113 protein-coding genes (2 of these 113 cut by a window edge) are annotated in these 115,343 nt (G+C 37.6%); 32 read left to right on the top strand and 81 right to left on the bottom strand.

What is annotated here, in order from left to right; all coding sequences use genetic code 11:
• Together GUB10_RS05345 and GUB10_RS05340 are read right to left on the bottom strand one after the other, a co-directional pair.
• Nucleotides 1–382 carry the 5' end (the start) of a Glu/Leu/Phe/Val dehydrogenase gene (locus GUB10_RS05345; RefSeq protein ID WP_193710403.1) on the bottom strand. 845 nt of this gene lie to the left of the window's left edge, so the window shows 382 of its 1,227 coding nt (coding positions 1–382); the start codon lies at nucleotides 380–382; its stop codon lies off the left edge, out of view.
• 65 nt (nucleotides 383–447) lie between these two features.
• Nucleotides 448–1,512 carry an anhydro-N-acetylmuramic acid kinase gene (locus GUB10_RS05340; protein WP_193710402.1) on the bottom strand — a complete coding sequence of 355 codons (1,065 nt, stop codon included), beginning with the start codon at nucleotides 1,510–1,512 and terminating at the stop codon, nucleotides 448–450.
• 93 nt (nucleotides 1,513–1,605) lie between these two features.
• Between GUB10_RS05340 and GUB10_RS05335 the strand changes: the two genes are divergently transcribed.
• From GUB10_RS05335 to GUB10_RS05325, 3 genes are all read left to right on the top strand, one after another.
• Nucleotides 1,606–2,748, top strand: a complete 1,143-nt coding sequence (locus GUB10_RS05335) for an acyl-CoA dehydrogenase (RefSeq protein WP_193710401.1) — start codon at nucleotides 1,606–1,608, stop codon at nucleotides 2,746–2,748.
• A 239-nt stretch (nucleotides 2,749–2,987) separates the two neighbouring features.
• On the top strand, nucleotides 2,988–7,511 hold the full coding sequence (gene gltB / locus GUB10_RS05330; protein ID WP_193710400.1) for a glutamate synthase large subunit: 4,524 nt from the start codon (nucleotides 2,988–2,990) through the stop codon (nucleotides 7,509–7,511).
• Nucleotides 7,512–7,513: 2 nt separating this feature from the next.
• Nucleotides 7,514–8,974, top strand: coding sequence for a glutamate synthase subunit beta (locus GUB10_RS05325; protein WP_193710399.1), 1,461 nt, complete (start codon nucleotides 7,514–7,516; stop codon nucleotides 8,972–8,974).
• Between the two features lie 157 nt (nucleotides 8,975–9,131).
• Here the strand turns inward: GUB10_RS05325 and GUB10_RS05320 are convergent, their stop codons facing one another.
• Nucleotides 9,132–10,904, bottom strand: a complete 1,773-nt coding sequence (locus GUB10_RS05320; RefSeq protein WP_193710398.1) for a T9SS type B sorting domain-containing protein — start codon at nucleotides 10,902–10,904, stop codon at nucleotides 9,132–9,134.
• A 182-nt stretch (nucleotides 10,905–11,086) separates the two neighbouring features.
• Between GUB10_RS05320 and folE the strand changes: the two genes are divergently transcribed.
• From folE to GUB10_RS05295, 5 genes are all read left to right on the top strand, one after another.
• On the top strand, nucleotides 11,087–11,764 hold the full coding sequence (gene folE, locus GUB10_RS05315) for a GTP cyclohydrolase I FolE (RefSeq protein WP_193710397.1): 678 nt from the start codon (nucleotides 11,087–11,089) through the stop codon (nucleotides 11,762–11,764).
• Between the two features lie 38 nt (nucleotides 11,765–11,802).
• Nucleotides 11,803–13,287 carry a cysteine--tRNA ligase gene (gene cysS, locus GUB10_RS05310; RefSeq protein ID WP_193710396.1) on the top strand — a complete coding sequence of 495 codons (1,485 nt, stop codon included), beginning with the start codon at nucleotides 11,803–11,805 and terminating at the stop codon, nucleotides 13,285–13,287.
• 107 nt (nucleotides 13,288–13,394) lie between these two features.
• On the top strand, nucleotides 13,395–13,640 hold the full coding sequence (yidD, locus tag GUB10_RS05305) for a membrane protein insertion efficiency factor YidD (RefSeq protein WP_193710395.1): 246 nt from the start codon (nucleotides 13,395–13,397) through the stop codon (nucleotides 13,638–13,640).
• Between the two features lie 48 nt (nucleotides 13,641–13,688).
• The gene (gene lgt / locus GUB10_RS05300) at nucleotides 13,689–14,510 is read left to right on the top strand and encodes a prolipoprotein diacylglyceryl transferase (RefSeq protein WP_193710394.1); all 822 of its coding nucleotides are present in this window, start codon (nucleotides 13,689–13,691) and stop codon (nucleotides 14,508–14,510) included.
• Nucleotides 14,507–15,001: a DUF192 domain-containing protein gene (locus GUB10_RS05295; protein WP_193710393.1), complete on the top strand. Its 495-nt coding sequence runs from the start codon at nucleotides 14,507–14,509 to the stop codon at nucleotides 14,999–15,001. The genes lgt and GUB10_RS05295 overlap by 4 nt, the downstream gene beginning before the upstream one ends.
• A gap of 244 nt (nucleotides 15,002–15,245) precedes the next feature.
• Here GUB10_RS05295 and GUB10_RS05290 read toward each other — a convergent pair whose 3' ends face one another.
• The 9 genes from GUB10_RS05290 to gyrB all read right to left on the bottom strand — a co-directional run bounded on the left by GUB10_RS05290 (nucleotide 15,246) and on the right by gyrB (nucleotide 26,792).
• Nucleotides 15,246–15,989 (bottom strand): nitrile hydratase, encoded by a 744-nt coding sequence (locus GUB10_RS05290; protein ID WP_193710392.1) that lies wholly within the window; start codon nucleotides 15,987–15,989, stop codon nucleotides 15,246–15,248.
• Nucleotides 15,990–16,062: 73 nt separating this feature from the next.
• A complete protein-coding gene (locus GUB10_RS05285) occupies nucleotides 16,063–16,653 on the bottom strand; it encodes a TetR/AcrR family transcriptional regulator (RefSeq protein ID WP_193710391.1) in 591 nt (196 codons plus the stop codon).
• Between the two features lie 233 nt (nucleotides 16,654–16,886).
• A complete protein-coding gene (locus tag GUB10_RS05280; RefSeq protein WP_193710390.1) occupies nucleotides 16,887–17,315 on the bottom strand; it encodes a DUF1801 domain-containing protein in 429 nt (142 codons plus the stop codon).
• A 555-nt stretch (nucleotides 17,316–17,870) separates the two neighbouring features.
• Complete coding sequence (locus GUB10_RS05275) at nucleotides 17,871–18,464, bottom strand: hypothetical protein (RefSeq protein WP_193710389.1); 594 nt, start codon at nucleotides 18,462–18,464, stop codon at nucleotides 17,871–17,873.
• 291 nt (nucleotides 18,465–18,755) lie between these two features.
• Nucleotides 18,756–19,286 (bottom strand): GNAT family N-acetyltransferase, encoded by a 531-nt coding sequence (locus GUB10_RS05270; protein ID WP_193710388.1) that lies wholly within the window; start codon nucleotides 19,284–19,286, stop codon nucleotides 18,756–18,758.
• A 210-nt stretch (nucleotides 19,287–19,496) separates the two neighbouring features.
• Entirely contained in the window at nucleotides 19,497–22,496 is a 3,000-nt protein-coding gene (gene secDF / locus GUB10_RS05265; protein ID WP_193710387.1) for a protein translocase subunit SecDF, read from the bottom strand.
• A 164-nt stretch (nucleotides 22,497–22,660) separates the two neighbouring features.
• Nucleotides 22,661–23,587 carry a malate dehydrogenase gene (mdh, locus tag GUB10_RS05260; protein WP_193710386.1) on the bottom strand — a complete coding sequence of 309 codons (927 nt, stop codon included), beginning with the start codon at nucleotides 23,585–23,587 and terminating at the stop codon, nucleotides 22,661–22,663.
• Between the two features lie 92 nt (nucleotides 23,588–23,679).
• Nucleotides 23,680–24,726: a DUF6588 family protein gene (locus GUB10_RS05255; RefSeq protein ID WP_193710385.1), complete on the bottom strand. Its 1,047-nt coding sequence runs from the start codon at nucleotides 24,724–24,726 to the stop codon at nucleotides 23,680–23,682.
• Nucleotides 24,727–24,851: 125 nt separating this feature from the next.
• The gene (gene gyrB / locus GUB10_RS05250; protein ID WP_193710384.1) at nucleotides 24,852–26,792 is read right to left on the bottom strand and encodes a DNA topoisomerase (ATP-hydrolyzing) subunit B; all 1,941 of its coding nucleotides are present in this window, start codon (nucleotides 26,790–26,792) and stop codon (nucleotides 24,852–24,854) included.
• Nucleotides 26,793–27,543: 751 nt separating this feature from the next.
• Here gyrB and GUB10_RS05245 point away from each other — a divergent pair.
• Nucleotides 27,544–28,116, top strand: a complete 573-nt coding sequence (locus tag GUB10_RS05245; RefSeq protein ID WP_193710383.1) for a DUF2911 domain-containing protein — start codon at nucleotides 27,544–27,546, stop codon at nucleotides 28,114–28,116.
• A 280-nt stretch (nucleotides 28,117–28,396) separates the two neighbouring features.
• Here the strand turns inward: GUB10_RS05245 and GUB10_RS05240 are convergent, their stop codons facing one another.
• The 5 genes from GUB10_RS05240 to GUB10_RS05220 all read right to left on the bottom strand — a co-directional run bounded on the left by GUB10_RS05240 (nucleotide 28,397) and on the right by GUB10_RS05220 (nucleotide 35,870).
• Entirely contained in the window at nucleotides 28,397–29,029 is a 633-nt protein-coding gene (locus tag GUB10_RS05240) for a 7-carboxy-7-deazaguanine synthase QueE (protein ID WP_193710382.1), read from the bottom strand.
• Nucleotides 29,030–29,087: 58 nt separating this feature from the next.
• Entirely contained in the window at nucleotides 29,088–30,545 is a 1,458-nt protein-coding gene (locus GUB10_RS05235; protein ID WP_193710381.1) for a M14 metallopeptidase family protein, read from the bottom strand.
• Nucleotides 30,542–31,213 carry a peptidoglycan recognition family protein gene (locus tag GUB10_RS05230; RefSeq protein ID WP_193710380.1) on the bottom strand — a complete coding sequence of 224 codons (672 nt, stop codon included), beginning with the start codon at nucleotides 31,211–31,213 and terminating at the stop codon, nucleotides 30,542–30,544. The genes GUB10_RS05235 and GUB10_RS05230 overlap by 4 nt, the downstream gene beginning before the upstream one ends.
• A 140-nt stretch (nucleotides 31,214–31,353) precedes the next feature.
• Complete coding sequence (locus tag GUB10_RS05225) at nucleotides 31,354–32,766, bottom strand: SusD/RagB family nutrient-binding outer membrane lipoprotein (RefSeq protein WP_193710379.1); 1,413 nt, start codon at nucleotides 32,764–32,766, stop codon at nucleotides 31,354–31,356.
• A 17-nt stretch (nucleotides 32,767–32,783) separates the two neighbouring features.
• Nucleotides 32,784–35,870 carry a SusC/RagA family TonB-linked outer membrane protein gene (locus GUB10_RS05220; protein ID WP_193710378.1) on the bottom strand — a complete coding sequence of 1,029 codons (3,087 nt, stop codon included), beginning with the start codon at nucleotides 35,868–35,870 and terminating at the stop codon, nucleotides 32,784–32,786.
• Nucleotides 35,871–36,033: 163 nt separating this feature from the next.
• Between GUB10_RS05220 and dacB the strand changes: the two genes are divergently transcribed.
• The 6 genes from dacB (at nucleotide 36,034) to GUB10_RS05190 (ending at nucleotide 41,545) form a co-directional block, all read left to right on the top strand.
• Nucleotides 36,034–37,371, top strand: coding sequence for a D-alanyl-D-alanine carboxypeptidase/D-alanyl-D-alanine-endopeptidase (dacB, locus tag GUB10_RS05215; protein WP_193710377.1), 1,338 nt, complete (start codon nucleotides 36,034–36,036; stop codon nucleotides 37,369–37,371).
• Nucleotides 37,372–37,395: 24 nt separating this feature from the next.
• Nucleotides 37,396–38,448 carry an LD-carboxypeptidase gene (locus tag GUB10_RS05210; protein WP_193710376.1) on the top strand — a complete coding sequence of 351 codons (1,053 nt, stop codon included), beginning with the start codon at nucleotides 37,396–37,398 and terminating at the stop codon, nucleotides 38,446–38,448.
• A gap of 76 nt (nucleotides 38,449–38,524) precedes the next feature.
• Nucleotides 38,525–40,054: a helicase HerA-like domain-containing protein gene (locus GUB10_RS05205; protein ID WP_370591072.1), complete on the top strand. Its 1,530-nt coding sequence runs from the start codon at nucleotides 38,525–38,527 to the stop codon at nucleotides 40,052–40,054.
• Nucleotides 40,055–40,078: 24 nt separating this feature from the next.
• Nucleotides 40,079–40,636, top strand: a complete 558-nt coding sequence (locus GUB10_RS05200; RefSeq protein WP_193710375.1) for a hypothetical protein — start codon at nucleotides 40,079–40,081, stop codon at nucleotides 40,634–40,636.
• A 10-nt stretch (nucleotides 40,637–40,646) separates the two neighbouring features.
• Nucleotides 40,647–41,252, top strand: coding sequence for an inorganic diphosphatase (locus tag GUB10_RS05195; RefSeq protein WP_193710374.1), 606 nt, complete (start codon nucleotides 40,647–40,649; stop codon nucleotides 41,250–41,252).
• Between the two features lie 89 nt (nucleotides 41,253–41,341).
• Nucleotides 41,342–41,545, top strand: a complete 204-nt coding sequence (locus tag GUB10_RS05190; RefSeq protein WP_193710373.1) for a hypothetical protein — start codon at nucleotides 41,342–41,344, stop codon at nucleotides 41,543–41,545.
• 114 nt (nucleotides 41,546–41,659) lie between these two features.
• On the opposite strand, the gene ftsZ is transcribed toward GUB10_RS05190, so the two are convergent.
• The 13 genes from ftsZ to mraZ form a co-directional block, all read right to left on the bottom strand.
• The gene (gene ftsZ / locus GUB10_RS05185) at nucleotides 41,660–43,699 is read right to left on the bottom strand and encodes a cell division protein FtsZ (RefSeq protein ID WP_193710372.1); all 2,040 of its coding nucleotides are present in this window, start codon (nucleotides 43,697–43,699) and stop codon (nucleotides 41,660–41,662) included.
• A gap of 121 nt (nucleotides 43,700–43,820) precedes the next feature.
• Nucleotides 43,821–45,188 (bottom strand): cell division protein FtsA, encoded by a 1,368-nt coding sequence (gene ftsA / locus GUB10_RS05180; protein ID WP_193710371.1) that lies wholly within the window; start codon nucleotides 45,186–45,188, stop codon nucleotides 43,821–43,823.
• Between the two features lie 3 nt (nucleotides 45,189–45,191).
• Nucleotides 45,192–45,908, bottom strand: coding sequence for a cell division protein FtsQ/DivIB (locus GUB10_RS05175; protein ID WP_193710370.1), 717 nt, complete (start codon nucleotides 45,906–45,908; stop codon nucleotides 45,192–45,194).
• On the bottom strand, nucleotides 45,898–47,253 hold the full coding sequence (gene murC / locus GUB10_RS05170; RefSeq protein WP_193710369.1) for a UDP-N-acetylmuramate--L-alanine ligase: 1,356 nt from the start codon (nucleotides 47,251–47,253) through the stop codon (nucleotides 45,898–45,900). The genes GUB10_RS05175 and murC overlap by 11 nt, the downstream gene beginning before the upstream one ends.
• Nucleotides 47,254–47,277: 24 nt before the next feature.
• Nucleotides 47,278–48,369, bottom strand: coding sequence for an undecaprenyldiphospho-muramoylpentapeptide beta-N-acetylglucosaminyltransferase (gene murG, locus GUB10_RS05165; RefSeq protein WP_193710368.1), 1,092 nt, complete (start codon nucleotides 48,367–48,369; stop codon nucleotides 47,278–47,280).
• 49 nt (nucleotides 48,370–48,418) lie between these two features.
• A complete protein-coding gene (locus GUB10_RS05160) occupies nucleotides 48,419–49,627 on the bottom strand; it encodes an FtsW/RodA/SpoVE family cell cycle protein (RefSeq protein WP_193710367.1) in 1,209 nt (402 codons plus the stop codon).
• 145 nt (nucleotides 49,628–49,772) lie between these two features.
• On the bottom strand, nucleotides 49,773–51,140 hold the full coding sequence (gene murD, locus GUB10_RS05155; RefSeq protein ID WP_370591071.1) for a UDP-N-acetylmuramoyl-L-alanine--D-glutamate ligase: 1,368 nt from the start codon (nucleotides 51,138–51,140) through the stop codon (nucleotides 49,773–49,775).
• A gap of 6 nt (nucleotides 51,141–51,146) precedes the next feature.
• On the bottom strand, nucleotides 51,147–52,385 hold the full coding sequence (mraY, locus tag GUB10_RS05150) for a phospho-N-acetylmuramoyl-pentapeptide-transferase (RefSeq protein WP_193710366.1): 1,239 nt from the start codon (nucleotides 52,383–52,385) through the stop codon (nucleotides 51,147–51,149).
• Nucleotides 52,386–52,420: 35 nt separating this feature from the next.
• Nucleotides 52,421–53,887 carry a UDP-N-acetylmuramoyl-L-alanyl-D-glutamate--2,6-diaminopimelate ligase gene (locus GUB10_RS05145; RefSeq protein WP_193710365.1) on the bottom strand — a complete coding sequence of 489 codons (1,467 nt, stop codon included), beginning with the start codon at nucleotides 53,885–53,887 and terminating at the stop codon, nucleotides 52,421–52,423.
• A complete protein-coding gene (locus GUB10_RS05140; protein ID WP_193710364.1) occupies nucleotides 53,884–55,875 on the bottom strand; it encodes a penicillin-binding protein in 1,992 nt (663 codons plus the stop codon). The genes GUB10_RS05145 and GUB10_RS05140 overlap by 4 nt, the downstream gene beginning before the upstream one ends.
• The gene (locus tag GUB10_RS05135) at nucleotides 55,876–56,193 is read right to left on the bottom strand and encodes an FtsL-like putative cell division protein (RefSeq protein WP_193710363.1); all 318 of its coding nucleotides are present in this window, start codon (nucleotides 56,191–56,193) and stop codon (nucleotides 55,876–55,878) included. It abuts the gene before it with no gap.
• A 52-nt stretch (nucleotides 56,194–56,245) separates the two neighbouring features.
• The gene (rsmH, locus tag GUB10_RS05130) at nucleotides 56,246–57,142 is read right to left on the bottom strand and encodes a 16S rRNA (cytosine(1402)-N(4))-methyltransferase RsmH (protein WP_193710362.1); all 897 of its coding nucleotides are present in this window, start codon (nucleotides 57,140–57,142) and stop codon (nucleotides 56,246–56,248) included.
• Nucleotides 57,129–57,596: a division/cell wall cluster transcriptional repressor MraZ gene (gene mraZ / locus GUB10_RS05125; RefSeq protein ID WP_193710361.1), complete on the bottom strand. Its 468-nt coding sequence runs from the start codon at nucleotides 57,594–57,596 to the stop codon at nucleotides 57,129–57,131. The genes rsmH and mraZ overlap by 14 nt, the downstream gene beginning before the upstream one ends.
• A gap of 280 nt (nucleotides 57,597–57,876) precedes the next feature.
• Here mraZ and GUB10_RS05120 point away from each other — a divergent pair, with 280 nt between their 5' ends.
• Nucleotides 57,877–58,641, top strand: a complete 765-nt coding sequence (locus GUB10_RS05120; RefSeq protein WP_193710360.1) for an alpha/beta fold hydrolase — start codon at nucleotides 57,877–57,879, stop codon at nucleotides 58,639–58,641.
• A gap of 82 nt (nucleotides 58,642–58,723) precedes the next feature.
• Nucleotides 58,724–59,332 carry a ribosome biogenesis GTP-binding protein YihA/YsxC gene (gene yihA, locus GUB10_RS05115; protein ID WP_193710359.1) on the top strand — a complete coding sequence of 203 codons (609 nt, stop codon included), beginning with the start codon at nucleotides 58,724–58,726 and terminating at the stop codon, nucleotides 59,330–59,332.
• Between the two features lie 4 nt (nucleotides 59,333–59,336).
• On the opposite strand, the gene GUB10_RS05110 is transcribed toward yihA, so the two are convergent.
• From GUB10_RS05110 to gldB, 3 genes are all read right to left on the bottom strand, one after another.
• On the bottom strand, nucleotides 59,337–59,702 hold the full coding sequence (locus tag GUB10_RS05110) for a GTPase (protein ID WP_193710358.1): 366 nt from the start codon (nucleotides 59,700–59,702) through the stop codon (nucleotides 59,337–59,339).
• A 74-nt stretch (nucleotides 59,703–59,776) separates the two neighbouring features.
• On the bottom strand, nucleotides 59,777–60,115 hold the full coding sequence (gene gldC, locus GUB10_RS05105) for a gliding motility protein GldC (RefSeq protein WP_193710357.1): 339 nt from the start codon (nucleotides 60,113–60,115) through the stop codon (nucleotides 59,777–59,779).
• Nucleotides 60,115–61,074, bottom strand: coding sequence for a gliding motility lipoprotein GldB (gldB, locus tag GUB10_RS05100; RefSeq protein WP_193710356.1), 960 nt, complete (start codon nucleotides 61,072–61,074; stop codon nucleotides 60,115–60,117). Before gldB ends, gldC begins: the two co-directional genes overlap by 1 nt.
• Before the next feature lie 105 nt (nucleotides 61,075–61,179).
• On the opposite strand from gldB, the gene nadE reads away from it, so the two are divergent.
• Together nadE and GUB10_RS05090 are read left to right on the top strand one after the other, a co-directional pair.
• Nucleotides 61,180–61,971, top strand: coding sequence for an NAD(+) synthase (gene nadE, locus GUB10_RS05095; protein ID WP_193710355.1), 792 nt, complete (start codon nucleotides 61,180–61,182; stop codon nucleotides 61,969–61,971).
• A 114-nt stretch (nucleotides 61,972–62,085) separates the two neighbouring features.
• The gene (locus tag GUB10_RS05090; RefSeq protein ID WP_193710354.1) at nucleotides 62,086–62,724 is read left to right on the top strand and encodes a response regulator transcription factor; all 639 of its coding nucleotides are present in this window, start codon (nucleotides 62,086–62,088) and stop codon (nucleotides 62,722–62,724) included.
• Here GUB10_RS05090 and dnaG read toward each other — a convergent pair.
• From dnaG to GUB10_RS05070, 4 genes are all read right to left on the bottom strand, one after another.
• Nucleotides 62,717–64,681 (bottom strand): DNA primase, encoded by a 1,965-nt coding sequence (dnaG, locus tag GUB10_RS05085; RefSeq protein ID WP_193710617.1) that lies wholly within the window; start codon nucleotides 64,679–64,681, stop codon nucleotides 62,717–62,719. The two genes, GUB10_RS05090 and dnaG, sit on opposite strands and share 8 nt — an antisense overlap.
• Before the next feature lie 212 nt (nucleotides 64,682–64,893).
• Entirely contained in the window at nucleotides 64,894–65,943 is a 1,050-nt protein-coding gene (locus GUB10_RS05080) for a hypothetical protein (RefSeq protein ID WP_193710353.1), read from the bottom strand.
• A 57-nt stretch (nucleotides 65,944–66,000) separates the two neighbouring features.
• Nucleotides 66,001–66,765, bottom strand: coding sequence for a hypothetical protein (locus GUB10_RS05075; RefSeq protein WP_193710352.1), 765 nt, complete (start codon nucleotides 66,763–66,765; stop codon nucleotides 66,001–66,003).
• A complete protein-coding gene (locus tag GUB10_RS05070; protein WP_193710351.1) occupies nucleotides 66,752–67,312 on the bottom strand; it encodes an RNA polymerase sigma factor in 561 nt (186 codons plus the stop codon). The genes GUB10_RS05075 and GUB10_RS05070 overlap by 14 nt, the downstream gene beginning before the upstream one ends.
• Nucleotides 67,313–68,116: 804 nt before the next feature.
• Between GUB10_RS05070 and rluF the strand changes: the two genes are divergently transcribed.
• The 4 genes from rluF to GUB10_RS05050 all read left to right on the top strand — a co-directional run bounded on the left by rluF (nucleotide 68,117) and on the right by GUB10_RS05050 (nucleotide 70,893).
• On the top strand, nucleotides 68,117–68,905 hold the full coding sequence (rluF, locus tag GUB10_RS05065; RefSeq protein ID WP_193710350.1) for a 23S rRNA pseudouridine(2604) synthase RluF: 789 nt from the start codon (nucleotides 68,117–68,119) through the stop codon (nucleotides 68,903–68,905).
• Between the two features lie 95 nt (nucleotides 68,906–69,000).
• Complete coding sequence (locus GUB10_RS05060; protein WP_193710349.1) at nucleotides 69,001–69,423, top strand: VOC family protein; 423 nt, start codon at nucleotides 69,001–69,003, stop codon at nucleotides 69,421–69,423.
• 18 nt (nucleotides 69,424–69,441) lie between these two features.
• Nucleotides 69,442–70,461 carry an AI-2E family transporter gene (locus tag GUB10_RS05055; protein ID WP_193710348.1) on the top strand — a complete coding sequence of 340 codons (1,020 nt, stop codon included), beginning with the start codon at nucleotides 69,442–69,444 and terminating at the stop codon, nucleotides 70,459–70,461.
• 30 nt (nucleotides 70,462–70,491) lie between these two features.
• Complete coding sequence (locus GUB10_RS05050; protein ID WP_317191837.1) at nucleotides 70,492–70,893, top strand: YkvA family protein; 402 nt, start codon at nucleotides 70,492–70,494, stop codon at nucleotides 70,891–70,893.
• 90 nt (nucleotides 70,894–70,983) lie between these two features.
• Here the strand turns inward: GUB10_RS05050 and GUB10_RS05045 are convergent, their stop codons facing one another.
• From GUB10_RS05045 to argS, 4 genes are all read right to left on the bottom strand, one after another.
• The gene (locus GUB10_RS05045; RefSeq protein WP_193710347.1) at nucleotides 70,984–71,892 is read right to left on the bottom strand and encodes a bifunctional 5,10-methylenetetrahydrofolate dehydrogenase/5,10-methenyltetrahydrofolate cyclohydrolase; all 909 of its coding nucleotides are present in this window, start codon (nucleotides 71,890–71,892) and stop codon (nucleotides 70,984–70,986) included.
• 34 nt (nucleotides 71,893–71,926) lie between these two features.
• Nucleotides 71,927–72,295: a four helix bundle protein gene (locus GUB10_RS05040; RefSeq protein WP_193710346.1), complete on the bottom strand. Its 369-nt coding sequence runs from the start codon at nucleotides 72,293–72,295 to the stop codon at nucleotides 71,927–71,929.
• Between the two features lie 33 nt (nucleotides 72,296–72,328).
• Complete coding sequence (ffh, locus tag GUB10_RS05035) at nucleotides 72,329–73,657, bottom strand: signal recognition particle protein (RefSeq protein WP_193710345.1); 1,329 nt, start codon at nucleotides 73,655–73,657, stop codon at nucleotides 72,329–72,331.
• A gap of 197 nt (nucleotides 73,658–73,854) precedes the next feature.
• Complete coding sequence (gene argS, locus GUB10_RS05030) at nucleotides 73,855–75,636, bottom strand: arginine--tRNA ligase (RefSeq protein ID WP_193710344.1); 1,782 nt, start codon at nucleotides 75,634–75,636, stop codon at nucleotides 73,855–73,857.
• Nucleotides 75,637–75,832: 196 nt separating this feature from the next.
• Between argS and GUB10_RS05025 the strand changes: the two genes are divergently transcribed.
• The gene (locus GUB10_RS05025; protein ID WP_193710343.1) at nucleotides 75,833–76,258 is read left to right on the top strand and encodes a hypothetical protein; all 426 of its coding nucleotides are present in this window, start codon (nucleotides 75,833–75,835) and stop codon (nucleotides 76,256–76,258) included.
• A gap of 107 nt (nucleotides 76,259–76,365) precedes the next feature.
• Complete coding sequence (locus tag GUB10_RS05020; protein WP_193710342.1) at nucleotides 76,366–76,998, top strand: MarC family NAAT transporter; 633 nt, start codon at nucleotides 76,366–76,368, stop codon at nucleotides 76,996–76,998.
• A gap of 2 nt (nucleotides 76,999–77,000) precedes the next feature.
• On the opposite strand, the gene GUB10_RS05015 is transcribed toward GUB10_RS05020, so the two are convergent.
• Nucleotides 77,001–77,204, bottom strand: a complete 204-nt coding sequence (locus GUB10_RS05015; protein ID WP_193710341.1) for a hypothetical protein — start codon at nucleotides 77,202–77,204, stop codon at nucleotides 77,001–77,003.
• Nucleotides 77,205–77,273: 69 nt separating this feature from the next.
• Between GUB10_RS05015 and GUB10_RS05010 the strand changes: the two genes are divergently transcribed.
• Both GUB10_RS05010 and GUB10_RS05005 read left to right on the top strand, forming a co-directional pair.
• Complete coding sequence (locus GUB10_RS05010) at nucleotides 77,274–78,719, top strand: SDR family oxidoreductase (RefSeq protein WP_193710340.1); 1,446 nt, start codon at nucleotides 77,274–77,276, stop codon at nucleotides 78,717–78,719.
• A 56-nt stretch (nucleotides 78,720–78,775) separates the two neighbouring features.
• Nucleotides 78,776–80,266 (top strand): BCCT family transporter, encoded by a 1,491-nt coding sequence (locus tag GUB10_RS05005; protein ID WP_227740304.1) that lies wholly within the window; start codon nucleotides 78,776–78,778, stop codon nucleotides 80,264–80,266.
• 304 nt (nucleotides 80,267–80,570) lie between these two features.
• Here the strand turns inward: GUB10_RS05005 and ctlX are convergent, their stop codons facing one another.
• The 39 genes from ctlX to rpsL form a co-directional block, all read right to left on the bottom strand.
• Nucleotides 80,571–81,494 carry a citrulline utilization hydrolase CtlX gene (gene ctlX, locus GUB10_RS05000; RefSeq protein ID WP_193710339.1) on the bottom strand — a complete coding sequence of 308 codons (924 nt, stop codon included), beginning with the start codon at nucleotides 81,492–81,494 and terminating at the stop codon, nucleotides 80,571–80,573.
• Nucleotides 81,495–81,498: 4 nt separating this feature from the next.
• Nucleotides 81,499–82,410, bottom strand: coding sequence for an arginine deiminase family protein (locus GUB10_RS04995; RefSeq protein WP_193710338.1), 912 nt, complete (start codon nucleotides 82,408–82,410; stop codon nucleotides 81,499–81,501).
• A gap of 82 nt (nucleotides 82,411–82,492) precedes the next feature.
• On the bottom strand, nucleotides 82,493–83,773 hold the full coding sequence (locus tag GUB10_RS04990; RefSeq protein ID WP_193710337.1) for a citrate synthase: 1,281 nt from the start codon (nucleotides 83,771–83,773) through the stop codon (nucleotides 82,493–82,495).
• A gap of 200 nt (nucleotides 83,774–83,973) precedes the next feature.
• Nucleotides 83,974–85,260: a phosphopyruvate hydratase gene (gene eno / locus GUB10_RS04985; RefSeq protein ID WP_193710336.1), complete on the bottom strand. Its 1,287-nt coding sequence runs from the start codon at nucleotides 85,258–85,260 to the stop codon at nucleotides 83,974–83,976.
• A 327-nt stretch (nucleotides 85,261–85,587) separates the two neighbouring features.
• Entirely contained in the window at nucleotides 85,588–85,797 is a 210-nt protein-coding gene (locus GUB10_RS04980; RefSeq protein ID WP_193710335.1) for a hypothetical protein, read from the bottom strand.
• A 31-nt stretch (nucleotides 85,798–85,828) separates the two neighbouring features.
• A complete protein-coding gene (locus GUB10_RS04975) occupies nucleotides 85,829–86,128 on the bottom strand; it encodes a hypothetical protein (protein ID WP_193710334.1) in 300 nt (99 codons plus the stop codon).
• A gap of 112 nt (nucleotides 86,129–86,240) precedes the next feature.
• Entirely contained in the window at nucleotides 86,241–87,353 is a 1,113-nt protein-coding gene (carA, locus tag GUB10_RS04970; protein WP_193710333.1) for a glutamine-hydrolyzing carbamoyl-phosphate synthase small subunit, read from the bottom strand.
• A 134-nt stretch (nucleotides 87,354–87,487) separates the two neighbouring features.
• Complete coding sequence (rplQ, locus tag GUB10_RS04965; RefSeq protein ID WP_193710332.1) at nucleotides 87,488–87,991, bottom strand: 50S ribosomal protein L17; 504 nt, start codon at nucleotides 87,989–87,991, stop codon at nucleotides 87,488–87,490.
• Nucleotides 87,992–88,060: 69 nt separating this feature from the next.
• On the bottom strand, nucleotides 88,061–89,053 hold the full coding sequence (locus tag GUB10_RS04960) for a DNA-directed RNA polymerase subunit alpha (protein ID WP_075324936.1): 993 nt from the start codon (nucleotides 89,051–89,053) through the stop codon (nucleotides 88,061–88,063).
• A 20-nt stretch (nucleotides 89,054–89,073) separates the two neighbouring features.
• The gene (rpsD, locus tag GUB10_RS04955; RefSeq protein WP_193710331.1) at nucleotides 89,074–89,679 is read right to left on the bottom strand and encodes a 30S ribosomal protein S4; all 606 of its coding nucleotides are present in this window, start codon (nucleotides 89,677–89,679) and stop codon (nucleotides 89,074–89,076) included.
• A gap of 88 nt (nucleotides 89,680–89,767) precedes the next feature.
• Nucleotides 89,768–90,154, bottom strand: coding sequence for a 30S ribosomal protein S11 (gene rpsK / locus GUB10_RS04950; protein ID WP_193710330.1), 387 nt, complete (start codon nucleotides 90,152–90,154; stop codon nucleotides 89,768–89,770).
• Nucleotides 90,155–90,162: 8 nt separating this feature from the next.
• Nucleotides 90,163–90,537, bottom strand: a complete 375-nt coding sequence (rpsM, locus tag GUB10_RS04945) for a 30S ribosomal protein S13 (protein WP_193710329.1) — start codon at nucleotides 90,535–90,537, stop codon at nucleotides 90,163–90,165.
• Nucleotides 90,538–90,539: 2 nt separating this feature from the next.
• Nucleotides 90,540–90,656 carry a type B 50S ribosomal protein L36 gene (gene ykgO, locus GUB10_RS04940; RefSeq protein ID WP_013305171.1) on the bottom strand — a complete coding sequence of 39 codons (117 nt, stop codon included), beginning with the start codon at nucleotides 90,654–90,656 and terminating at the stop codon, nucleotides 90,540–90,542.
• A gap of 119 nt (nucleotides 90,657–90,775) precedes the next feature.
• Complete coding sequence (gene infA / locus GUB10_RS04935) at nucleotides 90,776–90,991, bottom strand: translation initiation factor IF-1 (protein ID WP_013073244.1); 216 nt, start codon at nucleotides 90,989–90,991, stop codon at nucleotides 90,776–90,778.
• A gap of 2 nt (nucleotides 90,992–90,993) precedes the next feature.
• Nucleotides 90,994–92,331 carry a preprotein translocase subunit SecY gene (gene secY, locus GUB10_RS04930; protein WP_193710328.1) on the bottom strand — a complete coding sequence of 446 codons (1,338 nt, stop codon included), beginning with the start codon at nucleotides 92,329–92,331 and terminating at the stop codon, nucleotides 90,994–90,996.
• 11 nt (nucleotides 92,332–92,342) lie between these two features.
• Nucleotides 92,343–92,795: a 50S ribosomal protein L15 gene (rplO, locus tag GUB10_RS04925; protein WP_193710327.1), complete on the bottom strand. Its 453-nt coding sequence runs from the start codon at nucleotides 92,793–92,795 to the stop codon at nucleotides 92,343–92,345.
• 9 nt (nucleotides 92,796–92,804) lie between these two features.
• Complete coding sequence (gene rpmD / locus GUB10_RS04920; RefSeq protein ID WP_193710326.1) at nucleotides 92,805–92,987, bottom strand: 50S ribosomal protein L30; 183 nt, start codon at nucleotides 92,985–92,987, stop codon at nucleotides 92,805–92,807.
• Between the two features lie 13 nt (nucleotides 92,988–93,000).
• Entirely contained in the window at nucleotides 93,001–93,525 is a 525-nt protein-coding gene (gene rpsE, locus GUB10_RS04915) for a 30S ribosomal protein S5 (RefSeq protein ID WP_193710325.1), read from the bottom strand.
• A gap of 6 nt (nucleotides 93,526–93,531) precedes the next feature.
• Nucleotides 93,532–93,885, bottom strand: coding sequence for a 50S ribosomal protein L18 (gene rplR, locus GUB10_RS04910; RefSeq protein ID WP_193710324.1), 354 nt, complete (start codon nucleotides 93,883–93,885; stop codon nucleotides 93,532–93,534).
• A 12-nt stretch (nucleotides 93,886–93,897) separates the two neighbouring features.
• Nucleotides 93,898–94,440, bottom strand: coding sequence for a 50S ribosomal protein L6 (gene rplF / locus GUB10_RS04905; RefSeq protein WP_193710323.1), 543 nt, complete (start codon nucleotides 94,438–94,440; stop codon nucleotides 93,898–93,900).
• A gap of 19 nt (nucleotides 94,441–94,459) precedes the next feature.
• Nucleotides 94,460–94,858, bottom strand: a complete 399-nt coding sequence (gene rpsH, locus GUB10_RS04900; RefSeq protein WP_193710322.1) for a 30S ribosomal protein S8 — start codon at nucleotides 94,856–94,858, stop codon at nucleotides 94,460–94,462.
• A gap of 65 nt (nucleotides 94,859–94,923) precedes the next feature.
• A complete protein-coding gene (gene rpsN / locus GUB10_RS04895; protein ID WP_057482226.1) occupies nucleotides 94,924–95,193 on the bottom strand; it encodes a 30S ribosomal protein S14 in 270 nt (89 codons plus the stop codon).
• 2 nt (nucleotides 95,194–95,195) lie between these two features.
• On the bottom strand, nucleotides 95,196–95,747 hold the full coding sequence (gene rplE, locus GUB10_RS04890; RefSeq protein ID WP_193710321.1) for a 50S ribosomal protein L5: 552 nt from the start codon (nucleotides 95,745–95,747) through the stop codon (nucleotides 95,196–95,198).
• Nucleotides 95,748–95,749: 2 nt separating this feature from the next.
• Nucleotides 95,750–96,061 (bottom strand): 50S ribosomal protein L24, encoded by a 312-nt coding sequence (gene rplX / locus GUB10_RS04885; RefSeq protein ID WP_193710320.1) that lies wholly within the window; start codon nucleotides 96,059–96,061, stop codon nucleotides 95,750–95,752.
• A 12-nt stretch (nucleotides 96,062–96,073) separates the two neighbouring features.
• Complete coding sequence (rplN, locus tag GUB10_RS04880; protein ID WP_037319239.1) at nucleotides 96,074–96,442, bottom strand: 50S ribosomal protein L14; 369 nt, start codon at nucleotides 96,440–96,442, stop codon at nucleotides 96,074–96,076.
• Nucleotides 96,442–96,699, bottom strand: a complete 258-nt coding sequence (gene rpsQ, locus GUB10_RS04875; protein WP_193710319.1) for a 30S ribosomal protein S17 — start codon at nucleotides 96,697–96,699, stop codon at nucleotides 96,442–96,444. The genes rplN and rpsQ overlap by 1 nt, the downstream gene beginning before the upstream one ends.
• Before the next feature lie 18 nt (nucleotides 96,700–96,717).
• A complete protein-coding gene (gene rpmC / locus GUB10_RS04870; RefSeq protein WP_037319233.1) occupies nucleotides 96,718–96,909 on the bottom strand; it encodes a 50S ribosomal protein L29 in 192 nt (63 codons plus the stop codon).
• 12 nt (nucleotides 96,910–96,921) lie between these two features.
• A complete protein-coding gene (gene rplP, locus GUB10_RS04865; RefSeq protein WP_057482229.1) occupies nucleotides 96,922–97,341 on the bottom strand; it encodes a 50S ribosomal protein L16 in 420 nt (139 codons plus the stop codon).
• A 19-nt stretch (nucleotides 97,342–97,360) separates the two neighbouring features.
• Nucleotides 97,361–98,080 (bottom strand): 30S ribosomal protein S3, encoded by a 720-nt coding sequence (gene rpsC, locus GUB10_RS04860; protein WP_193710318.1) that lies wholly within the window; start codon nucleotides 98,078–98,080, stop codon nucleotides 97,361–97,363.
• 7 nt (nucleotides 98,081–98,087) lie between these two features.
• Complete coding sequence (gene rplV, locus GUB10_RS04855) at nucleotides 98,088–98,495, bottom strand: 50S ribosomal protein L22 (RefSeq protein ID WP_193710317.1); 408 nt, start codon at nucleotides 98,493–98,495, stop codon at nucleotides 98,088–98,090.
• A gap of 8 nt (nucleotides 98,496–98,503) precedes the next feature.
• Complete coding sequence (gene rpsS, locus GUB10_RS04850) at nucleotides 98,504–98,782, bottom strand: 30S ribosomal protein S19 (RefSeq protein WP_037319223.1); 279 nt, start codon at nucleotides 98,780–98,782, stop codon at nucleotides 98,504–98,506.
• Between the two features lie 7 nt (nucleotides 98,783–98,789).
• Nucleotides 98,790–99,617, bottom strand: coding sequence for a 50S ribosomal protein L2 (gene rplB, locus GUB10_RS04845; protein WP_193710316.1), 828 nt, complete (start codon nucleotides 99,615–99,617; stop codon nucleotides 98,790–98,792).
• Between the two features lie 9 nt (nucleotides 99,618–99,626).
• Entirely contained in the window at nucleotides 99,627–99,917 is a 291-nt protein-coding gene (gene rplW / locus GUB10_RS04840; protein WP_193710315.1) for a 50S ribosomal protein L23, read from the bottom strand.
• 5 nt (nucleotides 99,918–99,922) lie between these two features.
• Nucleotides 99,923–100,552: a 50S ribosomal protein L4 gene (gene rplD / locus GUB10_RS04835; RefSeq protein ID WP_193710314.1), complete on the bottom strand. Its 630-nt coding sequence runs from the start codon at nucleotides 100,550–100,552 to the stop codon at nucleotides 99,923–99,925.
• Nucleotides 100,552–101,163 carry a 50S ribosomal protein L3 gene (gene rplC / locus GUB10_RS04830; protein ID WP_193710313.1) on the bottom strand — a complete coding sequence of 204 codons (612 nt, stop codon included), beginning with the start codon at nucleotides 101,161–101,163 and terminating at the stop codon, nucleotides 100,552–100,554. Before rplC ends, rplD begins: the two co-directional genes overlap by 1 nt.
• 205 nt (nucleotides 101,164–101,368) lie before the next feature.
• Nucleotides 101,369–101,674 carry a 30S ribosomal protein S10 gene (rpsJ, locus tag GUB10_RS04825; protein WP_037319211.1) on the bottom strand — a complete coding sequence of 102 codons (306 nt, stop codon included), beginning with the start codon at nucleotides 101,672–101,674 and terminating at the stop codon, nucleotides 101,369–101,371.
• Nucleotides 101,675–101,684: 10 nt separating this feature from the next.
• Nucleotides 101,685–103,793 carry an elongation factor G gene (gene fusA, locus GUB10_RS04820; protein ID WP_193710312.1) on the bottom strand — a complete coding sequence of 703 codons (2,109 nt, stop codon included), beginning with the start codon at nucleotides 103,791–103,793 and terminating at the stop codon, nucleotides 101,685–101,687.
• A gap of 4 nt (nucleotides 103,794–103,797) precedes the next feature.
• Nucleotides 103,798–104,274, bottom strand: coding sequence for a 30S ribosomal protein S7 (gene rpsG, locus GUB10_RS04815; RefSeq protein WP_193710311.1), 477 nt, complete (start codon nucleotides 104,272–104,274; stop codon nucleotides 103,798–103,800).
• A 23-nt stretch (nucleotides 104,275–104,297) separates the two neighbouring features.
• A complete protein-coding gene (rpsL, locus tag GUB10_RS04810) occupies nucleotides 104,298–104,672 on the bottom strand; it encodes a 30S ribosomal protein S12 (protein WP_193710310.1) in 375 nt (124 codons plus the stop codon).
• Between the two features lie 240 nt (nucleotides 104,673–104,912).
• Here rpsL and GUB10_RS04805 point away from each other — a divergent pair, with 240 nt between their 5' ends.
• The 5 genes from GUB10_RS04805 to GUB10_RS04785 all read left to right on the top strand — a co-directional run.
• Entirely contained in the window at nucleotides 104,913–108,044 is a 3,132-nt protein-coding gene (locus GUB10_RS04805) for a TonB-dependent receptor (protein WP_193710309.1), read from the top strand.
• 18 nt (nucleotides 108,045–108,062) lie between these two features.
• Nucleotides 108,063–109,712 (top strand): RagB/SusD family nutrient uptake outer membrane protein, encoded by a 1,650-nt coding sequence (locus tag GUB10_RS04800; RefSeq protein ID WP_193710308.1) that lies wholly within the window; start codon nucleotides 108,063–108,065, stop codon nucleotides 109,710–109,712.
• Nucleotides 109,713–110,036: 324 nt separating this feature from the next.
• Nucleotides 110,037–113,309: a SusC/RagA family TonB-linked outer membrane protein gene (locus tag GUB10_RS04795; protein ID WP_193710307.1), complete on the top strand. Its 3,273-nt coding sequence runs from the start codon at nucleotides 110,037–110,039 to the stop codon at nucleotides 113,307–113,309.
• A 10-nt stretch (nucleotides 113,310–113,319) separates the two neighbouring features.
• Entirely contained in the window at nucleotides 113,320–114,741 is a 1,422-nt protein-coding gene (locus tag GUB10_RS04790; RefSeq protein WP_193710306.1) for a SusD/RagB family nutrient-binding outer membrane lipoprotein, read from the top strand.
• A gap of 38 nt (nucleotides 114,742–114,779) precedes the next feature.
• Nucleotides 114,780–115,343: the start of a hypothetical protein gene (locus GUB10_RS04785; RefSeq protein ID WP_193710305.1), read on the top strand. Its footprint extends 585 nt past the window's final position; 564 of the gene's 1,149 nt are visible here — the first part of the coding sequence; the start codon lies at nucleotides 114,780–114,782; its stop codon lies off the right edge, out of view.

Here is a 115,343-nt window from a genome sequence, read left to right as displayed (position 1 = left end):
CTTCGGTAATAGGAATTACTTCATTAATTTCATCTACATTTAAATCGCCTCCCGTACCGTAATAACTCTTCAACAAAGGGGAGACTGCTTTATACCAGCGTTCCAGAACACCTTTTTTACGCGGATCTTTAGGATCGAAATTTATACCAGATTTAGCCCCTCCTATTGGAGGACCTGAAACGGTAAATTTAACCTCCATTGTTTTGGCTAGCGAAAGCACTTCATTTTGGTCCAGCCCTAAACGCATTCTTGTTCCGCCACCTGCTGCACCACCACGTAAAGAATTAATTACCGCCCAACCTTCAGCTTCTGTCTCAGAATCTTTCCAATTAAATACTATTTCCGGCTCTTTATTTTCGTATAGCTTTAATAATTCCTTCATTTACGCTTTAATTTTTCACAAATATATAAACTAAGTGATATATTTTTAAGTTTTCATCAAAAAAATTAAATTTCATATATCACTCCGGAAGAATGATCTTTTTTAGCACCTGTAACCGATTTTAATACATTTACCTGGCCACGAAGTTTTAAAACCCCGAGCAGTCCAAAAATCAAAGCTTCTTTATAATCAATAATTTCTTGCGAAGGGATTGTAAAATGACAGTTAGACTCGTCTTTCAATAGACGTAAAAGAAAATTATTAAAGGTTCCTCCCCCGGTCATTAAAACCTTAGAATCAGGCTGATTATCTAAAGTCTTTGCAATTTGTTGGGCTATATGCAGGGTATAAGTGTGAAGAATATCAGGTACATTCTCATTATATTTCTCCAAAATTGGAAAAACGGTAGATTTAACCCATTCTATTCCCAAAGACTTGGGAGGCTTCTCTTCATAAAATGAGAGGGCATTTAGTTTCTGAAGCAAGTCTTTATTTAAATTACCGGAAGCGGCCAACTTCCCACCTTCATCAAACTCTTTACCTAATTTTTGGGAATAGAAATTCAACACAGTGTTTACGGCGCAAATATCGTAGGCTACTCGTTTGTCTCCTATTTCGGTAGAAATATTCGCAAATCCGCCTAAATTCACACAATACTTATAATCTGAAAAAAGCAATTGATCTCCAATAGGCACAAGGGGTGCTCCCTGCCCTCCAAGTTCTACATCCTGAACTCTAAAATCGCAAATTACAGTTTGTCCCGTGAGATAAGCGATTTCGGGTAAATTCCCTATTTGTAAGGTATAATTATTTTCTGGCTCATGTTTAATAGTATGGCCATGACTACAAATTATATCGACGTCTTTTATTTGATGCGCCTCAATAAAACGTGAAATAATTTCAGCTAAATAACTGGTATATTTTTTATTTAGCCTCTCTAAGCGCTCTTTTGAGAAATCGATAGCTTCTGCTAAGGTTTCCTGCCAATTTAACGGGTAAGGAATAGTTTCAGCTTCTAAAATCTTATAACTCCAGGAGTTTTTATAATCAAAATTAATATACACCAAATCGATGCCATCTAGGGATGTTCCTGACATAACACCAATAACCTTATAATTTGCTTTTTTCATATTCGTAAAATTTATTAAACTAAATTGAAAATTACACATCAAAACTTTATCTTTGATGACCAAAATTAGATTTTCCTAAATTAAAATAATAATATGGATTTCAAACTTACAGAAGAACATATAATGATTCGTGATGCGGCGCGTGATTTTGCCAGAAACGAATTATTGCCCGGTGTGATTGAAAGAGACGAGAAGCAGGAATTCCCTTCAGAGCAAATAAAAAAAATGGGAGAACTTGGTTTTCTTGGCATGATGGCTTCTCCTGAATTTGGCGGCGGTGGTATGGATACCATTTCCTATATTCTTGCTATGGAAGAAATTTCAAAGATAGACGCCTCTGCATCGGTAGTGATGTCGGTAAATAATTCTTTAGTTTGCTGGGGCATTGACACTTACGGAAGTCAGGAGCAAAAGAAAAAATATCTTTCCAAACTTACCACCGGAGAAAAACTTGGTGCATTTTGTCTTTCGGAACCCGAAGCCGGTAGTGATGCCACATCGCAACGAACTACGGCAATAGACAAAGGCGACCATTACCTATTAAACGGAACAAAAAACTGGATTACCAACGGAAATTCTGCCGACTACTATATTGTAATTGCACAAACCGATCGTGAGAAAAAACATAAAGGTATCAATGCATTTATTGTAGAAAAAGGAGTTGAAGGCTTTGAAATTGGCCCTAAGGAACAAAAAATGGGAATTCGCGGAAGCGATACACATTCATTAAACTTTAATGATGTGAAAGTCCCTAAAGAAAACAGAATTGGCGAAGATGGTTTCGGATTTAAATTCGCTATGAAAACACTCTCTGGCGGAAGAATTGGTATTGCAGCCCAGGCTTTAGGAATAGCTTCTGGTGCATACGAGCTAGCTTTAGACTATTCTAAACAACGCAAAGCCTTTGGCACTGAGATCTGCAATCACCAGGCCATTGCTTTTAAATTGGCCGACATGTACACTTCTATTGAAGCATCCAGACACCTGGTAATGAAGGCTGCCTGGGAAAAAGACCAAGGGGCAAACTACGATCTTTCTGGCGCTATGGCTAAAGTATACGCTTCAAAAACCGCCATGGATGTTACTACCGAAGCCGTACAGGTTCACGGTGGCAACGGTTATGTTAAAGAATACCACGTAGAGCGTTTAATGCGTGATGCGAAGATTACCCAAATTTATGAGGGAACCTCAGAAATTCAAAAAATTGTAATTTCCAGAGGCATTTTAAGAGACTAAATTTCTTATAAAAATCCACATTCAAAAGCCCGGTTTTTTAAATCGGGCTTTTTTTGTGCTTAAGTTTTAATACTGCCATTTATTATATTTTTAATATGAAAGGGATCTAATTGTAGATTTATCATTTATAACCAAATTATTTGATTTTACTGAATTTCTTCACACTTTAAGCCCAAAAAGCTTCATTTTTTTTACCTAATTAGGTAATTTTGAGACGATAATCTAAGGACGAAAAGAATATGAAATTAAAAAAACAGGGGCTCTATTCACCCGAATTTGAGCATGATAATTGTGGTGCAGGATTTATCTGTAATCTAAAAGGAAAAAGAACAAACGATATAATTCATAAAGCTTTAGACATTCTTATTCGGCTGGAACACAGAGGTGCAGTGAGTGCTGATGGGAAGACAGGTGATGGTGCCGGTATATTAATAGAAATACCCCACGATTATTTCAAAAAAACCTGTGAATTTAAACTTCCAGACTTTAAAGAATACGCGGTAGGAATGGTTTTTCTCCCGCAGTCCAAAAATCAGCGTAAAATTTGTCGCGAAATTTTTGAAGAGGAGATACTAAGCCAGGGACTTAATCTTATTGGTTGGCGTGAAGTACCTGTAAATAGATCCTGCCTGGGAAGTATTGCGTCCTTGTCTGAGCCTAATGTTCAGCAAATATTTATAGGAAAAGGAGAAGATGTTTCTGCCGAGAGTTTTAATGCTAAATTATTTGCCGCCAGAAAAATTGCAGAACACAGAATAGAAAATTCAGGACTCTCTGAATCAGAATATTTTTATCTGCCAAGTTTATCAACAAACACCATTATCTATAAAGGTTTGTTGATGCCGCAGGATATTAATGTTTATTACCGCGATTTAAACGAGCCCGAGGTAGTAACCAAGTTAGCCCTGGTACACCAACGCTTTTCCACCAACACTTTCCCAACCTGGGATCTGGCACAACCTTTCCGCTATATGTGCCATAATGGTGAAATAAATACGCTACGCGGAAACCTTAGTAGAATGAAAGCCCGCGAAGAGCTTTTTGAAAGTGAGAAGTTTGGTGAAGATCTAAAAGAAATTATACCTATTGTTTCTGAAGGAAAATCAGATTCTGCTTCTATGGACACTGTGCTGGAATTGTTATTGCAAACGGGACGTTCGCTTCCCGAAGCCATTATGATGATGGTTCCCGAAGCCTGGGAGAAAAATCCTTCTATGCAAGATGAGAAAAAAGCATTTTACGAATACAACTCCTGCATTATGGAACCCTGGGACGGGCCCGCTTCTATTCCTTTTACCGATGGAAATTATATAGGGGCACTTTTAGATAGAAATGGCCTTAGACCATCCCGCTACACCCTAACCAAAGATGGCTATGTAATTATGTCTTCAGAAACCGGGGTCCTGGAAATTCAACCGGAAAATGTAGAACGCCACGGAAGGTTAGAGCCCGGAAGAATGTTTTTGGTAGACATGAACGAGGGTAGAATTGTGGAAGATGAGGAAGTAAAACAGAAAATAATTTCAGAAAGGCCTTACCGCAAATGGCTTGATGAAAACCTTCTAAACCTTTCTGAAGTTCCCTACACCGGGAACAAAACCCCTGTTGAAAAAATTGATATCCATAGTCGTCAAAAACTATTCGGATATACCCAGGAAGATATCAAAACCATAATCACCCCTATGGCGACGCAGGGAAAAGAGGCCATTGGCTCTATGGGTGCAGATATTCCGCTAGCGGTACTTTCAGATAAATCGCAATTATTATTCAACTATTTCAAACAATTATTTGCCCAGGTAACCAATCCTCCGTTAGATGGTATTAGGGAAGAAATAGTTACCGACATTAGCCTTTCTATTGGAGAAGATCGCAATTTATTCGATATCATTCCCGAACAGTCCAAAAAACTAAGAATCCAAAATCCCGTTATTTCCAACGAAGATTTAGATAAAATAAAATACATAGAACATCCCGATTTTAAAACGGCTTCTATTTCAATTTTATATGAAGCTGAAAAAGGCCTTAACGGACTTGAAGCAAGGTTAGATGAAATTATTCTTGAAATAAACGATGCGGTAGACGATGGTTGCAATATTATTATCCTAACAGATCGAAATGCCGATCCAAAATTAGCCCCAATTCCATCGCTTTTAGCCTGCTCGTTTGTGCACCATCGCGTGAAGAAATACAATCGTAGATCTTCTTTCGGGATTGTAATAGAATCGGCCGAACCCAGGGAGCCGCATCATTTTGCATTGTTATTTGGTTATGGTGCCAGTGCGATTAACCCTTATATGGTTAACGAAATTATTTACAACCTGGTTGAAGAAAAAGAAATTGAAGTTAATGATCCCGAAGTTGCCGTACAGAATTTTAATGTAGCTATTGGGAAAGGGATTATAAAGATTATGAACAAGATTGGTATCTCTACCCTTCACTCCTACCGTGGGGCTCAAATCTTTGAAATCTTAGGGTTAAACCAAAAATTTGTAGACAAATACTTCACCAACACTCCTACCCGTATTGAAGGTATTGGCTTGTATGAAATAGAAAAGGAAGTTCAAAAACGAGTTGAAAACGCATTTAGCACTCCCAAAACAGACACTAATCTTGATTTAGAAATTGGAGGGGATTATCGTTGGAGAAGAACAGGTGAAAGGCACATGTTTAATCCGGCAAGTGTTGCTAAGCTGCAACAAGCCGTAAGACAAAACAGCACTAAGGCTTACCAGGAATATTCTAAGTTTATAAACGACCAAAGCGAGCGTTTAATGACGCTTCGCGGAATGTTTAAATTTCGCGATTTAAACCCTATTCCTATTGATGAAGTGGAACCCTGGACAGAAATAGTAAAACGCTTTAAAACGGGTGCTATGTCTTTTGGTTCTATAAGTAAGGAAGCCCACGAAAACCTTGCTATTGCCATGAACCGTATGCAGGGAAAAAGCAACTCGGGCGAGGGTGGTGAAGACCCACAACGTTTTCATAAAGATTTGGACGGAAACTGGAGAAACTCTGCCATTAAACAGGTAGCTTCAGGAAGATTTGGGGTTTCTATTAATTACTTAAGCAATGCACAGGAAATTCAAATTAAAATGGCCCAGGGTGCAAAACCCGGGGAAGGTGGACAACTGCCGGGACCAAAAGTAAATCCTGATATTGCCAAAACCAGAAATTCGACTCCTTATGTAGGATTAATTTCGCCACCACCACACCACGATATTTACTCTATTGAAGATTTGGCGCAATTAATATTCGACCTTAAAAATGCTAACCGCGATGCCAGGATTAATGTAAAATTGGTTTCTAAAGTGGGCGTGGGAACTATTGCTGCCGGGGTAGCAAAAGCCAAGGCCGATGTGGTTTTAATTTCCGGATACGATGGTGGTACAGGGGCCTCCCCCCTAACCTCACTTCGCCACGCAGGTTTACCATGGGAATTGGGAATTGCCGAAGCACAACAAACCCTACTCATCAATAACCTTAGAAATAGAATTGTGGTAGAGTGCGACGGACAGTTAAAAACCGGTAGGGATGTAGCAATTGCAGCTTTACTGGGAGCAGAAGAATTTGGATTTTCTACTGCACCGCTGGTAGCTTCAGGCTGTATTATGATGCGAGCCTGCCATTTAAATACCTGCCCCGTGGGAATTGCTACACAAGACCCTGAACTTCGTAAGAAATTTAAAGGTACCCCTGAAGATGTGATTAACTTTATGTATTTCATCGCACAGGAATTAAGACAAATAATGGCAGATCTTGGCTTTAGAAGTATCAACGAAATGGTTGGGCAAAGCCAAAAGTTAGATATGGATCGTGCTATAGAACATTATAAAGCCCAGGGACTGGATCTTTCTAATATTCTATACAAACCAAACGTAGATGAGGATATGCCGCTTTATAATACTGAATCCCAGGACCATAATCTTAGCAATGTTTTAGATTTTGAGATTTTAAAACAAGCGCATCCCGCCATCTATAGAAAAGAAAAAATGAGTCTGGATTTCCCTATTAGCAACATAAACCGTACTACAGGGGCTATATTAAGTAATGAAATTTCCAAAATTCACGGAGAAAAAGGTTTACCTAAAGGTACCCTTACTTTAAATTTCACAGGTTCTGGCGGACAAAGTTTTGGGGCTTTTGCCACCAAAGGACTTACTATGAACATTAACGGAAACACTAATGATTACTTAGGAAAAGGTCTTTCCGGAGCTACTTTAAGTGTTCGAAAACCTAAAGAAGCGTCCTTTAAATCTAACGAGAATGTAATTATTGGAAATGTTGCATTATATGGTGCCACCGATGGCGAGGCCTATATCAACGGAATTGGAGGTGAGCGTTTTTGCGTTCGAAACTCTGGTGCCAAAGCAGTGGTTGAAGGTATTGGTGACCACGGTTGTGAGTATATGACCGGTGGAATTGCCGTAATTCTTGGAACAATTGGAAGAAATTTTGCTGCCGGAATGAGCGGAGGAATTGCCTACATCTATAACGCAGATAACAGCCTGGATAATCATAATTTCAATATGGAAATGATTGGTTTAGAAGATCCTTCAGAAGAAAACAAAGAAGAGCTGAAAGAATTAATTGAAAATCATTATCGCTATACCGAAAGTGATGTAGCCAAAGAAATTCTTGAAAACTGGAAGGAGAATTCAGGGAAATTCATAAAAGTAATGCCTACAGAATTCAAAAGGGCTTTACAGAAAATGGAAGAAGATAAAATGAAAAAAGAACAAAAAGAACTTAAAACAGCATAATTATGGGCAAGATAAGAGGTTTTATGGAATACGACCGTAAAGAGGAAGAGACAGTAGCTGTTGAAAAACGAGTTAAAGATTATAAAGAATTTACTAAAGAATTATCGACGGACGAACTTAGCGAGCAAGGTGCGCGATGTATGGATTGCGGAATTCCTTTTTGCCATAGTGGCTGCCCGGTAGGGAATTTAATTCCAGATTTTAATCATGCCGTTTATAAAAACGACTGGAAAAAAGCACTCACTATTTTACACGCAACCAATAACTTCCCTGAATTTACAGGAAGGTTATGCCCGGCACCCTGCGAATCGGCCTGCGTTTTAGGTATTACAGATCCGCCGGTTGCAATAGAGCTTATTGAAAAATATATTGTAGAACGTGGTTTTAAAGAAGGATGGATCACCCCACAGCCTCCAAAATCCAGAACCGGAAAAACGGTAGTAGTTGTAGGGTCTGGACCCGCGGGACTTGCTGCAGCACAACAACTTAATCGCGCCGGTCACGAAGTAACAGTTTTTGAACGCGACAATAAAGTTGGCGGATTATTACGTTACGGAATTCCCGATTTTAAAATGGAAAAACATGTAATTGACCGTAGGATTAATGTTTTAAAAGAGGAAGGAATTAAATTTGAAACCGGTGTAAATGTTGGTGAAAATTACAAAGCCAAAAAACTTAAGGAATTTGACGCCGTTGTACTTTGCGGGGGTGCTACCAAACGTAGAAATCTTCCTATTGAAGGAGCCGAAGGCACAGGTATTATGCAGGCTATGGATTTCCTAAAAAATAACAACGAAGTTGTAGATGGTATAAAAGATCTAACAGCAGAATATTCGGCTGAAGGGAAACATGTAATTGTAATTGGTGGTGGTGACACCGGTTCTGACTGTGTTGGAACTTCTAATCGTCACGGAGCAAAATCGGTTACCAATTTTGAAATTATGCCAATGCCGGGAGAGCATAGAGACAAAGAAAACCCATGGCCATATTGGCCTTTCACCCTAAAAACCACTTCCTCTCACGAAGAAGGTGTAGAGCGTAATTGGAGCATTAACACCAAAGAATTTATTAGAGATAAAGATGGTAATTTAAAAGCTTTAAAAACGGTTAATATAGAATGGGTAAAAGGTGAAAATGGCAGGCCACAACTTAAAGAAGTGGAAGGTTCTGAAAAAGAGTGGCCTTGCGAACTGGTTCTTTTAGCTTTAGGTTTTACCGGCCCCGAGAAAACATTAAGCGAGCAGCTAGGCCTTGAACTGGATAGCAGAACAAATATTAAAGGTGATAAAGGATACCAAACCAACGTACCGAATATTTTTACTGCCGGAGATATGCGCCGCGGACAATCTTTAATTGTTTGGGCAATTTCTGAAGGTCGTGAAGCGGCTTATCACGTAGATAAGTATTTAATGGGAAAATCTATTTTACCAAGAAAAGGAGAAGGCGATCTTCCCGCTGCTTAATTTGATTTTTTAATAAATTATTGTTTAAAAAGACTGTTTTAAAGTTATCTAAAATCTTCATCCTGAACTTGTTTCAGGATTTATGGACTTAGTAATTTTATCTCGTTAGAAGCTGAAACAAGTTCAACTTGACGAAATATTGCTTTCAAACAGTCTTTTATCTTTTCAAAGTAAAATTCGCTCCAAATGTATCACGGGTACCATCCTGCATTTTAAACTCTACCTTAAACCAATAATCGTCTGCCGGCAAAGGCCTGGCGTTTAAAGTGCCGTCCCATCCCTGGCCACCGGGAACCAATTCTTTGATTAGTTTTCCATAACGATCAAAAATATAAAGTTTTAAGATTGTTATTTGCCCGGTTTTAGGAATATTCCAGGTATCGTTATAGCCATCGGCATTGGGGGTAAAAAACCTGGGATAGCCTACCAGGAAAAAAATTTGAGAAGTTGTAATTCCGCAGCCATTGACCTCGCGAGCGCTAATTTGATGATAACCGGGAGTTAAATTTCTAAAAACCGGGTTTTCCCGCCAGGCTCCTTCATCTAAACGGTATTCATATAAGGTTTCTTCACCGGGGCCGGGTGTAACTTCTGCAGAAACGGCATAACCTCCTGTAAAATCGGTTCCTTTAATTTCAACCAAAACATTTTCGGGCCTGGAATAAACAGTAATAGCGGTTTGAAAGCTTGCTTTGCAACCCGATTTAGAATTTGTAACAATAAGCTCTATAGATTTTGCTTCGGGAACTTCAGTTAGCTCGAGCACCGCATTAGTACTAAGCAAACTACCTTCTTCAAACCATTGATAGGTATAATTACCTCCTAAATCTTTTCCTATTTTAGTTTGTCCGGTAATATCTCCATTAATATCTATGCAAACTATAGTTTCTTCCGGAAGGTAATCTTCAGGCAAAAGTTCTATCTCTGCATTAAATGAAACAATTTCTGAACGGCAGCCACTTTCTACTCCCTCTACCTGAGCAAAAAATTTAGTGTTGGCATCCGACGGAAATGCTTTGGTATTTTCAATAGGATTTTCAGCTTCAAGCTCCGCTAAAGAGGTATAAAAGTTCACACTGTAATTTTCCTCTGAAGTATTCCCGGCCAATATTTCTTTTGAAGCCAATGTAAGATCTATGGTAGTTTGGTTAGGGTCACATATAAATAAATCTGTTGGAGTATTTGCAATAGGTTCTGGTTTAAATTCTACCGTCACAAAATCTTCGGTAATATTTGCTAAGTTATCGGTAGCAATTAATTTATACTCCCCTTCTTCATCTACCTCTAAATATGCTTCATTTTCTCCCTCTAAAACTTCAAATTTACCTTCAACTTTTTTAAACCATTTATAGCTTTCGGCAAACAGTATAGTACCATCAAGAATTATGGTTTCGCCCTGGCAGGCAAAAACTTCATCCTCAAGGCCGTTTGTGAAACAATCTGTTGCGCCGGCTCCGGTATCATTTAGATTTTCCTGTTCCAATTTAATATACCCGGGATCTCCCCTAAAATTTGTAATAATTATCACGTAGATTTCTCCAACTTCAGCATCTTCTAATGATAAAGTTTCAACAGCCTTATTGGAATAAGAACTACTTACCAAATTTTCCTCACTAAGCATCTTATAATCACAAATAGCATCACCTTGCTTAAAAGGTCCCCAAACAGCATAATCTACATCGAGTGCAATTCCGCTTCCATCGGAATTTTCAGATTGAGAGATTACAAAATCTAAATTACCGGCCCGGCCTATTTGGAAAAAGTACCAACTGGGGTAAGGTTGTGCGAGTAATTCACCATAATATGGCCCAACTTCAGCATCGCTAATACTGCTATTATTTACATTGGTATTTTGAAACACCAGTTCGTCCCCGGCGCAAAAAGGTTGAATCTCACTACATACTTCACCCTGAGCAAAAGCCTTTGCCATACTTGCGCAAACAAGGAAAAACCATAAAAAAAGACGTGAATTTCGTTTCATTATAGAGAATAGAAATAACAAAATAACAAATATCTCTTTAATCCCCGGGCTTTAAGGTTACATAAAAACCTATTAAATACGTATCTTTGCAAGCCAAACAATCTGTTTACGACTATTATTGTAAAAACGGTATGAAAATAGACAAAATTTTGAATGACATTGATGAGCAGGGAGACGCCCATGCAGGAAGCAGTGCTGAAAACCCTATTCGTGAAGACGCTTTTGAATTAAGCGATATTGAAAAAGTAGCACTTATCAATAAAGATGTAAAAAGAATTATGGAAACCTTAGGCCTGGACCTTACAGACGATAGCCTAAAGGGAACTCCACAACGTGTTGCGAAAATGTTCGTCAATGAAATTTTTGCCGGCTTAAATCCGGAGAAAAAACCCGTAGCATCAACTTTTGAAAACAAATATAAATATGGTGAAATGTTGGTAGAAAAGAATATCACTGTGTATTCTACCTGCGAACACCACTTACTTCCTATAGTTGGAAAAGCACACGTGGCCTATATTTCTAAAGGGCGTGTAATTGGCCTTTCTAAAATGAACCGTATTGTAGATTATTTCGCAAAAAGACCACAGGTACAGGAGCGAATGACGATGCAAATAGTTCAGGAATTACAAAAGGCACTGGGCACTCCAGATGTTGCATGCGTAGTAGATGCCAAACACTTGTGTGTAAACAGTCGTGGTATTAGAGATATAGACAGCAGTACCGTAACCAGTGAATTTGGAGGTGCTTTCAAGGAACAATCTGTAAAAAGGGAATTTCTTGACTATATAAAACTAGACACTACTTTTTAAAAATTTACTATTTCTTACTAATCAACAACTAAGTATCTATGGCGCTTTACCAGGAACAAAGCTTAAAGATGTATAATTCTATGAGCGGAAAAAAAGAGATTTTTAAACCGCTAAACGAAGGAAATGTTGGGATGTATGTTTGCGGCCCCACTGTTTATAGCAATGTTCATTTAGGTAACTGCCGAACCTTTATCTCTTTTGATCTTGTATTTAGGTATTTAAAACATTTGGGATATAAGGTTAGGTATGTAAGAAATATTACAGATGCTGGTCACCTGGAGAATGATGCGGATAGCGGTGAAGATAGAATTGCAAAAAAAGCACGTTTAGAGCAAATAGAACCTATGGAAGTGGTGCAGCGCTACACCGTAGATTTTCATAATATCCTACAAAAATTCAACAATCTACCTCCAAGCATAGAACCTACGGCTACCGGGCATATTGTAGAGCAAATTGAGATTGTTAAAACCATTATTGAAAAAGGCTTTGCTTATGAGGTAAACGGTTCGGTTTATTTTGATGTAAAGAAATTTAATGAAACCAATCATTACGGTAAGCTAAGCGGAAGGGATATTGAAAATATGATCGCCAACACCCGCGAACTGGCTGCACAAAGCGATAAGAAAAATCCGCAGGATTTTGCCCTTTGGAAAAAAGCAGAACCGCAGCACATTATGCGCTGGCCTTCGCCCTGGAGTGATGGGTTTCCCGGCTGGCACTTAGAGTGTACCGTAATGAGCACAAAATATTTGGGTGAAGAATTTGATATTCACGGTGGTGGTATGGACTTAAAATTCCCTCATCATGAATGTGAAATTGCCCAGGGAGAAGCGGCCACCGGCAAAAATCCTGTAAATTACTGGCTACACGCCAATATGCTTACCTTAAATGGTAAAAAAATGGCTAAAAGTACAGGAAATAACATTCTTCCTGAGGAAATCTTTTCGGGAAATAACGATGTTTTAGACAAAGCATTTTCACCTAATGTCACTCGTTTTTTTATGCTTCAGGCTCATTATAGAAGTATTTTGGATTTTTCAGATGAGGCATTGAGAGCAAGCGAAAAAGGCTTTAACCGATTGATGGACGCTTACCACGCCATTGAAGAACTTCAGGTTTCAGAAAAATCTAGCATAGATCTCAAGAGTTGGAAACAGTCTTGCTACGATGCGATGAACGACGATTTTAATAGCCCTATCTTAATAGCTAAACTTTTTGATGCGGTTAAAATGATTAATAATATTAAGGAAGAGACGGCTACAATCACTGCTGAAGACAAAGAAGAGCTACAAAAAACCATGTCGGCTTTTATGTTTGATGTATTAGGGCTTTTGGATAAAGTTTCAGAAAATAATGATACTTCAGATAAGCTTAATGCTACCGTAGACTTGCTTATAAAGCTACGCGCCGAAGCCAGGGACAATAAAAATTTTGCTTTAAGCGACCAGATAAGAGATCAGTTGCAGCAAATGGGAATTCAACTTAAAGATGGGAAAGAAGGGACTACCTTTAGCATCACATAAGTATAAAACGATACGCAAAAGTGGCAGAAATATAGAGGAATATTAGGAAATTTATATTGAATTTCCAGATTGCCATCAAAATTAAAATCATTTAAAACAGGAAAACAATGCTTAAGAAATGGCTTGCATACCCGTTTATCCTGTTGGTGAAGTTTTACCAAAATTTTATTAGTCCGCTTACCCCGGCCACCTGTCGCTATTCCCCTACCTGCTCACAATATAGCTTAATTGCCCTGCAGCGTTTTGGTGTTTTTAAGGGCGGCTGGCTAAGCTTAAAACGAATTTTTAGCTGTAATCCCTGGGGAGGGAAAGGCTACGACCCGGTTCCTAAAAAAACAGAATCTAAAATATAGGGCAACTATTTGCAAATATGTATCTTTACCCTTCTAATTTATTTTTATATGCTTTTTAACGCAATTACCTGGAGCCCTTCTGAAGGTTTAGATTTAGGATTTTTCACCCTACACTACTACAGTTTAATGTTTTTAATAGCCTTTGGCCTGGGCTGGTATATCATGAAGAGCATCTTTGTGAGAGAAAAAGTAGCTATAGAAAAGCTGGATTCACTTTTTATATACACTGTTTTGGCAACGCTAATTGGTGCCAGGTTAGGCCATGTTATTTTTTATGATTGGGATTATTTTCAAAATCATTTATTAGAAATATTCCTTCCGGTACGTTTTGAACCGGAGTTTGAGTTTACCGGATTTAGAGGTTTGGCCAGCCATGGGGCGGCAATAGGTATTATTATTGCCATGTACCTTTATCGTAAAAGGGTTTTAGACAAGCCTGTACTTTGGGTATTAGACCGAATTGTGCTTCCTGTAGCCAGCGGTGCTATTTTTGTAAGAATAGGAAATTTTATGAATTCTGAAATTATAGGAAAGCCAACCAATTCAGATTATGGGGTGATATTCGCAAATTTGGGAGAGACTTTTCCAAGACACCCGGCCCAATTATATGAATCATTTTCATATTTACTTCTCTTTATCTTATTATGGTTTTTATATTGGAAAACCGAAAAACGCCATAAAGTAGGTTATCTCTTTGGCCTATTCCTGGTTTTGCTCTGGACCATAAGGTTCTTTATTGAATTTGTTAAAGAGGCACAGGTAGAAGAACGCACCACCTGGTTATTAAATACCGGGCAATGGCTTAGTATTCCGTTTATAATTGCAGGACTATACTTTATGTACCGCCCTACCAAACCAAGAACCGTATGATACGTAAATCTATTATTTTTTCGGCTGTTTTAGCGGCTTCCCTATTGTTTTCCTGTAAAGACGACAATACTACAGAAGCACCTATAGAAACCGAAGAAATCACCTTCACCAAAGAAGGAGAAGCTACTTTGCTTAAAGCTAAGGGCGATACCATTCAAAAAATTGATATTGAGATTGCCGATAATTCTTACGAGCGCCAAACAGGTTTAATGTATCGTGAGAGTATGGAAGATGACCAGGGTATGCTTTTTATTTATGACGATGAAGCTCCAAGGGCATTTTATATGAAAAACACGTATATCGCGTTGGATATTATTTATTTTGCTTCAGACAGTACTGCGGTGAGCTTCCAAAAGAATGCGCAACCCCTGGACGAAACTTCTTTACCTTCTGAGAAACCGGCTCAATTTATACTGGAAATAAACGCAGGCCTGGCAGACGACTGGAATATTAAAGTTGGCGACAAGATAGATTTCGAAAAAATAGATTAGGAATAGTTTTTTCGGGCATTCAATATTGAAATATGCCCGCGTAAAAAACCCACTATTCTTGCCTGTAGTGATTTAATAAGCCTAAAGAAAGTACCGGCTAAAAGTAAACTTCCTGGGGTCAAAACTCGGTGTATTACACCTTTTGGCCGTGCCAATAAAAACCGCCTTTATTCAAAATGCTTAAATAGGCGGTTTTAAAATTGCAACAATCAGATTAGATATCGCTTCTTTTTAATTTCAAGTATTAAATTGTATCGAGTTTATTATTGGAGGCAAGCTTCTGAAAACCCATTTTAAATAGAATATCTGCTCTTGTATTTTCTTTATGGGATAGCGATGTCATAGTCTCCAGAATATCTTCTTTAAAATTAGTTCTTGGAAATTTCTTATGAACATCATTAATAAAATTTAAAGAAAGTTGAAAAGAATGGGCTCCAATAACATCCATTGCTGCACCTTTAGACAGCAGATAAGCTTCGTTACCATACTTTTCTTTATCAACATATGGATTTAAGTGCATATTAATTGCAGCTTGCATACTACCTGCCCTTAATTCATCAACTCCATTCTTCATGGCAAAGTCTTTAACTATATCCCCACCATAAACTGCAAAGCATTGTTTACTGCATACATCATTATGTTTATCTGTTAAGCCTATATCATGCAAAATAGATGTTGTAAACAAAAACTCTTCATCAATCTTCAAGTTTTGCGAAAAGGCCAAACCCAAACTAAAGAAATATGTTCGGTAACAATGTTTTAACAAGGAAGGTTTATAAGTATCGTTTGCTTCTTCTATTGCCATAGTGGCTATTTTTGAATCTGGTATATTGATATCCTTAAAATCAATCTTACCATAAGATCTTATTCCAAGCCATTTAAAAAACTTGTTCTTGTTCTCCCCCAGTTTAGAAGTTATAAGCGAATATTTAAAACTTGAGATTTCTTTGTCACGCAATACACCCAAATCTTTATACATAGTGTTCATTACTTTATAGATTATGATTTTGCATACAAATCTACAAAAACATACTAATTAGTATGTTTTTTAAGCAAAAAAATTATTCCAGTGCTTTTAGATACATCTTAAGTTCCTTTAAGTAAGCCTTGTACGGTTTATCTGATTTCTCTAATTTACCCAGGTTTCTTGCACCCCAATAGCCGGAAAGTATAAAAGTAGCTACTGAGTTTGCATCTACCCCCTTATTTATAGTCTCATTTTTTTGCCCCTTTTCTAGCGCAGCAATCAATAAATGCAACCATTGATTTACAAGATTGTTTAGGGCAATAGAAAAAGAATTATTCCAGGGTGTCATTTCCTGAATAAGGTTTGAAGCGGGGCACCCAAGCTCTACTTTTAGAAGATTGTCTTCCATCAAAAGATATCTTATTAAAGAATATATAGACTCAGCAGGACTATTTATATTTTCAAGTAGTTCTACAAACTTATTGGATAGTCTCGGCTTTAATATTTCATCAATAATAGCTATTCCCATTTCCTCTTTATTTTTAAAATGGTAATAAAATGCGCCTTTCGTCACTTTTGTAGTTCCAATAATTTCATCAATACTAGACGCGCGGTAGCCATTTGAATAGATTAAATCGAAGGCCTTGTTTAGAATAGTTAATCGGGTTATCTGTGATTTCTTCATAAAAATACTGCTTAGTATTTCACAAAGAAACAAAAATAGTTTTAGCTAACCTGTTATTTTGATGAGTGTAACATTAGTAGGCACAATTCGTTTAAAATTGAAATAAGTATTATGAATTTGGCACAAATAAAAGACCACTAACTTTAGAACTAAAATCAATAAAAAGAGTGCCTCTGTATAGGCCTTTTTCCTTTTTACATATAATCCACAATTATCGGCTTTTGAACGCTGTATTACATTCCCAACGTAAGCTCTTCCTTTATCGTATGATAAATCAACGATGCTCTAATACACTGTTTAAGCTCTACTTCCAGGACTTTTTCGTTTAAATGAAATACAATAGCCCGGTTTCCTTCATATCGAAATTTGTGATTGAAAACCAACCTAAAAGTATCGACCAATCTACTTGTACATTGAAAATACATAGCATATTGATTTGGCGTCTTTTCCTTCCAGTCCATTCGCAATGTACTTCCGCTTTTGGTTACAAAACTGGGTTCGCCCCATTTCAAGGTTTCTTCCAAAACGCTTACAGCCTCGGTTTCTTCTGCTGTCTCAATTACCAATTCCCGCAGACGTTGCATTTTATCCCGAACAAAATCGGGGTAATTCGCAAATATTTCAATCACCCTTGTATCTGACTTTAATGTTAATTTACCCATTGGTTTATTATTGTATGCCTATATAAAAACCTACTTCTGCATTAGAAGGATCAGGATTCTATTATACTTTTGATTAAAGCTTTAGTTTTTTATAAATTTCATGAACAAAGTTGTAAACCTGAAAGAATAATCATTTTCTTTCCTGATTTCTAAAATTAAATTTTTCATCAATACCCATCAAATACGTGGCCAGCAAATCTTTTTACTTTTTTAGCTTAATTTTCCTTTTATTCTCATATCGAAACTCGTTCAAATCATTTAGTTCGGTCGATATTCTCTCTTTCCACTCTTCAATTTTATTTATATTTCTACCCGCTTCTGTTTCTTTTACCAACAGCAAGCGATGTTCCGAAAACTCTGTAGTAAAAATTTCAAATCTCGATATTTTTTTGCTCAACGAGTAGGGTAATTGGCAAGTTAGGTATTGAAATTTACTATTTTCTGGTTAATTATAGGCATAACAATTATTATTAAATTCTAAGTTATACTTAGAGCGTAATCAAAGCATATTCAGATTTCAAAATAATTACGCTTAGTATCATTGCGAAACGATTTTTAATTTCGCTTGTCAATTTCTATTGCTCTTTTGTAAAATTCCCTAAATTCATCCTTGTCGTATTTAACCCTCATTGCCGAAAGAACATCTACTAAGTTTAAACTACACCAATCCCACAACATAGTCTCGAAATTATATTTAAACATCTGTTTTCCAACTTCAGCTCTTATCTGTTTAACTTCTTCTTGATCAATTCCGTTTTCCCTAAGCCTTTCCAAAGCAAGTTTCTCATTCTCCTTTGTAAACTCGATATCTAAATAAGGCTCTAAAATCCAATCCCAATTCCAGCTATATTCGATTAAGTTTATGTTATTGCTATCTGCAAAAGCTTTTAATTCTGCTTTCTTTTCTGCAGAAATGAAAACTATGTCGTTAGCAAGATATATTTTACAAACTCCGAAATCTGCACCTATAAAATCGATCTCATTGGCTTTAATAAGCTTATTAGGATAAGCAATTGAGGGTTCGAAAGGATACTCGGAAATCTCTATTTCCTTTTCTGTGATTTTTGATTGTCCAATTCCGCACAGCAATCTTTTTATTTCATGCTCAGTTGAATTAATTAAAGCACTTTTAGCAGATTGTTTTTTCATTGAATTGAATATATTTTTTAGAAAGTTCATTGTGTTTTTATTCAGCCACCAAGATGTTTATATTCTTTTCAATATTACCTTTAATAATAGTTTAAACTTCCAACCACCTCTTAAAGAACTTTACGCTGTCTTTATATTAACCTGAAATTTAGTAAGAATTTCTACAGCTGTTGTTATTTTATAAACTAGAAATTAAGCCGATCGAATTGAATAGAGAAAGCCTCGGTTTTAATTATATATTTTAATTTCCGATGTTTTTGTGCATAAGGACGTAGCGGCGATATAATATTTCTACTCATAAAATTCTTTCGGATATTTAACCATTCCGCTTACATTTTCCAATCCATTTTCAGTGAGTTCAATTGCCATACAATTCTCTTTCGGCACCTCAAATGGCAATTTAATTCCAAATAAATCAGCTTGTTTATATCCGAACTTCGGATAATATTTTTCGTGTCCAACCAATACTACAGATTGAAAACCCAATTCCTTTGCTTTCTCATGGGCTTCTTTTATAAGCATTCCTCCAATTCCATTCCTTTGATATTCCGGGAGCACAGAAATAGGAGCAAGCGCTAAAGATTCGAATTCATTGTGCTCATTTTTTATTTTTAATTTGGTTAGTAAAATATGTCCAACAATTTTTTTTTCAGTTTCAGCTACCATTGAAAGCTGGGGAACAAACGCATTTGATTTCCTTAAACGTTCTACTAAAAACTGTTCCTTGTGGTCACTCATTCGCTCATTCTCAAATGCTTTTTCTATAAGTTTAAAGACCGCTTTAAAGTCTTCCGGATTTTCTTTTCTTATTATTAAGTCCATTTGTTTTGTAAGTTACTTATACATTTCTTTTACATGCACCACAACTCATTACACAAACCAAATATAAAGATTTAACCTAATCCAGGTTAAACCCAGGTTTGCCCACTACCGTATATAGACACTCCTAAAAGTATGTTTTAAGTTAAAACTACCCATAAAAAAAGCGCTCCATCTGGAGCGCTTTTTACTTTTTATATTTCCGAAGAAACCTTAAACCGTAGTGGCTTCAGAATCTTCTTCAACTTTCTTTTTCTTTTCAATCTTAGATTTATCGGTCACGCTGTCGAACATCACAGGAGTTGCGATAAATAAAGAAGAATAAGTACCTACAATTACACCAATAATCAAGGCAAACATAAAGCCTCTAATACTTTCTCCACCAAAGATAAAGATGGCAAGCAATACGATTAAGGTAGTAAGCGAGGTGTTTAAAGTACGACTTATGGTACTATCTAAAGCACTGTTTACAGTTCTTCCCAACGGCCAACTTGTATGTTCGTTTACAAATTCCCTAATCCTATCAAATACAACCACGGTATCGTTTAATGAGTAACCAATTACCGTAAGTATGGCAGCAATAAATGCCTGGTTAATCTCCATACTAAATGGCATTACTTTGTATAGTAATGAGAAGATACCCAATACAATAATAACATCGTGTGCTACTGCGGCAACCGCACCAATACTAAATTGCCATTTTCTAAATCGCAATAAGATATATAGGAAAATCACTACTAGCGATCCTAAGATAGCCCAGAAAGAGTCGTTCTTAATATCATCGGCAATAGTTGGACCTACTTTCATAGACTGCATAATACCAATATCTTTTCCGGCACCTCCTGCTGTAAACTCATCGTAAGTAAGATCTTGAGGAAGGTAAGACTGCAGAGCTTCAAACATAGATTGCTGAATCTCATTATCTACTGCTGTACTTTCTTCATCTACTTTATATTTCGTAGTAATTTTAAGCTGATTATTTGGCCCAAAAGTTTTTGCTTCGGCACTTCCAAATTCAGCGATCAGATCCTGTTCCACATCGGTTGGGTTCACATCCTTATCGAAACGTACGGTATAAGTTCTACCTCCTACAAAATCAACCCCCTGGTTTAGTCCTTGCACTAATAAAGACCCAACACTAATCACGATTAAAATTCCAGAGATTGTATAAGCCATTTTACGCTTCCCTAACCAATTTACTTTTACATTTCTGAAAAGGTTTTTAGTTGCGCCTGTAGCAAAATCAAGTGACTTTCCGTTTTTACCATATCCATCAATAAATAACCTGGTGATGAAAATTGCGGTAAATAAAGAAGTTGCGATACCTATTAATAAAGTAGTGGCAAAACCTTTAATTGGCCCTGTACCTAAAATTAAAAGTATAAAACCAGTTAAACCGGTAGTAATATTCGCATCTAAAATTGAAGACAGTGCGTTATTAAATCCGTCTTTAATAGCATCTTTCTGTACTTTTCCTTTTGCAAGTTCTTCTCGAATTCTTTCAAAGATAAGTACGTTGGCATCTACCGAGATACCAATAGTTAATACAATACCGGCAATACCAGGTAAAGTTAACACCGCTCCTAGACCGGCAAGGATTCCGAAGATAAATAGAATGTTTACTGCCAGGGCAACATCGGCAAAAAGACCGGCTTTACCATAATAGAAAACCATCCATAACAACACAAAAACAAGGGCGATGGCAAAAGACCAGATCCCGCTATCTATGGCTTCCTGACCTAAACTTGGTCCTACAATTTCACTTTGAATAATATCTGCAGAAGCAGGCAGTTTACCAGCTCTAAGAACATTGGCCAAATCCTGACCTTCGGTTATTGTAAAATCTCCACTAATTTCACTTCTTCCCCCCGCAATAGGTCCTGTAGAAACTCCCGGAGCAGAATAAACAGTATTATCTAAAACAATGGCAATATTGCTTTGTTGTGTAGAAGCAAGGCCGGTCATTTCTTCCCATATCTTAGCTCCTCTTCCATCCATTTGCATAGACACAGCAACACGTCCCATTTGGTCGTAAGTTTGTTGTGCATCAGTAATCACATCGCCACTAAGAGGTGGCTCCATGTTACGATTACCTTTTAAAGCATAAAGACCAACTACACCTTCTTCATCCTGTGGAATTCCCCAGGCGAATTTAGCATAACGTTGTGATGCCGGAAGTAAAGATCTTACCTGTGGCATAGCAAGATATTCATTTACCCTGGCGGTATCTTTTTCAGAGAAATATGCCAAAACCGGTCCTCCCTGGAATCCAGGCCCCTGAATAAGTTCAAATAGAGGATTATTACCGGTGCTTACTTCAGTAGAATCTTCGCTTTCTGCAAGCAACTCATCTATATCGCTATCGGTAGCAGTAGTATCGGCTTCAGCTTCCGTTTCTTTGCTCTCTTTACTTACTACGTCTCTAAGCACATTATTAGCCTGAGCCAGGAAATTTCCTAACTCATTGCTTTTATATACGTGCCAAAATTCTAATTGCGCAGTACTCTGCAACAATCCCTTTACACGATTAATATCTTTAGCACCCGGTAATTCTACAAGAATTCTTCCTGAATTACCAAGACGCTGAATATTTGGTTGGGTTACCCCGAATTTATCGATACGTTTTCTTAAAACTTCAAAAGCAGAAGTAATAGACTCATCAACCTTTCTTCTAATTACTGTTTCAACATCAGCATTAGACATTTCAAAATTTATCTCATCACTTAGTGTTTTATTAGCAAACACATCTGGAGAGGCTAATTTAGCATCAGGAATATTATTAAAAGCTTCAAAGAAAAGATCTATATAATCGTCCTGGCTGTCTTTAGAAGCTTCATCGGCCTCAGCTATTGCCTGGTTAAAAGCGGGATCGTTGGTATTATTTGCTAAACCGGCAAGAATATCTTTAACCGAAATTTGAAGAATTACATTAATTCCGCCTTTAAGGTCAAGTCCTTTATTTAGTTCTTTGTCTTTGGCGTTACTGTAAGTAATACCTGCAATAATCTCCTCATTCGCAACAGAATCGAGATATTTTTGCTGTTCAACATCTCTCAATGCTGAATAGTTTTCTACATTTTCGCTAATTTTTTGCCTGGCAAAATCTTCAGCTTCATTTTCTACATTATTAGCAATAAAAGTAAAAGACAACTGATATATACATACCAGCCCAAATAAAATTGCAAAAACCTTAATCAGTCCTTTGTTCTGCATTATTCCTTAAGTTATAATTAATTAGGTCAATTTTAAAAACGGACAAATATAGGGTTTCAAAAATGAAATCCCAACAATTTTTTTTTGAATAATTTAACTTTTAAACACAAAAAAGGCCGCTAAACTTGCGGCCTTTTTTAACATATATTCAAGATAAAAACTATTTATAGTTCTAATAGGGCATTGGTTTTATTTACGCCTTCTGCACTTTCTTTCATCTTTTTAGACTCTGCATCATCAAGTTCAATTTCAACGATTTTTTCCAAACCATCTTTTCCTAAAATTGCAGGCACACCAATACAAATATCGTTTAGTCCATATTCACCTTCCAGCAATGCTGAGCAAGGGAACATTTTCTTTTGGTCGCAAGCAATTGCTTGAACAAGGGCAGAAACTGCCGCACCCGGTGCATACCAGGCACTGGTTCCTAATAATTTGGTAAGAGTTGCCCCTCCAACTTTGGTGTCTTCTGAAACCTGGTTTAAACGATCTTCTGACAAGAAAGCTGAAACGGGCACAGAATTTCTGGTTGCTAATCTAGTAAGCGGCACCATACCGGTATCGCTATGTCCACCTATTACCATACCATCTACATCAGATGGAGGGCATTCCAAAGCTTCACTCAATCTAAATTTGAAACGGGCACTATCTAAAGCTCCACCCATTCCAATAATTTTGTTTTTTGGAAGACCTGTAGTTTTATGTACAAGGTAAGTCATGGTATCCATCGGATTACTCACCACAATAAGCGTAACATTTGGAGAATGTTTAATAAGGTTTGATGCAACTTCTTTTACGATCCCTGCATTTATTCCAATTAATTCTTCACGCGTCATTCCGGGCTTACGAGGAATACCACTAGTAATAACAGCAACATCACTGCCTGCTGTTTTAGCATAATCGTTAGTTGTACCGGTTATTTTTGTATCAAAACTGTTAAGGGTTGCTGTTTGCATTAAATCCATCGCTTTTCCTTCGGCCACTCCATCTTTAATATCGAGTAAAACCACTTCTGAAGCAAAATCTTTAATAGCAACATATTCTGCACAACTGGCACCAACGGCACCTGCTCCTACTATAGTAACTTTCATCTTATATTTTATTTAAATCGGTTAATAATTGACCTCAAAAATACGAATATTGCTATAGTATTACTAGAAGATATGGTTAAAACTAGCCTTTTTTAGATCCTAAAATGTAGCCCGGCATTCACATGAAAAAATTTACCGGCTGTAGCCATAGTGCTAATCTTAAAACGATTAAAGTAAATATTAAAGCCCAAATCGGCCTTAAATTGTGCCTGACTTTGATCTAAACGCGCAAGGGCATTATTAATAGGACTTAAAGCCACCCCGGTTCCTCCCATAGCATAGCTAAAGTTAGAATTTGTTGCCCCCAAAGCTCCGAAAACCTCAAAACTGTCGCCGTATTTTTTAGACCCCAATACCGAGGCCATCCATAAATTAGAGTTCACGTTTACCAGGGTTAGATTCCCAAAAGAGTTTTCTTCAGAAGAAGAAGAAGAATTCACGGGATCAGACAAGTTTACAGGATCTACAAATTCATATTCGGCATCAAACTTATTAAAGGCAATTATTGCCGAAGCCTGAAAATCGTCTTCATTATTAAACCTAAAATATTGTGTGAAATTATGCTTTACTGCTGCACCATAAGTAGTAAATGCCACCCCATCTACCGTTAATTGCGGAAGAATTCTAGCAGAAAATTCTGTTTCGTAAGGTAAGCCAACCGTAGCCTGAACAAATGGATATGCAAGTATATTTTTATTAATTCCTTCTATAGCCCTAAACCTAATAGGCACAGTATTACCCAAATAGTCAACTTCGCCTACAAAATAAGTTTCTGTCTCTCCACCAAATGCCGTTGGAACTACTGCATTACTACCCTCACCTTCAATACTTAAAATTGGGCTTCCGCCTGAATGCACACCGGCAAAATCATTATTAGAAATAGTAAAACTTTGCCTGTTAGAAGGAACAATAAGCGCATTTCCCTGAAACGATATCTCTACTTTCCAGGGCTTTAAAGCGGTAGCAGAAGTGAACCATCCTGCACCGGCCTGGTAGGCCGCTCCTTCGGCTGCTGGCCCTGCAAATTCATCGGCGATATACAACATCTCGTTTGCGAATTTTGTAACATCGTCTTCCTGTGCGTAAGAACCAATTGAAAATAAAATAGATAAAATGAGGTATTTAGTTCGAATTTTCAAAATAGGTAGGTGTTAAGTTAGGTGGTAAAAATAACAAAAAAAGTATTCCCTATACAATCTCGGTTTATACTATAAAAAAACCCGCAAGCTTACTTACGGGTTTTATTTTCTAGAGTTATGCGGTTCTATGCATCAATATTGGCATATTTCGCATTTTTCTCTATAAATTCACGTCTTGGTGGCACCTCATCTCCCATTAACATAGAGAAAATCCTATCGGCCTCGCTACTATTATCTATAGTCACCTGTCTCAACTTTCTTCTTTCAGGGTCCATGGTAGTATCCCAAAGTTGTTCGGCATTCATCTCCCCAAGACCTTTATAACGCTGAATCTGAACTCCACCGCTGTAGCTTTCAGCAATTTCATCACGCTCTTCTTCGCTCCAGGCATAACGCTTTTTGCTTCCTTTTTTAACTAAATATAAAGGCGGGGTTGCTATATAAATATTTCCTCCTTCTATCAACTCTTTCATATACCTAAAAAAGAAAGTTAAGATTAAAGTCTCAATGTGGCTACCATCTACATCGGCATCACACATAATTACTACTTTATGATATCTTAATTTTTCAGTATTTAGAGCTTTACTATCTTCTTCGGTACCTATGGTAACCCCAAGAGCGGTATATATATTTTTTATCTCTTCGTTATCAAAAACACGATGCGTCATCGCTTTTTCAACATTCAGGATTTTACCCCTTAACGGAAGAATTGCCTGAAACCTACGATCTCTCCCTTGCTTGGCAGTACCCCCTGCAGAGTCACCCTCCACAAGAAACACTTCGCTTTGCGTAGGGTCCTGTTCTGAACAATCTGATAATTTCCCGGGCAAACCACCAATACTCATGGCAGTTTTACGCTGCACCATATCACGGGCTTTTTTAGCCGCATTCCTGGCTTGAGCAGCAAGAATCACCTTTTGAATAATGGTTTTCGCATCATTAGGGTTTTCTTCAAGGTAATTTTCAAGCATTTCCGAAACCGCCTGTGAAACCGCCGAAGTCACTTCCCTGTTTCCCAGTTTAGTTTTGGTCTGCCCTTCAAATTGAGGCTCGGCTACTTTTACCGAAATAATTGCTGTTAAGCCTTCACGGAAATCGTCTCCTACAATTTCAAACTTTAGCTTATCGAGCATTCCCGATGCATCGGCATATTTTTTAAGGGTAGTAGTTAATCCCCTTCTAAATCCAGACAAATGAGTTCCACCCTCATGGGTGTTAATATTATTCACATAAGAATGTAAGTTCTCGTTAAACGAGGTGTTATAAACCATCGCAACCTCAACCGGAATATCATTCTTCTCACCTTCCATAGAGATCACCTCAGCAATAATAGGCTCACGGTTACCATCCAGGAATTTTATAAACTCTTTTAGCCCTTCTTCAGAATAAAATCTTTCAGAAAGGAACTCCCCTTTTTCATCAACCTCGCGTTTATCGGTAAGTATAATTTCAATTCCTTTGTTCAAATAAGCCAACTCGCGCATTCTGCTAGACAAGGTTTCGTAGCTATATTCTACGCTTTGCTGAAAAATACTGGGGTCTGGCTTAAAAGTGATAACCGTTCCGTTAAGTTCGGTTTCACCAACAGGTTTTACGGGATAAAGTGGCTTACCAATTTCATATTCCTGCTCCCATATTTGCCCATCCCTGTAAACTGTGGCTTTAAGAGCTGTAGAGAGTGCGTTTACACAACTTACACCAACCCCGTGCAAACCACCGGAAACTTTATAAGAATCTTTATCGAATTTACCTCCTGCACCAATTTTGGTCATTACTACCTGCAAAGCAGAAACACCTTCTTTTTTATGAAGGTCTATAGGAATTCCCCTTCCGTTATCTTCGGTAGTGACTGAACCATCTTCGTTTATGGTTACTTTTATCTTATCACAATGGCCGGCCATAGCCTCATCTATAGAGTTATCTACAACCTCATATACCAAATGATGCAAACCGCGTATACCAGTATCACCAATATACATAGAAGGGCGCAAGCGTACGTGCTCCATACCTTCAAGAGCCTGAATACTATCGGCCGAATAATTCTGTTTTTTGGCTTCCTCGCTCATATATCTCGCTAATTAAATTCGTCTATTTTGAATAACGAACAAATATAACAAAACCCATATTTTAAATGATACCACTAAGTCTTAGACCGCTTTAAGTTATTAACAATTTGTGTAAAAAAAAGCCCAAAACACAGCTAATTCGATGCTGTATTTCAGGCATAACAAACCACACGATTGTTTACTTTAAACTTAGGCTAATTATTCAAGTTCTTTTTTTTCATTTATAGCTATTCAAAAAGTGTAGCTACTTCCACCTTATTACAAACTGCCTGGTATTTAAGGCTGCATCCTTTTATCCTTGCCGCTCTTTCACCCGGCACTTTTATTCAAGCGCTCTTTAGTGTCGTAAAAACATCATCCATACCTTAATAAGGTTTTTTACAACATAATATACCCCTTCCAATACATACACTCCATTTTTACCTGAATTACAACGGAACATTACCTCAGGAAGCCTACTATTTTTTTCTTACGAAAACAGCTTCACTACCACTAGATTTCTATCTAAGATTTAGATTTATAATATATTACAAACATGCACTCTATATTACATTTAACAAATACTTACACATCATCCAGTTAAAATGAGAAACACGTAAGGGCTAATTAAAAACTGAAAGTAAGTAAACAATCATTAAAACACTTACATCTCTTACATATGTAAATATCCCGTATTTTAACAGCAACTAAATAAATTTTTAACACCTTAGTAGCTAAGAGTAGATTATCTTTAACATTAAAAATTAACGCAATGAGAAAAATACTTTTTACAGCCGTATGTTTAATAGGATTAATTGGTTTCCAGGATGTACAGGCTCAGGAAACGCAGCTGTCTGGCCAGCCTAACTTTCCTAAATTAGACACCAGCCCCCTTGATATGATTTTGCACCGTAATCAAAAAGACGAGGTGCTTATGAGGGTAATTTACAGCCGACCTCAAATGCGGGATCGGGAAATTTTTGGGAAACTGGTTCCTTATGGGGAAGTATGGAGAACCGGAGCAAACGAAGCTACCGAAATCACTTTTTATAAAGATATGAGCATTGGTGGCGAAACCGTAAAAGCAGGCACCTATACGCTTTACACTATTCCAAATGAAAAACATTGGACTATCATCTTAAATAAATCTATTCACACCTGGGGTGCCTACGAATATACCGATGAACAAGATTACGTAAGAATTAAAGTACCAGTTAGAAATGCGAGTCATAATATCGAGAATTTCTCTATGGCAATAGAGCAAAAAGAAGATGAAGCAGGATCTAACCTCTTAATGGGTTGGGCAGATAAGTTTGTAAAAATACCTTTTTCACCTGCAGGTTAGTAGACTATCTCGGAGCAAGCCTCGGGTATTACATCCCTTTGCTGTGCCAATAAAAATTTGAATGATAAAAAAGCTGTTTCTACCAGAATCAGCTTTTTTTTTATAAGGTATTGAGATATTTAGGATGTGCTGATGCAAAAATTATTAGACAAAGCCTTATCCTGAACCTGCCCATATTTTCTGGCCGATTTATTTCAGGATCTAATAAGATATATCAGCAGGAAACTAGAAGCTGAAACCAGTTCAGCTTAATTACTTCCACTTAATATTCCATTTATTTTTATGGAATATTAAGATACTTATGGGTTTGAAGGGAAACTTTCCATTTCGGATTTTTCATGACGAAATCTACTATTAGGGGCATCATTTTTTCCCTGTTGCTCCATTCGGGCTGTAGGTAAAGTATGCAGTTTTCACTAACTTTTGCTGCCTGTTCTTCTGCAAACTTAAAATCGTGCTTATTAAAGATAATCACTTTTAACTCGTGAGCCAACGGATAAATTTCTTCAGTAGGTAATTTTATTTTTTTGGGTGATAAGCAAATCCAATCCCATTCCCCTGTTAATTTATAGGCTCCAGAGGTTTCAATATGAACATCGCAACCTTTAGCTTTTAAAGCACCGGTAAGCCTAGTCATATCCCAGGTTAGTGGTTCTCCTCCGGTAATCACTATAGTTTTACTATTGGCCACAGCCTTTTCTACTATTTCACCAATATGGGTTGGTGGATGAATAGCCGGGTCCCAACTCTCTTTTACATCACACCAATGGCATCCTACATCGCAACCGCCAATTCTTATAAAATATGCCGCGGTTCCTTTATGAAATCCTTCTCCCTGGATGGTATAAAACTCCTCCATTAACGGAAGCATTATGCCATCATCTACCAATGCCTTTGTCTCTTCTGTAATCATAGCCTGCAAAGATACGTAATCTTCTTTTTTTAAGCTGTACCACAGGCATAATTCCTTCTTAATCTATAATAAGTGCATTTGGCACCTCTACTTCCTCATTAGACAATACTACCAAAAACCCATTGATTACTGCATAATTCAATGCTCCCTCCTTTTCAAGAAAGAAATTAGGCTCTAAATTTTCCGGAACTTCAAAGTCTTCAGCAACAAGGTTAATTGGTAACTTAACAGCATTAGCTTCCGGTAATTCTTTTAAAGACACATAAGCATAGCCATCCTTCAGCATTTTAAAAATATCTTCTCTTTGAAGTTCTTCTATATTCTGAAAGCTCTCCGGGTAAATTTTTGCTTTAACTAACTTAAATCCTAAAGCATTTAAATTCCTATATCCGTAATGAGTAGAAAGATCACCCCGATCTGAAATATAGGCGTCGTAAAAATAATTTAGATTTTCATCCTGAATTTCATTCTGGTTAATCCCTAAATCGAGAATATAATCTTTTCCTAACAATTCATAAGTAAGTCCGGTAAGCTTTAAATCAAAAAGTTTCCGGTCATTATTAGGGATTTCTTCATATTTCGAAATATCAGCATTTTTATAATCTTCGTTGGCAATAGAAAATATAGCCGCAAGGATGGAAACAAAATTCAACTTTCTAATTTCCTGCTTTTCGGGATCGTTTGGGTAGCCACCAGATTCAATTAAAATAGTGCTTGTACCCCATTTTTGAATATTATCTCCAAAAGCACGCGGTTCAAAATCGTCGTTATACCTACCTACCTGGCCGGGCGCATATTCCTGTAGGATATTGTTCATTTGCACAATTATCCGCATTGCCGCAGCCCGCACCTCATTGATAGATTTTTCATAATCGTAGGCAGGAGCCAAATATGAAATAGTGGCGGGTTTTGGAGTTCTTTCAGCATTATAATAAGTGCTCTGGTCGTGAAGGTTAAATCCAAAATCGGCATCCAAACTATCCCGAACCCTTTTTAAGGCCTTACTTTCGGGCGATTGTAATCGCAAGGCATCCCTATTAATATCTACCCCCAATAAATTTCTACGCTGAAAACGTGCTGCGCCATCTGGATTCAACATAGGTAAAAAGTGGAGCTTTAGCTTTTTCAACATTTCTTCTTTTTCTGCTGAAAATGCTTCAGAATCTAAAAAATTAAGAATATCAAAAATTGCCATAGTAGCGGTAGATTCATCCCCGTGCATTTGGGACCACAGGAAAACATCTACATCTCCGCTTCCAACAGAAATTAACTGGAGTGGTCTTCCTTCTATAGATTCCCCGACTTTTACAACCTTAAACATTTCTTTCTGTTTAATCTCGTTGATTATGGGTTGAATTTGAGTTTGAGTAAAACGGCGTTTTTCAATAGATTTTTCTTTAAAAGCATCGTAAGAATTATATAAGCCTCTATACAATTCTTTTTCTTGTGCCAGGCTAGTTGAAAGGCTAAAAAATGCACCTATAAAAAATAAGAAACCAATTTTTTTAAAATTCATTTAAGCTTGTTTTTAGGAACAGGTTTAAATTTAAGACTTTTCGTTTCTTCCCGAAGTTTTTGCATAAATTCTTTTCCGGGATCGGTCTTTTGGGTTCTATAGGCATCATCTTTTTCCAGCCATAACGAGTGCCCCTGAAATTGCGGATATTCATAATGACCCAGCAAAAATTCTATAGGATATTTTTTATTTAAATAGTTCACTAAATCAATATTTGCCTGAAGCTGGGCTTTGGTAAGTGGAGTTTCTTTTGTTCCTCCTACATTTTCAATTCCAATTGCCGCATGGTTTAAGCCAATTACGTGCCTGGCCATAATTGTTTCGGGCATTAACCTATAAATTGTACCATCGCGGTCTACCAGAAAGTGCGCCGATACATTTAAAGCACCTGCTTTTTGAATATCTTCCCTGGCACCCGGTAACCTAACCGGATTAAAAGCCCTAAATGAACCTTCTAAATCTGGAATTGCCGTCCAGTGCAGCACAATCATTTTTGGAGTAATTTCAGGAATAGATTTTTCTAAGCCGTAGCGTTCTTTCAGGTAATCAAGACTAAGCTGTTTTCGTTCTTCATTAAAAATAATTGGACGATCTATGATATTATTAGCAACATCAGAGCTTTTGCAGCTTAAGAGTATAAGGCTGAAAATAAAAACTACATATCTCATTTTATAATATTTAAAACTGAAATCTCCCGGTACGACCGAGAGATTTCAAAATTAATGATTATCGTTTAAAGTCTATTCTCGTCAAGATGACGGTTTTAAAACCCTTTCAGACAGCTTCTTAAAATTAATGAAAGTGGTATTTATTCATCCCAGAAAATTTTATCGGTAAGACTAACATCGGGGACATTGCTTCCATTTCTACTTATTTCAGAATCGGGATAAGCCAATCTGGCTATAAACTCGCCATTAAGATCTGGATTTACATTTACGGGTAAATCAAAATCTTCATAAGCATAATCATATCTACGAGCATCCACCCAGGTTTCGGGATGTAAGAACATAGCTATCCATTTCTCTTTAAAGATGTCATCTATACTAAAAGCTGCCTCACCCATACTTACTGCCGGGTTATTGATATAGGCATCTATTTCGGCCGGTTCTACCCCAATTTTGGTCATATGAGCTCTAATACCGACTAAATAAGCCTGATAAGACCTACTTTTATCTATATTAAATGCTGCTTCGGCTTCGATAAATTTCTGTTCAGAATATGTAGCAATTAATATTGGGGACTGTTCACCGGTATAAAAGTCACCCGGCTCAAGTACAGACCTTGCACCTTGTTCAGGAGCATTTCCCCTACCGGCTCCATTTTCTACACCAATATACTCACCATCATCTGTAGCCCCAACCATGTAAGGCAGTCTTGGGTCCTGAACAGTATAAAGAGTTCCATCCATACTTTCTATAAATTGTTCAGAAATCCATCCTCCCAGGAGTAAATCGGCATTATCGATAGCTACCTGGGCCCAGGGATTAAATTCTTCCGGAAAATATTCTACCTGAGCATCGTCTTCGTTAGATTCCATTCCTTCATCTAAAGCCGCAAGTACAGCAGCAGGATCGTAGGAGCCTGTTTCACTGTAATGATTGAGATATCTTGCTTTTAACATATTGCCCAATTTTATCCATTTATCGATATTCCCTTCATAAATAAAATCGTCTTCTCCTACCGAAATCTCGGTGGGATTAGATAGATTTCCAAGGCCCTGATCTAACAATGTTAAAACTTCCTGGTATAATTGACTATCATCGTCATAAGAAGGTGTAATGGTTTGGAAATTTAGTCCTTCGCTATAAGGAATACTTCCCCAGGCATCTACCGTCATCCCAAGATTTAGGGCCATTAAAATTTGCCCTATTCCCTGATAATGATTGGCACCGGTCTCTGAAGCCTGATTTATTAAGTCACTTAAATCGGTCATTACATTATACATATTAGACCAGGTACTGCTATAACTTACCGGGTCCATAACATCAGAAGCACTGGCAGGGTTAGGTGAAGCCAGGTGTTGCACATAGTTGGTAGTAATATTTCCCATTCTAAATGTATTCTGGGCCGTTTCAAAAGTGGAATTTACCGTTAAGGCAGAAATTGGTGCTTCTGTGGGGTTATTGGGATCGTCGTTAATATCCAGGTAATCTTCGCAAGACGAAAACATAAATAATCCGGATATAACAAGATATGTGTATTTATTCTTTAGAAAATTCATATTCGTTATCTTTTAAATTATAGTCCTAAATTAAGCGTGAAAAAAAAGCTTTGTACTCCGGGGTAACCCAAGCCGGTAAAACCAACTGCATTTCCGCCGGCACCGGCACTAAAAGATTCGGGGTCAAAACCATCCCAGGGAGTATATAGAATAATATTATTTGCTGCCACCGAAACCCGTGCAGAGTTAAATGGCAAAACTTTTAATATATTTTCCTGGAAATTATAACCAAGTGAAATATTTCTCAACTTTATAAACGAAGCGTCGTGTACAAAATTTTCACTTACGGTTCTATAGGTGTTTCTATAGAAGCCGGCACCGTAATCCCTACCATCGGGGCCTTCGCCCTGGCCTAACCACACTTCCTGGGTATTTGGAGAACCATCTGCCAGCACCCCGTTAAAAACCCGTGTATCATTTCTTGCAAGGGTATATTCAGCAATTCCAAAAGCTGCAAAGAAATTATCGTATTGGCTATATTGCTCCAATCCGGTTCTAAAATCTATAAGAAAAGATAAATCGAAGCCTTTGTAAGAAAAATCATTTTTAAGGCCACCAATCCATTTAGGGGTTGTATTTCCTAAAACAAGCTGCGCGCCATTTCTAACCGGGAAACCATTTTCTCCAATTACAATTGGCAAGCCTTCATTTAGAAAGATGCTATTTTCATCTGCACCAAACCTCTCATAACTACTACCAAAGATATTTCCATAAGCTTCTCCTTCAATAAGCTTCATAGTCACCCTACTTCCGGCATATCCAAATTGGCTTCCCACTACAATTTCATCTATTCCTTCCCTAATATTCACCACTTCATTTTTGTTATAAGCGGCATTTAAAGAAACATCCCAGGTAAAATCTTCGGTTCTCACCGGAGTACCCCTTACAATAAACTCAACACCTTTGTTTTCAATCTCACCTGCATTGGTAACAAAAGTCGAAAAACCTACACTTTCTGAAACCGGAACCGGAATAATTTGGTCTTTACTATTAGACTTATACCAGGTAAAATCTATTCCCAAACGATTTTCAAAAAGCCTAAGATCTGTACCAAACTCAATAGAAGTGGTTTCTTCCGGCTTTAACAACGGATCTCCAAACCTACTAAACCTAGTAAAACCAACCTGGCCATTTAAGGGGTAAACGTCTGGAGAAGTATAGGTTTGCCCAATTAAATAGGGATCTGTATCCTTTCCTACCTGTGCCCAGGAAGCCCTTAATTTTCCGAAGTTTAAAAATTCTGGTGTCTCAATAACTTCACTAAAAACCCAGCCTACATTAACCGATGGGTAGAAAAATGAATTATTACCAATTGGAAGTGTTGAAGTCCAGTCGTTTCTTGCAGTTATGTTTAAAAATAACATATCGTCATAACTCAACATCAAATCGCCATATAATCCTACCAATCTTTTTTTACGTTTATCCTGTGAATTTGAAATTTGACTCGTATAACTCAAGTCGTAAAATTGAGGAATCACGAAATCGGTTCCAGAGGCATCAAATCGCTCATAATTCCGTTCAAAAACATCGTTTCCTACCCTTAAAGTACTTCCAAATTTTTCGTTCCAATCTTTAGTGATGGTTATAAAAAAGTTTGAGTTAATATCCCTGCTTTCAATACTTGTTTCTGAAATAGAACCGGTACTACTCAAGGGTACTTCGCCATCTATCCCTAGTGGACCGGGAGTAATCTCGGTTCTACTCTCACTATAATAATCTGTTCCAATTAGGTAATTAATATCCAACCATTCAAAAGGGCTATAAGTAAATTTAAAATTACCAATCGTTCTATTAACCTCATCCTCAAAAGTACTAAAGCGGGCATCGTATAGCGGATTGGTGTTACCATAAGTTTTCATGGTGCCATCGGGGTTTATATAATCGGTTACATCATGATTTGGTGCCCAATACATCATTCGCTCCATAAACCTATCATGTGGCACACGATTCCCACCCGAAATAGTGTAACTTAAATTTCCGGCGAAGGTAAATTTATCGCTAAATTTCACCTGTCCATTTAATCTGGCCGAGGTCCTATTCCAATCACTAAAAGGCATTATCCCTTCATGACTTAAATTACCCAGAGAACCGTAGAAGGTAGCTTTTTCATTTCCTCCAGAAATACTTAAAGAATTATCTATTTGCACACCTGTATCAAATGCATCGCGCCAAATATCATAGAATTTAACATCTGGATCTATAGAATTAATCTCTGCCATTGAAGGTCCCCAATTAGGCCAAAAAGAATCTGGATTATACTCCCCTGAGAATCCCTGCCCATAAACTTCCTGAAACTTGGGATATCTATTAATATCTTCAAAACCAACCGAACTATTAAGGTTAATCCTAACCTGCCCCTCTTTACCTTTTTTTGTAGTAATAATAACAGCTCCATTGGCAGCCCTAACTCCATATAAAGCGGTTGCTGCAGCTCCCTTTAATACGTTCAAAGATTCAATATCATTAGGGTTAATATCTGCAGCCCTGTTTGTGAGTCCTCGAGGGGTACCATCAGATTCAGTAGTAGAATTATCTATTGGCACTCCATCTACTACAAATAAAGGTTGATTGTCTGCATCGGGGTCTAAAGAGTTCACACCTCTTATAATAATTCTGGCACTTTGACCGGGAGCTCCACCAGAATTAGTGATTTGCACCCCTGCAGCCTGCCCCTGTAAAGCACTTACTACATTTTGTTGTTTAGTTTTGGTAATTTCCTCTGCATTCACTTCCTGCACGGCATAACCCAGAGCTTTCTTTTCCTGTTCTATCCCAAAGGAAGTAACCACTACTTCGTCCAAGCCTTCAAGATTCTCGGCAAGAGCTATATTAATTAGATTCCTTCCATTCACCGCCTGTTCCTGCTTTAAAAAACCCAAAGAAGAAAACACTAAAATTGCATCTTCTTCTACCTGAACAGCGTATTTACCTTCCATATCGGTAACCGTACCCTCATTTGTTCCTTTTACCAAAACATTCACTCCTGGTAAAGGCATTCCGTCTTTGGCTGCAGTAACCTTACCGGTTACTTCCAGCTGCTGAGCATAAATTCCGGAAAATTGGAAAAACGCCAGCAATACCATAATTGTAATTTTGTTTCTCATTACTTTTGTGTTAAAGTTTTCCGAATAATCAACTAAATATACCCAACTTATCTCAAACCATAAGGATATAAAAGCCTAAAAATCAAACTTTCATCAACTTTTTAATTATATAACTTTGCACTTTTATTTTTAAAACAACTAATTCAATTAAAAGTTTCACTCCATGCGATATACTCTTCTCCCCACTAAAACTACTCTTAAAAGTCTTAGCTTTTTACTGCTTACTCTATTGCTTGGCTCTTGCTCATCATCAAAAAAAATAAGTAAGCCCTTAGATAAAATATTTAAGGAGTCTGCAGTTTTTGAAAAAGCCTTTGTGGGCTTCATGGTGATTGATCCTAAAAAAGACAAAACGCTCTATAGCTATAATCCAAATAAATATTTTACACCTGCCTCTAACACCAAGCTATTTACTTTTTATGCAGGACTAAAAATTTTAGATGATTCTATTCCCGCACTTCAATATCGGGTTTTAGGCGACAGCCTTTATTTTAAAGCAACCGGAGATCCTTCATTTTTAAATGAAAGCTTACCAAAATCAGACGTTTTAGATTTTTTGAAAAGCACTTCAGAGAATCTGGCCTATGTAGCCCCAATCTACACCGAAAAACACCAGGGTCGTGGCTGGGCCTGGGACGACTACAATTCCTATTATTCTGCCGAGATTACTCCATTTCCTATTTATGGAAACCTGGTAGGCTTTAAATTCCAAAATAATAAAGAGCTGCCTGTGGTTACACCAACAGTTTTTAAAGACTCGATTTTTAACTCTAAAGACAGTTTAATTTCGAGACGGGTAAAACGGGATTTACATAAAAATCGTTTTGTATTTAACAATCAAAAAAAAGATTCAGATTTTTCACAAGTTGTGCCTTTTAAATATTCACCAGAATTTCTAGTAAGCCTTTTAAGTGACACCCTTCAGAAACCGATTACATTTATTGAAGATTCAGCATTAAATAAAAAGCTTACAAATACCATCTATAGTATTCCGGCCGATAGCATTTATAAACGAATGCTAAAAGTGAGCGATAATTTTATTGCAGAACAAATTTTACTAATGGCGGCAAACAAAGTTTCAGATACCCTTAAAACCGAGATCGCCATAGATTATATGAAAGAGAATTTTTTAAAAGATTTACCCGACGAACCTATGTGGTATGATGGTTCTGGCCTTTCGCGCTATAATCTATTCACCCCACAAAGTATGGTAAAATTGCTTCAAAAAATTAAAAAAGAGGTTCCACAGAAAGAGTTATTAGATATGCTTCCTGCAGGTGGGCATTCGGGCACCATAAAAAACTACTATAAAGCAGATAAGCCTTATGTTTTCGCCAAAACCGGAACATTAAAAAACAACCACAGCCTTAGCGGATATTTAATAACCAAAAAAGGCAAATTATTAATTTTCAGTTTTATGAATAGCAATTATACAGTCCCTACTTCAGTTTTAAAAGCCGAAATGGAAAAGGTACTGCTACAAATTCGCGATAATTACTAACTTTAAACCTCTAAAATTATCCAGATGCAACGTAGAAAATTCATTCAAAATATAGGAATTGGAAGTTTGGCTTTTCCACTAACTAGTTTTACTGAAATTAATAAAATCGCTCCTATTAACAATTCGATAATAATTCCACAGGGATTAAAAAAAGGCGATACGGTTGGTGTAGTAAGCCCATCTAGTGCTATTTTTGAAACCGAACCTTACGAAATTGCGAAAGAAAACCTGGAAGCCATGGGTTTAAAAGTAAAATTTGGAGATTTTGTAAAAGGGCGTTACGGGCATTTGGCAGGGACCGATGAGGAACGTGCAGGAGAATTAAATGATATGTTTCGCAACGATACTATTAAGGCTATAATGGCACTTCGTGGAGGTTCTGGGGCAGCAAGAATCCTTGATAAATTAGATTATAAGGCAGTAAAAAATAATCCGAAAATCTTTATAGGTTATAGCGATATTACCGCCCTGCACCTGGCAATTTACCAAAAAACAGGACTGGTAACTTTTCACGGCCCCTTAGCAGTCTCTACCTGGAACTCCTTTAGTTTTGATTATTTTAAACGTTTGTTATTTGACAACGAAAAAATAACCTTTACCAATCCTACCGATAAAGGCGATAATCTTACACAAATTAAAAACAGGATAAGAACCATTAGAAAAGGGGAAGCTACAGGCCGATTAATTGGCGGAAACCTCGCTGTTCTCACAGGAATTATGGGATCGGAATATTTTCCAACAAACTGGGATGGCAATATCCTATACTTAGAAGATGTAGGTGAACAAATTTATGCCGTAGATAGAATGATGAGCCAGTTGCAATTAGGAGGGGTACTGGACAAAATTAGCGGATTTGTCTTTGGAAAATGCACCAATTGTAAGCCTGGTGGCTCAGGTTATGGCTCGCTAACCATGGAAGAAGTTATAGATCATTATATAAAGCCACTAAATATCCCGGCTTTTTCAGGCGCAATGATTGGCCATATAGATGACAATGTTACCATTCCTAACGGACTGAAAGCGAAGATAAATGCAACAAAAGGGAGCATTGAGCTTCTGGAAAATGCCGTTAAATAATAATTTTCTAAAAAGTAAATGTGTTTAAAACCGGAAATTATAAGCAACAATTCTTATTTTTAAGAAATTTTGAAAGGTGGATAAAACAACAGAATTTGTAGAGTATATAAGTCAGGCTTACAATCCTAAAGGCGACTATATTTATTTGGGAGCCGCTATGTTAAATGGAAAAACTTTTGCCGATGCTGCGGTAAAAATTCCCTTAAAAACAATGAACCGCCACGGACTTATAGCAGGAGCTACCGGAACGGGAAAGACCAAAACCCTGCAAATTCTCGCTGAGAATCTTTCTCAAAAGGGCGTTCCGGTTTTGCTAATGGACGTTAAGGGAGACCTAAGCGGTATTGCAAAACCATCAGCCGGGGAAGATTTTCTATATGAACGCCATAAGAAACTTGATTTTCCTTTTAAAGCTTCTAAAGCACCAGTAGAATTCCTTAGCATTTCAGAGCAAGATGGGGTTCGTTTAAGAGCCACAGTAAGCGAATTTGGGCCCGTTTTATTATCTCGTATTTTAGATGTCACTCCTACCCAGGAAGGTATTTTAGCCATTATTTTTAAATATTGCGACGACCATCATCTACCACTATTGGATCTTAAAGATCTAAAGAAAATGCTTCAGTATATTACTGATGAGGGCAGAGAATCTATAGAGAATGAATACGGAAGAATTTCCAAAGCCTCAACGGGAGCTATTTTAAGAAAAATTGTAGCCCTGGAACAACAGGGGGCCGAACGCTTCTTTGGGGAACGCTCCTTTGAAGTAACCGACCTTACCAGAAAAGACGAAAATGGACATGGATATGTAAACATAATGAGGCTTACAGACATCCAGGATAAACCTAAGCTCTTTTCTACATTTATGCTTAGCTTATTGGCTGAAATCTATACCACTTTTCCCGAAGAAGGTGATAGGGAGAAACCTAAACTAGTCTTATTCATAGATGAAGCCCACCTTATTTTTAAAGAAGCTTCAGATGCTTTATTAGATCAAATAGAAAGTATAGTAAAGTTAATTAGATCTAAAGGAGTTGGGCTTTATTTTGTAACCCAAAACCCCACCGATGTCCCTTCAGAAGTATTGGGGCAATTGGGATTAAAAATTCAGCATGCACTTAGGGCATTTACGGCAAAAGATAGAAAAGCAATAAAATTATCGGCTGAAAATTATCCTATTTCCAAATATTACGATACCAAAAATGAGCTTACTGCGTTAGGAATTGGAGAAGCTTTAGTTTCTGCTTTAGATGAAAAAGGAAGACCTTTGGCACTTGCAGCAACCATGCTAAGAGCACCAATGAGCAGAATGGACATTCTTACCAATAACGAACTTAAAGAGCTCATTTTACAATCTGAATTAAGAACAAAATATAACGAAGAAATTGATCGGGAAAGCGCCTATGAACTTCTAAATAAAAAAATTGAAGAAGCTAAAGCTAAAGAGGCCAAAGAAAAAGCCGAAATTGAAGCTTTAGAACGAAAAAAGGCAATTAACCGCACTAACAATCGAAACTCTGGAAAAACCCAGGGCGCAATCATTAAAGTACTTACCAGTGCTACTTTTATTAGGGGCGTAATGGGAGTACTCAATAAGTTATTAAAATAATATCATCAACATTCAATCTAAGAAATGAAAAAATCTTTGCTACTTATTCTGGGACTTGCTTTAGGATTAACTTCCTGCCAAAAAGACGAAGACAATCCTTTTTTAATTACCGCCAATCAGGTTGGCCCTGTACACCGGGATATTAAAATCAATAAATTAGACTCTTTATTCGCAGAAGATTCCCTGGTAAAACAAAAGAGTGGGGCTAGGGAGTTTCGTGCGGTTAACGAGATTAAGGTCTTCGAAAAAGGAGGAAAACCTTTAATGGTCTTAGAACCGCTTCAGGAGTTTGACTCTACCAGCACCATTGGTTATATACGTGTTTTAGACGCCCGTTATAAGACCAAAACAGGTTTAAACACCCAAAGTACATTTAAAGACATTGTGGAAGATTATAATATTTCAAGAATAGAGAATACCCTTAACGCGGCAGTGGTTTTTCTGGATGAAATAAACGCCTATATTACAATAGACAAAAAAGAGCTTCCGGCAGATTTAAGATATGATACAGATTCTAAAATTAGAGCTTCGCAAATTCCCGATGATGCTAAAATTAAATATTTTATGATCTATTGGGATTAAATTGCCAGGTATGGGAAGATTTTCAAGCCTTTTAATTTTTAGTGTTCTTCTATTTCTTTCTGCCTGTAAAACTTCCAAAGATTTTAGTGGCTTACAAGCCAGTATGGAAAAAGGAATTTACCGTGCAGTAATTGAAATTCCTGCGGGCACCAATAAAAAGATTGAATACGATAAAAATCAAAAAAAGTTTGTAATAGACCAGAGGGACGGCAAAGACCGAATTATAAATTTTCTTCCCTACCCCGGGAATTACGGTTTTATTCCCTCTACATATTCCAACCCTAAATTAGGTGGTGATGGCGATGCCGTAGATGTATTGGTGTTGGGTGAAAGTATAACAACCGGCAGCCTAATAGAGGTTACCCCCATAGCTATTTTGAAATTAGTAGATGAAAAAGAGCTAGATTATAAAATAGTTGCCATTCCTGCTGAAGTAAACAAGCAAATTATAAAGACTAATAATTACCAGACTTTTATGGCCAAATACCCTGAAGTAATAAAAATCCTGGAGCTTTGGTTTGGTTACTACGATAAAGCACAGTCTATAGAAATTAAAGGCTGGGGTGATGAACAGGAAGCGATTTCTGAAATTGAAAAATGGCGTTTACACACCTAAACATGCACATTTTCTTTAAAAAATGTTAATCAATCTTTGATTTTCTATCATTTAGCTACCTTTATTTCACTAACCAAAATACTGTAGTTATGATTAAAATCTTAGGAATTGTTTTAACCGTTGGTGGTGCAATTGCCCTGGTGATGGGAATTCTTGGAATTTTTGGAAGCCTCGCCCTATCATTAAGCCCGTGGGCATTGGCCATTATTGGTTTTATTTTCTTTATATCGGGTATTTCCCTTATTAAAAGAAGAAAAGACACCGAAGATATTGAAGCAGAACAGAAATCTTAATTTATCTTGTAGCAAACCTACAAGGCTTTAAAAGCTAGATTAGCGAGCAACAAAAAAGGTGCCCATTGCAAGGCACCTTTTTTTATGAACAGTAATATAAAATAAAGATTGGTGTTAGTCTACATTATCGTGTAAAAACGAGTTGTTTCTCCTAAAATAAAGATCGTCGTTATCGTTTTGGCCCAGGCTGGTCCTTGATAGCTTTCCTTCTCCTCTATCGCTTTTATCTAAATCTATTCCCTGTCTTTTATAGGCAGGTTGCTTTTCAATTTCTTCAATTTGAGCCGCATTATTTCTAAACTTATAATTAAACTCCTTCATTTTAGCCCTACGCTCGGCTGCACGTTCTATAAGCACCTCAGAAATAGGGTTATTAAAAGGGTCTTCCTCTCCTTCACTTTCTTCGGGGTTTTGAGGCTCTGGCTTTAAGGTTTTCTTTTCAAAAGCAATAGTCTCATCTTTTGGTTCTTTTCTCTTTTCGGCTCTGGGTTTTGAATTATCCAAAGATTGCTCAAAATCCATATAATCGTCAAGGCTATAACGCTTAACTCCACGAGTAGAACTCTCGGTTACAGGAACAACTTCTACAGGCTCGTTCACCTCTATATTCTTAGGCTCGTCATCTTCCAATTGATGCCTAATTTCCTGCCTTTTTTCCTGTTTTGGTTGTTGTGGCTGTTGTTGTTGCTGTGCCTGTTGCTCTGGTTGCTCGTTTTTTGGTTCTTCTTTCTTCTCCTGGTTTATAGGAAAATCGAACGTGAACATAAATTGATCTTCACTTTCAGTTTGAACTTCTTCGGGCTCATTTACATCCATCTCCTTTACTTCTTCTGAAGTATCGTTGATAATAAAATCGTTAGGATTTACTTCTTCATAAGAAACTTCCATATTTCTAGCAGAAGGTGGCGTTTGCAACAATTCGTCACGTTTATCCTTAATATTGCCTAATTCATCTACTTCTTCTACACTATCATCTAAAGTATGAACAATAGGCTTCTCTGGCTCCTGTACTTTTGCCGCTTTTGGTTCTTCTGGAGCAGCTGCCTCTGGCTTCTGATTTAATTCTGGGTAAGAACGTGTTTTCTTCGGATTTAAATTCTGTTCCGCTTTTTGATCGTCCTCCAGGGTATGGATTATTTTTTTAGTCTCGGTATTTACAATTTCATTTTGCTGTTCTACATTAAAACCGGTAGCAATAATGGTAACCGAGATCGCTTCGTCTAAAGCTTCATCTTCGCCAACCCCCATAATAATATTGGCGCTATGGCCTGCTTCAGCCTGAATATGGTCGTTTATTTCTCCTATCTCATCAATAGTAATCTCCTCAGAACCCGAAACAATTAGCAGTAATACGTTTTGGGCACCGGTAATTTTATTATCGTTCAATAACGGAGAGTCCAGGGCTTTGCTAATAGCATCCTGAGCCCTGGTAGCACCTGTAGCCTGGGCAGAACCCATTATGGCAGTACCACTATTACTCAATACCGTTTTAGCATCCCTAAGGTCAATATTTTGGGTATAGTGATGTGTAATAACCTCGGCTATACCTCTGGAAGCGGTTGCCAAAACCTCATCGGCTTTAGAGAAACCGGCTTTAAAACCAAGGTTTCCATAAACTTCCCGTAGCTTGTTATTATTAATTACTATTAAAGAATCTACATGGCTTCTTAAATTCTCTACACCAAGTTGCGCCTGTTCGTTTCTCATTTTCCCTTCAAATTGAAAAGGAATGGTCACGATTCCAACGGTGAGAATGCCCATGTCTTTCGCTTGTTTTGCAATAACAGGGGCAGCACCTGTACCGGTACCCCCGCCCATACCTGCGGTAATAAATACCATTTTGGTATTTACATCAAGCATTTGTTTAATTTCATCAAAACTTTCTACGGCTGCCTGTTCCCCAATATGTGGATTAGCCCCGGCTCCTAAACCTTCTGTTAGGCTAACACCTAATTGAATCTTATTAGGAACTGAGCTGTTCTCAAGGGCTTGCGCATCGGTGTTGCAAACCACAAAATCTACTCCTTTTATCCCTAACTGGAACATGTGGTTTATGGCATTGCTGCCTCCACCACCTACACCAATAACTTTAATGACGTTCGATTGATTCTTTGGCAAATCGAATGCAATGCTGTCGAATTCTGTACTGCTCATAAATTCTGTTTTACTGGTTCTATCTTTTACTCACTAAGTGAGATTTAATATGCTTCGACGCTTGTGCCGAAGTGTTTCTATAGTTATAATTACGCACTTTTTCAGCTTTCCTGAAAGTGCCTTACTCTGCGTTATCTAAAAAATCTTTAAACTTCTCTGCCCATTTATCAAATATGCTCTTTTTGGGCGCTCTTTTTGGAGCTTCAGGGTCTTGCCTCAAATCGCCACTTTGTGGTGGATTTTGATCAAAATCTTCCTGTAGTTCTGCTTCTTCTTTTTCTCTTTCTTCTTTGCTCTTTAGCACTACTTCTTCCTGAAATTTCTTTTCACCGTGTTCCAGGCTATTCATTACCAGGCCAACCGCGGTGGCGTAAACAGGACTGGTAGTTTCAGTATCGTTATTTCCTGCCAAATGTTCGTTTGGATAACCAATTCTGGTATCCATTCCGGTTATATATTCGGCGAGTTGCTTAATATGTTGCAGCTGCGCACCACCTCCGGTTAAAACCATTCCGGCTATTAATTTCTTCTTTTGTTCTTCGTGCCCGTAGTTTTTAATTTCGAGGTAAACCTGCTCAATAATCTCTACTACACGGGCATGAATTATTTTTGAAAGGTTCTTTAAGGTAATTTCCTTAGGTTCCCTTCCGCGTAATCCAGGAATAGAAACAATTTCGTTGTCTTTGTTTTCTCCCGGCCAGGCAGAGCCAAATTTAATTTTCAGCAATTCTGCCTGTTTCTCTATAATTGAACAGCCCTCTTTAATGTCTTCGGTAATCACATTTCCTCCAAAAGGAATTACCGCGGTATGTCTTATAATTCCATCTTTAAAAATTGCTAAATCGGTGGTTCCTCCACCAATATCTATCAGTGCAACCCCGGCTTCTTTTTCTTCCTGGCTTAATACAGCATTAGCTGAAGCTAATGGCTCTAAAGTAACTGCCGAAAGTTCTAGACCGGCACTTTTTACACATCTTCCTATATTTCTAATAGAAGAAACCTGCCCCACTACCACATGGAAATTAGCTTCAAGCCTCCCACCATACATTCCAATAGGTTCCTTTATTTCTGCCTGCCCATCTACTTTGAACTCCTGGGGCAACACATGAATAATTTCTTCTCCCGGCAACATCACCAGTTTGTGCACCTGGTTACAAAGGCTATGAATATCGTCATTATCAATAACCTCTTCCGGATTCGTCCTGGTTATGTAATCGCTATGCTGCAAGCTTCTTATATGCTGTCCTGCAATTCCTACTACAACGTCGCTAATTTTTAATCCGGAATCTGCTTCAGCTTCCTGAATAGCCTGTTGTATAGATTGGATGGTTTGAGTAATATTGTTTACCACCCCACGGTGCACCCCAAGGCTTTTGGATTTCCCAATGCCTACGATTTCTACTTTACCATATTCGTTCTTACGCCCAATCATAGCCACAATCTTTGTGGTCCCTATGTCTAATCCTACGGCTATGTCGTTGTATTCCATAATTTATTTTTTAGTGCAAACAACCTGATCTTCAAATTGTAAATTCACTCTTTTGTAGGTATCTAATTTCTCGTCTTGTATAGCTTTTTTATAAAATGCCTTAAAATTGTTGAATTTCAGTGCTATATTCTCGGCTTTGCCGAAATAAACCTTAAAGTCTAGTTTTCTCATTTGCAGCTCAAATTTATTACCGGACATACGCTTTATAGCGGTTACATGCTGCGTTAAAAAATCATCTTGTTGAATATAGGCTACCAACGGATATACTTTCTCTACAGCACCTGAATCTACACCTAACAGCAATGGAACCCGAGCTGAATAATATGGAGACAAAGGCATTTCACTTCCGTTTTCATCTAAATAATAGGTAGAATTTCCCACTATTCTTCCAATAGGTTTACGCTGAACTATCTTAGCTTGAAGTTTGCCGTCCAAACTAAGAAAAGCTTCAGCATTTTCTATCATATCATGATTGTTCAAAAGACGTTCTACCCTATTCAAATCTAAAGTTTCTTTATCTATGTCCGTCGCAGCTACATCATTTTGTATCAACAAGTTATTAACCGCTTCTTCAGTAACATAGAGGTTCTCTCCCCCTACAAATTGCACCTTTATTTCACTTATTTTTCTTGCATTATTACGCTTTTCGGCAAAGCTGAAAAGAAAAGCTACTAAAATCAGCAAAACAGGCAGTTTTATGTATCTAAGTTTATGCTTCATCTTGCAAGGCTTTTTTTACAGATTCCACTTCTTCTCCAATACTACCGGCGCCCATAAGCACCACAATTTCAGGCTTTGATCTTTTTATTTCTGCAATAATATTTTCTTTCTGAATTAACTTCTTTGAATTGCTATCTACCTTTTCCAGAAGCCAGCTGGAAGTAACCCCTTCAATTGGCAACTCCCTGGCCGGATAAATGTCCAATAGAAATAACTCATCAAACAAAGAGAGGCTTTTAGCAAAATCTTCTGCAAAATCTTTAGTTCTACTGAATAAATGTGGTTGAAAAACCGCCAGGACCTTCTTTCCCGGATGCATTTCCCGCACTGCCTGATTTACGGCAGCAATCTCTGCCGGATGGTGTGCATAATCGTCTATAAGCACCAGGCTATCTGATTTAATTTTATAAGAAAATCTACGTTTAACCCCCTTAAAACTATATAACGCCCCGGTTAGCCTGGGGATTGGGGATCCATACTGGATAGCCATTGCCAGGGCGGTTATAGCATTTAGCAAATTGTGTTTGCCGGGTAGATTAAACATAAAGTCTTTAATAACTTCGTTGGGAGTTTTTAAATCAAAATGATAGCTCCCATTTTTAATCTTTATATTTTGTGCCGAATAATCGGAATTATCTTCTACTCCAAAAGTTTTCCCCGCTATTGCCAATCCGTTTTTTACGAATAAAGTGCCATTTTCGGGAACCAGTTTAGCAAATTGCCTAAAGGTATCTTCCAATTCTTCTTTGCTACCATAAATATCCAAATGATCGGCATCCATAGCGGTTATGGCAGCAATATTTGGCGAAAGGTGAAGAAATGAACGATCAAATTCATCGGCTTCAACTACAACAACCTCATCTCCCTTAAGAATTAAATTACTTTGAATATCTTCACTAATACCGCCCAGAAACCCGGTAACTTTTGCCCCGGTTTCCTTAAGTAAATGACCTAAAATTGCAGTAGTAGTGGTTTTTCCATGAGTTCCCGCTACAGCCAAAGTTGTTTTTCCTTTTGAAATCAAACCAAGCAAAGCAGCCCTTTTCTTCAGTAGGAATTCATTTTCTTTGAAATAAACCAGTTGTTTATGTGCCGCAGGAACAGCCGGAGTATAAACCACCAGGGTATTTTCTTTGTTTTTAAATTCAACAGGGATAGCCTTTAAATCATCATCGTAAACCACAACAACATCTTCGGCTTCCATAGTTCTGGTTAGCGAAGTTGAAGTTTTATCATAACCGGCCACATTCTTACCAAGGAATTTAAAGTAACGTGCCAACGCACTCATCCCGATACCCCCGATACCGATAAAATAAATGTTCTGTATGTGGTTTAGAGCCTGCATTCTATTTTAAATCTAACGTCATTTTTATTTAATCAATTTTTCTATTTCGTCTACAATCCTGGCGGTTGCATTTGGCAAAGCCAGTTTTTTAATATTTTCACCTAGCTTTCTTTGCTTCTCTTCAGAAGCCATGAAACTAAAAAATACCGTTTCAAACTTTTCATCCAATTCATTTTCCTTCAACATCAAAGCGGCATTCTTCTTTACTACCGCCTGTGCATTTTTGGCCTGATGGTCTTCGGCTACATTAGGTGAAGGAATAAAAAGTACCGGTTTCCCAACAATACTTAATTCGGACACTGTCCCGGCACCTGCCCTGGAGATAATTACATCGGCAGCGCCATAGGCCAGGTTCATATTATTTAAAAACATATGCGTTTGCACCAAACCTGAATCATACTTTTTATATTCTTCAAAATACAGCTTGCCCGTTTGCCAGATTAACTGAATATTCTCCTTTTTAAATCTTTCTAAATTGGCTTCCACCAATTGGTTTATTCTTCTTGCACCCAGACTTCCGCCTAGCACCAACACTACTTTTTTATTGTTTTCCAGTTCAAAATGTTTTAGTGCCTTTTCCCTATTTGCATCAATCTTCAATAAATCCTGCCTTACAGGATTACCGGTAATTATGGTTTTTTCAGCAGGAAAAAATCGTTTCACTTCTTCATAGGCAGCACAAATTTTATCTACTTGTTTTGCCAAAAGTTTATTGGTTATTCCGGGAAACGAATTCTGTTCCTGAATAATACTTGGAATTCCTTTAGAGCTTGCTACTTTTAAAAGAGGGCCACTGGCAAAACCACCGGTTCCAATCACCACATTGGGCTTAAACTCCTTTATTATTCTTCTGGATTTAGCCAAACTGCTTAGCAACTTAAAAGGAAACATCAAATTACTCATCGTTAACTTTCGCTGAATACCACTAATCCAAAGACCTTCTATTTTGTAACCTGCTTGCGGCACCTTTTCCATCTCCATCCTGTCACTTGCACCTACAAACAATATTTCTGTATCAGGATAACGTGTTTTTATCTCGTTGGCAATAGCTATAGCCGGATAAATATGCCCGCCTGTGCCACCTCCAGATAATATTACACGTAAATCCTTTTTCATTTTTTATATCTCTATATCTAAACCTCTTTTCTCCTAAAGCCTATTAGCTCTATATCGCCTCACTTAAAATGTCTAACGGATTTTCTTCATCTACATCCGTTCCAGCTTCTTCCTGCTCTTTTATTTCTTCACGTTTGGCGCTAACACTTAAAATAATTCCAAGTGCCATACACGTCATCCAAATAGAGGTTCCTCCACTACTAATTAGCGGTAGTGTTTGTCCCGTAACAGGAAACAACTCTACGGCAACCCCCATATTTATTAATGCCTGAAAGATAATGGGCAAACCCACCCCCATAACCAGCAACTTACCAAACACTGTATTGGCTTTAGTTGCAACAATTACAATTCTAAAAAGCAATAATAGATAGGCACCCATAACTCCAAATGCCCCAATTAACCCCATTTCCTCAACAATAATCGCATAGATAAAATCTGATGAAGATTGCGGTAAAAAATTTCTCTGTACACTTTTTCCAATTCCCGTTCCGGCAATACCTCCACTGGCAATGGCAATCTTTGCTTTTTCTATTTGATAATCTGCTTCTGTATCTTTATCATCAGAAAAATTCTCAATTCTACTAGCCCAGGTATCTACCCTATTAGGCAAAAGTCCCGGAAATGCTTTTGCTGTTAAGACAAACATCGTTAACAAAAGCAAACCGGCGGCGACTATAATTCCAAGGTATTTTACCGGATACCCACCTAAAAACATGAGTACCAAAACCATAGAGAAAATAATAGCTGTTGTAGAGAAATTGGCCGGCAAAATTAATAATAATACCAGTCCTACGGGCACCCAAAGTGGTAAAATTGACTCTTTAAAACTAAGATTATCATTTGTTTTTTTCGATAGGTAGCGGGCCACATAGATCATTAAAACTACAGAGGCTAAGGTAGACGACTGAAATGAAACACCTAAGCCCGGAATTTGAATCCACCTACTGGCATAAGCACCATCTATAATAGTTCCCTGAGCTATGGTATAAATAAGAAGTACAACCACAACGGGTAAAAATAATATTGATAGCCCACGGAAATAATGATAGGGAATTTTATGCACCGCAAAAAGCAAACAAAACCCTAAAAGCAAATGGAAGAAATGCACTACCACATATTGGAAAGTACTTCCATCTCCATATAAATACGCAAGATTACTACTGGCACTGTAGACCGGCAAAAACGAAAATATTGCCAACAGTCCGGCCGTAGCCCAGATAACCTTATCGCCTTTAAGATTTGAAAAAATGTTGCTCATTTAATTTTTTAATTTCTCTTTTACTCAGTCAAACTTTTTAACGTCATCCTGAACTTGATTCAGGATCTAACATCTTAGTATCGAAACATGCTAGAAGCTGAAACAAGTTCAGCTTGACGAAAGCCTGGCTCTAAAATCTTTAATTTTAAAGATCTCTAACTGCCTCTTTAAACTGCCTTCCCCTATCTTCGTAATTCTCAAAAAGATCAAAACTGGCACAGGCTGGCGATAGCAATACCGAATTTCCTTTTTCAGCAAGGCTATAGGCCATTCTTACGGCTTCTTTCATCGACTGTGTTTCCACTATGGTATCTACACAATTTCCAAAGTTTTGCATTAATTTTTGATTGTCTACTCCCAGGCAGATAATAGCTTTCACCTTTTCGTTCACAAGAGGCAAAAGATCGTCGTAAACATTTCCTTTGTCCACACCACCTACAATCCAAATGGTTTCGCTTTCCATACTTTCGAGGGCGTAAAAAGTAGCGTTAACATTGGTTGCCTTAGAGTCATTAATGTACTGTACATTATTAATTTTCAGCACTTTCTCAAGTCGGTGTTCCACCCCCTGAAAACTCTCCATACTCTCTCTAATGGTTTCTTTTCTAATTCTTAAAAGCTGGGAAACAGTGGCCGCGGCCATAGCATTTTTGGTATTGTGTTTACCCTGCAAACCTAATTTTGTTGTTGGCATGTTAAATTGGTTGTTTTTTATATTGACAATAATATTTTGGTTCTCTATATATGAGCCGTTTTCTACTTTTTGTTGAAGGGAAAACGGTAATTTTTGTGCTTTCACCGGGTTCTTTTCTAACCAACCGGTAATAATTTCATCGTCTAAATCGTAGATAAAGAAATCTTCATCGGTTTGATTTTCGGAGATTCTAAATTTTGAGAATACATAGTTCTCAAGCTTGTACTCGTATCTATCTAAATGATCTGGCGTAATGTTAGTAAGTACCGAAATATCTGGCCTAAAATCCTTAATTCCGTCTAATTGAAAGCTGCTTAATTCCAATACAAACCATTCGGGATTGGTTTCGGCCACTTGTTTGGCAAAACTGTCACCAACATTCCCGGCCATTCCCACTTTTATGCCCGCATTTTTCAAAATATGATGCACAAATTTGGTTGTGGTGGTTTTTCCATTACTTCCCGTAATTCCAATAATTTTAGCTGAAGTAAAGGCCGCAGCAAACTCTATTTCTGAAATTACCGGAATACCTTTCTCCCTTAATTGCGTTACCATTGGTACGGTTTCAGGAATTCCAGGACTCTTCATCACTACCTCTGCGTTTAAAATTTTAGCTTCGGTATGTTTTTCTTCTTCCCAATCGATCTTTAGTTCATTAAAAACCGACTTATATTTTTCTTTTATTTTTCCTTTATCTGAAACAAAAACCTCAAAACCTTCTTTCACTCCAAGAATAGCAGTTCCTGCACCGCTTTCGCCGCCGCCAAGAATCACCAGTCTTTTACCGGAATTAGGAGTATTTTGAGTTATAGGTTTCACTATTTCTTATCTTACTTTTAATGTTATTATAGATACAATGGCCAGGAAAATTCCAATAATCCAGAAACGCACCACTATTTTACTTTCGTGATATCCTTTTTTCTGATAATGGTGGTGCAAGGGAGACATCAGGAAAATTCTTCGACCCTCTCCAAATTTTCGCTTGGTAATTTTAAACCAGGCTACCTGTAATACTACCGACAGGTTTTCCATTAAAAAGATTCCGCATAAAACAGGAATCAATAATTCCTTTCGGGTTGCCACAGCCAGCACAGCTATAATCCCGCCAATGGTCAAGCTCCCGGTATCCCCCATAAAAACCTGGGCCGGATAGGTATTGTACCATAGGAAGCCTACCAGAGCTCCAGCAAAAGCACTTATAAATATGGTCATCTCACCCGATCTGGGAATGTACATAATGTTCAAATAATCAGAGAAAATAATGTTTCCCGAAACCCAGGCAAAAATCCCCAGGGTGAGCACAATTATTGCCGAAGAACCGGCAGCAAGACCGTCTATTCCATCGGTTAAATTAGCACCATTAGAAACCGCCGTTACAATAAATATCACGATGGGTATAAATATTAACCAGGCATAATGCTTTAAGGCAGGATCTATCCAACTTATTAAGCTGGAATAATCGAATTCGTTATTTTTTACAAAAGGAATAGTAGTGGTTGTAGTTTTAAGTTCAGGCCCCATCTCTCTAATATTTTGAAAACTATCTACCAGCTCCTGCTGTTGCGGTGCAGGTTTATTGGCTTCTTCCTTTACGGTAACGCCAGGATGGAAGTACAAAGTACTACCAACAATAATTCCCAAACCTACCTGCCCTAATACTTTAAACTTACCCTGCAGGCCTTCCTTATCCTTTTTAAAGGTTTTAATATAATCGTCTATAAATCCAATTGCCCCCATCCAAAGGGTTGTAACAATTAATAGGATTACATAAATATTTTCAAGTTTAGCAAATAGTAAAACCGGAACAAGAGTTGCGAAAATTATAATCAAACCACCCATTGTAGGGGTGCCCGCTTTTTCACTTTGCCCACGTAAACCCAAATCACGAACGCTCTCCCCAACTTGTTTAGCTAGCAAATAACCAATAATTCTCTTCCCGTAAATGGTGGAAATTGCCAAAGAAAGAATAATGGCCATGGCAGATCTAAACGTAATATATTCAAACAGCCGCGCCCCGGGCACCTGGTATTCTGCTTCTAGATATTGAAATAAGTAGTATAACATATTTTTTTATTACTCGTTCCCTGTAAATTTTGGGCTTACTTATTTAGCTGTTTTAAAAATTCGGTTACAATCTTAAGATCATCAAAATCTTTGCGCTCTCCATTTACCTCCTGGTAGGTCTCGTGACCCTTTCCCGCAATTAGGATGATATCATTTTCTCCTGCCATTTGGCAAGCGGTTTTAATAGCCTGTTTCCTATTGGTTACCGCCATTATTTTCTTGAAGTTCTGTGGTTCTACCCCGGCCTCAACCTCTTCAATAATCTTATCGGGATCTTCCGTTCTTGGGTTATCGCTGGTAAAAACCACTTTCGTACTTAAAGCCGAAGCAATATGCCCCATTTTTGGCCTTTTAGTGGTATCACGATCTCCCCCGCATCCCACTACAGTTATAAGTTCTTCATTTTTTGTGCGAATGCTATTAATAGTTTCCAGTACATTTTTTAAAGCATCTGGAGTATGGGCATAATCTACTATTGCCGTAATCTTTTCTTTTTCTGAAATGATATATTGAAATCTGCCGTTAACAGCGTCTAACTCACTTATAATCTTAAGAGTTTCCAGATTTTCAAGACCCAGAAGTTCGGCAGTAGCATAAATAGCCAAAACATTATAAGCGTTAAAGCTTCCAATTAAGCGCGACCATAATTCCTGATCGTTCACTTTTAGCAATAATCCGGTAAAGGAATTTTCCAGGATTTGCGCTTTATAATCGGCGTAAGATTTTAGGGCGTAGGTATATTTTTGTGCTTTTGTATTTTGCAGCATTACCTGCCCGTTTTTATCGTCTACATTTGTTAAGGCAAATGCTGAAGCCGGCAATTCATCAAAAAAACGCTTTTTCACATCGCGGTATTCCGCAAAACTCTTGTGATAGTCTAAATGATCGTGGCTTAAATTTGTAAAAATACCACCGGCAAACTCTAAAGCTGTTGTTCTATGCTGATCTATCCCATGGGAACTCACTTCCATAAAGCAAAACTCAACACCTTCATCATTCATTTGCTTTAGATAGTCGTTTATAGTTATAGAGTCTGGCGTGGTCCTTACCGCATCAAAAGCTTTTTCGGCCACCATAACGTTTACAGTAGAAAGTAAACCAACTTTAAAGCCTGCTTTAGTAAACAAATTATATAAAAGCGTAGCAATGGTAGTCTTCCCATTTGTTCCTGTAACACCTACCAGTTTTAATTTTTCTGAAGGGTTATCGTAATAATTGGCTGCCATAAAAGCTAAAGCTTCCTGGGAATCTTCAACCTTAACATAGGTAACTCCGTTTACAATTTGCTTCGGAAATTCTTCACAAATCACAGCAAGCGCTCCATTTTCTATTGCCTGCCCTATATACTTATGCCCATCGGACACACTTCCGCGAATAGCCACAAAAGCATCATTAAAGGCTACTTTTCTAGAATCGAATTGCAGGCTATTAACAGTTACTGAAGTATTTCCTACCACAGCATCAATTTCTACTTTATATAATATGTCTTTTAAGACTCTCAACTTATATTTAGTTTTACTTGTTGGTTAGTTTCTATTTTTTGTCCGGCTGATATAGACTGTGACCTCACTTTTCCCGTCCCATTAAAATTCACTTTTAGCCCAAGGTTCTCTAAAAGAGAAACAGCATCCATAGCCGGCATCCCCGTAACATCTGGCATTACCGGTTTTTCATTTTCAAAACTTGTATAGTAAGCTTCAAAATCGTCTATCACCTTATTATTCTTCACTTCAAGAGAAGGCAGGGTATCCATAACAGGAGTATCGGTATAAATTTTTTGGGCAATTTGTTTAAATACAGGGCCTGCCACTATATTTCCATAATAACCTATTCTTCTATTTGGTTTATGAATAATCACAATACAGGAATATTTAGGATCTTCAGCAGGGAAATATCCGGCAAAAGAAGAAATATACCTCCCCGGCTCTATCCAGTACTCTACCTGGCAGGTACCTGTTTTTCCCGCCATAGAAAAGTTGGGGGTATAGATATTTGTAGCAGTACCTTTCTCTACGGTATGCTTCATTATTTTTTGAAGTTTTTTAGCGGTTTCAGGCGAACAAATCCTTGGATTCATAACCTCTCGCTCTACCTTTAAAATACTTTTATCCCATTCTTTTACTTCTTTTATAAATCTGGGTTTTACCATTTCCCCATTATTGGCTATGGCATTGTAAAAGTTGAGAGTTTGTAGAGGTGTTAAAGAAACCCCGTACCCAAATGCCATCCATGGCAAGCTCAATCCATTCCAACTTTTATCATCAGGGTGTGGTATTCTCGGAGAACCCTCTCCCTTTATATCCAGGCCTATTTTCTCATTAAGCCCCATATCATATAGACGTTCAACGAATTTAGCGGGGTTATTTTTATATCCTTCGGTAATCATTTTAGTAAAAGCAGTATTTGAGGAAACCTCAAATGCCCTTGCTGCCGAAATCTTTCCATAACCTCCACGACGGGAATCCCTTACCGGCCTTCCATAATATCTTACCACACCCTTTTCAGTATCTATAACCGAACTTGTATCTATTACATTATCTTCTAAAGCGGCGGTAAGCGCCATTAATTTAAAGGTAGAACCCGGCTCGTGAGACTCGTAAACCGCATAGTTTCGCTTCTCAAAATAAGTTCCCTCTTCGGTACGCCCAAGATTAGACATTGCTTTGATCTCTCCGGTTTTGGTTTCCATCACCACAACGGTACCATGATCGGCTTCAAAGTGCTCCAATTGTTTTAGTAAAGCGTGATGGGCAATATCCTGAATATTCACATCTATGGTTGAGACTACATCATAACCATCTTTTGGCTCTACTTCGTTATTATCACTAATAGGCTTCCACTGGCCTTTCGCAATTTTTTGCTTTAACCTACGACCATCGGTACCCCTTAAATAAGAGCTAAAAGCACCTTCCAGCCCCACACGGGTAAAATAGCCGTTTTCGTCCTGGCGCTCATAACCTACCGTTCTTTCCCCCATTTTTCCCAGAGGATGCTCCCTAACCGTTCTTTGCTCTACAATAATCCCACCTCTGTAAGCCCCCAGGTTAAACATAGGAAAGCTCTTTACTTTCATATATTCTGAATATCCAAGGTTTTTTGCAATTGGTAAATAGCGCTGCCCATTAGCCCTTGCCTGCCTTAAACGCTGCGACCAATAAGCTGCAGATTTACCGAACATTTCGCTAAGATTATTAGACAACGGAACGATATTTTCCTGAAAATTTTTATCTGATACAGTTACTGCGTCAAACCTTATATCGTATTTGGGAACTGAAGTTGCCAAAAGATTTCCATTGGTATCATAAAGATTTCCGCGGCTGGCAGGAATTTTAAAGCTTTTAACAGTACGTTCTTCGGCAAGGTTTCGGTAATAATCCCCTTCCACAAACTGGATATCGAGTAGTTTCACCCCTACGCCAATAGCAAAAATGAACATACAGGCCGCAACCACGTACAATCTATTTAATATGCCTTTTTCTGATGTAGCCATCTACTCCTTAATATTCACTTTAATTTTATAGGGCGGATTCTCGGAAGGAACAATTCCGCGATCTTTCATTTTTTGAGTAATTGTAGATTCCATCTTAATTCGCATTAATGCCGACCGGCGATCTACAAATTCACTTTTCAACTCCCTTACCTCTGTATGAAGTTTAGCTATCTTATGCACTTTACGTTCAGCACTATGGGAGCTTGCTATCATAATAATGGCAAGCAGTGTACAAAAAACTATAAAGCGCCAGTTATTTACAGCGTCTCTACTAATAAGAAAATTAGCACGTAGTAAGTTGTAAAAACCTTCTCTCATTCCTTTCTAAATTTCACCCCCTTCTTAGAATTCGCTATAAGTCTATAAAAAACTATAACTTCTTTGCTATTCTCAACTTAGCACTTCTGGCTCTATTATTCTCCTTAATTTCTTCAGCCGTAGGCACTATAAGCCCCCCAACCTTTTTAAAAGGAACCGAAATATTTCCGTAGAAATCTTTTTCAGGCTCACCCTCAAACAATCCACTTCTTATATACCTTTTCACCAATCTATCTTCTAACGAGTGATAAGAAATAAGACTAATCCTCCCATTTTTTACCACCAGGTCTTCGGTTTGCTTTAAAAAACCTTTTAAAACCTCAATTTCCTGGTTCACTTCAATTCGAATTGCCTGATATATTTGTGCCAGAATTTTATTCTCCTTTCCTTTAAACAAATGCGGTTTCAGCAAGTTATTTAGCTCTTCACTGCTCTCTATAGGTTTTTCCTTTCTTGCCTCCACAATAAGCCTTGCCAGTTTTGGCGCATTTTTTAAGTCGGCATACTCATAAAACAGTTTTTTGAGCTGTTCTTCTTCATATTCATTAATCACCTCAAAAGCACTAAGCTTACTTCCCTGGTTCATACGCATATCCAAACGCGCATCAAAACGAGTAGAAAAACCTCTTTCTGCTTCATTAAATTGATGCGATGAAACACCAAAGTCACCTAAAATTCCATCAACTTTTTTAACCCCATAAAATCTCAAAAAACGTTTTATATATTTAAAATTCTCATGAATTAGCGTAAAACGTGAATCTTCAATAGTGTTTTGCAAAGCATCTTTATCCTGATCAAAAGCAAAAAGCTTCCCATTAGCCCCGAGCCTACTTAAAATCTCCCTGGAATGGCCACCTCCACCAAACGTAACATCCACATACACGCCATCCTCCTTAATATTAAGGCCGTCTATAGATTCTTTTAATAAAACCGGATTATGATATTGCATCTAAATCGTCATTTCCCATTACTTCTTCAGCGAGTTCAGCGAAATCATCTGAAGCCTCATCAATGGTGTTTTCATATTTATCTTTATCCCAGATCTCTACAATATTCACTGCAGAAGAAAGTACAATCTCCTTACTGATACCAGCAAAACCTACGAGGTCTTTAGGTATTAAAAGCCTACCATTAGTATCTACCTCCACCATCTTTACCCCAGCAGTAAACCTTCTTATAAAATCGTTATTCTTCTTTTTAAAGCGGTTTAAACCATTAATTTTCTGCATTAGAACATTCCACTCCTGCATAGGATACAACTCTAAACAAGGCTGAAAAACCGAACGTTTTAGCACAAAACCCTCCTGCAACATAGGCGCAAGCTGCTTTTTTAATGCTGAAGGAACCATTAACCGGCCCTTGGCATCTGCTTTACATTCGTATGTTCCAATGAGATTTACCACTTATATACTTTACAAAGTCAAATATATTGAAAAAATTACCACATTTTACCACTTTCTACCACTTTGTTAATAAGTTTATCAACTGTATATAGCTGAAACACTATCAAGTAGACCTATTCATTTAGGTTTCAGAGGCTTGGTTTTTATTGTACTTTTCTTGTTAAATATTTTAAAAAAGATGATAAAAATGCATTTCCTAAATGACTTTGGTATTTCTTAAAAATGATTATACTTGTAATGAAATCGCTATATTTGCGATTGCGAAACGCAAAGCCAATCAATGAAAAATAATGTAAGGCAAGAGGGAAAGTTTACGTACCTGGAGCAAGGAGAGGGAACCCCGATAGTTATTTTACACGGACTTATGGGTGGTTTAAGTAATTTTGATGGGGTTACCGAATATTTTCCAAAGCATGGTTATAAAGTTGTTATCCCAGAACTTCCTTTATATTCCATGTCCCTACTTAAGACCAGCGTAGGCACTTTTGCTAAATTTTTAAAAGAATTTATAGATTTTAAAGGTTACGATAAAGTTATACTTCTAGGCAACTCGCTTGGTGGGCATATTGCTTTATTGGCTACTAAATTATACCCAGAAATTGTTAAGGCCCTTGTAATAACAGGAAGCTCGGGACTTTACGAAAATTCTATGGGCGAGAGTTATCCGCGTCGTGGGGATTATGAATTTATCAAGAAAAAAGCACAGGATGTTTTTTACGACCCTGAAGTTGCCACCAAAGAAGTAGTAGATGAAGTTTACGAAACCGTAAGCGATCGGAATAAACTGGTAAAAACCCTGGCCATTGCCAAAAGCGCCATAAGGCACAATATGGCTAAAGATTTACCAAAAATGAAAACCCCTACCTGTATTATTTGGGGAAAAGACGATCACGTAACCCCACCTGAAGTAGCTGAAGACTTTCAGCGTTTACTTCCGGATGCCGATTTATTTTGGGTAGATAAATGTGGCCATGCCGCCATGATGGAACACCCCATATTGTTTAATGAGCTACTTCATGACTGGTTAAAACACCGGAATTTCTAAGGCATATAATTTATAAAGGTTTATTAGGTTTAAGGCTGCTAATACTAACATTGAACAAGATCATTTTTCAAAAAGAATTACAATGAAAATCAATTCGGCCGAATTTGTGGTAAGCAATACACGTGTAGATAAATGCCCGGACAGCAAGCTTCCGGAATACGCTTTTATTGGCCGTAGTAATGTAGGAAAGTCTTCTTTAATAAATATGCTTACAGGTAGAAAAGCACTTGCAAAAACCTCGGCCAAGCCTGGAAAAACACAACTTATCAACCATTTTTTAATCAATAAAGAGTGGCATTTGGTAGATTTACCGGGTTATGGGTATGCGAAGGTTTCTAAATCTACAAAGCGTACTTTTCAAAAATTTATCACTGCATATTTTGACAAACGCAAGCAATTAATTTGCGCCTTTGTGCTTATAGACAGTAGGCACGATCCACAGCCTATAGATATGGAATTTATGCAATGGCTTGGCGAACACCAGGTTCCATTTTGTATTATTTTCACAAAGGCCGATAAGCTAAAACCAAAGGTTCTTGAGAAAAACATCAACAATTACCAGGAAAAGATGCTAGAAATATGGGAGGAAATGCCAGAGTTTTTTATAAGCTCGGCAACTGCCAAACTGGGACAGGAAGAAATTCTGGAATACATCGATTCTATAAATAATGAATTAAAGGCTAATAATTAGGCTTCTAAAATTTAAGCCGATCTTCAATTATCGCTATCAGCTCTTCGGCTGAATAAACTTGCTTCAATTCCTCTGTAGTCACAAAAACTCCCATTTCACCTTCATCTTCCCATAATATTATTGGAAAAGTATATTTGTAACCAAACTTTGAAGCATATTGCTTTTGAAATTCGTCTAAATGAAGAAATTTCATCCCCACTTCTGAAGCCTGCCTGTATTTTTTCCATTGTGGATTTTCCGAAAAAACACCGTGTGTTACTTTACAAAGGTTACATGCAGAAGATTTGGGACTTACCATTTTATACAGCGCATCCAGAACAGCATTATGTGTTCCGGAAAACGCGTTATATACAAAAATAAGTTTCTCCACTGAATAAGCAGGATTTAACACTTAGTATCGCTTTACCCACAATATAAATATTGTACAAACCGGGTTTAGACTAATTACTTTTTGGTAATTTCTAATTTCTCGGCAAAATAATCGCAAAAATCTTTCATAGTCGCAGTCATTTTCTCGTCTTGTGTAGCACGATTAAAGGTATCGCTCATAGAAACAAGGGTTTGATGAAAGAACTTTTTCATTTCATCCACCGGCATATCTTTGGTCCAAAGATCTATCCTCAAGGTCTCCTGCGCTTTACTATCCCATACAGAGAGCATTAAAGCCTTAGCCTCTTCTTTATAAACATTTCCATCTTCGGCACTCCAGCTAATCTCTTCCGGTACACGATTTTCATCGGTAACCACCTCTATATTTATTTCTGACTTTTTATATGCTGACATTACTTTCTTGGTTTAAAATTCGCTTTATTAAATATTGTTTCGGCATCTGTTTCAATCATTTCCTGTAAAGATGCGTTGGCTTTTTCCATATAACTTCTTACAATTTGCCAGCCTATATATTGCCCCAGCTTTGCCGGAGAATCGGCATCTAATTGTAGATAAAACTTTGAAAAAGGTGCTGGATACAAAAACCGTGAATACAATTCGGTATCTGTATCAAAAAGCAACTCATTTTCTACATAATACCGCCATATTTGCGCCTCATTATTTTTCGCCCAGGTATGTTCATCTTCAGTATAGCCTATTTTTTCTGCATCAGTTACTTCAGGAATAAACTTATCTTTTAAATATAAAAGTTTTCCGTAGTACACCATATGCGCTAGAAAAGTTCTTGACCTGGGTCTTTTTACATATTTTTCGGCATATGCGTTGGCAACATCCGGAAGTATTTGTTCCTTGTTAAAATTCTTTTTTAAATACTCCTGAATTCCAATATAAAAATGATGGTCTTTCCCTAAATACGTATCCAGGGAAATGAATAAATAATTCTCCTGAAGAATTACTTTATTTTTATAGTCAACTTCAGAAGTCACTGTAAACACTTTTGGTGCTTTAAATTTTGGAAAATAATACTTTACATGCTGAAAAAGACTGTAGAGTTCTGCTTTTTTATTTTTAAAAGAAGTAAAAGCTTCACCAACTTCCTTATTTATTTCCTGCTGAATAGTATCGTTCAATTTTGCTATCCAAACACTATCTGAAAATTGCCGCGGAAACAAAAAAGGATATTCCTGTTTTAAATCCATAAGTTTTTCAGGATCGGTTTCAGCAAACTTTTCATCAAACCTTACCACTTCAAAATCTACCGGCACCTTTGCAATCTCTTTTTCAATTCTGCTTTCCTCATTACAGGAAACAAAGGCGAACATAAAACATAAAAAAATTATTTTTCTAATCATAAGGGATCTTTATGAAGGCTTTAACGCCGTGGCCTTTTAATAATTATGTTTAAATGGTAGATTTGTGTGCAAAGGTATTATTTACAAATTTAATCACCCAAAATTATGCAAACTGAAAAAGTGGTAAACCACATAGTTAACTGGTTAAAAGATTACGCTACCAATGCCGGAATGCATGGTTTTGTAATTGGTATTAGCGGAGGCATTGACTCTGCTGTAACTTCAGCGCTTTGTGCCAAAACCGGTTTGCGTACGCTTTGTATTGAAATGCCTATTCACCAGCATAAGAATCAGGTAACCCGAGCACAACAACATATTAGCTGGTTAAAAACCCACTATGCCAACGTGAGCAACCTGGAAGTTAACCTAAGTTCGGTATTCGAGAATTTTAAACAGGTTGTCCCAGAGGCTGAAGCTTCTGAAACATTAGAACTTAGCCTGGCAAATACCAGGGCGAGGTTAAGAATGTCTACGCTCTATTATTTTGCAGGTTTGCATAGCTATCTTGTAGCAGGAACGGGAAACAAAGTAGAAGATTTTGGAGTAGGATTTTATACCAAGTACGGAGACGGAGGTGTAGACCTAAGCCCAATTGCCGACCTTATGAAGACAGAGGTCTATGAAATCGCAAAATTTTTAGGAGTGACCCAGGAAATTATAGAAGCACTACCTACCGATGGCTTATATGGAGACAGCCGTAGCGACGAAGATCAAATTGGCGCCTCTTACCCAGAATTGGAATGGGCCATGAAAGCAGCAGAAGAAGGGAAATCGGCTGAAGATTTTGAGGGGCGAAAACGGGAGGTTTTTACAATTTACCAAAGAAGACATCGCGCTAACTCCCACAAAATGAACCCAATACCCATATGCAACATTCCCATTAGTCTTAAAAAATAATCACTTTATCGAATAATGTGCTCATAAAACGGAATCAAGAATAAATTCTGTTAAATTTAATAGTATAAATGCGCTTGCCCTACCCGGGCGTATTTTTTAAGGAAATTTAATATTATGAGCACAGTATTAATTGCAGATCATCATCCTGTGGTGCATCAGGGGATTCGGTATATTTTAAGAAACAATCCGGCTCTTGAAGTTGTGGGTAATGTTCATAGCGGAATGGAATTATATGGTTTTTTAAGCGAGCGCCAACCCGATGTTTTGATTATTGAAATAGACCTTCCCGAAATTAATGGCATAAATGCTCTTCGTACCATAAAAACTGACTATACCAAAGTGAAAATGCTTGTTTTTACCGGGCATCCTGAAGAGGTTTATGCATTAAGTGCTATTAAAGCGGGAGCAGCAGGTTATATCTCTAAAATGGCAAAACCCGATGAACTTGAAAAAGCCATTTACCAGGTAGCAAGAGGCGGCATTTACCTCAACAAAAAAATTACCGATAAGCTGAATGCAGGTATATCGCCCGGAAGAAATTTAATTGCAAAATTTAAGAAACTTTCCACTAGAGAATCTGAAGTTTTAAATCTTATCTCTGCCGGCAAACGAAATAAAGATATCGCGGAAGCCCTTTCCATAAACGAAAAAACAGTAAGTACTTATAAAACCAGATTGCTAAAAAAATTACAGGTAGATAATGTGGCAGATCTTATTACACGTTCGCGCCTATTACAAATAAACACTACATAACGCGGTTCAGTTTTTCTGAAAGCACTTTCTTTAAAGTCAAATAATCCTTTACATCTTCTAATATATGCTCGGTTTGTTGCTCTTCGGATGGAGTTTTCACCTTTTCGGAAAGCTCGTTAATTTTTTGATTTATTAAAAACCTGCGTAAAGAAAGAATGGTTTCGCTAACGTGTCTTGAAATAGTTTCAGTTTTTGCTTTTACAAAAATATTTTGCCTTTCCCATTCGTGCAACTTGTATTGCTCTTCTTCCATTAAAATTGAAGTGATCTCTGAAGCCTGATCGGGGTCTATATCATTGATAAAATTCCTGACCTCAAATTTTTCTTCACTGTTTAGCCGGGCAATCAATTGGGTATAAATATCCCTGAATTTAGGATTGGCAAAAGCAATTTCATCTTCCTGTAAATCCAGGAATATCTTCTCAAACACCCTGGTTTTCTGTATTTCCTTTTCCAGGCCAAACTCCCCATCTTCTTTTTCTTTTAGCACCAGGTCTTCAAACTCTTCTTCTACAGTACCATATTGCAATAAAAGACTAATAATCTTTTTCTCAAGTTCATATTGTTCGTCTACACGGGAAGTTTTAGGTTGCGCCTCTTCTTTTACTACATCAAAAGATTTTTTCTGTTGCTTTTGCTGCGGAGAAGTTCTTCCGCTTTTTGCATTTAATTGTGCAAGGCTGGAAAACAATACGTTTTCAGAAATATCCATTATTCTTGAACATTCCTGTAAATAAACTTCCTGTTGAATAGTATCTGGAATTTTAGAAATACTACTCACAATATCCCTTATTAATGCTGCCTTTTTAACCGGATCTTTCTTTGCTTCTTCCATAAGCAAAGACGCCTTATAGCTAATAAAATCACGGGCATTCTCCTTCAGATATTCAGCTAAAGCTTCCTCTGAATTATTTTTCGCAAAACTATCGGGATCTTCTCCCTCCGGAAAAGTACAAACCCTAACATTCATTCCCTGTTCAAGGATTAAGTCTATTCCTCGAAGCGAAGCTCTTATCCCGGCGGCATCGCCATCAAATAGAACGGTAATATTTTTAGTTAGCCTGTTAATTAACCTTATTTGCTCTGGTGTTAAAGCAGTTCCTGAAGACGACACCACATTCTCAATCCCACTTTGGTGAAACTGAATCACATCGGTATAACCTTCAACCAGAAAGCAGTTGTCTTCTTTAGCAATGGCCTGTTTGGCAAAATTTATACCATATAAAACCTTACTCTTATGGTAAATATCACTTTCGGGTGAATTGAGATATTTGGCAGCTTTTTTTTCACTGCTAAGAATTCTCCCCCCAAACCCTAACACCCGACCAGACATAGAGTGAATTGGAAACATAACCCTTCCTTTAAAGCGGTCAAATTGCTTTTCACCCTTTACAATAGTAAGGCCTGTTTTTTCAAGGTACTCCAGTTTATAAGCTTCGGCGAGGGCTTCTTTGGTAAAATCGTCCCATTCGTCTAACGAATAACCCAGCTCAAATTTTTTGATCGTTTCTAAAGTAAAGCCCCGTTCTTTAAAGTAGCTTAACCCAATAGCTTTTCCTAAATCGGTTTTATGTAGATTTTTCTGAAAATGTTTATTGGCAAATTCTGAAACCAGGTACATACTTTCCCGCTCATCGGCTTGCTGTTTTTGCTCGTCGCTTTGCTGGGTTTCCTCGATCTCAATCCCATATTTTTTGGCTAGGTATTTTATGGCTTCAGGATAGGTAAAATGCTCATGCTCCATTAAAAAGGCCACCACATTCCCTCCTTTTCCACTAGAGAAATCCTTCCAGATTTGTTTTACCGGTGAGACCATAAAACTAGGCGTACGCTCATCACTAAACGGACTTAAACCTTTAAAGTTTGAACCCGATTTTTTAAGCTGAACAAAATCACCAATAACCTCCTCTACCCGGGCGGTTTCAAATACGTTATCTATGGTAGTTTTTGAGATCAAAACGGTCTTATTTAAACCTTTAGAGAGGTTGCTTAAAAAGTTTAGGTTCGTCAAGCTGAACTTGTTTCAGCTTCTAATATTATTTGATTATCAGTATTTTATATCTCCGAATAAATTTAGGAGCAAGCTCTGAAATAAATTCAGGATGACGATTTTAAAAACTTTTCAGACTCCCACTTTCTTCGGAGGACAAAATTACAATTTAAAATTGGCTAATCAACATCAAACCTAAGTCCTAAAGAAAAATTGTGTAATTCCCGGTTGGGATCCTGAAATATAGGGTTTAGATCGTATTTTCCATAGAGTGTGGCACCACCCCAGCCCAGGTAAGCACTTACACCATAGACTAAATCATTGGTGTTATAATTATTCTTTAGTTTCTCTTTTACCTTATCGCCATCTTCCTTAAACTTTAGTTTTTGACGTTCCCCAATATTAAACCCGGCATAGCCACCAAAACCAATCTTTAGCATTTTATAAGTTGAAAAATGCAATCTACTTTCGGTTTCTGTTCTCTTAGAGGGGCCTATTTCAAAATGGACAGGAACTACCAGGTTATCCATTCTAAATTTAGATTTATCCAGGTCCAGTGAGAATTCCTGCAAATAGGTTTGGTCTCCGTCTTCTACAAAAATACGGTTATCGGTAGGCTTTAAACCGTTGAATTGAAATGAAAGTCCGTAGCGAAATCGCAACCAGTTGGTTTCCTTAAAAACCCGCGTTTTCCAGGCCCAACCAATTTCGAAAAAACGGCTTCCTGCCAATTTAAAATCTGAATCATTTAAAGACTGCCCTTCTTCTAAAGCATTATTAAATCCGGCGGCCACTACCAAATCACTGGTGGTACGTTTATCGTATTTTTTAGTATTTATATTAATATCAACAGCTTTTCCCTTACTTCCAAAAGCAATATAACTTCCAGAAGAATCGGCATTTCTATCCCTTAATTCCATTTCGTTTTCTAAAATGGCAATTTTGTTTTCAATATTTTTAGCGTGCTTTTCAGCTAATTCCTTCTTTTTCTTTTCGGCCGCTTCTTGAGTGATTATACCGTTTTCCAACTGCTCGTTAACAATTTCTATTTGGTTTTTGAGCTTTTCTTTCTCTTCGGTTACAATTTTGGCCTTTTCTTTTTCAAAAAACTCTTTTGCTCTTTCTTCTGAAGAAAGCTCTACTGCTTTTGGCGCTTCTTCCTGGGCATTAACTTGTTGTAAACCTAAGCTGAACAACGAAAATGACACGTAAAAAATAATTGTTTTCATGATAATTGATTTTAAAGTTTGATGAATGACCCGTTTGTGGGAATTTTTAGATGGTTATTAATAATTTCTGTTGGCAACCGCCGTTTTTGCCTTGAGATAACCTTCTTTTAAGACCTCAAAAACTTTGGCTTTAAAAGACTGGTATATCTCATCTTCTACTTCGGCTAAAAGCGCATTCGCATTTATAGTGTTGGTAGAAGTATATGATTTTAAATTCCTTTCTCTACTTAATTCTGATGCCGCTTCTGCCAATAACACATCAACTTCATCCTCAGAAATTTTATCATTGTTAGCGGCTTCAGCAATTACTTCTTCAAGTTTAGATTGAAAAATTTTTTCTTCAGAAATTGGCGGTTCCAGGCTTATTTCTTCCAACACAACTAGTTCTTCAACAGCGATTTCTTTTGAAACCGTGTCTTTGAAAGAATTTTCGTTTTTTACTATCGCTTCAGTTTTATCGGCATCTCTATTTCCTACCGCTTTTTTAACTGAACTCTCTTCCTTTTTTTTGTTTTCTTCAGAAGCTATACTGGAATTTTGTTCTTGTGTAAATTCTTGTTTTACTTCCGGTTTTTGAATATTCTCATTTACCGGTTCCTCTACAATTTGGGGAGTATCTGAAACTTCCCCGTTCCAAAGAAAAGTACCGGCAACCAATAAAACGGCAACTGCCGCGGCAATATATTTCCAAACTGCCCGGGAATTTCCATTCTTTTTGGCATCTAACTTTGCATCCAGCTTCTCCCAACTTTGGGCAGAAGGAGTAATTTGCCTTTTTTCCAGTTTTTCCCTTACTGATCTTTCGAATTTATTTGATTCCATAATCCGATGTGTTTTGTGTTTTTAACTGTTCCTGCAACATTTTTCTCGCCTTAGATAATTGCGACTTTGAAGTTCCTTCGGTAACCTTCAACATTTTTGCAATTTCAGCGTGTTTATATCCTTCTACCGCATACAATACAAAAACCATCCTATAGCCTTCGGGTAAATTGTCTATAAGGTTTTGAATATGTGCAACATTAAGTTCTGTATTCATTTCCGCATAAAAACCAGGATCGGCAATTTCTTCATCACTAAAAACAATTTTCTTTTGTGACCGAAGAAAAGAAATTGACTCCCGAACCATTATTTTACGTATCCAGCCTTCAAAACTTCCTTTAGATTCAAAATCTTTAAGATGGATTAATACTTTAAGAAATCCGTTAAGCATCACTTCTTCGGCGTGATGTATATCTTTAACATATTGCCGGCAAATACTTAGCATTTTTCCCGAATGCAACTCATATAATTGGCGCTGCGCCTTACGGTCTTTTTTAGCCGCGCGTTTTATTAGTTGAGATTCGCTCTTAAAAAGTTGAATTACTTTCACCCGATTTCTTAATTAAAAAGGCCCTCTATCTATATAGACGCAGGAAAGTTACAAAAGGTTGCCTGTACCCTCTGATATTTTTTTGATGATTCTTATTTCTATGCGTTTTAATGAGAAAAAAGGCTCTGCGATAATCTGTTGTTTTGGGTTTGTTGTTTGAGGTTTGGGGTTTGGGGTTTGACCTTGCCTGAATATAGTTGCCTTTTTTAGGTTTATTACAAGGACGAAGCATGCGGCAATCTGTCGTTAATTTGTTGGAGCGATTGAAAAATCGGGATCGAAATGCCGGCTGACCTGCTTTTGAAATTGCGGGACCTACTACAAATCTGCCTAAATAGACAAGTGGCGCAAGAGTTTTGAAAAACGATAATCCTGACATATTAGAGCAAAGTTTACAGCTTAAAAAAAACTGCCACCAATACACGAATATTATTTATGATTAGTGGATTCTTGGCTTTTTTGGTTTTACCTAATAAAAACTACGACTGTCAAATTGTTATATTTTGAATCACTAATGCCCGGTAAAAACTTTTATGACCTCTATTTATCTAGATTAGAGGATCATTTTATGCTTTTTTTACAATTTTGGAACCTCCTATTTTTTTGGAAAATAATGCTCTCACCAAATACAAGAAATCATTTAACGCTGGTTATCAGATAGCTACATTCAAGTCTTTTTCCTGGTTATATCAGCGCAGCGATCTTAATTCTTTACCGAACAACAATGATTTTGAATTCTTAACCTGGAACCTAAAACTTTGAAACCATCGGCTTTCACCTTATCTTTACCTCAGAATTCATTTTATGTCTGAACAAAAGCTCACCCGAATAAATAAGTATTTAAGCGAAATAGGCTATTGCTCCCGCCGTGCCGCCGACAAACTAATAGATCAGGGCCGGATAACCATTAATGGCAATGTACCGGAAATGGGAACCAAAATTGCCCCCGGCGATTTGGTAAAAGTTGATGGAAAAGCGGTATCGGAAGCAGCAAAAAAAGAGCCTAATGTATACCTGGCTTTTAATAAACCCATAGGTATTGTTTGTACTACAGATACCCGTGTGGAAAAGGATAACATTATTGATTTTATAAATTATCCAAAAAGAATTTTTCCTATTGGCCGATTAGATAAGCCTAGTGAGGGACTTATCTTTCTCACCAACGATGGGGATATTGTCAATAAAATTTTGCGCGCCAAAAACAATCATGAAAAGGAGTATATCGTATCGGTAAATAAACCAATTACTTCAGACTTCATTAGAAGAATGGGGAATGGTATTCCCATTTTAGGCACCCGAACCAAAAAATGCGAAGTAGAAAAGTTGGGAAAGAATGAATTCAGGATTATACTTACCCAGGGGCTAAACAGACAAATTCGTAGAATGTGCGAATTTTTAGGTTATGAAGTGACCGCTCTTAAACGCATTAGGATTATGAATGTAAACCTGGATGTTCCGGTTGGTGCATACCGTGACCTCACCCAGGAAGAGCTAGCTACCATCAATAAAATGGTTAATGAATCTAGCAAAACAGCAGAATCGGGAACGACCAATAAGTCTGGAAAAAGAAATATTCGTTTTAGAAAAAAATAAATCTTAACACATTATTAGCGGAATAGCTTACCTGCATGTTAAGATTACTTGTTAACTTTAGTTATGTCTTTGTCTACATTAAAAAGTAACAATTTATGAGGGTGCAGCCGTTTCATTTAGCCATACCGGTCTCAGATTTACAAAAAGCCAGAAAATTTTATAAAGAAACCCTTGGTTGCGGCGAAGGCCGAAGCAGCTATCACTGGGTAGATTTCAATTTTTTCGGTCACCAATTGGTGATTCATTACAAACCAAAAGAAGAGATTGAAAAAGCACATAGTAATCCTGTTGATGGGAAAGATGTTCCAATACCCCATTTTGGCGTAGTCCTGGAATGGGATGTATTTGAGGAGTTTGCCAACTTATTAAGATCTAAAAGCCTTGAATTTGAAATTGAACCCTATATTCGTTTTCAAGGGCAGGTAGGCGAACAGGCCACCATGTTTTTTAAAGATCCTTGTGGGAATGCCTTAGAATTTAAAGCCTTTAAAAATAAAGATCAATTATTTGCAAAATAACCAACCAACTATAAAAATATGAATAGATTAAAACCGGCACTGGTACGCCAAATTTTTGTACTAATGCTCATCTTATTTTTAGCGGTTTTAATTTTTAAAGAAATTATTCCATACCTATCCGGGGTTTTGGGAGCCATTACCCTATATGTTCTTTTACGGAACTGGATGAAAAAATTAATAGCCAGGGGCTGGAGCCCTACGGTAGCTGCATCACTTTTAATGGCAGGTTCCTTTATAGGAATTCTTGTTCCCATTTCTTTGATTGTAATTATGCTTTCTTCGAAAATAAGTAAAGCAGTAGCTAATTCAGAAAGGGTAATTAGGGCCATAAAAGATCAACTAGTAGAAGCCGAAACCTATATTGGCTATAGTTTAAGCGATTCTATAGATACCGCTTCGGTCACCAATTGGATGTCTGGAAATCTGCAAAGTTTGGCAGGTGGCACTTTTAATGCATTTATCGCAATAGGTATTATGTACTTTATGCTTTATTATATGCTCACAAAAAGGGACTCTATGAAATCTTCTCTTATTTCTTACATTCCCCTAGGTAATGAAAACCTACAAATAATAGGTAAGGAAAGCGATCAACTTGTAAGGTCTAATGCACTGGGAATTCCACTTGTGGCAATTTTTCAGGGAGTTATAGCCCTTATTGGCTATTTAATTTTGGGAGTACCAGATCCTTTCTTTTGGTTTGTAATAACGGCTATAGGATCTATGATTCCATTTATTGGAACCGCTATAGGAATTATTCCCGTAGTAATACTTTTAATGGCTCAGAGCGATAATTGGCAGGCTATTGCTATGTTAATATATGGCTTTGTGGTTGTGGGTTCTACCGATAATTTAATTAGACTGTACATCTTAGACAGACTCGCTGCGGTACATCCTTTAATTACTTTATTTGGAGTTATTGTTGGAGTACCGCTTTTTGGTTTTATTGGATTAATTTTTGGACCATTGCTTATCTCCTTGTTTTTATTAATTCTGAAAATTTACAAAAAGGAGTATGGCAATTCTAATGACAGACTTTAAAACAACTACTAATCAACAAAATGAAGAATTATGAATATGTTCAGTAAAAAGAAGCAAGAGATTGATGAGGAATACTTAAAGAAAGGTGTTGCGCAGGTAAAAGATGGAGATGTAGAGTTAGCAGCAAAAAATCAGGAGAAAATAGAAGATAAAATTGTAAATGCCAGTACACTAAGAAAGTATACAGAACTTGGTAAATTAATGTTTGGAATGCTTCAGGATTATAGAAAAGGTGCATATAAAAATGTACCCTGGTTTACAATTGCTTCTATAGTTTTTGCGCTTTTATATGTCTTAAACCCTTTAGATTTAATGCCAGATTTTATCCCCGGACTTGGCTATGTAGACGATTTTGCCGTTTTAACCGTGGCATTGAGATTTATTGAAACCGACCTTCATAAGTATTTAGATTGGAAACTTGAGGAAGCTTAATTTCCCGGCTTTAAATAACTAAAAAATCCTATCAAGCCTAAATTCAAATTTCAGGCTCAATAGGATTTTTTTAGTCTGGTACCTAATAGGTTATTTATTCAACATACTTTTTTCCTTAGCTCTTTTTTTATGGCGTTCGGTAGCCAGTAAAGTATTTTTAAGCAGCATAGAAACCGTCATTGGTCCTACTCCACCCGGCACAGGTGTGATGTATGAAGCACGCTTACTTACATTTTCAAAATCTACATCTCCTTTTATCACGTAGCCTTTTTCAGCTTCTTCATCTGGCACCCTGGTTATTCCCACATCAATAATAACAGCATCATCTTTAATCATTTCAGCCTTTAGGAAATCGGGAATTCCAACAGCGATAATAATAATATCGGCCTGGGAAGTGATTTGGGTAATATTTTTAGTGAATTCGTGCGTTAAGGTAACTGTTGAATTTCCTGGAAAACCGCTTCTTCCCATTAAAATACTCATAGGTCTCCCCACAATATAACTTCTACCAATAACCACAGTATGCTTTCCTTTTGTTGGAATATCGTAGCGCTCTAACAGTTCTAAAATTCCAAAAGGGGTCGCAGGGATAAAGGAAGTCATATCCAGGGCCATTTTCCCAAAATTGGTAGGATGAAAACCGTCTACATCTTTATCGGGGTCTACAGCATTTAATACTTTTTGGGTATCTATTTGTGGAGGCAAAGGAAGCTGTACAATAAATCCGTCTATATCGTCATTCTGATTTAACTCTTCGATCTTATCTAAAAGTTCCAGCTCACTTACAGTATTTGGCAACCTATATAAAGAAGATTCAAATCCAACTCTTTTACAGGATTTTACTTTGGCATTAACATAGGTTAGGCTGGCCCCGTCGTTTCCTACAATAATCGCAGCCAAATGAGGTACCTTTTCCCCTCTTTTTTTAATTTTCTCAACCTCAGCAGCGATTTCATTCTTAATATCGTTACTGGTCTTTTTTCCGTCTAATATAGTCATCTTAGTTAGCAGTACTTTAGTTGGCAGTTAGCAGTCAGGTGTCGACTCCAAATTTACCAGGGTTATTTTTCATATAATTTATTAATCTCCCGACCTCCTCGCTTTGAGTTTGCAAAACTAATTTGCGATTCGTTGATAAATACTCACAAGCTTCTGCAAAATCAAGCCATAGTTGTGTCTCGGCATTTTCAGAATCGGCATCTGTAAGTTTATTTGTAAAATATTTAGGATATTCTCTTTTTCGATAAGCCTCAGCAATTGCAGAACAAACACTTCTAGATGATCGTACAATTTGATTGCTCAGAGCAAATCTTTCTTCCGAGGGAAAACTTTTGGAAAGCTTAAAAACTTCCATTGCTAAATCAAAAGCTTTTTGATATGCGTATAAGGTTTTAAAACTCATTTTACTGCTAACTGCAAACTTACGTACTGCAAACTATTTCATTCCCTTCATCATTTGCATCATCTTCCGGCCTCCACCGCCTTGCATCATCTTCATCATTTTTCCCATCTGGTTAAATTGTTTTAACAGCTGGTTTACTTCCTGGACCGAGGTTCCCGAACCTTTACTAATTCGTTTCTTTCGGCTGGAATTTATAATTTTTGGATTACTTCTTTCTTCAGGGGTCATGGAGTGGATTATCGCTTCAATTCCTTTAAAGGCATCATCATCAATATCTACATCTTTAAGCATCTTTCCTGCTCCCGGAATCATTCCCATAAGGTCTTTCATAGACCCCATTTTCTTAATTTGCTGTAGTTGCTTTAGGAAATCATCAAAACCAAACTGGTTTTTGGCAATTTTCTTCTGAAGTTTTCTCGCTTCTTCTTCATCGTATTGCTCCTGGGCACGCTCCACAAGGGAAACCACATCCCCCATCCCCAAAATCCTGTCGGCCATACGGTCTGGATAGAACACATCTAAGGCATCCATCTTTTCTCCGGTACCAATAAATTTAATAGGCTTATTAACTACAGATTTAATGGATATGGCTGCACCACCACGAGTATCACCATCTAATTTTGTAAGGATAACCCCATCAAAATTAAGTCTCTCATTAAAAGTTTTTGCGGTATTAACCGCATCCTGCCCTGTCATGGAGTCTACCACGAATAAAGTTTCGTGCGGTTCTATGGCCTGGTGAATATTCGAGATTTCGGTCATCATCGCTTCATCTACAGCTAAACGACCGGCGGTATCTATAATTACGACATTATGGCCATTTTCTTTAGCGTGTGCAATAGCAGCTTTAGAAATAGCTACCGGATCCTGATTTCCTTCGTCTGAAAATACCTCAACACCAACCTGCTCTCCAACCACATGCAACTGATTAATGGCCGCGGGACGGTATACATCACAAGCCACCAACAAAGGCTTTTTAGTCTTTTTATTTTTAAGAAAGTTAGCGAGTTTACCAGAAAAAGTGGTTTTACCACTACCCTGTAAACCAGACATTAGAATCACAGAAGGATTTCCCGAAAGGTTAATGCCTTCGGCTTCCCCACCCATTAACTCGGTAAGCTCGTCTTTTACCAATTTTACCATCATCTGGCCGGGCTTGAGGGCAGTTAATACGTTTTGGCCCAGAGCCTTTTTCTTTACGGTATTGGTAAAGTCTTTAGCTATTTTATAATTCACATCGGCATCTACCAAAGCACGTCTTACTTCTTTTAGAGTTTCGGCAACGTTTACCTCGGTAATCTGGCCGTGGCCTTTTAAAACGTGTAAGGCATTATCTAACTTATCGCTTAAATTATCAAACATAATTTTTCCTGTGATTTAATCCCAAAAAGGGTATAATTCTACCGAGGCCTCCCTCGAAATTTAAAACTTTTTCAACTAACTTCTATTTTCCTACGAAGTTCTAATTCCTCTTTTTAGAAGGAATTGCAAATTTAATGATTTGAGCCTGAAGTGAAAACTTTTTATTTCATTCCAATTCAATATTCCTTAATTTAAACCTACATACGTTCTGGCACCTGTATTCCTAATAAACCAAACGAAGATTTTATAACACTGCCTACGCTATTGGCCAATTGTACCCTTAAAGTTTTCTCGGTGATATCTTCGGTTCCCAAAATGGTTATATTTTGATAAAATGAATTGAATTCTTTTACTAGCTCGTAGGTATAATTGGCAATTAAAGCCGGACTATGATTTTCTGCCGCCAGTTGAATAGTTTCAGGGTACAACTGAAGTTGTTTTATTAGCGAACGTTCTTTTTCGTGAAATTTATAAGCATCTTCCACCGGTTTTTTAAAATCGAAATCGGCTTTTCTAATTATAGATTGAATTCTGGCATAGGTATACTGAATAAATGGGCCGGTATTTCCCTGAAAATCTACCGATTCTTCAGGGTTAAAAAGAATTCTCTTTTTAGGATCTACCTTTAGAATATAATATTTTAATGCCCCCAGGCCTATAATTTTGTAGAGTTCCTCTTTTTCAAGCTCGGTATAACCATCTAATTTCCCTAATTCTTCAGAAATATTTTTGGCAGTTTCGGCCATTTCGGCAATAAGGTCGTCGGCATCTACCACGGTTCCTTCCCTACTTTTCATTTTTCCGCTAGGTAAATCTACCATGCCATAACTTAAATGATAAAGGTAATCTGCCCAGTCAAATCCAAGTTTTTTCAGAATTAAAAACAAGACTTTAAAATGATAATCCTGTTCGTTACCCACGGTATAAACCATTCCGCTAATATCAAAATCTTTCACGCGTTGAATGGCGGTACCAATATCCTGCGTCATATAAACCGCGGTTCCGTCGCTGCGCAATACAATTTTCTCATCAAGGCCTTCATCGGTAAGATCTATCCATACACTCCCATCTTCTTTTTTATAGAACACTCCTTTTTCAAGCCCCTGGTTTACCACATCTTTCCCTAAAAGATAGGTGTCGCTTTCGTAATAATTTTTATCGAAATCCACGCCCAGCGAATCATAGGTTTTTTCAAACCCCTGATACACCCATTGGTTCATTTTTTCCCAAAGGGCCACCACTTCAGAATCACCGGCTTCCCACTTCAACAACATTTGTTTGGCTTCAACCAAAATTGGCGCCTCAGCTTTCGCCGCTTCTTCAGAAATTCCTTTGGTCTCCATTAATTCGGCAACCTCTTTTTTATACTCCTGGTCAAATTTCACATAGTAATTCCCTACCAACTTATCCCCTTTTAAGCCTGTAGACTCCGGTGTTTCACCATTTCCAAAGCGCTCCCATGCCAACATAGACTTACAGATATGAATCCCCCTATCGTTAATAATCTGGGTTTTGTAAGATTTATTTCCGGCAGCGCTTAAAATTTCAGCCACAGAAAATCCTAAAAGAATATTTCTAATATGACCTAAGTGTAGGGGTTTATTGGTATTTGGAGAAGAATATTCCACCATAATACCCTTAGCATCTTCGGCTGGGGGTAGTATTCCAAAATCTTCCCTGTCTTTCATTCCGTTGAAAAACTCCAGGAAATAGGCATCGCTCAAAACAATATTCAGAAAACCTTTTACCACATTAAAACCTGAAACTTCGCTAACATTTTCAGTTAGATAAGTTCCAATTTCTTCGCCAAGTTTAACGGGATTCGTTCTAAGCGTCTTTAACATTGGAAAAGTAACCAAAGTGATATCGCCTTCAAAATCCTTGCGCGTAGGTTGAAATTCAAAATTTTCGATTTCAACATCATAAGCCTTTTTAACGGCAGCTTTTACGTGGTTAGCGAGGGTACTTTGGATTGTCATCTTTTACTTTTATTTATTGTTTTAAGCGCTGCAAAGATAACAGAAAATAGGCTTTTGCCTATAATTTACTCGATAATCGAGATTAATCCCTATAGTTATCGGGACACCGGGACTTGTCTTAAAATTGTAAACTATTTTTTCTTAATGCTTCCTGATCATGTCCCGAAGTAATTTACTTATCTTTAAACAAAAAGCTATGTTATTAAATATCTCTTATAACCGAAGCAAAACCAAAGAAAAAATCGATAATGAAGTTGGCAGGCCGTTTACGCTGCTTGATCGTATGAAGTTAAACGGCACAGGCTCACCAAAACTGCATATTACCGATACCAGCATTGATATTCATAACCTATTGGTTTTAGATAATAATGCCAATACCTGTAATGTTGAAATGCGACCAAAAGGGATTATAGTAATGTTTAGATCTCTGTTAGAGACCTACGCCCTTGTAATTCCTTATTATAAGCTACATCTTTACAAAGGAAAAGCCGAAGAATACTCTATTTATAAAGATCATTCTAAGATTAAGGTAAAAGCAAACACACCCGCTATACACAAGTATTTTAAAAAGATTTTAGACTACAAATCAGATAACGCCCCTACGCAAATTGAAGATCTTTAACTATAAATTTACAAGCGGTTCTCGGCAACTCTCATTTTTATAATCTAAGCGTAAACTCTTCATAATTTTTAAAAGCTATTGCTGTTGCAATTTTGCAAAAAAAATTAATGGAATTATTTATTTATGCTTTTGCCGCACTCTTCTCTGTGATGAACCCACTGGGAACCGTGCCAATTTTTGTAGGGCTCACCCGAGAATATTCTGCAAAAGAACAATCAAAAACTTCACTACTTACCGCTATTAATGTTTTTGTGATTCTTTTGATTTCGTTTTTTATTGGGAGATATATCTTACATTTTTTTGGGATTAGTATTGAATCTCTAAGAATTGCCGGGGGACTTATTATCGTAACTTCGGGATTCGCTTTGCTCACCGGCTCTTTTTCCAAACATAAAGGAATGGAAAAAGAAAGAGTAAAAAACGATGCTTTTCAAAGAAATAATGTTTCGCTTACCCCTCTGGCAATACCCATGTTGGCAGGACCAGGATCCATTTCTCTACTAATTGGCATGTATGAAGATTACACCGTAATTTCTCAAAAACTTATTGCTGTACTAGCCATTCTTGGCGTTTGCTTAGCAACCTTTCTTGTATTACGAAGTTCTCACTATATTGTAAAAATGCTAGGCGCTTCGGGCATTAATGCTATTTCCCGAATCATTGGCTTTATTGTGATTGCCATTGGGATTGAATACATAAGCTCCTCGGTAATATTGGTGTTGAGCGATGCTTTTAAATAGTATTATCGCTTCCCGAAAGCAAGTCCGCCAATGAGTGCTAAAATCCCGAAACCAATCATGGCATAAGACTGGGTATTGTCGCCGTGAGCTTCAACCTGCAATGGGCCAGCATCAATAGCAAATTCGGGTGTTATTAGTCTATATACTCCATACCCAATCATTCCAACCCCAATTATAAGGAGCACTATTTTAAGTACGTTATTCATTTTATAAAGTTTTACTAATCTCCCCGAAAAGTACTAATTTAATTGGTATTTTAAGCTTAAAATTTTTCTATGAGAATTCTTCTTACAGGTGCTAATGGTTATATTGGAATGCGCTTGCTCCCTGAACTTTTGGAACAGGGTCACCAAGTAGTTTGTGCTGTTCGTAACAAAAATCGCTTTACTTCCAACCAGGAGCTTCTGGAAAAAGTTGAAATTGTAGAACTCGATTTTTTAAAAGATAAAAAAGCTCCGGAAAAAATCAGGAATATTGATGTAGCTTACTACCTGATTCACTCTATGAGCGGATCTACCAAAGATTTTGATAGCCAGGAAGCAACAGCAGCCCAAAATTTCAATAAAATAATGGAAGGCACTTCAGTAAACCAGGTTATTTACTTAAGTGGTATTATCAACACCGAGAAACTTTCCAAACATTTAGAATCAAGAAAAAAAGTAGAAGAAATTTTATATAGCGGTAGTTTTAAACTCACTGTTTTAAGGGCTGCAATTATTGTAGGTTCAGGAAGTTCTTCTTTTGAAATTATAAGAGACCTCTGTGAGAAATTACCGGTAATGATCACCCCAAAATGGGTTGAGACCAAATGCCAGCCTATTTCTATTCGCGACATTATTAAATTCCTCACCGGAGTAATTGGCAAAGAAGAATGCTATAACCAATCTTTTGATGTTGGCGGCCCCGATGTACTCACCTACAAAGAAATGATGCTAAAATATGCCGAAGTTAGAAATTTAAAGCTTTGGATTATAGGCGTACCTGTTATGTCTCCAAAACTTTCTTCTTACTGGTTATATTTTGTAACTTCAACCTCGTATAAACTGGCTCAAAATCTTGTAGACAGTATGAGTGTAGAGGTAATTACCAACGACACTCGCTTACAGGATATTTTAAAGATTGAAACCATTTCCTATACAGAAGCCATAAAACTTGCTTTTTATAAAATTGAGCAAAATCAGGTTATTTCCAGTTGGAAGGATTCGTTAAGCAGCGGCCGCTTTAATAAAGAATTGAACAAATATATACAGGTTCCAAAATATGGTTGCCTCTTAGACAAACAATCGGTCAAGGTCGAAAATCCCGAAGAAGTGCTGGAACGCATTTGGGCTATTGGCGGACTAACAGGCTGGTATTATGGCAACTGGCTATGGAAATTTCGTGGTTATATAGATAAACTCTTTGGAGGAGTAGGCTTGCGCCGCGGAAGAACCCATCCAAATAAGATAGCCTCCGGAGATTCTTTAGATTTCTGGCGTGTACTTTTAGCCGATAAAGAAGAAAGAAGGCTTTTGCTTTTTGCTGAAATGAAAGTTCCCGGCGAAGCCTGGCTGGAGTTTTGCATAGACAAAAAAAATGTACTACACCAAACCGCTACATTTAGGCCAAAAGGTATTTGGGGTCGCTTGTATTGGTATGCTATGTATCCATTTCATTACTTTATTTTTGAAGGAATGCTAAACAAAATTGCCAAAGGTGAATCTAAAAAGCAAATAGCTTAATCTCTCTCAATGCTTTACATTTGAAAAAACCAATATAAACTGAACAGCAGCAAATTTTGAAGCAAATTTCCAGGTCATTTTTAAAAAACCCTTTGCTTTATATCGCAGCAGGAATCTTATTTTTTACAGCACTCTACATTTTCTCTTTTACCGAATTTTTCTACGAACTTATAGAAGCTGGCGCTATTTGGGTTCGTGAAATCTTTGGAGGCTTCTACCTTTGGCTTGGATTATTATGTGTTGTGTTCCTAATTTATATTGCCTTTTCGAAATTTGGAAATATAAAACTGGGAAGTTCAAAACCGGAATTCAACAGGCTTTCCTGGATTGCCATGCTATACAGCGCCGGGATGGGTTCAGGGATTTTATTGCGAGCGGTACAGGAACCGGTTTTTATGTTTCTAAACAGCCCCATAAGCACAGATTCTAGTGCCGAAGTTATCGCTCTGGAATACACCTATTATCAATGGGGTTTTACTGCCTGGGCCTTCTATGGTATTTTCGCACTTCTAATTGCCTATTCCCTATTTGTTAAAAAATCGAATATATTATTAGGCAGTAGTTTACCGCAGTTCAAAAAGATAAAATACCTACCAGAAAGCATAAACCTACTCACTATTCTAACTACTGTTTTTGGACTGGTAGCTGCAATTGGCTTAGGCACTACCCAGATTGAAGGAGGTATTAGCCACCTAAGCTCCAGCCCTTCAGGTACGCTTTGGCTTATCATTTTATTAGTTTTTATAGTTTGTTTGGCAGCATTTATTTCGGCATTTGCCGGAATTAAAAAGGGTATAAAACGTATCTCCAACTGGAATATTTACATCACAACCATACTTATGCTTTTTGTCTTTTTACAGGCAGATATCCTTACTGTTTTTAACCGCTTTTTTGAATCTCTATCCAAGTATATTATAGATTTTATTCCGCTTAGTTTAGCCCTGGGCAACTATAATCCAGGGAAAGAATTTCTAACCGAATGGACGTATTACTACTGGGCTTTTTGGTTGGCCTGGGCTCCTTTTACCGGGATTTTTATCGCCAGAATTTCAAAAGGAAGAAGTATTCGTGAGATGATTTTGGGGGTTTTGCTTATCCCATCGCTGGGAAGTTTTTTTTGGTTTAGCGTTTTTGGTTCGACTTCATTCGATTTAATAGGAAGTATGGATCCCTATAGAGGGGAGTTTGATAATGTTTTCACCTCCTTATTTCGCTTTTTTGAAGCCTTCCCACTTTCCAACTTCACAAATATGCTCAGTATACTATTACTAATTAGTTTTTTGGTTACTTCGGTAGATTTGGCTATTTATGTTTTAAGCATGTTTAGCGATAAAGGCAGGGAGCATCCCAGGAAGAAATTCAGGTTAATTTGGGCTATTTTAATCCTTATTTTTTCGCAAGCGATTATTATTCTTGGAAATATTAAACCCAATAGCAATGTACTAACCGCAATGCAAAAGTTTTTAATTATTAGCTCCCTTCCCTTTGCATTTTTTACGGCCGGGATTATGATTTTATTTTTAAGGGAGTTATTCAGGAAGCACTAATTTCCCCTATCGTCATCCTGAAATTATTTCAGAGCCTGCTCCGAAATTTATTCGGAGATATAAGATGTGAACATTTTGATTATGTTAGAAGCTGAAAATGAATTCAGCTTGACGAACCGTATCTTCAAAACCTCTTCGACCCACGGCCATTTCTGAACTCCCCTCGCTCCTTTTGTCAATCATCAGATTCAAGAAAAAAAGGAAAGAAACTTCAGAATCATCAACCTGAACCTACCCGCCTGAACGAACAGACAGGTTCAGCTTAACGAAATCTTTAATTATTTTATCTAAAAAATATGTGAGACTAAGATTTTGGTAAAAAAACCTCGGCCATCATACAGCGGGCACTGCCTCCACCGCAAGTTTCTATCACATGAAGATCACTGCTTAAAATCTTGCAATGCTTTTCTATTTTCTCTATTTGCTCCTGATTTAAGCTCTTGTGTGCCCTCGCACTCATTACCAGAAATTTATCATCTGTACCCTGTACCTGGAGCATATTGCCGGCAAACTCGTGCATTTGTGCTTCAGAAATTGCGATAACTTCTTTCCCATCCTCATTTAAATGCTTCAGTACATTTTTTCGCTCCTTCTTATCGTCTATGCTATCAAGGCAGATTACGGCAAAGTTTTCGGCCAGGCACATCATAACATTTGTGTGATAGATTGCTTTTCTTTTTCCATCTACACTTTGATTGGCATTAAAAATAACCGGTGTAAACTCAAAATCTTCACAAAATTCTATCAGTAAATCTTCGTCTGCACGCGCCGATAATGCACAGTAAGCTTTACGGTTCTTCCTATCCAGCAATAAGCTTCCGGTTCCTTCCAAAAAGACATCGTGTTCTTCGGCTTCGGTATAGTCTACTATATTTTTTATTTTAAAACCTTCCTCTTCAAGTTTGGCAAAATATTCCAATCGGCGTTCTTTTCTGCGGTTTTCTGCAAACATAGGATATAGCCCTATATCTCCATTTTCATGAAAAGAAACCCAGTTGTTTGGGAAAATAGAATCTGGTGTATCGTCTTCCAACTTATCGTTTACCAAAATCACATTTACCCCTACATTTTTAAGTTTTATAACAAATTCATCAAACTCTTTTTGGGCGCGTTCGTTTACATTATCGGCTGTTAAGTCCTTTTGAAAATAATTATTTACCGCAGTTTGCTCGTTCATTCTAAACGCCACCGGACGCACCATTAAAATTGTATCTGTAATCTGTCTCATTATGCTATTCTCTAATTAAAGGTAAAGTGGAACAACGCAAAAGTCCTTCCTGTTTAGAAATTTCAGCGTAAGGCACTTCTTCAACTGTAATACCCTGCTCTCTTAACCAAGTATTTAATCTTGTAAAGTTTTTTTCTGAAATCACAATATCTTCATCTATAGAAAAAATATTGGAATTCATATAATACATCTCCTCCCGGGTAATCTCAAAAACGTTTTCTTTCCCAAAGAGATTTACCAACCAGTTATATTCCTCTTCTTCCAAGAAACCATTTCTATGAATAATTGCTTTTCCCTTACCTACAGGTTGAAAGCAACAATCTAAATGCAAAGCATTATCCCTGGGTTCTGTATTTGATTTCCTCAAGTTAAAGGAAACCACTTTTTTATTAGGAAACAACTCCTGTAAAGCTTCTACCGCTTGCACATTGGTACGTGCAGTGATATAATCTTTATAATCTGCACCACGATAGGTACCTACAAGAATATAATCTCCCAAAGGCATCACATCACCACCTTCTATATGAGCTTCTTCGGGTAACTGCAGTACTTTAGAAGGATCTATTTGCTGAATAACGTGACTAATGGCTTCAATTTCCTGCTCCCTATCTGGTAGAATATTAGACTTTATAAACTTATCCTCGATCACAAAAGCAATATCCCGAGTAAAAATTTGATTATAATCTTTTATTACTTTGGGCCTAAATACCTGTACTTTATATTTCTCCAGAATTTTAGCGACAGCCTCCATTTCCTCTATCATATCCTCCTCCCTGGGATAGGTTCCCATCCTGATGAATTCGGCTGATTTTGGATCGTAAGCTTCTTCTAAAGAAGGTTCGGGACCATTGCTTTCAGCTGTACCCAAAACCACAGCTCTAAGCCGTGAAGTCTCATTATTGATATTCAATTTCACAAGTAAATTTTTATCAAATATAGAAAAAGCTTCATACGATGATGAAGCTTTTTCAAGATTTATTAATAAAAAAAGATATTTTCTACCTTTCTTCTACTGCTTTAAATTCGCGTAAATTTGCTCCGGTATAAATTTGGCGCGGTCTACCAATAGGTTCTTTCATTAACCTCATTTCCCTCCATTGTGCGATCCATCCAGGAAGTCTACCAAGTGCAAACATTACAGTAAACATTTCTACTGGAATACCTAGTGCCCTATAAATAATTCCTGAATAGAAATCTACGTTTGGATAAAGTTTTCTATCCACAAAGTATTGATCTTCCAATGCTTCTTTTTCAAGCCCTTTGGCAATATCCAAAACAGGATCATCTACACCAAGTTGCCCAAGTACTTCATCGGCCGATTTTTTAATAATTTTAGCTCTAGGATCGAAGTTTTTATAAACACGGTGACCAAAGCCCATTAGACGGAAAGGATCTTCTTTATCTTTAGCTTTTGCCATAAATTTCTTAGTATCGCCACCATCCTCTTTAATTCTTTCCAGCATTTCTATAACTGCCTGGTTAGCCCCACCGTGAAGTGGTCCCCAAAGTGCAGAAATTCCTGCTGAAATTGAAGCAAAAAGTCCGGCGTGCGAAGAACCCACCATTCTTACTGTAGAAGTAGAGCAATTTTGCTCATGGTCTGCATGTAGAATTAATAATTTATCTAATGCATCTATAACTGCTTTGTCTACGCTGTAACTTTTCCCCGGTTTTTCGAACATCATTTTATGTAGATTTTCTACATAACCTAAAGTATCGTCACCATAATTTAACGGAAGGCTATTTTTCTTTCTAAGTGTCCAGGCTGCAAGAACCGGAAATTTACCCAAAATTTTCACTATTGCCTTGTACATATCTTCTTCAGACTCTACATTTACAGAAGATGGATTAAAGGCAATAAGTGCACTTGTTAAAGAAGAAAGTACGCCCATTGGGTGCGCCGATTTAGGAAAACCGTCAAGAATTTTCTTCATCTCTTCGTCTACTGCAGACTCTTCCTTAATATCGGCATAAAATTTATCTAACTGCGTCTTAGTTGGCAACTCCCCGAAAATAAGTAAATAAGCTACTTCCAGGAAATCAGCTTTTTCTGCAAGAGCTTCAATAGGATACCCCCTGTAACGAAGCACACCTTCTTCTCCATTTAAAAATGTAATGGCACTTTCGCAGCTACCGGTGTTTTTATACCCACGATCCAGGGTAATAACACCTGCTTCTGCACGCAATTTTTTTATATCTATTCCCTGTTCATTTTCGGTTCCTTCTACAATTGGGAATTCATATTTTTTCCCATTTATTTCAATCGTCGCTTTTGACATATCTTAATTTTATATACTTTAATTCAACTAATTTTCGAGAGTTGCTAATTTAAGAAATATACTGTTAATTTAGCGTTAAGCGTACATAAGATTTTAATTGAAACACGTGAATAAACGGGATTTATTGCTGAATTAACTTCAAAAAAAATCCCTTTTGAATTTTCTTCAAAAGGGATCTTATATTTATCGCAAATTGATAATTAGATTTTAAAAGCTTTTCGCTTTGGGAAATAGGCAACTTCCCCCAATTCTTCCTCAATTCTAATTAACTGATTGTATTTTGCCATACGGTCACTTCTTGAAGCTGAACCGGTTTTAATTTGGCCTGTATTAAGTGCAACAGCAAGATCGGCAATGGTATTATCTTCGGTTTCACCAGAACGGTGCGACATTACAGAAGTAAAGCCAGCGTTATGCGCCATATTTACGGCTGCAATAGTTTCTGTAAGCGTTCCAATTTGATTTACTTTAATAAGAATAGAGTTAGCGATACCTTCTTCAATTCCTCTAGAAAGTCTTTCAACATTAGTTACAAAAAGATCGTCACCAACCAATTGAACCTTATCACCAATTTTATCGGTTAGGGCTTTCCAACCATCCCAGTCGTTTTCATCCATTCCATCTTCAATAGAAATAATAGGATATTTAGCAGAAAGCTCGGCTAGATATTCTGCCTGCTCCTCGCTAGATCTTATTTTTCCACCTTCACCTTCAAACTTCTTATAATCGTATTTTCCATTTTCATAGAATTCAGCGGCAGCACAATCTAATGCAATCATAACTTCGTCTCCACCCTTGTAACCGGCATTTTCAATAGCCTTAAGAATAGTGTCTAAAGCATCTTCGGTACCATCTAAAGTTGGTGCAAAACCACCTTCATCTCCAACGGCAGTGCTTAAACCACGGTCATGCAATACTTTTTTAAGATGATGGAAAATTTCAGTTCCCATTTTTAATGCGTGCGAAAAGCTTTCAGCTTTCACCGGCATAATCATAAATTCCTGAAATGCAATTGGAGCATCACTATGAGACCCACCATTAATAATATTCATCATTGGAACAGGAAGTGTATTAGCACTTACGCCACCAATATAGCGGTACAATGGCAAGCCAAGTTCGTTGGCAGCAGCTTTGGCCACAGCAAGAGAAACCCCCAAAATAGCGTTTGCTCCAAGTTTTGCTTTATTTGGAGTACCATCTATTTCTATCATTGCTTTATCTATAAGGTTTTGTTCAAATACAGAGTAACCCAATAATTCTTCAGCAATTACATCATTTACATTCTCAACGGCCTTAGTAACGCCTTTCCCCATATAATTATCGCCACCATCACGAAGTTCTACTGCTTCGTGTTCACCCGTAGAGGCCCCAGAAGGTACCGCTGCTCTTCCTAAAATTCCATTTTCAGTTAAAACATCTACTTCTACAGTTGGATTTCCTCTTGAATCGAAAATCTGACGGGCGTGAATATTTATTATTACACTCATAGTCTTCTTTAATTAGTTAATTGATTTGAATGCAAGATACAAATTGAAGGCTAAAATAGCGAGTGAAACAGGTAGTTTTAAAGCATTTATAACATTATGAAAACACGAAATGGTTTTCTAAAAGAAAGTGTCTAAAAGAATCTCAGGAAATGCACTTATTTCTTACTTATTTATAAACTAAGACCTTCTTATATTCAAGCTTCTAAATAGTATTACTAAAAATCTTGAAATTTAAAATCTACATGATTCTACGTTTCAAAATTTCAATAAAAAAATTCTTTTTAAGCCTGAATTTCAAAACACACGCTAATAAAATGCCGGCGGGAATTAATTTGAAAGAAGCCACCCAAGTCTAATTCCAATTAATAGCGAAAAATAGGATTCCCCAGATTCATTAAAACTATAGCCTCCTCCTAAATTTAGATCTAATTTAAAACCACTATTATAATAACGCTGCAAACCCCAAACCGGACCTACGGCTCCAAAATAAGCTTCATTATATTCTAAGTTACCAATAATAGGCTTTCCAGATTGCACAGCCCCGCTTAAAGCGATATAATTAGCACTATTATTCTTTAAATTTTTTTCCTTTATCCAAACGTTTTTCTAGATTGTAATAATAGCGATATTGAATACCAAGTATTGGGTAAATACCAAAATTTTCACCAAAATAAGTATTCTTCCAATAAGCGAAGGCAGAACCTAACCTTAGATCTAAGGTTGTAGAACTTGTAAGTCCGTATTCATATTCAACGCCCGGTGTTAAAATATTTACTGATAAAAGACCATCTTCAACCGAAGCTTGATCTTGTGCATTGATAGATAAAAGAGAGCATAAGCAAAAGCTAAGTAATAGTAATTTTTTCATTGATGATTTCTGATAAAAATGAGGTCGAATATAACATATATTTATTTTCACCAAAACAAAAGCCCGAAATGTTTAAATTTCGGGCTTTAAAATCAATTATTTTTAAAAAAATCTAAGCTTTTGCTCCTTTTATCCTATCCATAAACTCATCAAACAAATAGCTAGCATCGTGTGGACCCGGACTTGCTTCTGGATGGTATTGAACCGAAAAACAATTTTTATTTTTCATTGCTATTCCACCAACTGTATCATCATTTAAGCAAATATGGGTAATTTCCACTTCACTGTTAGCCTCTGTATCGGCTCTATCTACAGAGAAACCGTGGTTTTGAGAGGTAATTTCACCTTTTCCGGTCTTAAGATTTTTAACAGGGTGATTTATACCCCGGTGACCGTGATGCATTTTATAAGTTTTTATTCCATTCGCTATTGCAATAATTTGGTGCCCCAAACAAATACCAAATAATGGATGATCTTTTTCTAAAATAGTTTTAGTAAGATTAATCGCGCTTTCAAGTGGTTGCGGATCTCCGGGACCATTAGACAGAAAATAACCATCGGGGTTCCAGGCACTCATTTCTTCATAAGTTGCGTTGTATGGAAAAACTTTTACATACACATCGCGTTTTTCAAAGTTGCGAAGAATGTTCTTTTTAATTCCAACATCAAGTGCTGCTATCTTATAGGTGGCATTTTCATTACCAAAATAATAAGGTTCTTTAGTAGAAACTTTAGAAGCCAATTCCAGTCCATTCATATCCGGTACTTCAGCAAGTTCTTTCTTTAAACCTTCTATATTATCTACATCGGTAGAAATAATAGCGTTCATTGCACCATTTTCTCTAATATAAGTTACAAGCGCTCTTGTATCTACATCAGAAATGGCAAATAAATTACTATCGTCCAAAAAATCCTGAAGCGATTTATCGGCAGCAGGACGTGAATGTGTATAACTAAAGTTTTTACAAATAAGGCCGGCTATTTTTGTTTTATCGGCTTCACTTTCTTCGGCCAGCGTACCGTAATTACCAATATGCGTATTTGTGGTAACCATAAGTTGACCGTAATAAGAAGGATCTGTAAAAATCTCCTGATACCCGGTCATACCGGTATTAAAACAAACTTCACCCACGGCCTTGCCGTCTTTGTTTCCTACAGCCTTGCCGTGAAAAATGGTACCGTCTTCAAGTAAGATAATGGCTTTTTTTCGAGTTTGATATTTCATAGTAATCCTAGATGTGTTTGCTGTGTGTAATTTTCCGCCCCGGCGGAAGTAATAATTTCGTTAGATTATATAAAAAAAGGATAAACCCCGAGAGTTTATCCTTTTTAAAAACTAGATTGTTAAAAGATTCATTTCTATTCCTCTTTTTTATCCTCTTTATTTTCTGAAGATTTCTCTTCTGTCTTTCCTTCTGCTTTTGGAGCAGTAGCTTCTGAAGATTTCTTTCTACCGGCTCTACGTGTAGATTTTTTCTTCTCTGGCTTGTCAAGGTTATAAGTTTCGTTGTAATCAACTAACTCGATAAGGGCCATATCGGCGTTATCTCCAAGTCGGTTACCCAATTTAATTACCCTTGTGTATCCACCCGGGCGGTCACCAACTTTAGGAGCTACCTCACGAAACAATTCGGCTACAGCTTCCTTTTGACGAAGTTTACTAAATACCAACCTACGGTTGTGAGTAGTATCTTCTTTAGACTTAGTTACCAACGGCTCTACAAAAACTTTCAAAGCTTTTGCTTTTGCTACGGTAGTATTGATTCTCTTGTGCTCAATAAGTGAGCAGGCCATATTGGCTAGCATAGACTTTCTGTGAGCGGTCTTTCTACCTAAATGGTTAATTTTCTTTCCGTGTCTCATTGTTTTGTTCTTAATTCATTTTCCCAAAGCTCGATCTTTTGCCGGCTTTTATGGAAAACTACTTATATATTAGTCCTTATCTAATTTGTATTTTGAAAGGTCCATACCAAAGTTAAGTCCTTTATTACTTACCAACTCTTCAAGCTCTGTCAAAGATTTCTTTCCGAAGTTTCTAAACTTCATCAAGTCGTTTTTATTGTAAGAAACAAGGTCTCCCAGGGTATCAACTTCAGCCGCTTTTAAGCAATTTAAAGCTCTTACTGAAAGATCCATATCAACCAACTTGGTTTTTAGCAACTGTCTCATGTGAAGAGATTCTTCATCATAAGTTTCAGTTTGTGCTATCTCGTCTGCCTCTAGCGTAATACGCTCATCAGAGAATAACATAAAGTGGTGGATAAGTGTCTTTGCAGCTTCCGTAAGTGCATCTTTTGGATGAATAGAACCGTCGCTTACGATTTCAAAAACCAATTTTTCATAATCGGTCTTCTGCTCTACACGATAGTTTTCAATACTATATTTTACATTCTTTATTGGTGTATAAATAGAATCTGTAAATATAGTTCCAAGAGGTGCGTTGGCTTTTTTGTTTTCTTCGGCCGGAACATAACCTCTACCTTTTTCAATGGTCATTTCCATATTCAGGTTTACTTTCTTATCCGCAGTACAGATCACCTGATCTGGGTTTAGGACTTGAAAGCCTGAAATGAATTTTTGAAAATGACCGGCAGTAATTTGTTCTTCTCCAGATACAGAAATGGTAACGGCTTCGTTATCTATTTCATCAATTTGCCTTTTGAACCTCACTTGTTTAAGGTTCAGGATAATTTCTGTTACGTCTTCCACCACTCCGGGAATAGCGGAGAATTCGTGATCTACGCCTTCTATACGAATGGAAGTAATTGCATAACCTTCTAAGGAAGATAAAAGCACTCTTCTTAAAGCGTTACCAACGGTTAATCCATAGCCGGGCTCTAAAGGGCGAAATTCAAATTTCCCTTCGAAATCGGTTGAATCAATCATTATAACTTTATCGGGCTTCTGAAAATTTAGTATTGCCATATTACGACTTCTGTGAATTATTATTTCGAATATAATTCGACGATGAATTGTTCATTTATGTTTTCCGGGATCTGAATACGTCCGGGTACCGAAACAAAAGTTCCTTCTTTAGTTTCATTATTCCAGGTAATCCATTCATAAACGGCACTAGAATTTGCCAATGAATCCTGGATGGCTTGCAATGATTTTGATTTTTCACGAACACCTACAACATCTCCTGGCTTCAATTGGTAAGATGGTATATTTACCAAACTTCCATTTACAGTTATGTGTCTATGAGATACAAATTGTCTTGCTGCGCTTCTAGTAGGAGCAATACCCATTCTATACACAACGTTATCAAGTCGTGATTCACAAAGTTGAAGTAAAACCTCACCTGTAATACCCTGAGCTCTTGTAGCTCTCTTAAACATATTCCTAAACTGACGCTCTAGAATACCATAGGTATACTTTGCTTTTTGCTTTTCCATTAACTGGATAGCATATTCAGATTTTTTTCCGCGACGACGGTTATTACCGTGTTGTCCCGGTGGGTAATTTCTTTTTTCAAAAGACTTATCGTCTCCAAAAATAGCTTCACCAAATTTACGGGCTATTTTAGTCTTTGGACCAGTATATCTTGCCATTAACTTTAATTTTAGAAGAAAGGGATTATGAATTAAGGTCTCTGTCCTTCGATAATCTTAACTCCTTTCCTATTGTTTATACTTATTATTAAACTCTACGTCTTTTAGGAGGACGACATCCGTTGTGTGGTAATGGAGTAACATCAACAATTTCTGTTACTTCAATTCCATTGTTATGAAGCGAACGGATAGCAGATTCTCTACCATTACCCGGTCCCTTTACGTAAACTTTAACTTTGCGCAAACCAGCTTCGTGAGCTACTTTAGACGCGTCTTCTGCAGCTAACTGGGCTGCATATGGAGTATTCTTTTTAGAACCTCTAAAGCCCATTTTTCCTGCTGATGACCAGGCAATAACATCTCCCTTTTTATTAGTAAGGGAAACAATAATGTTATTGAAAGAAGCCGTAACGTGAGCTTGCCCAACGGCCTCAACGATTACTTTACGCTTTTTTTGAACTGTCTTCTTTGCCATATTAATTACTATTTAGTTGCTTTCTTCTTGTTAGCAACTGTTTTTCTTCTACCTTTTCTGGTTCTTGAGTTGTTTTTGGTTCTTTGTCCTCTAAGCGGCAAACCACTTCTGTGACGAATACCTCTATAACATCCAATATCCATTAGACGTTTAATACTCAACTGTACTTCTGTACGTAATTCTCCTTCGATTGTAAATTCTCCAACAGCTTCACGAATACGACCAATTTCATCATCGTCCCAATCTGAAACTTTTTTGCTTTCATCTACTTTGGCCTGGCTAAGGATTTTTTGTGCCCTGCTTTTGCCAATTCCGAAGATATAGGTTAATGCTATAACTCCTCGCTTTTGTTTAGGTATATCTACCCCTGCAATTCTTGCCATAATTAGCCTTGTCTTTGTTTAAATCTAGGATTCTTTTTGTTAATTACGTAAAGGCGCCCTTTTCTGCGAACAATTTTGCAGTCGGCACTTCTTTTCTTTACTGATGCTCTAACTTTCATCTCTTTAGTTTTTTACAATTCGCTGGTCCTAAAAAATAATTTTAAGCCAGGATTTCAGCATTCATAAATTTTTCAGGTTGCAAAAGTACTGAAAATTTTACAAATAGCTCAAATTACTTTTAGTATCTGTATGTTATACGAGCCTTACTTAAATCGTAAGGGCTCATTTCCAGTTTCACCTTATCTCCAGGCAACAATTTAATGTAATGCATACGCATTTTTCCAGAGATATGAGCTGTCACAACGTGACCATTTTCCAATTCTACGCGAAACATTGCATTAGATAATGCTTCTATAATTGTTCCGTCTTGCTCTATTGCCGGTTGTTTTGCCATAATTAAGCTACTGCTTTTCTGTTTTTACCTGTTTTCATTAATCCGTCGTAATGTCTATTCAGCAAGTAAGAATTTACTTGTTGCATAGTATCTATTGCAACTCCAACCATAATTAAAAGCGAGGTTCCTCCAAAAAACAATGCCCATCCTTGTTGCACACCTAAGAGTTGCACCACGATTGCTGGGAACACAGCAATAAGCGCAAGAAAAATAGATCCTGGCAAGGTAATTTGAGACATAATTCTATCTAAAAACTCAGCAGTTTCTGTTCCCGGGCGAATTCCAGGAATAAAACCACCACTACGTTTTAGATCATCAGCCATTTTATTGGTAGGTACAGTAATAGCGGTATAAAAATAAGTAAACACAATGATTAACAATGCAAATACTACGTTATACCAAAAACCAAATATATCGCTAAAGGCGGCGGTAACACCTTGTGCTGCATCAGAATCTGATAATCCTGCTACGGCAGCCGGGATAAACATAATAGCCTGTGCAAATATAATTGGCATCACCCCAGAAGCGTTCAGCTTAAGTGGTATATACTGCCTAGATCCGAATACATTTTTTTCATAACCTCCAGAGGCGGTTCTTCTGGCATACTGCACTGGAATTTGGCGCACGGCCATTACCAACATTACCGAAGCTAAAATAATAGCAAACCAAATTACCAATTCAATAAGAATCATAATAAGACCACCATTAGATTCGAATACCCTTGAAGCGAATTCCTGGATAAACGCTTGCGGCAAGGTCGCAATAATACCAACCATAATCAATAGCGAAATACCATTACCAATACCTTTATCGGTTATCTTTTCACCCAACCACATTGCAAAAATAGTCCCTGTAGTAAGAATAACTACGGCAGAAGCTACAAAAGTAACAGTATCACCCAACAAGAAGGCTTGCTGTGGGAGAGTAGCAAAAAGGTTATAAATATAACCTGGCCCCTGCACTAAAGTAATTGCAATAGTTAACCAACGGGTGATTTGATTGATCTTACGTCTACCGCTTTCACCTTCCTTTTGCAATTTTTGCAAATATGGTATCGCAATACCCATAAGCTGCACTACAATAGAAGCCGAGATATAAGGCATAATTCCTAAGGCAAATACAGAAGCATTAGAAAATGCTCCCCCTGTAAATGCATTTAAGAGCCCTAAAAGACCACCATCTGTTTGTGTTGCGAGATTGGATAATTGCGAAGCATCGATTCCGGGAAGCACAACTTGTGCCCCAAAACGGTAAACCAACAATAGACCGAGGGTAACTAAAATTCGATTTTTTAGCTCCTCGATCTTCCAAATATTTTTAATAGTATTGATGAATTTCATTTGGCTATCTATTATAAAGTAACAACTTCACCTCCAGCAGCTTCAATAGCTTCCTTTGCTGAGGCCGTAAATTTATGAACAGATATTTTCAACTTTGCCTTTAATTCACCTCTACCTAATATCTTAACTGGTTCGTTTTTACCTACAAGACCGTTAGCGATCAAGATATCAACATCTACAGTATCTTTAATTTTACCTTCATCAACCAAACGTTGTAAAGTATCCAGGTTTACACCCTGATAAGCCACACGATTTCTGTTAGTGAAACCAAATTTTGGAACACGACGTTGAAGTGGCATTTGCCCACCTTCAAAACCAATCTTTTTAGAGTAACCAGAACGAGATTTAGCCCCTTTGTGACCACGGGTGGCAGTACCACCTTTACCAGATCCTTCTCCACGGCCAACACGCTTGTTGTTACTCTTAACTGAACCTTTTGCAGGCTTTAAGTTATTTAATTCCATGTGAATTTATTATTTTGTTTCCTCTACAGAAACTAAATGTTTAACTTTATTTACCATACCAAGGATGTTTGGCGTATCGTTGTGCTCTACCGTTTGGCCCATTTTCTTAAGACCAAGGGCTTCTAATACCAGTTTCTGGTTTTTAGTACGATTAATAGCACTTTTTACTTTCGTTACTTTTATCTTTCCCATCTTTCTCCTTGATTTATCCTTTAAAAACCTTTTCTAATGAAATACCACGTTGCTTAGCGATAGTCTCTGCACTACGCAATTGCAGTAAGGCATCAAAAGTTGCTTTTACCATGTTATGCGGGTTAGATGATCCCTGACTTTTAGAAAGTACATCCTGAACCCCTACAGATTCTAATACCGCACGAATAGGACCACCGGCTATAACTCCAGTACCTTCTGCAGCTGGCAAAAGAATAACACGCGCACCACTATACTTACCGTTTTGCTCGTGTGGTATAGTAGTCTTGTTTAAAGGAATACGCACTAAATTCTTCTTAGCATCCTCAACACCTTTGGCAATAGCATCAGCTACTTCCTTAGATCTTCCTAAACCATGACCAACTACGCCATTTTCATCTCCTACTACAACTATAGCAGAAAATCCAAAAGCTCTACCACCTTTGGTTACCTTAGTAACACGTTGTACTCCCACCAAACGGTCTTTTAATTCAAGGCCACCTGGTTTTACATGTTCTACGTTTTTATAATTTTGATACATAACTTTCTAGAATTTAAGTCCTCCTTCGCGAGCACCTTCTGCTAATGATTTAACTCTTCCGTGATACAGGTAACCACCTCTGTCAAAAGAAATTGTTTCCACACCGGCTTTCAAAGCTTTTTCAGCAAGGGCTTTACCTACAAGTTTAGCTTGCTCGGATTTATTACCTTCAACTGACACGCCTTTATCTCTTGAAGAAGCTGCTGCCAGGGTTTTTCCTTCTACATCATCTATAATTTGAGCATAAATTTCTTTATTACTTCTAAATACAGATAATCTTGGACGGCTAGCGGTCCCCGTAATTGCCTTACGAACACGCTTTCTAATTTTATTTCGTCTATCTTGTTTTGAAACTGCCATATCTAAACTTTATTAAGCTGATTTACCTGCTTTTCTACGTAATTGTTCTCCAACATACTTAATACCTTTTCCTTTATAAGGCTCTGGAGCTCTGAAGGAACGTATTTTAGCAGCTACCTGACCTACCAGTTGTTTATCGTGAGAAGTTAACTTCACTATAGGGTTTTTACCCTTTTCTGAAATTGTTTCTACTTTTACCTCTGGTGCCAAATCTATCACAATATTATGGGAAAAACCAACTGCCAAATCTAATTTTTGTCCCTGGTTAGTTGCTCTATAACCAACTCCTACCAGTTCCAATGATTTAGTGTATCCGTTAGAAACCCCTTCTATCATATTGTTTATCAACGCACGATATAGACCGTGTTTTGCTTTCTGATCACTTTTCTCAGAAGAACGCTCAAAAGTAATTACGCCATCTTCAATTTTCACATCAATGTCGCTAACTTCCTGCTTAAGTTCTCCTAATTTTCCTTTTACCGTTACAATATCCCCATTTAGGTCTACATTCACACCTTCAGGAATTGTAATTGGACTTTTACCTATTCTTGACATTTCTTTAGTCTTTTAAGTATTAGTAAACGTAACACAATACTTCACCACCAACTTTCTCTGCTTTAGCCTGCTTCCCGGTCATTACACCATGAGAAGTAGATACTATAGCTATACCAAGACCATTAAGGATACGTGGCAATTCATTAGCGCCGGCATACTTACGCAAACCGGGTTTACTTATTCTCTGAATATCTTTAATTACAGGCTCTTTTGTGATTTTGTCATACTTAAGGGCAATTTTTATTGTCCCTTGAGAAGTAGCATCATCAAACTTGTAACTTAGAATATATCCCTGATCGAATAATATTTTTGTTATTTCTTTTTTAAGATTAGAAGCTGGTATTTCTACCACTCTGTGGTTTGCAGCCACAGCGTTCCTAATTCTCGTCAAATAATCTGCAATAGGATCTGTATTCATTTATAATAGTTTGCGGATGCGGTTTTCTTACCGTTCACCGGAAGAACCTGCACCCAATTTATAATTTACCAACTAGCTTTTCTAACTCCAGGAATTAAACCTTTATTAGCCATTTCTCTAAACATTACACGAGAAAGACCAAACTGTCTCATATATCCCTTTGGCCTACCAGTTAGTTTACAACGGTTATGCAAACGTACAGGAGAAGAGTTTTTTGGCAATTTCTGCAATGCTTCCCAGTCGCCAGCCTCTTTCAAAGCCTCACGCTTTTCAGCATACTTTTTTACCATTTTTTGCCTCTTCACCTCACGGGCTTTCATTGATTCTTTAGCCATAATTAATTCTTTTTAAAAGGTAATCCCAGTTCGGTTAACAATGATTTAGCTTCCTTATCAGTTTTAGCACTGGTCACAAAGGTAATATCCATACCGCTAATTCGGTTTACTTTATCAATATCAATCTCCGGAAAGATGATTTGTTCAGTAATACCAAGGTTGTAATTCCCTCTACCATCAAAACCATTAGCTTTAATCCCGTTAAAATCACGTACACGTGGAAGTGCAGATGTAATTAAACGATCCAGGAATTCGTACATTCTATATCCTCGTAAAGTTACTTTTGCCCCAATTGGCATTCCTTTACGAAGTTTAAATGAAGCAACATCCTTTTTAGAAATGGTTTGCACCGCTTTTTGACCTGTAATTGTAGTCAATTCGTCTACAGCATGATCAATAAGCTTTTTGTCTGCTACAGCTGCACCAACGCCTCGGCTCAAAACTATTTTTTTTAGTCCTGGAATCTCCATTACGTTAGCGTAGCTAAATTCTTCTTTTAATGCAGGCTTTACTCGCTCTGCATATTCTTTTTTAAGTCTTGGTACGTATGCCATAACTAAATTACTTCATTAGATTTTTTGGAAAATCTTACTTTCTTACCATCCTCTTCCCTATATCCAACGCGGGTAGTATTACCATCTTTGTCTAGCAAAGAAAGATTGGAAATATGAATAGGTGCCTCTTTCTTTACGATACCACCTTGTGGGTTAGCCGCACTTGGTTTCTCGTGTTTTGAAATAGTATTTACACCTTCAACAATGGCTTTATTCTTTTCTATGAGAACTTTTTGAACCTTACCTTCCTGACCTTTATGGTCTCCGGCAACAACTCTTACAGTATCTCCAGTTTTTATCTTAAGCTTTCTCATCTTATTAATGTATTAAAGCACCTCTGGTGCCAATGATACAATTTTCATGAATTGCTTATCACGAAGTTCTCTCGCTACTGGGCCAAAAACACGGGTTCCGCGCATTTCTCCAGTAGGGTTTAACAGTACACAGGCATTATCATCAAAACGAATATATGATCCGTCCTGCCTACGTACTTCCTTCTTGGTACGAACAACTACTGCTGTTGAAACTGCACCTTTTTTGATATTCCCGTTAGGTGTAGCTTCTTTTACGCTGACAACGATTTTGTCCCCAACAGAAGCGTATCTTTTCTTTGTACCGCCCAATACACGAATGGTCAAAACTTCTTTTGCCCCGGTATTGTCTGCTACTCTTAGTCTAGACTCTTGTTGTACCATTACTTAGCTCTTTCAATTATTTCTACTAATCTCCAACATTTAGATTTACTTAAAGGCCTTGTCTCCATGATCCTTACTGTATCTCCTTCGTTGCAGTCGTTTGTTTCGTCGTGCGCTACATATTTTTTCGTTTTCAAAACGAACTTTCCATACATAGGGTGCTTTACTTTCTTAATTTCAGAAACCACGATTGATTTCTGCATTCTATTACTGGTAACAACACCTATACGCTCTTTTCTTAAATTTCTTTTTTCCATCTTTCAGCAGAATAACACTTATTGTTGTTCTCTTTTAGTTAACTCTGTAGCAAGTCTCGCTATAGTTCTTCTTACAGCTCTAAGCTGTATTGGGTTCTCTAATGGCGAAACTGCGTGAGCCATTTTCAAATCTGAATATGCTTTTCTAGATTTCCCAAGCTCTTCTTGTAATTCTGCCACAGACAGTTCTTTTACTTCTGATTGTTTCATAACTTTATAATATTAAGCTTGATAATCTCTAGCTACAATAAATTTGGTTCTTACCGGAAGTTTCTGTGCTGCAAGCCTTAAAGCTTCTTTCGCAACATCCATTGGCACTCCACCAATTTCAAACATAATTCTTCCTGGCTTTACAACAGCAGCCCAATATTCAACAGCACCTTTACCTTTACCCATACGAACCTCAAGAGGCTTTTTAGTAATAGGCTTATCCGGGAAAATTTTAATCCAGATAGACCCTTCCCTTTTCATGTAACGGGTAGCAGCAATACGTGCAGCTTCTATTTGACGGGCAGTAATGAAACTAGAATCCATAGATTTAATTCCAAAAGTTCCGTTAGAGAGTCTATGCCCTCTTCCGGCATTACCTTTCATACGGCCTTTCTGCTGTTTACGGTATTTTGTTCTTTTAGGTTGTAACATTTTTCTTTACTTTAAAAAATTACTTTCTACGACGTGATTTGTTACCACCTCGTCCGGCTCCAGCTTTTCCTCCTTGCTTCTTAGACATACCAACAAGCGGAGAAAGTTCTCTTTTACCGTACACTTCGCCTTTCATGATCCATACTTTAACACCCAATCTACCATAGGTAGTATGAGCTTCAACTAAAGCATAATCAATATCAGCCCTAAAAGTAGACAAAGGTATTCTACCATCTTTGTATGCCTCTGAACGTGCCATTTCAGCACCATTTAAACGTCCGGAAATTTGTATTTTAATTCCTTCAGCATTCATCCTCATAGCAGCCGCGATAGCCATTTTAATTGCGCGACGATAAGAGATACGATTCTCAATTTGTCTAGCAACACTTGCAGCAACTAAATGTGCATCAAGTTCTGGCCTCTTAATCTCAAAGATGTTAATTTGAACCTCCTTGTCGGTAATCTTCTTAAGCTCCTCTTTAAGCTTGTCTACCTCCTGACCGCCTTTTCCAATAATAATACCTGGTCTGGCAGTGGTGATAGTAACGGTTACAAGCTTAAGCGTACGCTCAATAATCACCCTAGATACACTCGCTTTTGAAAGACGAGCATGGATATACTTTCTAATCTTATCGTCTTCGGCTAATTTGTCGCCGTAGTCATTTCCTCCGTACCAGTTGGACTCCCATCCTCTTACGATACCAAGGCGATTTCCGATTGGATTTGTTTTTTGTCCCATACTCTACTTAGCTTTGTGTATTATTGTTTTCTCCAAGCACCAAAGTAACGTGATTGGATCTTTTTCTAATTCTATGTGCGCGACCCTGCGGTGCAGGACGCAGCCTTTTAAGCATTGCTCCTCCATCTACACGGATTTCTTTTACAAACAATTCAGCATCTTCAATGCTTGCATCTTCGTTTTTCGCTTGCCAATTAGCTATTGCCGATAGCAACAATTTCTCCAAACGACCAGAAGCCTCTTTTGAACTGAATTTCAATATTTGAAGCGCCTTTTCTACTTTCTCACCTCTTACCAAATCCGCCACAAGACGCATTTTTCTAGGTGAAGTAGGGCAGTTATTCAACTTTGCAAAAGCCACTTGTTTTTTGGCCTCTTTTATTTGCTCTGCTCTTTCTCTTTTACGAACTCCCATAGCTTCAATTATCTTTTACCTTTATTTTTTGCACCAGCGTGTCCTCTAAACGAACGAGTTGGTGAAAATTCTCCTAACTTATGCCCTACCATGTTCTCTGTTACATAGACCGGTACAAATTGTTTCCCGTTGTGAACAGCGATGGTTTGCCCAACAAAATCTGGTGTTATCATAGAAGCTCTAGACCAGGTTTTGATCACGGCTTTCTTACCAGACTCTATATTCTGAGCAACCTTCTTATCTAATTTATAGTGAACGTAAGGTCCTTTTTTTAATGAACGTGCCATATCTTAATTATTTCTTTCTACGTTCTACAATATATTTATTACTCGCTTTTGTTCTTGAACGGGTTTTAAATCCTTTAGCAGGCAAACCTTTTCTAGAACGTGGGTGACCACCAGAAGCTCTTCCTTCACCACCTCCCATTGGGTGATCTACAGGGTTCATCACAACTGGTCTTGTTCTTGGTCTTATACCCAACCAACGTTTTCTACCAGCTTTTCCTGAAACAAGAAGCTGATGATCACTATTAGATACAGCTCCAATAGTTGCCATACATGTAGACAAAATCCTTCTAATTTCCCCAGAAGGCAACTTTACAGTTGCATACTTACCTTCCCTTGCCAATAGTTGCGCAAAAGCACCAGCACTTCTAGCCATTACAGCACCCTGCCCAGCTCTTAGCTCTATACAAGAAATTACAGTACCAAGCGGTATTTTAGACAATGGCATCGCATTTCCTATTTCAGGAGCAGCAGCATCTTCGCTTGACACAATATTTTGACCTACCTGCAGCCCATTTTGAGCAACAACATATCGCTTTTCACCATCCTGGTAATTTAACAATGCGATAAAAGCAGTTCTGTTAGGATCATATTCTATACTCGCAACAGTAGCAGGAATCCCATGCTTGTCACGCTTAAAGTCTATAATTCTGTAACGTCTTTTATGACCACCACCTTTATAGCGCATGGTCATTTTTCCCTGACTGTTTCTCCCTCCAGACTTTTTTATCGGAGCCAAAAGGCTTTTTTCCGGCTTATCAGTAGTTATGGCGTCATAACCATTCACTACTCTAAAACGCTGCCCGGGGGTAATTGGTTTTAATTTTCTAACTGACATTTTTTAATCTTAAAGATTACTATACAAATCAATAGTTTCACCTTCCGTCACCTGTACCAATGCTTTCTTATAAGCTTTGGTTTTACCAGTAATCATACCAGATTTTGTATATCTGGTTTTACGATCTGGACGGACATTTATAGTACGAACTTTTTCAACTGAAACTCCATAAGCAGCCTCAACTGCATTTTTAATTTCAATTTTATTCGCCTTATTATCTACCACAAAAGAAAAGCAGTTATTCAACTCGCTATCACCAGTGGCTTTTTCTGTAATAATTGGTTTTATCAAGATACTCATAAGGCTTATTTACTTAAATTCGACTCAATTCCTTCTAAAGAACCTTCAAGTAATACGATACTCTTTGCATTTAGAATTCCGTAAGTACTTAATTCTGAGGATCTTACAACCTCAAGTCCTTTTAAATTACGTGACGACAAATATACATTTTTATTTGAGTCACCCAACACTATAAGTGATTTTTTGCCCTGAATACCAAGGGATTCCAAAACATTAATCATACTTTTTGTCTTTGGCGCATCAAAAGAAAAATCTTCAACTACATAGATTGAGTTTCCTTTTGCCTTAATTGATAAGGCCGATTTTCTAGCAAGACGCTTTAAATTTTTATTTAATTTAAAACCGTAATTTCTTGGTCTAGGTCCAAAAACTCGTCCACCACCTTTAAAGATTGGAGACTTAATGCTACCTGCACGAGCCGTACCCGTACCTTTTTGCTTTTTAATCTTACGAGTACTACCCGCGATTTCAGCGCGCTCTTTAGCTTTATGAGTCCCCTGGCGTTGGTTAGCTAAATATTGCTTAACATCAAGATACACAGCGTGATCATTCGGCTCTATAGCGAAAACAGCATCAGAAAGCGTTGCTTTTCTACCTGTTTCTTTTCCTTTTATATCTAAAACTGCTACTTCCATTACTTACTAATGATTACGTATGAGTTTTTATGTCCTGGCACACATCCTTTTACAACTAAAAGGTTTTTATCTGCCACTACTTTTAAAACTCTCAGGTTTTCTACTTTTACTCTTTCTCCACCCATTCTACCGGCCATTTTCATTCCTTTGAAAACCCGTGCAGGGTAAGATGCTGCACCAATAGAACCAGGAGCTCTTAATCGGTTATGCTGCCCGTGCGTTTGCTGACCAACACCACCAAAGTTGTGCCTCTTTACAACACCCTGAAAGCCTTTACCCTTAGAAGTACCTGCAATATCTACAAACTCTCCCTCACTAAAGTGCTCTACAGTGATAGCGTCACCTAATTTATAATCTGCTTCAAATCCTTTGAATTCAACGACTTTACGCTTTGCAACGCTTCCTGCTTTTTTAGCATGCCCTTCAGCTGCTTTATTTACAGTCTTTTTGTCATCGAAACCAATTTGAAGTGCCTCATACCCGTCAACCTCTTTGGTTCTGACTTGGGTAACTACGCATGGACCTGCTTCGATAACGGTACAAGGGATATTCTTCCCATTCTCGTCAAAAATACTGGTCATGCCTATTTTTTTTCCTATTAACCCAGACATAATTAATTATTGATTATTACTTATTTATTTAAAAAAATTCAGGGCAGAAAAATACTTTCGCCCTGAATGTATCTTTCTTCCGTTTTTCCCTCGCCAACTGCTTAGGACATGTAATTCCCGATATACACCAGGAGATCCCGAAATAAGTCCGGGATGGATACTTCTAAACTTTTGCTTTATTTAAATTCACAAAAGTCAAGAATTATCACACTTTAATTTCTACTTCAACCCCACTCGGTAATTCAAGCTTCATCAACGCATCAATGGTTTTTGAAGAAGAACTGTAGATATCAAGAAGCCTTTTATAAGAACTCAATTGAAATTGCTCTCTGGCTTTTTTGTTTACGTGAGGAGAACGTAAAACAGTAAAAAGTTTTTTGTGGGTTGGCAAAGGAATTGGTCCTGTTACAACGGCACCTGTAGTTTTTACAGTTTTTACGATTTTCTCTGCAGATTTATCTACCAGATTGTGATCGTAGGATTTTAGTTTTATTCTGATTTTCTGACTCATTTTCCTAATATTATTCGTTTGTACCCTTTGCTGCCTTAATCACTTCTTCAGAAATATTAGAAGGAGTTTCAGCATAGTGAGAAAATTCCATCGTAGAAGTTGCTCTACCAGAAGACAATGTTCTTAATGTAGTAACATACCCAAACATTTCAGCTAAAGGCACTTCCGCTTTAATGATTTTAGCACCAGATCTATCTGACATACTGTTTACCTGACCTCTTCTTCTATTAAGGTCACCAACAATATCCCCCATATTTTCTTCTGGAGTAACCACTTCGTTTTTCATAATTGGCTCAAGAATTACAGCACCGGCCTTTTTAGCCGCAGCTTTGTAACCCATTTTAGCAGCCAATTCGAAAGAAAGCTGATCAGAATCCACAGGGTGAAATGATCCATCTTTCAAAACAACTTTAAGGGTATCCATTTGGAATCCAGCCAAAGGTCCATTCTTCATAGCTTCAGTAAATCCTTTTTCTACGGAAGGAATAAATTCCTTAGGAATACGTCCACCTTTAATTTCGTCAACAAACTGAAGCCCTTTTCCTTCAAAATCCTCATCAACAGGCCCCATTTCAAATACGATATCAGCAAATTTACCACGACCACCAGATTGCTTTTTATAAACTTCTCTATGATCTGCGTGCTTAGTTACTGTTTCTTTGTACTCTACCTGAGGTTGACCTTCGTTAACCTCTACTTTAAATTCTCTCTTTAAACGATCTACAAGAATTTCAATATGTAATTCACCCATACCTGAGATGATGGTTTGACCTGAAATCTCATCAGTCTTAACCTGGAAAGTAGGATCTTCTTCAGCCAGTTTAGCTAAAGCCATACCCATCTTATCAACATCAGCTTTCGTCTTAGGCTCTACCGCGATACCAATTACAGGCTCAGGAAAAGTCATAGACTCCAAAATAATTGGATGCTTCTCATCGGTAAGTGTATCTCCGGTTTTAATATCCTTAAAACCTACTGCAGCACCAATGTCACCAGCTTCAATCCTATTAATAGGCTCTTGCTTGTTCGAGTGCATTTGGTAAATACGAGAAATACGCTCTTTTTTTCCAGAACGGTTATTCAACACGTAAGAACCTGCATCCAACCCACCTGAATAAGCACGGAAAAATGCCAAACGACCAACAAAAGGATCGGTAGCAATTTTAAATGCCAATGCAGAGAAAGGAGAATCTACATGAGGCTTACGCGACTCTTCTTCTCCTGTTTCTGGATTAGTCCCAACGATAGCTTCTACATCTACCGGAGAAGGCATATACCTCATCACGGCATCAAGCATCGCCTGAACTCCTTTATTTTTAAAAGCAGAACCACACATCATAGGTATGATAGACATATCTATAGTTGCAGCCCTTAAAGCAGCTATAATCTCATCTTCAGTGATAGAATCTTCATCCTCAAAGAACTTCTCCATTAAGCTCTCATCATACTCTGCAACAGCTTCCACAAGCTCTGCACGGTATTTATTCACATCTTCCTGAAGTTCAGCAGGAATATCCACCTCGGTATAAGTCATTCCGAAGTTATCATCATCCCAAACTATTGCTTTCTTAGATATAAGATCTACAACCCCTTTAAAGTCAATTTCATCACCAATAGGCACTTGCAATGGCACAGGATTTCCACCCAACATTTCCCTAACCTGCTTACACACATTAAAGAAGTCAGCTCCCTGACGGTCCATTTTATTCACAAACCCTAAACGCGGTACTTTATATTTATCTGCCTGTCTCCAAACAGTTTCAGATTGAGGCTCAACACCATCAACAGCGCTAAACAAAGCCACAACACCGTCTAAAACACGTAAAGAACGCTCTACCTCAACAGTAAAGTCAACGTGACCGGGAGTATCAATAATGTTCACCACATACTCCTGATCTCTATAATTCCATGTACAATGTGTAGCGGCAGATGTAATAGTAATACCTCTCTCCTGCTCTTGCTCCATCCAGTCCATAGTTGCTGCACCCTCGTGAGTCTCACCAATTTTGTGATTCACTCCAGTGTAGAACAATATACGCTCTGTTGTTGTAGTTTTACCTGCATCAATATGAGCTGCAATTCCTATATTTCTGGTAAATTTTAAATCTCTTTGTGCCATTATTTTAGAATCTAAAGTGAGAGAATGCTTTATTAGCCTCAGCCATTTTATGAGTATCTACTCTTTTCTTAACCGCAGCACCTTCTTCTTTAGCAGCAGCAAGAATCTCAGCAGCTAATTTTTGCGCCATAGACTTCTCATTTCTCTTACGCGCAAAAGAAATCAACCACTTCATAGCAGTAGACACTTTTCTATCCGGTCTTATTTGCATTGGTATCTGAAACGTAGCACCTCCAACTCGTCTACTCCTAACTTCTACGTGAGGCATAACATTAGATAATGCATCTTTCCAAATCTCCAAACCGGTTTTTTCTTCGTCTTGTTTCTTCTCTTCTATAATAGCCACTGCATCATAGAAAATTTTAAAGGCAACCGATTTTTTACCATCCCACATCATCATGTTCACAAAACGTGTTACAAGCTGATCATTAAATTTTGGATCTGGTAAAAGCGGTCTTTTTTTCGCCTGTCTTTTTCTCATTTCTTTACATTAAAAGTTTTTAATTACTTTTTAGGGCGTTTGGCTCCATATTTAGACCTACGCTGAGTTCTACCTTCAACACCCGCAGTATCTAATGCACCGCGAACAATGTGGTATCTTACACCCGGTAAATCTTTTACCCTTCCACCTCTAACCAATACTATCGAGTGCTCTTGTAGATTATGACCCTCACCCGGAATGTAAGCATTCACTTCCTTTCCGTTAGTCAACCTAACCCTTGCTACTTTACGCATAGCCGAGTTTGGTTTTTTAGGTGTAGTAGTGTATACACGCGTACACACTCCTCTTCTTTGAGGGCACGAATCTAAAGCAGCCGATTTACTCTTCTTGGTCATCTGGGCTCTTCCTTTTCGTACTAATTGTGAAATTGTTGGCATAATTTCTTTTACCTAATTATTATTTAAAATTAATCCCCTATTTTTTCGGGTTTGCAAATGTAGAAATAAAAATATACTTATCAAACAATCAGCAATTTATTTCAAAAAAAATCCAAGAAAATAAAAGAACCCTTCACCAAACACAAAGCAAAACAAACCAAACAAAAAATAAACCTAAATACATACATTATTAATTATTTTTTATGATATTAGCTCAAGATAATTCAAACAAATGTTATAATGAAAGTAAAATTACTAAAACCACGTAGTATTTTGACATTACTTCTGGCGTTGATTGTGCAAATGAGTTATGCACAACAGAAGACTATCACCGGGACAGTAACAGATGAAGACAATCTTCCTCTACCCGGGGTAAATGTATTAAAGAAAGGGACATCAACCGGCACACAAACCGACTTTGACGGAAAGTACTCCATTCAAGCAGAACAAGGAGATGTGCTAGTTTTTTCTTTTCTAGGATTGGAGTCTAAAGAAATCACGGTTGGCTCCCCAAATATCATTGACGTAACACTGGGAAGCGATTCAGCCTCCTTAGATGAAGTGGTAGTTGTCGCGTACGGTACTTCAAGTGAAGCCGCTTTTACCGGTTCAGCAAATGTAATTGGATCAGCCGAATTGGAGCAACGAAACGTAACCTCTCCTATTGCGGCAATAGAAGGTAAAGCTACCGGAGTACAATTTACATCTCCATCTGGCCCTGGAGAATCTCCCGGAATAGTGATTAGAGGGGTTGGAACTTTAAACGGAGATACAGACCCACTGTACATTGTAGACGGGGTTCAATTTGAAGGTAATCTTAATGCGATTAACCAGGAAGATATACAATCGTTCACAGTTCTTAAAGATGCAGCTTCCACATCCCTGTATGGCTCAAGAGCTGCTAATGGTGTTGTAATAATCACCACCAAAAAAGGAACAGCCGGAGCAACCAAAATAAATGTTTCCGCTCAAACCGGTATGGTCACCAACGGTATTGAATTATACGACCAAATATCGCCGGGTGAATATTATGAAGTTATGTGGGAAGCACTTAAAAACTCAAGTGCTGGAGATGGAGATCCTGCATTTGCGAGTGCTAACATTTATAATCAATTAGGCTACAACCCGTTTAATGTTCCAAACGATGAAATAGTAGGAACAAATGGACAATTAAATCCCAATGCAGAGGTTATTTACAAAAGCCTGGATTGGTTTGAGGAATTACAACAAACCGGAATAAGAACAAATTACAACCTAAATGTATCGGCAGGTGGCGACGACCACACTGTATATTTTTCTGCTTCTTACTTAGATGAAGAAAGCTACGTTATTACCTCTGGATTTGACAGGTTAACAGCGCGACTTAACGCAGAGTTTGATATTAACGACAAACTTAAAGTTGGAGGTAATGCCAATATAGCCATTTCAGAAGCAAGGGGACCTAGTTCTGCCGGAACAGGAAGTATTGTTAATCCATTTGGTTTCGCTCTTGGCGTTGGATCTATATATCCGGTTTATGTTAACGATTTAGAAGGAAACATTGTTACCAATGATTTTGGACAGCCTGTTTTCGATAATGGAGAAGGGTATTCTGAGTTTAATATCGGTTCTAGACCTATCAATCAGGGAAGACATGCAATCCAGGAATTGGTTTTAAACAACGAAAGAGATAAAGACAACACCTACGGAATTAGGTTATTTGGAGAATACGAAATTCTGGACGGCCTTAATATCAGATTAAACTACGGCCGTGACATTAATGAATTATGGGAACGAGAATATGAAAATGCGATTATTGGTGATGCTCAGCCAGATGGAAGATTAAGCGAAGAAAGGGTAAGGCGCGATGTTGAAAACTTCAATCAAATCTTAACTTACAACAATAGTTTTGGCAATCATAACCTGGACATCACCGCAGGTCATGAAAGCTTTGAAAGAAGCTGGTCCAATATTGATGGACTTAAAACCATACAGGCTGCCAATGGTATTTATGAATTTGCAAATTTTTCTAATATTGTAGACCTTGATGGAGCCACTTTTGATAAAGCTATTGAAGGTTACTTCTTAAGAACTAATTACAATTTCAATGATAAGTATTATTTGAGTGGCTCTATAAGACGTGACGGATCATCGGTGTTTCAATCCGACAACCGCTGGGGAACATTCTACTCAGTTGGCGCCTCATGGCGTATTGACCAGGAAAATTTTATGAGCAATGTACCTTTTATAGACAAATTAAAAGTTCGCGGCTCTTATGGAGAAGTAGGAAACGATGATTTACTAGACAGTTATTTATCACAAGCAAGGTTTACAATTACCTCAAACGCAGCAGACCCTGCAATTCTTTTTACAGACATAGGAAACACCGACTTATTATGGGAAACCATTGAAACCTATGATGTAGCATTAGAGTTTGCATTATTCAATAACTTCCTGGAAGGATCTGTAGAATACTACAGAAAAAATTCAACCGATTTACTTTACAATTTACCGATTGCCCTTAGTAACGGCCTTAACCAGGTTCCAGTAAACCTGGGTGACATGTATAATTCAGGCTGGGAACTAGCTTTAACAGGAAATTTATTAAACAGAAATGGTTTTGATTGGGACCTTACCTTACAAGCCTCAACTTTTAAAAACGAAATCACCTCTTTACCAGATCCATTTGTAAATGGCAGTAAAAGATGGGCCGAAGGACGCTCAAGGTTTGACTTTTTCCTATTAAGAACAGCCGGGGTAGATCCTGAAACAGGAGATCAATTATTCTATTTATACGAAGATAATGCAGACGGCGAAAGCGTTCCTGTACTGGACGCACAAGGAAACATTGAAACTACAAGCAACTGGCAGGATACCCAGCAAGCCTACACCGGAGATTCATCTATTCCAGACTTGCTTGGCTCTATAGCTAATAGCTTTAGCTACAAAGGTTTCAATCTTGACTTTCTAATTACCTACGGCATTGGCGGAAGCGTACTAGATAACGCATATTCAAGTTTAATGCATAGCGGCAGTTATGGGAGATCCCTGCATCCGGATATTTTAAATGCCTGGAAACAACCGGGCGACATCACAGATGTCCCCAGATTAGAAAACGGGAATCCTGATTTAGTGAGAACACAATCAGATAGGTTCTTAACCGACGCTTCGTTTTGGGCTCTAAAAAACGTTAATCTTGGATACAGTTTTAATGCAAACGCTACCGATGCCTTAGGACTGGATAATTTAAGGGTATCCATTACTGGTGAGAACCTATTTTTAAGTAGCGAAAGAGCAGGCTTAGACCCTCAATACAATTTAGCCGGTACTCCTCCGGGAGATGACTTTTCCCCACCAAGAATTGTATCCCTAGGTTTAAATCTATCCTTTTAATAATTAAAAAATACGAGTATGTGTAATAAAATAAAATACATCCTATTGATGTTCCTTGCAATATCAATAACATCTTGCGAAGAGGAATTCCTCGACAGAACACCAACTGACGCTATTTCGGCATCAGATGCCCTGGCGAGCCAGGAGAACATGCAATTAGTCTTAAATGGAGTACACCGCGGCCTATACTCTCAATCACAGACCGTTTTCCCCGGAGGTAATAGCGCTAGGGCAAACAACCATTATTGGGTTCCGTTAGGGGATAATATAACCGGTGGTTTAATCCATTCGGCAAATGCCAACAACCTGTCATGGCGATCCGCTATGCAATGGAACGAACACACACAACCCACCTCACTCACGGTGGAATTACTGTGGTACCACCGTTACAACATAATTTTACATGCAAATTTATTGATCAATGGAATTACCAGTGGCGAATTAACAGAAACTCCTGAATTAAATTCCATTCTTGGGCAAGCTTATACCTATAGAGCCTACGCTTATTTATCATTGGTGCAGCATTTTGGAAGAGGATACTTAATTGGTGACCCGGCCACAGACCCAGGTGTACCATTATTGTTTTCTTCAGAATCACCTTTTACAAGCCAACCAAGATCCACTGTGGAGGAAATTTACACTCAAATTGGTTTAGATCTTAATGACGCAATTACCGCTTTTGAAAATGGTGCACCGAGACCTTCGGGGGGTGCTGAGGCCAAATCTCAATTAAACATCAATGTGGCCTACGGCCTTAAAGCACGGTGGGCATTATCTAAAGGAGATTGGCAAACTGCCGCCGATGCCGCTGTAAAAGCCAGAGAAGGCTACCCATTATTAAACGAAAGCGATTGGAAAGCTGGTTTTTACACCAACGATCTTTCTGAAGTTATTTGGGGAAGTCATGTTATTCAGGCCGAAACCACTTTCTTTAGATCTTATTTCTATTTAGCGAGCAACACCTTTAACGGTAGCCAAATTAGAAACAATCCTAAAATTGCAGATCGAAGATTGGTTGATGCTATTCCAGACACAGACTACAGAGGCGATGTGTTTTTACCAGATGCCCCTAACTCAAATACTTCTGCAGCCAACGGTAATGGCGGTTGGGCAAATAACACCAATCCGCTTTACACGACCGAAGATGAGTTTGATGCTGCCATAGCTGAAATTAAAAGTGAGTACGGACTGGTTTCAGGACATAATACCCACCCATACATGCACTTTAAACTAAAACAAGCTAATCCCGGCACCATAGATCCAGATGATATTATTTACATGCGTTCTTCAGAAATGTACCTAATTGAAGCAGAAGCTAAGTTAATGATGGATGACCTGGATGGAGCCAAGGAAGCATTACGACCATTGGCCGAGGCAAGGGACAGTGCCTGGAATGCCGATGACTTCACTACTGAAGATGATTTCTTTGAACATCTAAAATTTCAGTGGCGCCTGGAAATGTGGGGTGAAGGTTTTGGATATACTAATCATATTAGATGGGATGAAGGTATTGACCACGCCGCAGACGGAGGTTCCGGAGCTTCTGAAGTTCTTTACCAGAATGCTTACCAGGTAGAGAAACCTTCTTTAAACGACGACTGGGTCTTTAAAATTCCACTGGCAGAAATTAATGCTAACCCAAATCTATCTACATCTGATCAAAATTAATTTTTAATCATTTTTATTTCTCAAAAGTCCCCGGCTTCAAAACCCGGGGACTTTTTTATTTCTAATGATTTTCTATTTTTTTCGAGAAGACTAATTTTTTAACTAAAATTTTATTATTTCCTCTTTAACATATTCAAAAATAAATATCTCAACTAAACACCCTTTTAACATTTTAACCCGCAAAGCTGAACCCCTGAAACCAAACTTTCTATGCATAAATATTAACATTTCCTTAAAATTACTGCGGATATTTAAAAGTAAAAGTTTGTTTTATTAACCATTTATTAGCACATTTGGCATTGGCTAATTCAAACAAATTTTACAATGAAAACAAAGTTTAGTAGTATTCTAACACTATTATTAGTGTTAGTTGTGCAAATTACTTTTGCACAAGAACGAACGATTACCGGTACGGTAGTCGATGAAGATGGGTTACCCCTTCCGGGCGTAACCGTTTTGATTAAGGGCACCAACACAGGTACCCAAACAGATTTTGACGGAAATTATTCCATCACCGCTTCACAAGGTGATGTTTTAGTTTACTCCTTCATTGGAATGCAAACATCAGAATATACTGTAGGAAATAATGACACAATAGACGTGACATTAACTACAGATTCTTCACAATTAGATGAGGTTGTAGTAACTGCACTTGGTATTGAAAGAGAGAAAAAATCTCTTGGTTATGCTACTCAGGAAGTAGATGGTAGCGAAGTTTCTGATGTACCAACCCAGAACTTCGTAAACTCTCTTTCTGGTAAAGTTGCAGGTCTTAAAGTATCATCTACTGGTACTTTAGGAGGATCTTCCAATGTAGTAATTCGTGGTAACTCCTCTTTAACAGGAAACAACCAGGCTTTATTCGTAATTGATGGTACTCCAGTAAGTAACGCCAACAATAACCGCTCTGGACAGGATTCTGGTAGAGGTGGTTATGATTACGGTAACGCTGCTTCAGACATCAACCCAAATGATATTGCTTCTATAAACATTTTAAAAGGTGCGGCTGCAACTGCATTATATGGTGCCAGAGCGGCAAATGGAGCGGTAATCATTGAAACCAAAAAAGGTAGAAAAGGGAAGGGCATTGGAGTTTCTGTGAGCTCAACACTTATGACTACTCACGTAAATGATAACACGCTTCCGGAATATCAGGATCAATATGGTGCTGGTTACGGGGCATACTATCAATCTGAGGACGGATATTTTAACCTTTCTGATATTGATGGTGATGGGAACCCAGACCTAACAACTCCATTTACAGAGGATGCCTCTTTTGGAGGAAGGTTTGATGGACGACCAGTATACCAGTGGAATTCGATATATCCACAATTGGAAGGAACCGACTATGATTTCTACCAGCAAGCTACCCCTTGGGAAGCTGGAGAACATACTCCAAATGACATATGGGAAACCGGTTATACCGCAATTAACTCTATAGCTCTAGACGGAGGAACAGATAAAAGTTCATTCCGATTAAGTGCCACAAACTTTAATCAACAGGGTAACTTACCTAATAGCCGTATTAAAAGAAATACTTTAAAGTTTAGCGGCCAGCATGAATTTACAGATAAATTTTCTGCACAAGCTAATATTTCCTATACTAAAACAGACGGTAAAGGCCGATATGGCACCGGGTATAGCTCGGGTAACCTAATGCAACAATTTAGACAATGGTGGCAAACTAATGTAGATCTTTACGACCAAAGAGATGCATATTTTGCAACAAGGGAAAACATTACGTGGAACCCGAACGGGCCAGATAATCTTTCTCCTATCTACTCTGACAACCCATACTGGACACTTTACGAAAACTATCAAACAGATACTCGTAACAGATATTTTGGTAACATCAACCTTAACTACGAGATAAGCGATGTTTTTAGCGTATTAGGAAGGTTCTCTTTTGATACTTTTGATGAATTACAGGAAGAAAGAATAAATGTTGGAAGTGCAGATATCGCATCTTATTCGCGATTTAACAATAGAGCGGCCGAATACAACTACGATCTTATTCTTAATTTTAACAAAGATGTTACCGAGGATCTTAACCTGGATGGTAACATAGGTTTTAACTTACGTAGAAACGAAAGCAACTACATACTTGCTGAAACCAATGGTGGCTTAAATGCACCTGGATTTTATGCTTTGAGCAATTCAGCTTCTCCTATGAATCCGCCGGAAGAATATGAAAGCGACAGAATGTTAGACGGTATATACGCAAGAGCCGGACTGGGATATTTAGACACCTATTTTTTAGAAGGTACTATTAGAAGAGACCGTTCTTCTACGCTTCCAAAAGAAAACAACACTTTCTATTATCCTTCTATTTCCACCAGTGTTATCCTTTCCAATGTTATAGATGCCAACTGGTTAAGTTTCGCTAAACTTAGAGCCAACTATGCAGAAGTAGGTAATGACACTGACCCTTATAGAGTTTTTAACACTTACGAAATCTCTGCCCCATTTGGATCTGCAGGATGGGCTAGTAACAATTCACAATTAGCTAACCTGGCTCTAGATCCAGAACGTATGAAGTCTTATGAAATAGGTCTGGAGGCAAACTTCTTTGATAGAAGAGTAGGTTTTGATGTGTCTTACTATAATTCTCAAACCGAGAATCAAATTACCCCAGTACCAGTTTCAACAGCAACAGGATTTCAAACAAAATTACTGAATGCCGGAACTATTGAAAATAAAGGTATTGAAGCTTCTGTAACCCTTAACCCAATTAGAACAGAAGATTTCAACTGGACTATGAATATTAATTGGGCTAAAAATAGAAGTGAAGTTCTTGAATTAACCGATGGAATTGACAACCTTCAATTAAACCCTGTAAGCCTTCAAGGTGGGGTTTCAATAAACGCAGCCCCAGGGCAGCCTTACGGTGCGATTAGAGGTACTGCTTATGTGTACGATGATAACGGAAACCGTGTAATTACAGATGCTGGTTATTACGAAAGAACACCAAACGCGAATTATATTATTGGTAATATTCAGCCAGATTGGACAGGTGGTGTATCTAACTCTATTTCGTACAAAAATCTTACCTTAAGCTTTCTAGTAGATGTACAAAAAGGCGGAGATGTTTTCTCCCTAGATACCTGGTATGGACGCGCGACTGGAATTTACGCAAGTAGTGTTGGGACTAACGACCTTGGAAACCCAATGAGAAATACCATTGCAAATGGTGGTGGTGTAATTCTTGACGGAGTTCAGGGTGATGTATCTTACAACGATGATGGTACTTATGAAGTAACCAACACTTCTCCAAATACCACTAGAGCAAGAACAGATTACTTTGGTAATCCTTATGGATATGGTAGAGATGCCAACGAAGGTCACGTATATGATGCTTCGTTTGTAAAACTTAGAGAAGCTAGCTTAACCTATAATTTTGGTTCCAACATTATAGATGCAACTCCATTTACCAATGCATCTCTTTCTATAATTGGTCGAAATCTTTGGATAATTCACAAGAACATGCCTTATTCTGATCCAGAAGCAGGGCTTAGTTCAGGAAACGTTCAGGGATACCAGTCTGGTGCCTATCCCGCAGTAAGAGAAATTGGTGCTAGTCTTAAATTTAACTTTTAATTAAAAAATTATGAAGAAATATATTGTAGCTCTAACGGCACTCGTTACACTATGGTCTTGCCAAAGTGACGAGCAATATGAGGATCTTAATAGAGATCCCAAAAACCCTACGGAGGTTGCTTCTGACTTTTTATTTACCGCAGCCACGGTAAGTCTATCAGATAATATGGCATCTCCTAACGTAAATGACGGACTGTACAGATTTTTAGCGCAGTATTTTACGACTACTACTTATTTAGATGAACCAAACTATAATTTTACTTCAAGACAAAATCCAGATAATGTTTGGTCTGAAATCTATAGGGATGTAATTCTTGATCTTCAAGATGCTAAAAGTATTGTAGCAGAAAACACTGAACTTGAACAAGCTGAAAAAGATGCGCGTATGGGACAGTTAGAAGTAATTGAAGTTTACGCCTGGCATGTACTTGTAGATAGTTTTGGAGACATTCCTTACTCTCAAGCAGGAAAAGCTGATGAATTTCCACTTCCTGCCTACGATGATGATATGATGATTTATGAAGATTTAATCACTAGATTAAACAACGTTGGCTCTATGCTATCTGCAGGACAGGGATACACTTCTGCCGATGTGATTTACGGTGGAGATATGAACAAATGGTCTATGTTTGCCAATTCATTGAAATTGAGATTAGGAATGAGAATTTCTGATGCCAATCCTACTCTTTCTCAATCTACAGTAGAATCTGCTGTTGCCGATGGAGTATTTACCTCTAATGAAGATAACGCCACCGTACAATACCAGGGTAACGACCCTTACGGCAACCCACTATGGGAAGACCTTGTACTTAGTGGAAGATCTGACTTTCTTGCTTCTAACACCATCATAGATTATATGAACGACCTTAATGACCCAAGAAGAATGGTTTATTTCGACGAAAATAAAGAAGGTTATATTGGGGGTATCTACGGAGCTAGTAACAACTATGGTGATTATACTCACATTGGTGATCCTTTCTTACAGCCAACTCGCGAAGGTATCTTATTAGACTATGCTGAAGTTCGTTTTAACCAGTCTAAAGCTGCCGAACTTAGCTATAACATACCTGGTGATGCTGAAACTCACTATAACGCTGCAATTACGGCCTCTATGAATTACTGGGGATTAACCGATGAAGCTGCAATCGCATCATATCTTGCTCAGCCTGCCGTAGCCTATGACGGCTCTGTAGCTCAGTTCGCCACACAATACTGGATTGCTATGTTTGATAATCCTTTCCAGGGATGGTCTTTATGGAGAAAATATGATGCTCCACAACTAAACATTCCTGTTGAATTTGAAACACCGGTACCTTTAAGATACACTTATCCTGTAGATGAGACCAACTTAAATGAAAACAATTATGAGGCTGCTGCCGAAGCAATTGGAGGTGACACTGCTCAAACTCCTATTTTCTGGGATGTAGATTAGTTGTAAAAGATTATAAATAAAATTATAAAATATTGATAATGAAAAAATATTTAAAACCTATAAGTCTTAGCTTAATTATTGCTTTTGGCTTTGCTTCTTGCGATACAGATGACGAAGCTTTTGACAATGAACTGGTAGATTTAGGAGGATATGCCACTTTAAGTGATAACTCCATTTCTCGTTTAGATAGAAATGCAGATCTTAACATAAAGCTATTTACCGCCGAAGGCGTAAGTGTAGAAAGCGTAGAGATTCTTCAGGATGGTTCTGTTATTGGGTCAGCGACAGTTTCAGGAGAAACGGCAACCTTCAACTCATCTATTTTGGGAGATTTCACTTTCACCGATGAAGATGGGGCTATTCAGGAAACTGGCGAATATCCCATTACAATACAAAGTATGTATTCCAACGGCAATATGACAAACGATCCTTTTACCATAGAGGTAAACAAAGCTATATCTCTAGGAGAAGACAATCCTTCAGTAACTACTATGGACTCACTTTCATCAGTAGAGTTAACATATGAGGTTTCTACATTTTCAGCAGGAATTGATGAGGTAACATTAGAGTTTAAAAAAAATAATGATGGCACCTATGCAGAT

Source organism: Salegentibacter sp. BLCTC (assembly GCF_015143665.1).
Classification (GTDB): Bacteria; Bacteroidota; Bacteroidia; order Flavobacteriales; family Flavobacteriaceae; genus Salegentibacter; species Salegentibacter maritimus.
Note: the sequence above shows the minus strand (reverse complement) of the source record. Positions and strands in the feature narration are given on the sequence as shown.

Coding starts and splice junctions, on each gene's coding strand:
- GUB10_RS05340 (WP_193710402.1), bottom strand. CDS start 1,512: ATGAAAAAAGCAAATTATAAGGTTATTGGTGTTATGTCAGGAACATCC.
- GUB10_RS05335 (WP_193710401.1), top strand. CDS start 1,606: ATGGATTTCAAACTTACAGAAGAACATATAATGATTCGTGATGCGGCG.
- gltB (WP_193710400.1), top strand. CDS start 2,988: ATGAAATTAAAAAAACAGGGGCTCTATTCACCCGAATTTGAGCATGAT.
- GUB10_RS05325 (WP_193710399.1), top strand. CDS start 7,514: ATGGGCAAGATAAGAGGTTTTATGGAATACGACCGTAAAGAGGAAGAG.
- GUB10_RS05320 (WP_193710398.1), bottom strand. CDS start 10,904: ATGGCAAAGGCTTTTGCTCAGGGTGAAGTATGTAGTGAGATTCAACCT.
- folE (WP_193710397.1), top strand. CDS start 11,087: ATGAAAATAGACAAAATTTTGAATGACATTGATGAGCAGGGAGACGCC.
- cysS (WP_193710396.1), top strand. CDS start 11,803: ATGGCGCTTTACCAGGAACAAAGCTTAAAGATGTATAATTCTATGAGC.
- yidD (WP_193710395.1), top strand. CDS start 13,395: ATGCTTAAGAAATGGCTTGCATACCCGTTTATCCTGTTGGTGAAGTTT.
- lgt (WP_193710394.1), top strand. CDS start 13,689: ATGCTTTTTAACGCAATTACCTGGAGCCCTTCTGAAGGTTTAGATTTA.
- GUB10_RS05295 (WP_193710393.1), top strand. CDS start 14,507: ATGATACGTAAATCTATTATTTTTTCGGCTGTTTTAGCGGCTTCCCTA.
- GUB10_RS05290 (WP_193710392.1), bottom strand. CDS start 15,989: ATGAACACTATGTATAAAGATTTGGGTGTATTGCGTGACAAAGAAATC.
- GUB10_RS05285 (WP_193710391.1), bottom strand. CDS start 16,653: ATGAAGAAATCACAGATAACCCGATTAACTATTCTAAACAAGGCCTTC.
- GUB10_RS05280 (WP_193710390.1), bottom strand. CDS start 17,315: ATGGGTAAATTAACATTAAAGTCAGATACAAGGGTGATTGAAATATTT.
- GUB10_RS05275 (WP_193710389.1), bottom strand. CDS start 18,464: ATGAAAAAACAATCTGCTAAAAGTGCTTTAATTAATTCAACTGAGCAT.
- GUB10_RS05270 (WP_193710388.1), bottom strand. CDS start 19,286: ATGGACTTAATAATAAGAAAAGAAAATCCGGAAGACTTTAAAGCGGTC.
- secDF (WP_193710387.1), bottom strand. CDS start 22,496: ATGCAGAACAAAGGACTGATTAAGGTTTTTGCAATTTTATTTGGGCTG.
- mdh (WP_193710386.1), bottom strand. CDS start 23,587: ATGAAAGTTACTATAGTAGGAGCAGGTGCCGTTGGTGCCAGTTGTGCA.
- gyrB (WP_193710384.1), bottom strand. CDS start 26,792: ATGAGCGAGGAAGCCAAAAAACAGAATTATTCGGCCGATAGTATTCAG.
- GUB10_RS05245 (WP_193710383.1), top strand. CDS start 27,544: ATGAGAAAAATACTTTTTACAGCCGTATGTTTAATAGGATTAATTGGT.
- GUB10_RS05240 (WP_193710382.1), bottom strand. CDS start 29,029: ATGATTACAGAAGAGACAAAGGCATTGGTAGATGATGGCATAATGCTT.
- GUB10_RS05235 (WP_193710381.1), bottom strand. CDS start 30,545: ATGAATTTTAAAAAAATTGGTTTCTTATTTTTTATAGGTGCATTTTTT.
- GUB10_RS05230 (WP_193710380.1), bottom strand. CDS start 31,213: ATGAGATATGTAGTTTTTATTTTCAGCCTTATACTCTTAAGCTGCAAA.
- GUB10_RS05225 (WP_193710379.1), bottom strand. CDS start 32,766: ATGAATTTTCTAAAGAATAAATACACATATCTTGTTATATCCGGATTA.
- GUB10_RS05220 (WP_193710378.1), bottom strand. CDS start 35,870: ATGAGAAACAAAATTACAATTATGGTATTGCTGGCGTTTTTCCAATTT.
- dacB (WP_193710377.1), top strand. CDS start 36,034: ATGCGATATACTCTTCTCCCCACTAAAACTACTCTTAAAAGTCTTAGC.
- GUB10_RS05210 (WP_193710376.1), top strand. CDS start 37,396: ATGCAACGTAGAAAATTCATTCAAAATATAGGAATTGGAAGTTTGGCT.
- GUB10_RS05200 (WP_193710375.1), top strand. CDS start 40,079: ATGAAAAAATCTTTGCTACTTATTCTGGGACTTGCTTTAGGATTAACT.
- GUB10_RS05195 (WP_193710374.1), top strand. CDS start 40,647: ATGGGAAGATTTTCAAGCCTTTTAATTTTTAGTGTTCTTCTATTTCTT.
- GUB10_RS05190 (WP_193710373.1), top strand. CDS start 41,342: ATGATTAAAATCTTAGGAATTGTTTTAACCGTTGGTGGTGCAATTGCC.
- ftsZ (WP_193710372.1), bottom strand. CDS start 43,699: ATGAGCAGTACAGAATTCGACAGCATTGCATTCGATTTGCCAAAGAAT.
- ftsA (WP_193710371.1), bottom strand. CDS start 45,188: ATGGAATACAACGACATAGCCGTAGGATTAGACATAGGGACCACAAAG.
- GUB10_RS05175 (WP_193710370.1), bottom strand. CDS start 45,908: ATGAAGCATAAACTTAGATACATAAAACTGCCTGTTTTGCTGATTTTA.
- murC (WP_193710369.1), bottom strand. CDS start 47,253: ATGCAGGCTCTAAACCACATACAGAACATTTATTTTATCGGTATCGGG.
- murG (WP_193710368.1), bottom strand. CDS start 48,369: ATGAAAAAGGATTTACGTGTAATATTATCTGGAGGTGGCACAGGCGGG.
- GUB10_RS05160 (WP_193710367.1), bottom strand. CDS start 49,627: ATGAGCAACATTTTTTCAAATCTTAAAGGCGATAAGGTTATCTGGGCT.
- mraY (WP_193710366.1), bottom strand. CDS start 52,385: ATGTTATACTACTTATTTCAATATCTAGAAGCAGAATACCAGGTGCCC.
- GUB10_RS05140 (WP_193710364.1), bottom strand. CDS start 55,875: ATGGCTACATCAGAAAAAGGCATATTAAATAGATTGTACGTGGTTGCG.
- GUB10_RS05135 (WP_193710363.1), bottom strand. CDS start 56,193: ATGAGAGAAGGTTTTTACAACTTACTACGTGCTAATTTTCTTATTAGT.
- rsmH (WP_193710362.1), bottom strand. CDS start 57,142: ATGCAATATCATAATCCGGTTTTATTAAAAGAATCTATAGACGGCCTT.
- GUB10_RS05120 (WP_193710360.1), top strand. CDS start 57,877: ATGAAAAATAATGTAAGGCAAGAGGGAAAGTTTACGTACCTGGAGCAA.
- yihA (WP_193710359.1), top strand. CDS start 58,724: ATGAAAATCAATTCGGCCGAATTTGTGGTAAGCAATACACGTGTAGAT.
- gldC (WP_193710357.1), bottom strand. CDS start 60,115: ATGTCAGCATATAAAAAGTCAGAAATAAATATAGAGGTGGTTACCGAT.
- gldB (WP_193710356.1), bottom strand. CDS start 61,074: ATGATTAGAAAAATAATTTTTTTATGTTTTATGTTCGCCTTTGTTTCC.
- nadE (WP_193710355.1), top strand. CDS start 61,180: ATGCAAACTGAAAAAGTGGTAAACCACATAGTTAACTGGTTAAAAGAT.
- GUB10_RS05090 (WP_193710354.1), top strand. CDS start 62,086: ATGAGCACAGTATTAATTGCAGATCATCATCCTGTGGTGCATCAGGGG.
- GUB10_RS05080 (WP_193710353.1), bottom strand. CDS start 65,943: ATGAAAACAATTATTTTTTACGTGTCATTTTCGTTGTTCAGCTTAGGT.
- GUB10_RS05075 (WP_193710352.1), bottom strand. CDS start 66,765: ATGGAATCAAATAAATTCGAAAGATCAGTAAGGGAAAAACTGGAAAAA.
- rluF (WP_193710350.1), top strand. CDS start 68,117: ATGTCTGAACAAAAGCTCACCCGAATAAATAAGTATTTAAGCGAAATA.
- GUB10_RS05060 (WP_193710349.1), top strand. CDS start 69,001: ATGAGGGTGCAGCCGTTTCATTTAGCCATACCGGTCTCAGATTTACAA.
- GUB10_RS05055 (WP_193710348.1), top strand. CDS start 69,442: ATGAATAGATTAAAACCGGCACTGGTACGCCAAATTTTTGTACTAATG.
- GUB10_RS05050 (WP_317191837.1), top strand. CDS start 70,492: ATGAATATGTTCAGTAAAAAGAAGCAAGAGATTGATGAGGAATACTTA.
- GUB10_RS05045 (WP_193710347.1), bottom strand. CDS start 71,892: ATGACTATATTAGACGGAAAAAAGACCAGTAACGATATTAAGAATGAA.
- GUB10_RS05040 (WP_193710346.1), bottom strand. CDS start 72,295: ATGAGTTTTAAAACCTTATACGCATATCAAAAAGCTTTTGATTTAGCA.
- ffh (WP_193710345.1), bottom strand. CDS start 73,657: ATGTTTGATAATTTAAGCGATAAGTTAGATAATGCCTTACACGTTTTA.
- argS (WP_193710344.1), bottom strand. CDS start 75,636: ATGACAATCCAAAGTACCCTCGCTAACCACGTAAAAGCTGCCGTTAAA.
- GUB10_RS05025 (WP_193710343.1), top strand. CDS start 75,833: ATGTTATTAAATATCTCTTATAACCGAAGCAAAACCAAAGAAAAAATC.
- GUB10_RS05020 (WP_193710342.1), top strand. CDS start 76,366: ATGGAATTATTTATTTATGCTTTTGCCGCACTCTTCTCTGTGATGAAC.
- GUB10_RS05015 (WP_193710341.1), bottom strand. CDS start 77,204: ATGAATAACGTACTTAAAATAGTGCTCCTTATAATTGGGGTTGGAATG.
- GUB10_RS05010 (WP_193710340.1), top strand. CDS start 77,274: ATGAGAATTCTTCTTACAGGTGCTAATGGTTATATTGGAATGCGCTTG.
- ctlX (WP_193710339.1), bottom strand. CDS start 81,494: ATGAGACAGATTACAGATACAATTTTAATGGTGCGTCCGGTGGCGTTT.
- GUB10_RS04990 (WP_193710337.1), bottom strand. CDS start 83,773: ATGTCAAAAGCGACGATTGAAATAAATGGGAAAAAATATGAATTCCCA.
- eno (WP_193710336.1), bottom strand. CDS start 85,260: ATGAGTGTAATAATAAATATTCACGCCCGTCAGATTTTCGATTCAAGA.
- GUB10_RS04975 (WP_193710334.1), bottom strand. CDS start 86,128: ATGAAAAAATTACTATTACTTAGCTTTTGCTTATGCTCTCTTTTATCT.
- carA (WP_193710333.1), bottom strand. CDS start 87,353: ATGAAATATCAAACTCGAAAAAAAGCCATTATCTTACTTGAAGACGGT.
- rplQ (WP_193710332.1), bottom strand. CDS start 87,991: ATGAGACACGGAAAGAAAATTAACCATTTAGGTAGAAAGACCGCTCAC.
- GUB10_RS04960 (WP_075324936.1), bottom strand. CDS start 89,053: ATGGCAATACTAAATTTTCAGAAGCCCGATAAAGTTATAATGATTGAT.
- rpsD (WP_193710331.1), bottom strand. CDS start 89,679: ATGGCAAGATATACTGGTCCAAAGACTAAAATAGCCCGTAAATTTGGT.
- rpsK (WP_193710330.1), bottom strand. CDS start 90,154: ATGGCAAAGAAGACAGTTCAAAAAAAGCGTAAAGTAATCGTTGAGGCC.
- rpsM (WP_193710329.1), bottom strand. CDS start 90,537: ATGGCAAGAATTGCAGGGGTAGATATACCTAAACAAAAGCGAGGAGTT.
- ykgO (WP_013305171.1), bottom strand. CDS start 90,656: ATGAAAGTTAGAGCATCAGTAAAGAAAAGAAGTGCCGACTGCAAAATT.
- infA (WP_013073244.1), bottom strand. CDS start 90,991: ATGGCAAAACAACCGGCAATAGAGCAAGACGGAACAATTATAGAAGCA.
- secY (WP_193710328.1), bottom strand. CDS start 92,331: ATGAAATTCATCAATACTATTAAAAATATTTGGAAGATCGAGGAGCTA.
- rplO (WP_193710327.1), bottom strand. CDS start 92,795: ATGGAATTAAATAACTTAAAGCCTGCAAAAGGTTCAGTTAAGAGTAAC.
- rpmD (WP_193710326.1), bottom strand. CDS start 92,987: ATGGGAAAGATAAAAGTAACGAAAGTAAAAAGTGCTATTAATCGTACT.
- rpsE (WP_193710325.1), bottom strand. CDS start 93,525: ATGTATCAAAATTATAAAAACGTAGAACATGTAAAACCAGGTGGCCTT.
- rplR (WP_193710324.1), bottom strand. CDS start 93,885: ATGGCAGTTTCAAAACAAGATAGACGAAATAAAATTAGAAAGCGTGTT.
- rplF (WP_193710323.1), bottom strand. CDS start 94,440: ATGTCAAGAATAGGTAAAAGTCCAATTACAATTCCTGAAGGTGTGAAT.
- rpsH (WP_193710322.1), bottom strand. CDS start 94,858: ATGAATACAGATCCTATTGCAGATTATTTGACGAGAATTAGGAACGCT.
- rpsN (WP_057482226.1), bottom strand. CDS start 95,193: ATGGCTAAAGAATCAATGAAAGCCCGTGAGGTGAAGAGGCAAAAAATG.
- rplE (WP_193710321.1), bottom strand. CDS start 95,747: ATGGCATACGTACCAAGACTTAAAAAAGAATATGCAGAGCGAGTAAAG.
- rplX (WP_193710320.1), bottom strand. CDS start 96,061: ATGAGAAAGCTTAAGATAAAAACTGGAGATACTGTAAGAGTTGTTGCC.
- rplN (WP_037319239.1), bottom strand. CDS start 96,442: ATGGTACAACAAGAGTCTAGACTAAGAGTAGCAGACAATACCGGGGCA.
- rpsQ (WP_193710319.1), bottom strand. CDS start 96,699: ATGGAAAAAAGAAATTTAAGAAAAGAGCGTATAGGTGTTGTTACCAGT.
- rpmC (WP_037319233.1), bottom strand. CDS start 96,909: ATGAAACAATCAGAAGTAAAAGAACTGTCTGTGGCAGAATTACAAGAA.
- rplP (WP_057482229.1), bottom strand. CDS start 97,341: ATGTTACAACCTAAAAGAACAAAATACCGTAAACAGCAGAAAGGCCGT.
- rpsC (WP_193710318.1), bottom strand. CDS start 98,080: ATGGGACAAAAAACAAATCCAATCGGAAATCGCCTTGGTATCGTAAGA.
- rplV (WP_193710317.1), bottom strand. CDS start 98,495: ATGGGAGTTCGTAAAAGAGAAAGAGCAGAGCAAATAAAAGAGGCCAAA.
- rpsS (WP_037319223.1), bottom strand. CDS start 98,782: ATGGCACGTTCATTAAAAAAAGGACCTTACGTTCACTATAAATTAGAT.
- rplB (WP_193710316.1), bottom strand. CDS start 99,617: ATGTCAGTTAGAAAATTAAAACCAATTACCCCCGGGCAGCGTTTTAGA.
- rplW (WP_193710315.1), bottom strand. CDS start 99,917: ATGAGTATCTTGATAAAACCAATTATTACAGAAAAAGCCACTGGTGAT.
- rplD (WP_193710314.1), bottom strand. CDS start 100,552: ATGGAAGTAGCAGTTTTAGATATAAAAGGAAAAGAAACAGGTAGAAAA.
- rplC (WP_193710313.1), bottom strand. CDS start 101,163: ATGTCTGGGTTAATAGGAAAAAAAATAGGCATGACCAGTATTTTTGAC.
- rpsJ (WP_037319211.1), bottom strand. CDS start 101,674: ATGAGTCAGAAAATCAGAATAAAACTAAAATCCTACGATCACAATCTG.
- fusA (WP_193710312.1), bottom strand. CDS start 103,793: ATGGCACAAAGAGATTTAAAATTTACCAGAAATATAGGAATTGCAGCT.
- rpsG (WP_193710311.1), bottom strand. CDS start 104,274: ATGAGAAAAAGACAGGCGAAAAAAAGACCGCTTTTACCAGATCCAAAA.
- rpsL (WP_193710310.1), bottom strand. CDS start 104,672: ATGCCAACAATTTCACAATTAGTACGAAAAGGAAGAGCCCAGATGACC.
- GUB10_RS04805 (WP_193710309.1), top strand. CDS start 104,913: ATGAAAGTAAAATTACTAAAACCACGTAGTATTTTGACATTACTTCTG.
- GUB10_RS04800 (WP_193710308.1), top strand. CDS start 108,063: ATGTGTAATAAAATAAAATACATCCTATTGATGTTCCTTGCAATATCA.
- GUB10_RS04795 (WP_193710307.1), top strand. CDS start 110,037: ATGAAAACAAAGTTTAGTAGTATTCTAACACTATTATTAGTGTTAGTT.
- GUB10_RS04790 (WP_193710306.1), top strand. CDS start 113,320: ATGAAGAAATATATTGTAGCTCTAACGGCACTCGTTACACTATGGTCT.